The sequence below is a fragment of the Paraburkholderia sediminicola genome (assembly GCF_046026895.1).
GTDB classification, from domain to species: Bacteria; Pseudomonadota; Gammaproteobacteria; order Burkholderiales; family Burkholderiaceae; genus Paraburkholderia; species Paraburkholderia sediminicola_C.
Map to the genome: position 1 here is coordinate 1 of NZ_JAQQEU010000028.1, position 100,296 is coordinate 100,296.

Below are 100,296 nucleotides of genomic sequence, written 5' to 3' on the forward strand. Positions count from 1 at the left end.
CTACTCCTGTGTGAATCTCTGTGGATGTCTTTTGTTGATCTCTGTCACTAGTGATCGCCCGGTAATCCAGCGTGCGCGGTGCGTAGCCGGCGAGCATGCCGTGCCGACGCGCAACGGGAGCACAGAGTCGCGCTCAGTATTGGAGAACAGCCGAAGTGTCAATCAAACGTAATAACGCGTCTTTCGGGGTTTATACGGATTTGTACCATCTAGTTAGTTTCTTCTGATTTCGATTTGAAGGTGCCGACCACGGCGCACGGATCGCTCGCGTGCAGGATGCAGCAGAACAAACCGATGCGGAGCTTCGCTGGCGAAAGCCCGATTGCCCCGGGGATGGCTGCTGTCGGGCCTTTCAAGCCAGTCTGTCGCGGCAGGCGCAGCGGGCCGAGCATACGCATCCGCCGGAGCGGGAAGTGGACACTAACGACGGCCGACTGGCTCATGCGAGAGATCCGCCGGCGGTCGAATGCATCCAGTGAGCGATGGGCCTCTGTCTCATTTCCGACACACTCGGGCCCGTTTGCGTGGCAAAGCAGGTTGCCACGGCCGGTCCGCAAAGGTCGGCGACGGTCAGTTTTTCATGATCAGGCAGCCTTCTCGTGCTGCTTGCGTTCGAGTTCGCGCACAAGCGGCAACACGCGTTTGCCGAAATATTCCACCTCTTCGATGAAGTGGAGAAACCCGGCCAGCACGAGATCCACACCGACCGATTTCAATTCGACGATGCGTTGCGCGATTTGCTGCGGCGTGCCGATGAGGTTGGTGCGGAAACCGTCGTTGTATTGCACAAGGGCCGCAACTGATGGTCGATCACGAGCGCATGACGATCGCTGCCGCCGGTTGCGGCGAGCAGCACCGGGAGGTCGAGCAGTGCCTCGTGATGGACCAGATCGAACAGATGCTTGAAGAGCCCCGTATACGAAGTGCGATACACCGGACTCGCGACCACCAGCAGATCGGCCGATTCGATGGCCTCGAGTTCTGCCTCGACATCCGCCGGAGCCTGAGCGCGATGCACGGCGCTTGCGAGGCGTGGCACGATGTCGCTCAACTCGATCAGATGCGTATCGAGAGGGAGCGCTTCGCCGAGTTTGGCGAGCAGCCTTTCGACTACGACCAGCGTGCGCGAAGGCCGCTTCAATCCGCGGGAGACGGCGACTACTTTTAACAGCTTGCTCATTCTAATGGTCCTTCGATCGGGGAAGAGTTAATCTGCAGTGCGACGTAATTAGCGAATAGCATGACATCGGTTATACCGGCGGCACGCGCTGGCAGCGTCTATCCGAAGCGAAGAACACAATGGGTTTCATCGAAGATCCCGATCCCGGGTGGAATTGTTTCAGGCGATCCACTATAAGCAATCCCCGAGCGGTTGCTTCTAATCATTCGTGCATTGCAAATGACGCGGTTTGCGAACGCAGCCAGCGGCGGCGCGCGCGGATCGACGCAGTGCGAAAGACGACGCGCGCCGAACGAAACGAAAACTTCCGGTTGATCTCGCCGTAAGCGTGGACTACAAATCTATGCTGAGCGTCGTTGTGCCACACAAGGAGAGTTCCATCATGGGTATGCGCCCGGATCCCACGTTTCACGCGTCGCCGAAACTCGCGATGGATGCACCCGCGGAAGATTACGCGTACACGCTGCTGCTCAGCCCCGACTTCTCGCAGCCCGACGCGCTCGCCGTCGTCGACGTGAAGCCCGGCTCGCCGACCTACAGCAAAGTCGTTCATACGGTTGCGGTGCCGCACAAGGGCGACGAGTTCCATCACTTCGGATGGAATGCGTGCTCGTCGGCGTTATCGCCGCTAACCGGCCACGCGTTCCTCGAACGGCGCTACCTGATCATTCCCGGGATGCGCTCCTCGCGCATCTACATTGTCGATACCAAGCCTCATCCGACCCAGGCGCGCATTCACAAGATTATCGAACCCGAGGAAATCTTCCGCAAGACGGGTTACTCGCGTCCACATACGGTCCATTGCGGGCCCGAGGGCATTTACGTCAGCACGCTGGGCGGCGGTGGGAAAGACGGCACCGACGGGCCGCCCGGAATCTTCATCATGGACTGCGAGACGTTCGATGTGCTTGGTCGCTGGGAGATCGACCGGGGTCCCCAGGAGAAACACTACGATTTCTGGTGGAACCTGCCGCGCGACTACATGGTGTCGAGCGAATGGGCATTGCCGCCGCAATTCGAAAACGGGATTGTCGCCGCGGATCTTCTGTCCAACAAATACGGGCACCGCATCCACTTCTGGGACCTGCGGGCAAGGCGCAACGTGCAGACGATCGACCTCGGCGCGAATCACCAGATGGCGCTCGAAGTGCGGCCCGCGCACGATCCCACCCGCGAGCACGGGTTCATCGGCGTGGTGGTCGACACCACCAATCTGGAAGGGTCGATCTGGACCTGGTGGCGCGAGGGTGGACAGTTCCACATCGAGAAGACGGCGACCATTGCGCCCGAGCCCGCCGCGGGGGAACATCTCCCAGCGTTGCTTCAGGGCTTCGGCGCGGTGCCGCCGCTCGTCACGGATATCGATCTCTCGCTCGACGACAGATTCCTGTACGTCGCCTGCTGGGGAACCGGCGAGATGCGGCAATACGACGTGACGGAACCCCGCAAGCCCAAGTTGACGGGTTCGGTCCACCTCGGCGGGATCGTGCGGCGCGCGGGTCATCCGAACGGCGAAGCCTTCGCGGGGGGGCCGCAGATGGTCGAGATCAGCCGCGACGGCAAGCGCGTCTATTGGACCAACTCGCTGTATTCGACCTGGGACGACCAGTTCTATCCAGCGGGGGTGCCGGCGGCGCAGGTAATGGCGCGCGCCGAACCCGGTGGCGGCCTCACGCTGGCCGACGATTTCTGGGTGAGCTTTCCGCAAGGCTACCGGGCTCATCAGATCCGGCTCGAAGGTGGCGATTGCTCGACCGATTCGTTCTGTTATCCATCGGTGGGAATTTGATCGGGGAAGGCGGGCCGCGCATCGGCCTTTGGTTAGCGATCCTTGCGAGCGGTCTTTATCACGGGATCAACCCGGCAATGGGTTGGCCGCTCGCCGTTGCGAACGGTTTGATTCAGCGGCGCGCGCGGGCGCTGCTCGCCGCGCTGCTGTATCTCGCGGCGGGGCACGTGCTGGCGATGTTCGTCGTGATGTTGCCGTTCGCGATGCTGGCGATCCTGTTCGAATGGCAGCGCGGAACACAGATCGGGGCGAGCGTGCTCGTCATCGGTTTTGGTGCGTGTCTGCTGGTCTGGCGACGCCATCCGCGTGTGCTCGCGCGGATTCCGCCGTCGCGTCTCGCGCTATGGTCGTTCGCGATTGCCATTGCACACGGCGCGGGGCTGATGCTGGTGCCGATCTATCTCGGGCTGTGCCGCTCGTATGGAATGGAACACGGGCATCGGGCCGCGCAGGTCCTGATCGGTGACAACCTGCGCATGGCGTTGTTGGTCTCCGCCGTGCATGGCGCTGCGATGATCGCTGCGGGCGGCCTTCTCGCGTGGCTGGTCTATCGCTATCTGGGGCTCAAGTTCGTCTCGCGGAGCTGGTTCAATCTGGATAGGGTCTGGGCGAGCAGCCTCATCATGGTGGGCGCGGTCTCGTTGGCGAACGCCGGGCTCGGCTGATCGCTGCCCGTTCGCCGCCGATCCGGTTCAGCGCAATTCGAGCCACATCGGCTGATGATCGGACGAGCGGCTGTGAGGGTCTACATCGCACGACGTGAGGCGCGGTTTGAGATCCTCCGTGATGAAAAGAAAATCGCATGCGAAGGGTCCGTCGGCCCATTGCTCATGATCGTACAGGCCGACGGTCGCCGCGCGCGGCTCGCCAGGATGCGCGCAGGCCCACGCGTCGACAAACGCGGGGGCGCCGGCGATCGGTTCGAGCATCCGGCAATACGCTGCATCCTCGAACGCGCTGTTGAAGTCGCCGCAGAGAACCGCGCTCATCGGGCGACCCGTGTCGGCAAACGGGCTGTCCGGCTTTTCCGCGCGCGCCGGAAACCGCGCGTGATCGCACGCTTCCAGATGCAACTCCCGCAGTCGCTCCACTTGCGCTAGCCGCTGCTTTTCCGAATAGAACTCCAGATGCGTGCTGATCACGCGTAGCGGGCCGACGTCGGTGTCGAGCACCGCTTCGAGCGCGACGCGCAGCATCGATGGTTTGGCGGGATCGGCGGGCCATGGAAGCGAATGGCGCAGTACCTGCCGGACCGGCAAGCGGGTCACGATGGCGTTGCCGAACTGCCGGCGATGCCGGCCGTCGCGCAGGGATGGAAGATCGGGGCCGATCGCGTCGATCACGGTCATCTCGGGCAGCAAGCCGCCGAGCTCGGCGAACTGATCGGACGATGGCGAGCCCTTCAGCCCGCCTGCCGCTGGCGCTTCGTTGAAGCCGCGTGTCACTTCCTGCATGCACAGCACGTCGAAGTCGCACAAGTCGCGCGCTTCCCGCACGATCCGGGCGAGATCGACGCGGCCGTCTACGCCGCATCCCCATTGAACATTCCAGTCGACGAGTTTCATAAATGACATGAGCTACTGAATTTAAACGAATAACTTAGTCGTACCGCTGGCGATATGCGTATTGTTATACGATTCCGCGCGCGCTCGTACGGCTTTGAAAAGCTGCAGGGTTTGAACCGTCGAAAAAGTCTCGCGTGGAAAGTCATTCGTTGCGCGCAAGCAAAATGGCCAATGCTGCGGTCACCGTCCCTTTGCAAACGCAAGCACACGTTAAGCCCGGCAGCATTATCGGTGCCCGCCACCGGGAGGCTGATTACTCCAGTCGCGTCGTGGACGGATTGCCCGTTTTGCAGGCCGGCTCACATCGCGTTGCCCAGGTGTGACACGCAAGTCCGTTGGTTCGCAAACGGGGAGACGTCGTGTGACGAAGCGGAAATCGTCGGCGCGACACAAGCGCGTGTCGACCAGCAACGCGCGCGGTCTCCCATGTTCGATCATCAGCTCCCGTTGTTCCCTGGTCGACGTGGCTACCGCGACAAAACCTTTCAACCTCAGCAGTAGGGCGAGCGACTCTCCTACCGGAATGTCGGCATGAGCACCACGCTTTGCGAATCGACCATACCGGGGGAGAGCTTCTGGCGCCACAGCGCGAACCGTCCCTCGTCTTCATGTGGTGGACGCTGATTCATGGGCGGCGTCGGGATAAAGCCCACGCTGGTTCATCTGGGCGAAGCTTGGGTTCAGGGGACGACAGATGACTTCATATCGCCGCTGCGCATCTTCCCCGACCGCTGCTAACCAGGTCGGCTTTTTTACGTCGAACTCGGTCCGGTGTGGTTTTTTTGCGACCACCCGGCCAGTCGGCACGGCGGCGGAGCCGTCCTGCAAGGGTCTTTGAGGTAAGACGGCAAACATCATACAAGACGCCGAGTTTGCATCCACTGCGAGCCTGGATACCATGTGCAAACACGTCAGCATTCCCAACGCGCGGCGTGTGTGTGTTTGGCGCGCCGCAGCATCGCCTGCGGTTTTTTTTCGCCCGCACGCGACCGCACTGATCGACTTCCGTCGCAGGGTTATTTTCCGCCACTTCCCGTCGGTACTTTCCCCCACCCGCGCCTATGCGGCATGGCGGTTGCTCGCCCCTGAGTGCCGATGCAGGCAGTCGCGAGACGAGGAGGCGTAAATGTCCGTACAGACCTATGCGTCGTACCGTGGGTACAGCATCAATGTTCAGGTCACTCCCGCCAGGACGTTGTCTTTTCACGGCGTCGGGCGTCGATACAAAGTGTCGTGGATCATTATTGGGCTTGGAGATCCATCCAAGACGATAGCAAGTTTTCCAGAGCGCCTCGCATTCATTTCGGATCGCGAAGCGTTTAAGTATGCGGAGAACCGCGCGCACACGTTCATTGACTGCATGCTTTCCCGAAAACGCGGTATGCATTCTGCGGGCGAAGTCGTGCACAGTGCTGAGCGCGTGCCCGATCCGGGAGGGTAAAAGCGTATCGACCGGCGCACTGCCCACTGGAAAAAACTTGCAGCCATCCTCGTGGCGACCAGGGTTGCGACGACTTCCCGGGAGTGCGCCTTGCTCGCTATCGGCAGTGGCAGTGGCAGTGGCACAGGCGACGCGCCCAGTTCGCGGTTGAAGCGCTACTTAGGGCACGCCGGAATTTCGTCTGATTCGGGGAGGGACATGTCGCAAGTTCTGGTTGGACTTTTCAAATTGTATCGCGACGGCGACGAGGCGTTTCAGGCATTGCAGGCGCTAGGGTTAGCCCCGTGTCATGGGCATCTTTACCAGGCGGGGAAACACGACCCGGCGCCCTCGTTGCGCCCGGAAATGCTGGAGTGGGATTCTCACGGGGAAGAGCGTGCCGAGTATGTCGCCCATGGTGAGTATCTCAGCATCTGCGGCGCAGCGAATCGCTTCACCGGAGAAAGGAGTCACGCTGGGCCGGCTTCGGATGTCCACGGAGTAAGCGGAGACGCACCTGTGCGCACCCTTCTGATCATCGACGACATAGGCGGTCTGCGACCTGCAACCGCTTGCGAGGTCTTGTATGACTATGGTGCGGTGGCAGTAAAGGACCCGTCGGGACACTGGCGCTTCTCCCCTCGCCGAAACGTCTGCCGTGAACGAAGATAAGCCGGGGCGCCGGCCCGCGTGAGGGGCGACTGCGCAAGAACACGTCAGGGTATCCGTACGGGTTCACATGCGAAACGCCACGCGCGCCGTGTTGGGCGAGAGACGGCGGCATCCCTATTGCTGTTGTGCCTGGAGCGAAAGATGGCCAACGTGCTGCTCGTTGAGGACGAAGCTGATTTGCTGCATGCACTGGAAGCGCTGCTCATTCTTGAGGGGCATAACGTACGCACGGCAGAGAACGGCGCAGAGGCACTCCATGCTGTGTCGCAGGCTGTTCCCGACATTGTCGTGACCGACGCCGTGATGCCGGGCATGGATGGCATCAGGCTTGTGCGTGAATTGAGAGCCGCGCCCCTGCTTGCCCACATTCCCGTGATTTTGACGTCCGCTATTAACGTACCGCGAGACCTGCCGGTTTTCGCTTTCTTGCACAAGCCGTTCAGTGCAATCGAACTGGTCGGCCTGATTAACAGGCTTCTGCTGTAGCGGCGTCTGGCCAGGCCGCGCGTTCCTGAATTGGCTTATTCCGGCATGTCGTCGCCCACGGCAAGGACCATAACGCGCTCCTGTCGAGATCGACAGCGCTCTTGTGTCGTTAATATGACGACAGACAGCGCCGCAGTGACGTGGGTTGCCGATTGACAGGAAGGGGAGCGTACGCTGACGATCGTGTTCCAGTACCATCGTGAAGAAGGCGGTTTCTTCGGCATCGCGCATTTCCGATCCGTCCTCAATTGACCTTGATGACTTCGAGTTCGTACTCGGGCATCCATTCAGAGCCAGTGCCTCCGTCGCTGGTCACGACGCCGTTATCGAGCTGGTCGCGAATCTGTTCCTCAAATTCTTCGACAGAACTGCAGTCCATTTCGTCCAGTTCCGCATCCGAAACTTCGATCCTGATGATCACGTGAACCTCCTTTCGTATGTATCGGCTTTTCCAGTGTAGTGATTTACGTGATGCGCGCGTCGACACGGTAGCCGATCGCACTCGTCACACCGTTGACGCCGCACCCTATTAGCTGCACAAGTGTTACCACGCATAATGGGCCCTGGTCACTGTGCAGTTGCTGTTTGTTTACCGCCTCGCGGTGCGTGGGCAGAGGGGCGCTATCAGCAGCAAGCACTGTACCCGCCCGACCCATTCCCGAAAGGCGTTTGACGTACCTTACCGGCATAACGCGGCGGCTGTCGGTGGATGGCCTGTAATTCCGGGCCTCGCAGTCGAGTTTAATGCGGTGTGGCACCTCCCGATAAGGTTGAATCGCGGGTTGTCCACGGTCGGGCGGCGGGTCGCCTGTCACGACCACGACGCTGCCCGGCGGTGGGCAACCCGCGCGGCGATAAGCTTTGATCTTGCGCATGCAGGTTTTCGAACTCGAGCGGCGAACAGTAGCCGATGCTGCTGTGCAGGCGGCGTATGTTGTACCAGCTCTCAAGAGCGGAATTTCGCCATCGCCCCCTTGAAATTTTCACCGTAGGTTCTATCTTTAATTTCGCTCAGGCAGATGCGCCGGTCATATCTGGTGCACTGCGTGTTTCGATTTGTTTGCCAGCGGCCTGGCAGGCGAACTGGAGCGCGTAGGCCCGTTCGCCTCCTCGCTGCATCATAGGAGGATACGATGAGTGATCTCTTTTCCAGAGCCGACCTGTTCAGTGAGTTTGACCGTCTGCAGCGGCAGATGGACAGCCTGTTCGGCGGCTTCCCGTCCAGCATCCGTTCGGGCCGCTTCGGGGCCTTTCCACAACTCAACATCGGTACCACCGAGGACTCGATCGAAATCGTCGCGTTCGCGCCGGGCCTCACGCTGGCCGACCTCGACGTGTCGATCGACAAGGGCCTGCTGACCATCAGCGGTGAGCGCAAGCCTGCCCAGGCCGGCAACGATGACAAAACCCGCGACGACGCCCGCACCTATGCGCAGGAGCGCTTCACCGGCAGTTTCCGGCGCGTGATCGAGCTGCCGCAGAATGCTGACCCCCACAGGGTGCAGGCGCGCTACACCAACGGCTGTCTGTCGATCACCGTCGGCAAGCGCGAAGCGTCGAAGCCACGGGCCATTACTGTCCAGTAACGCCAGTTATTGAAGGAGCAAGCCATGAACGACAGGACACAGGTTGCTGAATGCGACCAGAAAGCAGTGGCGCGACGCGAGGGCGACCAGCCGGCACGACGGATGACGCTCACACCGGCTGTCGACGTGTTCGAGGACAGTCAGGGCATCACGCTGTGGGCGGACCTGCCAGGCGTCACAAAAGACAAACTCGACGTGAAGGTGCACGACGGCAACCTCTATATCGAGGCCGAAGCGGTCGTGCCCACACCCGCCGGTCTGCGGCTGCAGCACGCCGAGATCCGTGAACCGCATTTCGCGCGCGCGTTCTCGCTAAGCCCGGACTTCGACACATCGAAGATCGATGCAAACCTGCAGGACGGCGTGCTGAAGCTGACGATTCCGCGTCGCGACGAAGCACGGCCGCGACGGATCGAGGTGCAGACGAACTGAGCCCGGAAGAGCAGCAACGGCGACAGGAGAGCAACCGGTGGCGGCTGCGAGGTCGCCACCGCTCGGTTCGTGGACGCGCGGATGCAGATCGTCATGGTCCGGCTCTCCTGCCAGATCATTGAGGAGCAGCAGATGAACATCGACCCCAAAAAGTGGAACCCTTTCAAATTTCTCCGCGGCTCAGCGCGCAAGCCCGATGCGGACGGTCCGCAACGTCCGCCGGCCGACGAACCATGGCGTGCCGGATGGCCTGATATTCAGCGGCTTTTCTCACGCGATCCGTGGCGTGCGATGGAGGATTTCCTTCACGATCCCTTTGCAACGCGCGGCCCGCTCGATCGATGGTTTGGCGACTTCAGTTCATCGCGTTTCCAGCCGCGCATCGACGTGGTCGACGAAGGGAAGATACTGCGCGTGACTGTGGAGTTGCCAGGCATGGAAAGGGAGGATCTGACCGTCAGTGTCGAGGACGGGGCGCTGGTGTTGCGCGGCGAGAAAAAACAGGACGTGCACAGCGAGGAAGACGGCTGCTATCGGCTTGAGCGCGCATATGGGGCCTTCACACGCACGGTCCCGATGCCCGAAAACGCCGATCCCGACCACGCTCTCGCAAAGTTTGACAGGGGCGTGCTTACGTTGACCGTGCCAAAACAGGAGCCGCCGCGATCCGCGAGCCGCACGATTGATATCGGCTAGTGGCGGGCAAAGACGGTGCGCTTGCGAGGTGAATGAAGAGGGAGCAGCTCGGGTCGTTAGCTCAGCGGGTAGAGCAGCGGACTTTTAATCCGTTGGTCACTGGTTCGAATCCAGTACGACCCACACGATGCAGGCGGGCATTACGGCCCCACCATTTGCGGGCGCTCGCGTTATCCACACAGGTCGGTTCTGAAGCGGTTGGCTCCTGTCGACCGCTCTTTCCGCCCCTCGGGCAAGAATGCGTTGCACGAATGGACGAACGTCATGGCTTCGATCGCACCTCGACGGACCGCCCTATGGATTGCCCGACATGAAGGCCGGGCAGATCATTTCGGGGCGGCCTTGGTCTGCGGCGTCAACGCGGGCCGCATGCCGTCATTAGGCGCCAGGAAAAGCAGGGGTTTCCCTGCCTTGCCTCACGCAGCCGCCGCGAGGCACCGCGATGCATGCTGCTCGGGTTTCGCCTGCTCCCGGCAGGTAGGCGGAACATGTCACTGCGGAAGCCCGGCGGTTGCGCCGGATTGTTCAGGCGTGCGGGCTTCGCCCGCTGCCTGGGCGCAGGCATTCGCGTCAAAGCCGCCGCCGACGGGGCCGCCCTGAATCGCGTGGGGATGCCGCTCCTTCGGACACGTCGCGAATGGGGACCCTCTGCGCGAGCCGATGGCACGGTCGGACGGCGCGTCCACGAAAAACGATGCTTCGAGTGACCGCAGTGGACGTCAGGACAGTCGGGCAGCCTCCCGTGAGGCCCTGCCCCAGCGAGACAATCGAGGCGCCCCCGGCAACGTGCCGGCGCGAAACCCATAGCTTCGATAGCGCTCCGCGAATCGCCCCTGCACAGGAGGGCCGCTTGAACGTTATATAGGAGTCGCGGACGCGCCCCCTCATCCAGTATCGGGTCGCTGACGGTCCATCAGCTCGGCGCGCCCTGGTCGACTTTCTTTTGACGTAGTTCGGCATCATGCACCTGCCGACGCATTTCAAGCACGGCAGGCGGGACCACCCGGCGACGGGCCAGCGCCCACGGGAGAGCGCTCATCATGGCGAGCGCGTCGCGCGCAAACGCGCCTTCTCGCCACAGAAGCGCGAAGGCTAGCCCAGTAGTGAAGCAGGCGTCGCGCCAAGGCAAACGCAGCCACGAAATCCATGCTGCATTGCGCGCCAGCAGCCGGCGTCTCAAACGGCTGTCGCGCGCCGGCGACGGATGATGATGCACCACCGCCGAATCCAGATAAACAATTGCGCCGCCGGAAGCGAGCACGTCGAGCGCCACCAGTTCTTCTTCCCCTCCAATGAAAAGACGCGGCTCGTAACCGCCGACCGCCCGGAACACGTCGGTCCGGAAGACGCAGGCGCCCGCTATGTAGCCCGTCAACTGCGGGCCGGGTAGATCACGGCTCTCCAATGGACTGTTGCGCATACGGACACATGTCTCATCCAGTTCCAGCGACTCGCCGACCAGCACCCGGGCGCTCAGCACCGCGACGCGCGGCGAGGCGTCGAGCAGACGAACCGCTCGCGCCAGGGCGCCCGCGTCCCACCACATATCGTCGTCGCAGAAGGCGACGTAGTCGGTCGATACACAGGCGACGGCCTGATTGCGGCCCGCGGCGCCTAAATTTGACGGGCACTGCACGACGCGTACACCCGGCAACCCCGCCTCGATCAGCGCGACGGTACCGTCGCTGGATGCATTGTCGGCAACTATCACCCCGGGCTGCTCCGGCAACGCAAGGAGGCGCGACAGGCAGTGCATCACTTCCGTCGCGCGGTTATGCGTGAGGACGACCACCGAGATGCGATGCGCGAGTGACCGGTCCCGGTGATAAGCGTTCATCTTCATTGAAAAGCCTCGCGGTTTGTCTCGCCTGACAACAGTCCTGAGCCGGCAGATCTCCGTTGCAGGAGTCGATCCTGCCGCCACTATCCGATGGCGTCGGGCAAGGCCCCGGGCTGCCGGTCATCGCCTTTTCCGTGTCGCCGGTCGAGGCAACCCATGAGGGTCAGCGTCGGGTTCGCTGCCATTTCCAGCCCTTTCCGGGGCCGACTCAAAGCCATCGACCGTGCGGCGCCCGCGGCTAACGGGGAGCGAAACGGGGATACCGCGCTCAGCGTCGACCGCGCTTGCCTGGGGTTCGATGCGACACGACGAACGTCAGCGACGGCGCAGTCGTAGCAACGAGCGGTGATACGTCAACGCGGGGGGCGCCAACGGAAACACACGCTCCATCGCGGCAGTGTTTGGAAGGAGAATGCGATCCTCGGGCCGAAGGACTTGGTAAAAACAGCGCGCGTCGTCCTGGTATCAGCGCCCAGCGCCGGAGATCTGCCAGACTTCTGGTTGACCTTGTTGCAGCGTCCCCGACGCGTCGATCGAACGCTTGCAGTTCCCTCGCCGGTGCGGTTTATTCGCGAGGAGCCGGCGAACCACAGTCTGAACCCGACGGGCGGGGCAGGTGACAGAGACGGCAAGGCGCGTACCTTCATAGCGGGCGAGGTGAAAGTGTCGCGGCGAATTCCCCAACAGCAGCCGCGCTCAGTTCGGTGCTGGCCTGCATCCGCGCGCGAAAATAATGTGCAGTCTCGAGCAAGCCGTCGTCGAGCGAAGTTCGCGGCTGCCAGCCGAGCAACTCACGCGCCCGGGAGATATCCGGCTGGCGATGCCACGGATCGTCGGTCGGCAGCGGATGCAATTCCAACGGCGACGCCGAGCCTGTGATCGTGACTATGCGCCGCGCGATCTCGCGCATCGTGACCTCGTGAGGATTGCCGAGATTGACCGGGCCGCCCGGATCGTCGTCGACATTCATCAAACGGATAATCGCGTCGATCATGTCGTCCACATAGCAGAACGAGCGGGTTTGCGAACCGTCGCCATAGAGCGTCAGCGGCTCGCCGCGCAGCGCCTGCATCATGAAGTTCGACACGACCCGGCCATCGGAGGGATGCATGCGCGGCCCATACGTATTGAAGATCCGGGCGATCCGGATCGACAGCCCGTGCTGACGGCGGTAGTCCATGAACAGGGTCTCGGCGCAGCGCTTGCCTTCGTCATAGCACGAACGCGGGCCGATGGGATTCACATGACCCCAGTAGTCTTCAGTCTGTGGATGTACCAGCGCGTCGCCATACACTTCGCTCGTCGACGCCTGGAAGATTTTCGCCTTCACGCGCTTGGCGAGCCCGAGCATGTTGATCGCGCCGTGCACGCTGGTTTTGGTGGTCTGCACCGGATCGTGCTGATAGTGAATCGGCGAAGCGGGGCACGCGAGGTTGTAGATTTCGTCGACTTCCACGTATAACGGAAAGGTCACGTCGTGACGCATCAATTCGAAGTTCGCGCAGTCCAGCAGCGGCGCGATGTTGTCCTTGGTACCGGTGTAGAAGTTGTCGACGCACAGCACGTCGTGCCCTTGCATGACGAGGCGTTCGCACAGGTGCGAGCCGAGGAAGCCGGCGCCGCCCGTGACCAGAATCCGTTTGCGGCTAAGTTCTTTCATGGTGCTCTGTCCTTCGCGCATGGCGACTGAGGTTGGATTCAGGCGGTGACGTGCTGCAATACCTCGTGCCAGTCCTGCGTGAAGCGGTCGATATGAAAACGTTCCTGCGCAGTGCGCCGCGCGCCTTCGCCCAGACGTCGGGCTTCGGCGGGATTGCGCAGCAGATCGTTCATCGCCTCCACCAGCGCGTTCACGTCGGTGTCCACGAAACCGTTTTCGCCATTGCGGATCACGGTGGCTAGTTCGGTGGTCGCAAGGCCGACGATCGGCATGCCGATCGTCATCGCCTCGACGATTGCCAGACCCAGGCTGGTCCAGCGAATCGGGTTGAAGAGAAAGCGATAGCGCGCGCTGAACGCCGCGAGATCGAGATTGCCGATTTCACCGATGCCACCCAGCCGCTCCGCGTCCATGCCGACCAGATCGAGCGGCACGCGCGTGCGGGTTTCGGCGAACACGTCCGCGCCGAGGCGCCGGCCGCGTTGCGCCAGATGGTTGACCACCACGATGCCGCGCTCAAGTTCGCCGCTGTAGCGCACGCCCTCGGGCACCACCACGCCATGTTCGATAACCCGGGTCGGCGTGACGCCGCAATCCCACATCAGCTGGTTGAAGTGGGTAACGTGCACGAGCAGCGTGTCCGGGTCGTCGACCCAATGCCATTGCTGGAATGGATTATCCTGGGGCGGATCGTGCTCGATATAGACTCGCGGCAGACGCTGTTGCGCCGCGCTCAGCACGTGTTCGCGGTCATGTTCCCAGTGCGTCTTGTGCTGGTACAGGATCACGTCGAACGGTTGATCGGGCACGTCGTCAATACCGATCTCGTGCACGTTCTCGCCCCACGGCAGCACGCCGACCCTGCCGGCATATCCGGGCGGATGACCAGGTTTCGTGACCAGATAGAACTCGTGTGGCGCCTGGGTCAGGTAGTACAGATAGTTGCCGTGCACGTGCCAGGTCAGCACGCGCAGACGGCGGCAATTACGCAGCATGATGCCGCTCCTCGAAAGTCTCCGCGTTCGCACGCGCGTGCAACGCGTTCGGCGCGCCAGGATGCGCGCCGCTATCCTCGGCGAGTTGCGCGCGCGCGGTCTGGACCACCTGCTGCACGCTGACATTCAACGCGCACGGATGACCATAAGGGCAGTCGCGGAACAAGCAGGGCCGGCACGCGGGATAGTCGGCGAGCACGCGATGCCGTGCGTGGTCGAGCGGTGCCCAGCGTCGCGTGTCGCTGCCAGACGCGATCACCACCGACGCGGTGGCCGTGGCGGCGGCAATGTGAGAGATGCCCGTGTCGTTGCAGACCACCAGCCTCGCGTGCGCGACGAGCGCGGCAAGTGCGCCGAGCGAAGTGCCGCCGGCCAGATGCAGCGCGGGCGCGGTCATTGCGCCGAGCACCGCGCCGGTCAGCAGCGCTTCGGCGGCGGTGCCGGTGATGGCGATCTGCCAGCCGTCGGCGGCCAGGTTGTCGGCCACAGCGGCAAAGCGCTCGGCGGGCCAGCGGCGCGACGGCAATTGCGCGCCGGGGTGAATCAGCACCAGCCTCGGCGCTTCGATGCCATGCTCAGCCACCAGCGCGGCGTACTCCTCGCCGTCGCGCGTGCCCAGAGGGAACCACAACTGCCGCTCGGTCACAGGCGCGCCGAGCGCATTCATCAGCGCGACGTAGCGTTCGGACTCTGGCAACCCGTCGGGCCAGCCGATGAAAACGCCATGTCGCGCCGCCTCGTCGGGCTGCACGAAGCCCACATTGGCCTGCGCGCGGAGTTCGAACAGCAGATCGTTCGCGATGCCGCCGCTGCCGTGCAACTGGATCGCCAGATCGAAACGCCGTGCGCGCATCTGCGAAAAAAATGCGGGCAGCCCGGCGTTCGACTCACGCTGTTCGGGAAAGCCGACCGCGCCGGGAAACACGATCAGCTCATCGACGAGGTCCGCGTAGCGCTCGACGAACGCTTGCGCCCATGGCAAGCCGATCAACGCGATGTGCGCGCGTGGCGCCGCCTGTCGCAACGCTCGCAGCGCGGGCACGGCGCACAGCATGTCGCCGAGTTGCAGCGCGCGAAAGATGACGATGCGGCGCGGCGCGAGCGTTGCCAGAAACGTGGGAGCATTCATAGAAAGAACACCTTGAAACGGACGGCGCCGTAGAGTCGCCAGAAGATGGAAAGGAATGGAATCGGAATCGACGTCCACGCCATCTCGGCGATATGCCGCCAGCTTCGATCGCGGCCGCGCAAGCGGATCACACAGAAAGACGCCGTCAGCACGAACCACCCGAGCGCGCCGCCGGACGCGAGGGCTGCGTTGCCGGCAGGCCCGCCCATCAGCGCGGCCAACGCGGCGCACAGAATCGCGTAATAGAGCAGCGGCGGCCGCGCGCGAATCCGGTTTCTGAATAGTTTGGGATGTTTTCCATAAAGCAGCGCGTCGAACTGGCTCTTGCGCTGCTGCGCGATACTCACGCCCCAGCGCGCGGGCCGCACCGGATGCACGACTACCGCATCGATTGCGCGCACGATCTCGCCGCCTGCGCGCATGAGCGTGAATTGCAGATCGGAGTCCTCGCGCCACGCGGCGGTGAAGCGTTCGTCGAAGCCGTCCGTCGTACTGAGAAAGCTGCGGGCGACGAACGCATTCGCGGTCGCAAACTCGGCGCGTTCGAGGCCACTCGCATCTGCTTCGTAATCAGTCGGCAACGGCGGCAGCGGCACGACGATCGTTCCAGCGGCCGCCGCAGCGCCTTGCGCGAGTGCCGCGACGCCGGCGCTCAGCCATCGCGGATCGGGCAGCGTGTCGTCGTCGGTGAACGCGATCAGCGGCGAGCGCGCGAGCCGCCAGCCGGCGTTGCGCGCGCCGGCCGGGCCCTGCGTGCGCGTGACCGGTATGTAGCGCACCATTAATCCGCGCCCGGCTTGGGCCTGCGCAATGCGTTCGACGCATGCGCGCGTGGCTTCGTCCGGACCGTCGTCGCAGACGAGGATCTCGTAGCGGTCCGCCGGAAAGTCCTGCTGACACAGGGCGTCAAGGCACACAGCGAGCATCGCCGGCCGGCGATAGGTCGGCACGACCACGCTGATGTCCAGTTGTGAGTGCGGCGCATCGGCACAGCCGCGGACAATCGGCTCAGCGGCGCCGCGCGGACTGCCGAAGTCGCTGCGCAAATCGAGCGGACCGGACGCGGATGAACTCATGCGCGTACCTCTGCTTTCTCGACGAGGAATGGGCCGATCACGAGGGCGTCGAGCGGCGAGGTCCAGAACGATTCCACCGCGTCGCGCGGCGAATTCACCATCGGCTCTCCACGCGTGTTGAACGACGTGTTGACCAGAATCGGCACGCCGGTGCGTTGCATGAACGCGGCCAGCAGGTCGTAGTAGAGCGGATGCTGCGTGCGGTTGACGGTTTGCACGCGCGCTGTACCGTCCACGTGGCGCACGGCGGGAATCCGTTCGGCCTTCTCGGGACGCACGTCGAAAACGAACAGCATGAACGGCGCGGCTCGGCCACCAACGAACCAGTCGCTCGCATGTTCTTCCATCACGACCGGCGCAACCGGGCGGAAGTCCTCACGATCCTTGATCTCGTTGAGCTTCGCCTGCATGTGGGGATCGACCGGCGACGCAAGGATCGAGCGCGCGCCGAGCGCGCGCGGCCCGAACTCGGTGCGGCCCTGATACCAGCCGATCACCTTGCCGTGGGCGAGCAGATCGGCTGTTTCGCCGGCGATGTCGCCGAGCCTGCGGTAGGGCACTTTCGACCAGCGCAGGAACTGTTCGATTTCCGCCTCGCCATATTCCGGGCCGAGGTATGCATGATCCATCGTCCAGCGACGCTGACGGTCGCCGTGTGCGCTGCGTTCCCGGTAGTCGATCCATAGTGCCGCGCCGAGCGCGGTGCCCGCATCGCCGGCGGCGGGTTGAACCCAGACGTCGTCGAATGGGCCGGCGTCGCGCAACTTCGAATTCATCACGCAGTTCAGCGCGACGCCGCCGGCCATGGTGAGGGTGCGCAGCCCGGTCTGCCGATGCAGCCAACCGGCCAGTTGCAGCACGGTTTCTTCGAGCACGCGCTGCAGCGAATGCGCGATATCGAAGTGGCGCTGTTCGAGCGGACCGCCACGCTCGCGCGGCGGTCCGAAACGCGCGGTCAGACGCGGTGCCTCGACGGTGTAGCTGCCGTCATTGCGATAGCGAACGATCTCGCGAAATACATCGAGGTATTGCGGCTTGCCGTATGACGCGAGCGCCATTACCTTGTACTCGTCAGACGAATGCAGAAAGCCGAGCCACTCGGTGACGGCTTCATAGAGCAGCCCGAGGGAATGCGGCAGTTCGACCTGCTTGAGCCGCGCATACTCGCCGCCGACGAACTGTCCCATGCTAGTCGTCACGCCTTCGCCACGGCCGTCCATGGTCAGCACGGCGGTGTCGTCGAACGGCGCGGCGAGGAAGGCGCTTGCTTCGTGGGCAAGATGATGTTCGACGAAGTGCCATTCGAAGCCGTGGTCGCGGTCCACGCCCTGAAAACGCTTGCGCAAATGATGCGGCGCGCCGTCGAGCAATTGCCCCTTCGCGTTCGCGATGTAGCTCAGGAACAGTGGGTCCCACGGCGATGCGGACGGGTCCGTCAGGCGTGTATTGGCGGGATCGAACGGCAGCTCGATGGTGGCGCTCGCGCGGCCAGGCATGCCGCCGAACAGCGCGGGATCGTACGAATAGGCCACGTGGTCGATGTCGGCGAGGGTGATGCCGGCGGCCTTCAGGCAGTAGTCGATCGCATCGAAAGGCAACTGCCAGGTCGAAAACGGCACCGGGCGTTTCGCATGTTTGACGTGCGTGAAGCGTTCGTCTTCCGCGGCGGCGAGGACCACGCCGTCGCGCAGTAAGGCTGCGGCGCTGTCGTGATAGACGGCATTGATTCCGAGTGTGTACATGGGCGTTCGCAATGAAAGAGGGTTCAGGGAACCAGCGGTTCGTCGGCAAGCGGCGGCGCGTCGGTATGGCGGGCGTTGCCATTCGCGTCCGGGTTTGGGGCGGCCTCGTCCGTGGGCATGTCGGCGCGCAATTCGAGCGCGGCTTGCACGACCTCGCCAGGCGCGACGCCGAGCAGACACGCGTGATGCTGTTGCGGACACACGCTGCGGTAACACCACCGGCATTCGACATCGCGAAACAGCACGCGATGCGGCGTTTGCCACGGCGTGTGCTGCGGATTGGTCAGCGCGTACAGATCGACAACGGGAGCGCCCAACGCGGAAGCCAGATGCACTGGCCCGCTGTTGTTGGAAATGAGCACGCTCGCGCGTTCGATCAACGCGGCGAGTTCGCCGAGCGTCAGCATGCCGCTGAGATCGTGCAGTCGCGTGCGAGCGCCTGGCGCGGCGGCGCGGATCACCGCCTCGACCAGCGGCCGTTCGCTGGAACTGCCGGTGATCAGTAACGATGCGCCGGTCTCGCGCGCGAGCCGGGTGGCGACTTCGCCGAAACGCTCGGGCGGATAGCGGCGCGACGCTGCGGTCGCTCCGGGATGTAGCACGAGCCATTCGGTCGCGCGATCGACGCCGCGCGCCGACAATTGCGCGTCGAGCGTGCGCCGGTCGGCCTCATGCACACAGAAGCGCATGCGCGTATCGAGCGAGTGCGCGCCCACCTGGCGCACGAGATCGAGCTGGCGTTCCACTTCATGACGCGTGCGTTGCTGGGGTTCCGGTTCGCGCAACCAGTCGGTCAGCAACGCATAGGGGTTTTCACGGCAATGCGCGAGACGGCGCGGGATGCCGGCCAGATAGCAGAGCATCGCAGCCGGCAGCGGGCTTTGGCTGTATACCGTGAAGATCACGGCGGCGTCGAAACTGTTGCGCCGCAGACGCTCCTGCATCTGGTGATCCTCGGCCAGCGTGCGCATAGCGCTCGACGCATGCGCGACCCAGGGCGCGTCGTATTCGATCAGGTCGTCGACATCGTCGAGAAAAGGCGCCAGTGCCACACCGCTGCGCGACGCAAGCAGCGTGATATGACGATCCGCAGCGGACTCTCGCAATGCGTGCAGCGCGGGCGTGGTCATCAGCACGTCGCCGAGATTGTCGAGCCGCACGCACAGAATGCGCTTGACGTCGTCGCCCCAACGCGTGAGCGGCGTTGCTTCCAGCGGCGCCCACGCGTGAGCGAGCGTCGGCTGCGCAATTAGCAGTGGGGCGTTCATCGCGTGGCTTCCGCGTGGAACGTGGTGGGGGCGCCACTGTCATGGCGAACGACGATCCGCGCGGCTTCGTGCAAATCGGCGGCGCGCGCGAGCGGCACGCGCAGCGGGCCTTCGATCCACTCGGTCTCGTGGCCGTTGTCGAGCAGCACGGTGCGGCAGCCGGCACGGTTGCCGGCTTCGACGTCGTCGAGAATATCGCCGACAAACCAGCTGCGCGCGAGGTCGATGCCGTGTGCGCGCGCGGCGCGCAGCAACAGGCCCGACCCGGGCTTGCGGCAATCGCAGCCGACGTTGTACGGCGGCACCGTGCCATCCGGATGATGCGGGCACCAGTACGTGCCGCACAAGGTTGCTCCGCACCCGGTGAACAGGCGGTGTAATTGCGCTTCGACATCCTTCAGCGCCGAGCGCGCGAATAGGCCCAATGCTACGCCCGGCTGATTGCTGATGACGAACAGCGCGTACGGCGACGCGCCCAGCAGCGCAAGTGCGTCGCGCGCGCCAGGAGTCAGGCGCATCAACGCGGGATCGATGTTGTACGGCACGTCGTCGAGCAGTGTGCCGTCCTTGTCGAGAAATACAGCGGGTCGCAGCATGATGAGCGTCCAGGCGAAAAACGTAAGTGGATGCCGAGGTGGTGACGCTGCAGCGGCATCTCGCGGTGTCTGTCTTTGCGGGGGGACGCAGCGTTACCTGAACGACGCTCCGGCCGTGGCGCGCCTCGGCATTTCCCCCCGCTCGTCGACGGTTTCCGTCGGCGCCACGTATGGCGCCCGCGCCACCCGCGCATAGATCTGCGCGAGCAATTCGCCCACACCGCGCCACGTGAATTCCGCGTGCGCGCGAGCGAGACCCGCTTCGCCCATCCGGCGCGCCTGCTCGGGGGCGCGCCGCAACCGATCCAGGCGCGCGGCGAGCGCGGCCGGATCGCGCGGCGGCACCAGAAAGCCGGTCACGCCATCGACCACGGAATATCGAATGCCGCCCACGTCCGCGCCGATCACCGGCGTGCCGCATGCCATCGCCTCGACCGGCGTGATGCCGAAAGGCTCGTACCACGGCGTGGTCACGAACACATTGGCGGCGCTGTAGAAGTAGCGCAATTGCGCACGGCCGCGCCGCCCGACGAACGTCGTTTGTCCCGCCACGCCACACTCGCTGGCGATGCTGCGCAAGCGCGCGATTTCTGGTGTGGCGAGTTCGTTCGGCGCGTCGGAGTTGCCGCCCACTACATACAATCTCGCGGACGCGTGCAAAGCCTGCTTCAGAACGCCCACGCCGCGCACCACGTTGTCGATCCCTTTGCGTTGCACGAGCCGGCCAAGTTGCAGCACGATGAATTCGTCCCGCTGCCAGCCGAGCGCTTCGCGCGCGACGGCCCGATTGATCGGCCTGAACTCGTCGGCGTCGAAACCGCAAGGGACGATCTGGATACGCGCGGGGTCGGCGCGGTAGTGCTCGATCAGGTCGGCTTTGTCCTGCGGGCACTCGGCGACGATCACGTCCGACAGCGCGACCAGATTGTCTTCGATTACGAAGCGTTCGTCCGGAAAGCCGTCGTTCGCGCCCTGATGAATCCGGCGTACCCGGCCGAGCGCATGAAAGGTGGTGACGAGCGGAATGCCGAGTGCCGCCTTCACCTTCAATGCGGCGAGACCGGACATAAAGAAGTTCGCGTGCATCACGTCGTACCGCGCACATTCGCAGCGAAAGAATTCGATGAGGAATGCTGCGAACTCATCCATGAACGGCAGCAGCTGTTCCTTCGGCAGTTGCATCGGCGGACCGGCAGGCACATGGATCACGCGCACGCCGTCCATGTCGGAAACGAGCGGCAGCAGAGCGCGGTCGCGCCGCGTGAACACGTCGACCTGATGGCCGGCTTCGAGCAGCTGGCGCGCAACGTTTGCGACGTAGATGTTTTGTCCACCGCTATCGACTCCACCAGCAACTGCGAGCGGCGAAGCGTGTTCACTGATGAGAGCGATTTTCATGAGATACCTTCCCGGCATGCATTGATTGGCGGACGTGGATGGTGGTCGGCATCCCGGGCAGGTGGTGCGAATCTGCGCGGTCGCGGCTTACCGCGGGCCGCAGCATGCGGTGTGCCAAACCGCATGAGAAAGGCGTTGCGGACAGCGCGACGCATTGCCTAACTGATTGAAGCGGTGTAGCGCGCCCCGTTTCGTGCCGGGAAGCGCTGTGGCGTTCCCTGTTTCTACAATCGCGAATGTAACTTCGCGCAGACCGGCCCTTCAGTACCGCGATCAGTCCGGCGCGCCCGGTTGGCGGATAAACGCGAAACACGCAATATGTAGGGCTTCTTTTACCGAAGACGCGAGCCTGCAAACGCGCACCGTTCGAGCTCAAGACGGCCTCAAGCGCATCTCGCGCCTCCTCCTGATCGTCGACGTCTTCGGGAGGCGAGGCGTTGGAGTCGCTCGCGCGAGCAGATATGAGCCAATGGCCGCACGTGTTGTTGTGCGACATCGTGCTTGCCGATGAAGATGGCGACGACGTGTTGCGCCGACTGCGAGCGCTAGAGGCCGAGCGGGAAATACCTTTGCAGTCGCGTTTGCCGGCTGTAGCGTTGACCGGCTACACCGATGCGGAAGACCGCAAGACTGCGGAGGCGGCGGGGTTCCAGACGCTGTTGGGAAAACCCGTTTCTACCGGAGGTTGATTGCCGAAATCGTCGGCGTGGCGACAGCAGCTGCGCGGCGACATGCGAAGCGCCAGGTTGTACGCCGCGACTCGGACCTGCATGTGGCATGCGGCCTTGGCACGGTGCATGTAGCGTTTTTCAGGTACGCACGTCGACTTCGACGGACGCTGTTTTCCCGCCGGTGGTCGCCACCGTTGCGGTGACCTGCTGCTCAGCGGCGTGCACGCGCCGCCGCAGATTGAGTACCCGCGGCGGGACGACGCGGCGGCGCTGCAGCGTCCACACGAGCCCGCGTAGGAGCTCGACGCTGTCGCGAGCGAAGCTGCCTTCCCGCGCGAGCAGGTCCAGCGCGCGAAACGACGCGCGCCAGGCTTCATGCCACGGCAGACGCAGCCACGCGATCCAGGCGGCGTTGCGCGCGAGCGTGCGCCGTCGCAGACTGCTGTCGCGTACGGGCGACGGATGATGATGGACTGTCAACTGATCACAGTAGACGATCGCCTGCCCGGTGGCGAGCACGTCGAGCGCCACCAGTTCTTCTTCGCCACCGATGAACAACCGTGTCTCATAGCCCAACGCCACGGAACAACGACGTGCGAAACACGCACGCTCCCGCCATATAGCCGATCAACGCCGGATCCGGCAGCCCATCGCTGCCGAGCGGGCTGGCGCCCATGACTGCGCAGGTCGGGTCCGTCACCCTGTCTTCTCCTACCAGGACACGCGCGCTCAGCACGCCGACATTCGGCCATGCATCGAGTAGTTGCACCGCGCGTTCGAGTGAGCCGGCCTCCCACCAGGTGTCATCGTCGCAGAAGGCGACATAGTCCGTATCGACGAGGGCGGCAGCGTGATTTCGGCCGGCGGCTCCGAGATTGTGTTTGCATTGGATAATGCATACGATCGGAAACAGCGCTCTAACCAGTGCAACCGTACAGTCGTCAGACGCGTTATCGACCACAAAGATTGGCGGGTGTTCCGGCAGGGCAAGCAGGCGTTGGAGGGTTGCAATCAATTCGTCGGCGCGGTTGTATGTCAGCACGACAACGGAGATGCGTCGGGCGAGCGGCTGTGTTTCCATGCGGTTCAATGTCTTCTAACGATTCGGTGACGGTGTCCAGAAAGCGTTGTGGCTTTGGGGCCGTGTACGGGCGTTGCTCTGTGCGTCGGTTTCGCGAAGGCGCCAGTAGCGCTCGGATGAATAGAGTCCGGCTTGTCCGTCCGGGCCAAATGCGCGCAACTGGCTCTGATAGGCATTGATCGCCGCCCGTTTCAATTGACGATGGCGCGCGTTTGCCGCGACGCCGACCACGTCAAAGGGCTGCGCGGCGAAGCCGAGTTCTTCGATCGTTCGCAACCGGTTCGGTACGATGTCGGGCATCGTTCGATAGGGCACGTCTTCATAAGCATGCATTCGGACATGCCCGAACCGGTGCATTAGTTTCATGCATGCGTTCGCTACCATGGTGTGATCGGAATGAAAGAGGCCCATTGGCATCATGACGGACGAGGGTTTGACATCCCGGAGCGTTTGCTGGATCGCTGCAACGAGAGAATCTTCCATAGACGGGACCTTGTATTGCGCGTCACAAAACGGCAAGTGGATCGGAAAGGCACCCAATAAGTCTAAAGCGTGAACGTCCTCCGCCTTGCGCGCTTGCATGGCTTCGAATGCGTCTGCAAACCCGGACTGCCGATCCCAGTCGGTGGTCATATTTTTGTCGGGTGCGGCCGTGAATACCGTACACACGAAGGGCGCGGGGTGCGCTGCGAGCAACACGCCACAACTGAGCACCGCGTCGTCAAGATGCGGTGAAATCACGAGGAGGCGTCCGTGCCATTTCATTCTGATGACCTCGCGAGGAAACGGTTCCGCCATACGTAGATGAAAGCCGCCGTCTGTCCGGCGCTGGGCGCCTGGACCGCTTCGAATCGATGACGGTCAAGGGTGCATAGGCTTGCGGCTGCCAGTTCGTGTCGTCTCGCTCCTAGTCCGGCCGCGACCGATTCGCCGAACGCAACGCCCCAAGGACGAAGCCCACCGCTGCAGCAATCGCGAGCGCCGCAAACGGCCGCTCTGCCGTAGCTTGCTGGACGACATCCGTGAAATCAGCGTAGAGCTGCCGTGCTTGCCCACGCAGCTGCTGCGCCTGCTCACCGACTTGAGTAACGGCATTGCCGAGCAGGTCCTGTGCGGCCTGCTGCACATTGCCCGAAGCCTCTCGTACTGTTGCTTCTCCGTTGCTCGTTTCCATGGTCTGCTCTTCGAGTAAGTGCGATCGCACCCGTACCGCAAAGTGCGTCGGTGTGGAAAAAAGCACTAGCCATGTGCGCGCGGCGTTGACCGGCCCGTCCGCAAAGCCGTGTGCAAAAAGCCCTGCGCAAGAACCGGACCCATCTGGCGGTCCAGTTGCGTGCGTACGCCACCACGCCATGCTCAAAAATTGGCAGGGGTTGATCTTCATTGCAACCGGGACAGTGAAGATCTCCGCACTCACCAGACCGGCGCTCTTGATCGACGTTGTCGAGCGGACTGCGAAGGCCGCATTACCTTGATCAGGTTCTCGCGGATCTCGCCATCGTTACCGTGAAAAGCAACGGTGGACCTCGTTAGACCCGGCATTCAGCTGTGCGCATTCTGCGTGAATGAAGCCTGCGCTTAGACCCGGCATGCTGGTTGCTGCCGCCCAGTAGACGCAACGAACGTTCGCCCGTCATAACCTACTCAATCGCTCCTGGAGAGGTCACGCATGAAACGAATAACAGTCGCTGCAGCCGCATGTGCTTCTTTGTGGCTGCTTTCACCCGTGGTCAACGCGCAGACCCAAGCCGCATCCACCACGGCGGCGAACCCCTTGCCTCAGCTGGACAGGGATTTCGTCCAGGCGGCCAGCATGTCGTCGTCGACCGAAATCGACGCAGCGAAACTCGCGTCCAGCAATTCCAGCGACAAGGATGTCAAGTCGTTTGCTCATCACATGATGTTGGACCATACCAAGCTGACCGTGCAGTTGAAGATGGCGGCGCCGCATGGTGTCGAGGTGCCGAAAGACAATTCGGACACCAGCGTTCTTGACGCACTGAAGCCGTTGAAAGGGAAGGAATTCGATCAGGCTTACATAAAGAAGGTGGGCCTTGAAGGCCACCAGTCGGCCATCGCAGCGTTCGAGAAAGAGATATCGGACGGACAGAACGGGGACCTGAAGAAAGCGGCGCAAAAGGCGCTCCCGACGATCAAGGAGCATTACAAAATGGCGCAAGATCTCGCGGCCAAAAAGGGCGTCGCACAGTAGTCGGCTCGCGAACGCGGGGGAGCGTGACGGAGGTCATGCAGCAACGCGCAACGGTCCGGAACCTCCTGGCAATGACCGGCGCGAGGCACGCGTTCGCTTTTGCGAAGCCATGCACGGTTTCGCCACCTGGTATCCCGCTTGCTCGTTGGTGATTTTCCCGTGGCTGTGCTGCGGGCCTTCCTTTGCCGGGAGCTTCGTATGCCATCCGACAACACCCCTTCGACAGCGCGCCGCAGGTTGATGCAAGGAGCCGCAGCGGGACTCATGACAAGCGTGGCCGCTCATGCATTCGGACAAGCTAGCGGATCCGAAGCGACCGGAACGGCCGGCGCGGCTGGCCTGGCTGACCCGCGCGACCTGCATCCTCATCCGCCGTTTCCGCCTCAGCAACAGCCATGGCCTGGCCTCGCGGGACGCATGACACCGCGCCCGGACCACGGCGAAGCCGGCTATGTCGGCACCGGCCGCCTGACTGGCCGGCACGCGCTGATCACCGGCGGCGATTCCGGCATCGGCCGGGCGGCGGTCATCGCGTTCGCGCGCGAAGGCGCCGACGTCGCGATCGTCTATTTGCCGGCGGAAGAGCCGGACGCGAGGGAAGTCGTGCTGATCATTCGCGCGGCGGGCCGTAAAGCGGTGGCGTTGCCGGGCGATATCCGCAGCGAGAGATTTGCGAGGCATTGGTAGCGAACGCGGTGCAGCAGATGGGCGGCCTCGACATCCTGGTCAACAATGCCGGACGCCAGCACAGTCACGACTCGATCCTCGACATCAGTACGGAAGATTTCGACTGGACGTTGCGCACCAATCTATACGCGATGTTCTGGATCACCAAGGCAGCCATCCCGCACATGCCGCCGGGCGCAGCGATTATCAACACGGCCTCGGTCAATGCATACGATCCGTCGGCGAACCTGCTTGACTACGCGCTGACCAAGGCAGGCATCGCAAACTTCACGAAGGGCCTCGCCAAACAGATGGTCAAGCGAGGCATCCGGGTCAACGCGGTCGCGCCGGGGCCATTCTGGACCGCATTGCAGGTCAGTGGCGGGCAGACCATGGAGAACCTCACGCACTTCGGCGAGCAGGTACCGATGGGAAGGCCGGGGCAGCCGGCGGAGATCGCGCCGCTGTATGTGCAGCTAGCATCGACGCAGGCAAGTTACGTGACCGGCCAGGTATTCGGCGCGTCGGGCGGCGCGGGGCAGCAATAACCGCCACGCATGGCACGCATGGTCGTCGAATGCCGCCATCCAACGAACAGGCCGATGTCGATCACATGCGGGATCGTCTTGTGCAAGACAGCGTAGCAAGAGGCGCCCGCGGTCGGCACGAAGACGTGGTTCGGGTGGGGAACGGGTTACCTGACGCCAGGGTGCCGCCGCGCGTGCGACATCCGCTGGCGCCCGCGCGCCGGAGAGCCAGCAAAGCGCTCAGTACGCTGCAGGCGGCGGTTCGTCTTCACCGCGCACGCCTCGGGGCATGCTGAAATTCATCGGCTGGCGGGGGCAGGGGAACTGCTGGCAGCCGAATCTGCATTCGCTGCACCCCCTGCTTTGTCACCGGGCTTGCAACCGGCGGAAATGGCTATGGCAAACGCCACGATGGCGCCCGTCAGGATTCGCGTATAGAAGGTCGGGTTCATTGTCGTCTCTCGTTAAGTGTCATTTGCACCTATCTGCGCAGCAGTCCCCGCGCGTAGCGATGTGGCCGTCCCATCGCATCGTTTCGCCTTTTCCTAGCGAGGCTGATTGCCAACTGGTGCGGTAACCGGCGGGGCATGACAGATCCGCTGTGAGTTCCATTCTGGGACAGCACGGAGCTTGCCTGGAAATCGTCCGCACAGGGCGGGGCATCGCATCATCCGGTTGCCGGCTTCGGCCCTGGTAGTTCCTTCCCGGGCCACGACAAGCGGTCGCGGCATTTCTTCGCGCAGCCCGCCTTCCGTTGCAGCATAGCTGTGGTCCGCCGTACCTCCTGAACGCCCCGGTACACATGCGCGACAACAGCAGGTGCCTGTCCACGGCCGGGCACGGCACATGCGCGGACTTAGTTCGAGACAAACGGCTGGAGGACTCACCCATGCGCGTCGTTACCATAGCGATCGCGGGCGTCGTCATAAGTTCTGAAGTCAGGCCCGATTCGGAAGGTGGCTATCAATGGATCGTACAGGTCGCCGAGCAAACGGGGGATCACCGGCTGATTCTGGAGCAAAGGGGAACATGCGGCAGCGTTCCACGCGGCGACGCGTTGGACATGGCCGCCCTGATGGCTCGCAAAGTCGCAACCGGCCTCGCGGCGGCGAGCGCAAACCCGCGACGCTAAATTTCGCGGCGCACACCCGGTGGCGCGAACGACTGGCAACCGCTGCGGCCCTGCGGCCATGCCGGTCGAGCGACGCGATCGTTCTGAATGTCGCGATGTGACGAACAAAACATCTTGCATAAAGTCATGATGACGCCTCGCCGCTTCTAGATGGCGACATGCCACGAATGGGCGATGCCCCTTGCTGATTCGTGCGCCGTGTAGGCGGCGAAAGGAAACAGGTATGGCTTCCGTCCTGCTGGTCGACGCGAATGACGGTTGGCTGGGTTCGCTTGGATTGTTCATCGCGGCCGAAGGGCATCTTGTGCGCACCGCTCACAACGGTGTCGACGCGCTGCGTTTCATCCGTGAAAGCTCACCCGACGTTGTCGTGACGGACTGCAAGCTGCCCGTGATGGATGGCGTCGATCTGATCCGCGCGTTGCGCGCGGACCCATCGTTCGCGTCGATTCCGGTGATTCTCACGGCCGAAACACGTCGGCGGCCGCGCCTACCCCATGTTCGTTTCCTCAAAAAACCATTCCCAGCGACGGTTTTGCTGCGCGAGTTGCAGCGCCTCAGCCGCCGCGGCCGCGCGCGCGAATCGCTAAGGCTGATGACAGCGCGGCTCGCACATATCCGTCGTGGCGCGTATGGCTGACCTCGATCCCGCAGGCTTCGTCCTCCCCGATGTCGGCCGACACTCGAGTGTTTCGCGGCGGGTAGGAGGCTGATTGCTTGGCCGTTTGACCCGCCCGCGTCCGCAGCGGTCGTGCGTCATGCGCGGAGCGAAAGAAGCAGCGCTACTGTCCAGATCACCCACTCGCACGCTCGCATGCCGCGCTTCAGGTTTTTCATTCCGTGCTGTCCTCAAAGGGCTCACGGATTGCCCTACCCACATGGCCGACTCGCGTGGAAACCATCCTTGTAGCGCGCCGGTGAGTCGTTTCAGCGCAGGACGGCCCGGTCGGCAGAGGAGTCCTTGAGCGGTGCAAGACGGTCGCACCCTGACGGAATTACGACTCATACACGCGAAAATTGCAACGACTGGTTTGCAAGGCCGATGGAGGATGTGGCCTGGCTCGCACTCCGGCGATGAGGGAAAAGTTATTCGCCATTGCCTCGTGCGCTGGCGACGGCCCTCCTGGTCATGCTGGGACCCGAGCGCGTTTTTGAACACTACCCGCCCTATGGTCCGAAGAAGGTGTCACAAAAATGGCCCGCTGCGCTGCAGGAGGAAGCGGGGGTAAGTATGCCGCCCACGTCTTGCCGCCCCGACGTCGAGCAGGCAGTCGTAGCACACGCCGTCAGCGCGCATATACCGAGGCGCGCAACAACACGCAAAAGGTAAGGTAAGTATCGCTTGTCTACAGTCATCGCAGTTCAGAGAACAGAGTATGTGCGTGTGCGGTTGTGCGCCAAGCGGGCTGCGGCTGCGGCGATGCGCCGCCGACCGCCTGAGCAAAACCCGCCGCGCGCCCCGTCATGTCCTTCATCAGCGACGCCTTGCTGTCGTAATAGCCGACGCGGGCAGTCGAGCAGTGCTGCCGCGAAAGTGTTTCCCGAGGCGCCGCTCGATCCTCGTACGCAGTTTCCGGTCATGCTCAACGCCGGACGCTTGCGCCCTCAACAAGCGTACGGTTGCCTTCTCCATAGCATATGCGTCGCGTGGCGAGTCGACCAGGTCCTGTTCGGGCGTCCCCTGCTGACCGGTTCGTATGAGGAGTGGCCATACGCGCAGCGCCCTGTCGTATCGGTGAAGGAGTGCGTGCAAGCGCTATTCCAGCGCACAACGCCGCTCGTAGCCCATGGCGCGGCAGTGACAGCAACACGCGTCGCGTTGGCGGGAAAGCGGCTCTGTCTCGTCAACACTTACGGCAAGACCCGGCATACGTGACAGACCGATAGAGATCGGCGCTTCCGCCTGAAATCCCGCAATTGATGATGGGCTTCACCCAGGACGGCCAACTCGACGCAGTATGGTGGAAAGTCGTGACAGGGCACTCGGTATTTCAACCACGAAGGAGCGGCAAAATCGCGAAGCTCTGGTGAAATCAGCAGGGCGCGTTCAAGCGGGGGCTGACGGGTGACAGTCCGGTCAAGCTCCGCAACTTGTCTTGCAGAAGCTTCCGCTGAAAAGCCGGCGCGGGTATTAAGGGCTGAGCGGAAGTCTATGAACATGTGGCGCGCTTTCCGAGCTTCGACATCGCCAACCCAAGTGCGTAAAGGCTCCCATTCGCCAGCAGTGTCTCCACGCGTTCAGCGCGCCGCGCTCTGGCGCTTCCTGGCGGGCGCTGCATCGCCTTCTTGTGACTTCTGACAAAGTGAAGAGGCGACCTCCGCGCCGTAAAGAAAAACGATAGCGCAAAAATATAGCCACATCATCAGGACCGCGAGCGAGCCTGCCGCGCCGAACGCTCCCGCAGTTCCAGCGTGCGCCAGGTATAAGCCGAACAGGTTTCGTCCCACCGTAAACAGCAACGCTGCGACAGTCCCGCCGATCAGCGCGGGACGGAAGTCGACTCGCGTATCGGGTAGCCATTTGATCAGCGCGCCAAGTCCAAAAGCAAGTACGATCAGGCCAACGATAGACTGCACGATGTCAGCAATGACGGTCAGCGTCGAACTACCGAAAACGGCGCGCCCCGCGCTCTGTATGGCGGCGTCGAGGACGAGGGAAACCACCAGCAGAAAGCTCAGGCCCATGAGCAGGCCGAGCGAGACGAGTCGCGCGCGAACCAGCAGGGCCAGTCCAGCCAGTCCTTTTGGTGATTTCGCCGCGAAGACCACGTCGAGCGCCGTATTCAGAGACGAGAACGTTGCCGACGCGCCGACCAGAAGCAGTACGACCGAAACCGCCGCAGCGATGCCACTGCCACTGGAACGATGTGCGTGTTCGACGACAGCCTGCATCGCACTGGCGGCGTCATTGCCGAGTAGCTGCCTGATCTGAGCGAAGAACTGGCCCTGCGCGGCCTCCTTGCCGAAGAACCAGCCTGCTATCGCGAGGACCAGCAACAAGGTCGGAGCCAGTGAAAACGCGGAATAGAAACCGATGCTTGCGCCCATCATTGCGCACCGGTCGGAAGAAAATCGGTCGACGGCGTCTTTTACTACGGCCACAACCTTAGGTCGGTTCGACTGCAGACCCGTTTTACGGGGCAGATATTCCATGCTGTTTCTCCCACCGGCTCGCTGCAATTGCGCTTCCAGTCGACGAGCTGCGCGGCGCTGCCGCGTCGCGCAGCCTAGGCCGAGAGGTCCTTTTTTACTTGCGGCTGCTTGCCGGTTTGCGGTTCGAGGTCCGGATCGACATGGTCGTGCTCGGGAACGTAGGGGCCTTCGTCCGGGTGGTCCTTGCCCTTCGGGAGCATGGACGCGTCCATGCTCCCGTGCTCGCGTTGCTCCACGGTGCCATCCGGCCTGAGTTTCACGTCGCGGTCCTGCGTGGATTGCCGCCGCTGATCGGCGCGCTCGACTGGATCTGAAGGCTCTTGCATCATCTTGTTCTCCTTTAGACGCTGTGGCGTACGACGCTATTCTGCGAGCAAGGGAAATGCCTGTATGCCGAACCGGCGAAAACGGCGCAGTGCCCGGCGAACGCCGCTATGCGCGCTGTCCCTCTGACGTCGAAGCGACGATGAACGAGTCTTCATAAGCGCACATTGCTCGTCAGTCTTCGAACTTGGCACGCACGTGCTCCGCGAGCACTTCCGGCCGAAAGGGTTTGCGAATGACCTCCATGTCAGCCAGCGCATCGCCCGGCGCGTAGCCCGTCACCAGGATGACAGGAAGATCGGCATAGCGGGCCTTGATCGCCTCGGCGACTTCGCGGCCGTTCATGCCGCCAGGCAGCGCGACATCGCTGATCAGCAGATCGAAACGAGCACCTGCATGAAGGAGGCGCAAGGCGGCCGGGCCGCTGTCGGCTTCGAGCACGCGATATCCCTGTTCGCGTAACTGCTCGGCCGTCACTTCCCTCACAATCTCCTCGTCCTCGACCAGCATGATGGTTTTGCCGGTATCGCGGCCGTTCGCCGTATGATCGTCCCGTTCAGCGGGCGCCGGCATGCACAGGCGCACCGTCGTGCCTTTACCCGGCGCAGTGTCCACCTGCACGATGCCGCCAGACTGCCTGACAAAGCCGTAGATCTGACTCAGACCGAGACCGGCGCCTCGCCCTGCCGGCTTGGTCGTAAAAAACGGTTCGAAGGCCTTGTCGAGTACCTCCTGCGACATGCCAACGCCTGTATCGGACACAGCGATGCAACAGTAACGTCCGGGCTGCGCATCCTCGAAGGAGGAGAGTTCCGCTTCGGCCAGTATGACGTCGGTCGTGCTGATGGTGAGCCAGCCGCCATCCGGCATGGCGTCGCGCGCATTGACACACAGATTCAGCAGGGCACTTTCCATCTGATTCGGATCGCACATGGCCAGCCATTTGCCGTCCGCGAGCTTCAGTTCCACATTGATGGTTGCGCCGACGGCGCGGCGGATCATGTCCTCCATATCGCATGCGATCGTGTCCAGACTCACGAGCCGCGGCTCGAGCGTCTGCTGGCGCCCGAACGCCAGCAGCCTGTGCGTCAGCGCCGCCGCGCGCAGGGCGCCCCGCTCGGCGCGCTCCACGAGGCCGACGACCTCGGTCGGGCGTCCCTGCTGCATGCGCACGCGGATCATGCTCAGACAACCGATGATCGCCTGTAGCATGTTGTTGAAATCGTGAGCGATGCCACCAGTGAGCTGGCCGATCGCCTTCAGCTTTTCGCTATGACGCAGGCGTTCCTCCGCGCGCGAGCGCTCGCGGCTTTCGCGGTGTAGCGTGTCGAGCGCCGCCTGCAACTCCGCCGTGCGCGCCGACACGCGCGCCTCGAGTTCCTCGCCGCTGCGTTCCAGTGCTTCGCGAACGCGCGCCTGATCCTCCACATCGGTAGACGTGCCGAGCCAGCCGACGATTCGGCCGTCGGCCCGCACCGGCGTGGCGCGGCTCTGGAACCAGCGGTAGGCTTGGTCAGCAGCCCGGCGAATCCGGTGCTCGACGGCGAATTCGCCGGTGGCCTCGCACGCTGCCCAGGCCGCCATCGCTGCGTGCCGGTCATCCGGATGGACCGCGTCGAGCCACCCCAGCCCTAAACTGCTTTCTTCGGAAATGCCGCTATAGGCAACCCATTGCGGACTGCCCCAGGTGCGCTCTCCCGAACTGCTTGAAGTGAATACCAGTTGCGGAATCTGCGTGGCAAGCGTGCGGTAGCGTTCCTCGCTCTCGCGCAGCGAGGTGGCGTGCCGCCGCGTTTCTGCGGCGATGCGCAGCCGTTCGACAGCGGCGGCAAGCAGGTTGGCATATGAGCGCAGAAACTCGGTATCTGGACGCGAAAAATCTCGCGGCTCGAGACTGTCCACCTGAAGGATTCCATAGGGGCGCCGGCCTTTTCCACCGAGAATGACGACATTGACCAGCGCCTTCACGCCCGCATCGACGATGAACTGAGGGTAGCGAAAGCGCTTTTCCGTGGCGATGTCGCGGGATATGGCCGGCTCGCCAGATTCCAGCGCATAGCCTTCGGATGAGCCGGATTCCGCTTTGGCCGTCGCCCGTCCCACGACTCCGGGGGGCCATCCTACGCCGGCGCGCACTAGCAGGGTCGTCTCGTCGTCCTGCAATTCCATGACCTTCGCCATGTCGGTTCCCAACGCCTCGCCGACCAGCCGGCAGGCCTCGGACAATATTTCGTCAAGATTGTCTGAGCGAAGCGCCAGTTCACCGAACCTTGCCAGGACGGCCTGTTGATGAATAAGAACGGCTTCACGGTCAGCTGTGCTCACGTCGGATCTCCGCGGGCTTCCATGGATGACGACATGGGGCGAATCGTCAACCGGATCAACAGATATCGAGTCCCCGGGCGTGACGAGCGAGAATCGTTCCCGCAGCAGGGCTTGGCTCAGTGGAGGCAAGCCGTAGGCGCGAGGATGAGCCTGCTGATGCGAGCGGGACAACGCGCGGGCGTGGAACGCTCGATGCAGCGCGTCTGCTGGTCCAGCCGAAAATCGCCGTGAAGAGGTGGCAGCCACTCGTCGAAGTCGCCTCGGTTGACAGAAGCGGGCGCAAGACCGGGACGCGGCGCCACGTTCGCAACCTGGAGGCGGTGTCGTCGGGTGGTCAGGTCGTCGAGAGCGCGTGAGGCTCGCGCGGCCAATGAGCGCGCGAGCCAGCGCCCCGTCAGGCTGCTGCTGCCTGTGCGTTACCGGCTTTTTCCGCAAATTCGGAAAGCTTGAGATCGGTCGCCTTCTCCTCTTCAAGCGTCGCCTTGAGCAGTTTGACGCCCTCGGCGAATCCCAGTTGCTTGCCAATAGCGCACAGACTGCCATACGCCGCTATCTCATAGTGCTCGACCTTCTGGGCCGCGGCTACCAGGCCAGCGTCCAGCACGGGGCCTTTTTCGATTTCATCGATCAGTTCCTGACCTTCCTCGATCAGGCCTTCCATGGCAACGCACTTCATCCGTTTCAGGCGGATGCCGCAACTTTCAACCACTTGGTCGATCCGCTCAACCTGTCCCTGTGTCTCCTCCAGATGTGTCTTGAACGCGTCGCTCAATTGCGGATTGGACGCGGCACGTGAGAGCTTCGCCAGCGCCTTGGTGAGTTGCTTCTCGGCGCTGTAAATGTCCGACAGCATATGAACGAAGAGATCATCGACTGTTTTGCGCTGAACCATGATGGACTCCTTGAGAGGTTGTACGGGACGGAAGTCGAGCAACGCGTATGCCACGGCACTCAGGAACGGTTCGGCTTGGGGACGGCCGGTTAAATCCACGCAAGGCTGGGGAATCGGAATATTGTTGGGGAATGGATGCGAACGCTGCTGACGGCAAGGCAGCCGAGGGCGCGCGTCGAGATGAATCCCTGCAGCAGTCGGCCATTGACTCCTAACGCCGCGCATCGCGCAAAGAGAAAGGGTCCCTCGGCCCGCGTGCGGCCCCCAGTTTCGCGATCGGAGATCGGCGGCGAAGGAGATCTTGATGCGAGCAGAAACGATAGAACAGCGAAGCGGACAATTCGCAAGCCTAGGTGGCATCCGCTACAACCCATCTTCCGGGCACGACGCATGCGCAGTCCCAGGCGCAGGTATATCTCGTTGCGTTCCTGCGCGCACATCACGCCAGAGTATTCGCTCTGAGACATGGGTCGGCGACATTCCGCACATGCGCTCGTCCTCGCCCGCATAACCCGTTTTCCAATCAAGTGTCCTCTGTCCGACGTGCCTTCCGCTGCTCACGGCGGGACGAACGTCAACGGAACCCACAATCGTTTTCTGGAGAAATACGATGTTTGTGCACAACAAGCGACTTCAATACACGGTCCGCGTAGCCGCGTCCAATCCTGGTCTCGCCAATCTGCTCCTCGAACAGTTCGGCGGCCCGCAGGGTGAACTGGCCGCAGCGTGTCGTTACTTCACTCAGGCGGTAGGCGAGGAAGACCCGGGCCGGCGCGACATGCTGTTCGACATTGCGACAGAAGAACTCAGCCATCTGGAGATCATCGGTTCGATCGTTGCGATGCTCAACAAGGGCGGAAAGGGCCAGCTTGCAGAAGGCGTCGAGCAGGAAGCGGAGCTCTACCGTTCGCTCACGGGGGGCGGCAACGACTCGCACACCACGGCACTCCTTTATGGTGGCGGGCCGGCGCTGACCAACTCGGCGGGGGTGCCCTGGACGGCCGCCTATATCGACACGATAGGCGAGCCGACTGCGGACCTGCGATCGAACATCGCCGCGGAAGCGCGTGCGAAGATCGTCTACGAACGGTTGATCAATGTGACGGATGATCCAGGCATCAAGGAAGCTCTGGGATTTCTGATGACCCGCGAGATTGCCCACCAGAAGTCGTTCGAGAAGGCCTTGCACTCGATCCAGCCTAATTTTCCGCAAGGCAAATTGCCGGGCGTTCCAGAGTTCACCAACGTGTACTACAACATGTCCGATGGCGACGATGCACCGCGTGGTCCGTGGAATGACGGACCCGGGTGGGAGTTCGTCGAGCAGCCGGAACCGGCGGTCGATGGCGGCGATGGCCTCGCCAGCGTTCAGGTTTCTGAAAAAGAAGTCGAAGTGTTGAGTGCGATGGCATCGCGGACCGCTTCCGCAACTGAGACGGACCCCGTCACCGGTGCCGATCTGGGAGCCGGGCAGCCCACAGCAGTGTCGAAGTAAAAGCGCCAGCAGCAACGGACGCCGCCGGCACCCCTATGTCGGCGGCAGTCGTGCCCACCATGTCGTATTACGGCGCCACGCGCGCCTCTTCTGATCACAACGGAGTCCTTATGTACGTTGAGACCCTGAACCAGCTCTCCCCGCCCCATCTCGATGCGGTCATCGAGGCAGCATTCGACTGTACTGTGGAGATCTTTACCGGCATCCAGAGAGTCTTCGAATTGAATATCCAGACCGTGAGAACATCGTTGTCCGAGCAGCAGGCCTTCGCCGCCGCGGCACTCGCGTCCGGATCTCTTAGCGAGATAATCGATCTCCAGTCGCAGCGATACCCGGCCGCAATTAAAAAGACCTCCGCATACTGGCGGCATGTGGAAGATATTGCGGTTCAGACACGAGACGGGCTTTTCGGGGTCATGCACGAGCACTTCGGAAGCTTGTTTCAGACGTTCGCCGAGATGTTCGACATGGCGTCTACCGGCTTCGCGGCGTCGCACCGCGTCGGCATGTCAAGTCCGCTTGCCATGGCGCAACCGATGCTTGCCACCGAGGGGCAGGTATCGATCGTAGACAGTTCGGGAATGTCGTTTCGTTCAACGGTCTGCCGAACCGCAGGCCACGTTCACCCGCCCCCCCGCCGTAGACAATGGGAAGACGAGTTATTTTCGGCGTGCTGGCGTTTAGACGCTGCCTAGGCGCCAGCTCGACGGTTGCTAATTGAAGATTGCAATATGACACTTGACGAACGCCTGCGCAGCATGCGCAAAACAATGCGCGATATGTTCGGCATCGACGGACTGCGTCCCGGCCAGGAAGACATCATCCGCAGCGTGCTGGAGCGGCGCGACACGCTCGCCACGATGCCGACTGGCGCGGGCAAATCTCTCTGTTATCAATTGCCGGCACTGCATCTGGAGGGCACGACGTTGGTCGTGTCGCCGCTGATCGCGCTGATGAAGGACCAGGCCGATAAGCTGCTTGCAGCAGGGATAGACTGCACGCTCGTCAATAGCACCTTGCGCAGTCGCGCGGAACGGGAAGCACTGAACCGAATCTCCGACGGGCAGAGTGGGATCGTTTTTGTGACGCCCGAGCGCCTGGCGCAACCGGCGTTCATCGACATTCTCCGCGCGCGACCCGAGCAACGCGTGGGGCTGGTGGTCGTCGATGAAGCGCATTGCGTGTCCCATTGGGGCCACGATTTCCGCCCCGCGTTCCTCGAAATCGCCGGCACGGTGAAGGCGCTTGGTCAGCCTCCTGTGCTGGCGTTGACCGCGACGGCAACAGCGAAAGTGCTGGACGACATTATCCGCTCACTCGGCTTGCGCGATCCGCGCGTGGTTCGCACCGGCACCTTGCGCGAGAATCTCCGGTATCGCGTGGTTCAGGTCGGGGCCGCGGGTGGCAAGGATGGGGCCGCGCGCACCATGGCCGCCAAGCGCGAGCAACTGTCGACACTGCTTGCATCGCTATTGGGTTCGGGCATCGTCTACGCGGCTACCGTTCGCGATGTGGAGCGCATCCATGGCTGGCTGAACGAGGCGGGCGAATCGGTGTCACGCTATCACGGCCGTCTGTCAGCGGCGGCGCGCGAAAAGGCACAGGAGCAGTTCATGTCGGGCGCAACACGGCTGATGATCGCGACCAACGCATTCGGTATGGGCATCGACAAAGCCGATATCCGCTTCGTCATCCATTACCAGATGCCCGGCAGTCTCGACGCTTACTATCAGGAAACAGGCAGGGCAGGGCGTGACGGAGAGCCGGCCGATTGCATTCTGCTATTCGATCTGAATGACCGCCGGGTGCAGCAGTTTTTTCTCGCTGGCCGCTATCCGAGCGCCGAGCTCGCCCAACGCGTCTACGACGTGTTGACCGCACGCACTGCCGACACGAAAGCCGTCTCGCTCGCCGAACTGAAGGACGCATTGCCGGATGTCGGTGTAGGCAAGCTGGAAGTCGCCTTGAACATGCTGGTGGACGCACGCGTGGCGTGCCGCAACCGGCAGCGCCGATATCGCGTTCGCGTGCGTGAAGCCGCTCGGGAAACCGCACACGAAACCGTCGCGAAAGCTGCCGCGCGATTCGAACAGATGAGCGCGCACGACAGGGAAACGCTGCAACAGATGATCGACTATGCGCAGACTGGCCAGTGCCGATGGCGTGCGATTCTGGACTACTACGGGGACACGCCGGCCATGGAGCGCTGCGGCGTCTGCGATAACTGTGTGAATCCTCCACAAATCGACGTCACGCACGATGCGATCGTCGCGCAGGAAGCATTGCCGGAGCAGTCGTCTTTACTGAAAGGGGAAAAGGCACCGAAGCGGCGTATCTGGACGTCCGGCGACGCGGTTCGCGTGCCGCGCTTTGGCGCAGGCGAGGTCGCGCTCGCCAGCGGCGACCAGGTGGCAGTCCACTTTCCGGACGGTAGCACGCGCACGTTCCTCGCAAGTTATGTCAGAGCGGGGCGATGAGTGGAGATTCACGCGGGCCGGCCGTCGTCTTCAATTGCCGCTTTCGTCGCGCAATCTGCATTCATCTACAGTCGCAACGACGAGGCGTAGCCGATAAAAATGCATGCGCATATCGCCCTGCCAGGTAACGCAGCCCAGCGCATCGGTACGCGGCATCAAGACAGGTGCGATCCGATGCCCCGGCAATCGCCGCCCAGCCCCGTGCGACGACTGCCTTTCTCTCAACCACTGAAACTCCAACCGCACAAGCCACTAAAAAGCCACTCACGCGGCGGGCTTAAGAACTACCTTCGTCCAGCCGTCTTCGCGTTCGTCGAAGTGCTGGTAACCTTCCGGCGCCTTCTCGAGCGGCAACTCGTGAGAGATGATTTGCGACGGCCTCGCTTTGCCCGCCGCTATCAGGTCCCGCAATTTCCGGTTGTAGGCCTTCACGTTCGCCTGGCCCGTCGCAATATGCTGCCTTTCATCCATAGCTGCCCGAAGTCGAGTGCGAGCTGGCCCTGCTTCGCCAGTTGATCCTCGGCTTTGGGATCTTCGGCCACGAACACGCCGACCACGCCGATCCCGCCCGTCGGACGCACTGCCTTGATGAGGTTGTTCATCGTCAGGTTCTTCGCGCGCACTCTCTTCTCCATGCTTCGTTTCCATTGCATGTTCCTCAAGTAAGTCCGATGGCGCTCGCACCGCGAAACGCGTCGGGTGTAGAAGAGGCACCGCAGTTTTTCGAGCGGCATCGGACGGGCGTCCTGCCCGACCGTGCCACATAGTGAGCGAGCAAGAAGTGCGCAAGCGCCGGGCCTACCAGGCAATCCAGCGAGTGTGCAGCGGAGGTATGCAGCCAGCGGAACTGGGGGCGCTGCCGATCCGGCCTGCATTGTCCCTTGCGCCGGGCGGCCACACAGCCCGGTTTGCCGCCGGGTATCACTGTTGGCGAGGAAAACTCTTTCCTCTTTGGTCTGTCTGCCGACGAGGTGGAGCGTGTCAAGCGTGAGGGCTACCGCCCTGAGGATCATGTTCAAGGCAATGCGGAGTTGCGCGAAGCGCTGGAACTGATCGCAGAAGGATACTTCTCACGCGGCGACCGTGAGGTGTTCCGCCCGCTCGTAGAGAACCTGCGCAACTGCGATCCGTTTCTGGTGCTGGCCGACTACGCCGACTATGTCGCGTGCCAGGAGCGCGTGAGCGTCGCCTGGCAGGATCCGGGATACTGGACGCGCATGTCGATCCTCAATACTGCGCGCTCGGGGAAATTCTCGTCCGATCGCGCCATCGGCGAGTACTGTGAACGAATCGGGAACATTTCCCCGGTAAGGATAGCCCTTAACTGAAGGCCACAGGCTCGCAGCGCCGCAGAAGCTTCCCGCCATGCGGCGTTGCGAACCAACACCAAGGATGAAACAGTCTATTTAAGCTGGCGACCCAGGGTCTCCGGCACCATCGCCAGACCGATTAACGACAGCAGACCGCATCCGATCACGTAATACGCGGGCGCACTGGCGTCGTGCGTCAAATGAATCAGCACGGTCGAGGAAAACTGCGCAAAGCTGCCGAAGACCACCACCGCGACGTAGTAACTGACCGACAGGCCCGTGGCGCGCAGCCGCTGAGGCAGCACTTCGCTTACCAGCACGAGGGTGGAAGCCGAAGTCATCGCCATGGGCACGGCCAGACAGGCACTCACTGCCAGCAGGCAGGGCAATGTAGGGTAGCTATTCAGAAAGACGAAGGCCGGATAGATCATGACGAGCAGCGCCACGCGCGACCACCAGACGACAGTACGGCGACCGCGGCGATCACTGAGCCAGCCGGCTAGCGGCGAGAGAAAAGTGAGCACGAGCGAGCCGACAAAACCGGCCCAGATCGACTGGGACAGCGGAATGTGCAACTGGATCGTGGCGTAGTTGGGAAGATAGAACACGACGACGTGCACCGCGGACGCGAGACCGATCATCAGCAGCACGCTTGCGAGCAACACGCGCCAATGCTCTTTCATCAACTGCCGATGGGTGTGGGCATCGCTGTCTCCCCACTTCTTCGGCACCAGCGTTTCGTCGAGGCGGCTGCGGATCATCACGCTGATCGGGATCACGAGAACACCGATCACGAATGCCATCCGCCAGCCCCACGAGGCTAACGACGCGGGCGGCAGAACGTTGGTCAACGACAGCGCAACGAGTGCGGCAAATACCGCCGCGAGTCCCTGACTGAACGGTTGAAAGCTCGTATAGAAGCCGCGCGACTTCTCATCGGCGTACTCGAGCAGCATCGCGCTGGCGGGGCCCATTTCACCGCCGATCGCAAAGCCCTGAAGCAGGCGGGCGAGCGTCATCAGAATGGGCGCGAAGATGCCGATCTGAGCGTAGGTCGGCGTCAACACGAGAAGGGCTGCGCTGAGGGCCATGAGCCAAAGCGTAAGGATCACAGCGGGCTTGCGCCCAACCCGGTCCGCGTAAGCGCCGATAACCAGTCCGCCGATAGGCCGCATCACGTAACCGATGCCGAATGCGGCGAAGGATAGCAATAGCTGGCCGAACCGGTCGGTGACGGGGAAATACATTGGGCCGATCAGCGTGGCGAAAAAGTTGTACACCACGGAGTCGTACAGTTCCAGTCCGCTGCCGACCGTGATCGCGGCGATAGCCCCCGATTTGCTAAGTGGCCGCGATCCGGATCTGACCGAAGCGCTGGGATGCACTGGCGCATGAGAGGCGCTGCGTTGATTGGGCATGAATATCTCCTGAATTGTCTGGCTGCGCCAGTGTGTGCCCGCTCTTTGGCGGATCGGTTCGATAAAGCTGTACGGCAGTACCTGAGTGCGGCTCGCGTGGTGGCGCGAGACCGCTCATTTCCTTCGTCGTGCCGGGCCGTTCGAGCTGGCGAAGCGGCTTTGCCGGACCGGGACACGTTGCTATGTCACGGGGTCATCCGGGCGACGACGTCACGCGCCGGGTTGTGAGGGGCCGACGCCGCATCGCGCCATTGCTCCATGAGTTGATCCCAACGAACGCGCACCGCCGCGAGATTGCGCGCCTTGACGTGACCGTATCCGCGAATTCCCTCCGGAACACTGGCAATCTCGAGCGCCGCGGCAAGATTGTCCTGGGAGAGTTGTTTGAGAATTTCCTCGACGCACGCGCGGTATTCACCGATCAGTCGACGTTCCGTGCGGCGTTCCTCGGTACGGCCGAACGGATCGAACGGGGTGCCGCGCAGCATCTTCAATGCAGCAAGCCCACGGAAGGCCGGCCGCACCCAGGACCCGAACGGACGCTTGATGGCTTCACCGCGAGCGTTGCGTTTGGCGAAAAGCGGGGGGGCCAGGTGGTGCACGAGACGGACGTCGCCCTCGAACATCGATCCTACGCTTGCGGTAAACGCAGCGTCGGTATGCAGGCGCGCGACTTCATATTCATCCTTGTATGCCATCAGCTTGAACAGGTAGCGTGCGACCGTCTCGGTCAGGCGGCGGCTGCCGTACCGCGATTCCGAGTCGCGCACCTGGTCCACGAACGCTTCATAGCGAGCGGCGTATGACGGGTTCTGGTACTGCGCGAGAAATGCAGCCCGCTTGCTGATGAATTCGTCGAGCGACGGCGTTTTCGTGATCTGGATCACCTGCGAATTCGCCCCGCGTACCGGTACGCTGGCGAGGTCATGCGCGCAGTGGCGCCCCCATTCGAAGGCCACCTTGTTGTTGTCGATCTGCACACCGTTAAGCTCGATTGCGCGCATCAGCGATTCACGCGTCAGCGGCACGCGGCCTTTCTGCCACGCATAGCCGAGCAACATCAGGTTGGAGTAGATGGACTGTCCGAGCAATTGCGTCGCGGCCAGTTCGGCATCGAAAACACCCAGTTGTCCGTGCGCGACGCTACGGGCGATCGCCGCCATCGCCTCGTCGCCGGGAGCCTTCCAGTCGGGATTGCGCACGAACGCGGCGGTCGACGTGACGTGGCTGTTCAGTACGACGAAGGTCCGGCCAGGCTGCATCATCGCGAGCGTGGACTTTTGCGAAGCGACGACCGTATCGCAGGCAAGCACCAGGTCAGCCATCGCCACATCGACCCGCGCGGCATGCAAGGCGTCCTGCCGATCCGCAATCTGGATGTGGCTCCAGGTCGCGCCGCCCATCTGAGCCATGCCGGTCGCGTCCTGCGTGATCACGCTCTTGCCTTCGAGATGGGCCGCCATGCCAAGCACCTGGCCGATCGTGACAATGCCGGTCCCGCCCACGCCTGCCACCACGATACGGCGTGCGACGGTGGCATCGGGCAGGTCCGGTTCCGGCAGTGCCGGCATGTCCGCGAGCGTCACCTTGCGCGCGGCTTCAGGCTTGCGCAGCCGTCCGCCTTCGACGGTGACGAAGCTGGGACAGAAGCCCTTCACGCATGAGAAATCCTTGTTACACGTGTTCTGGTTGATCTGCCGCTTGCGGCCGAATTCGGTCTCGAGCGGCTGAATGGCGACACAGTTGCTCTCTACGCCGCAATCGCCGCAACCTTCGCACACCAGTTCGTTGATGATCACGTGCTTGTCGACTTCGGGCATCGTGCCGCGCTTGCGCTCGCGGCGCTTTTTCGTGGCGCACATCTGGTCGTAAATGATGACCGTGGCGCCTTGCACTTCCCGCAGCTCACGCTGGACCGCGTCGAGTTCATCGCGATGCCGTACCGTCACCCCGGTGGCGAAGCCGGTCGCCGCGGCATATTTGGCCGGATCGTCCGTCACCACGACGATGCGTTTGGCGCCTTCGGCCGTCAACTCGCAGGTCATGGCAGGCACGTCGAGCTGGCCGTCTACGGGCTGGCCGCCTGTCATCGCGACGGCGCTGTTAAACAGAACCTTGTACGTGATGTTCACGCCCGCATGGATCGACTGCCGGATGGCAAGCAGGCCGGAATGGTTGAAGGTGCCGTCGCCGATGTTGGCAAACATGTGGGTGCGGCGGCTGAACGGCGCTTGCCCCATCCACGCGACACCTTCGCCCCCCATCTGGGCCCACGAAGTGGTGGAGCGGTCCATCCAGGTCGCCATGCCGTGGCATCCGATACCCGCGGTGGCCTGCGATCCCTCCGGCACGCGGGTGCTGGTGTTGTGCGGACAGCCCGGGCAGAACCAGGGTTTCCGCTCGGAATCGCCCGTGAGCAGACTGACTGCGCACTCTCTGGCCTCGATTTCCGCGAGCCGTCGATCCATGCGCGCCGCGACGTCCGCCGGTACGCCGAGCCGCTTCAGACGCGCCGCGATCGCCTTCGCGATCAGTGCCGGAGAGAGGTCTGCTTTTGCGCGCAGCAGCCAGTCCTCGCCCGGCGCCCGGTGGCTCCATTCGCCGCCGGCATGGTCGGCGCCGGCTTCATGGTATTTGCCGACAACGACCGGACGTGAATCGGCGGGGTAATGATAGAGCTCGTCCTTCAACTGCTGCTCCACGATCGGTCGCTTTTCTTCGACCACGAGAATCTCGCGCAGACCGCGCGCGAATTCGCGCACGCTCAGGGGTTCGAGCGGCCAGACGACGCTGATCTTGTGCAACCGGATGCCCAGTGCGCGGCATTGCGCTTCGTCCAGACCGAGGTCGAGCAGGGCCTGGCGCGTATCGCCATACGCCTTGCCGCTGGCCACGATACCGAAACGGTCATTGGGCCCTTCGATCACGTTGTGGTTCAAACGGTTTGCGCGGATGTAGGCGAGCGCGGCAGGCCACTTGTACTCCATCATGCGCGCTTCCTGCACGAGCGGATCGTCCGGCCAGCGGATATGCAACCCACCTTGGGGGATCGCGAACTCGCCCGGGAGCACTGTCTGAACACGGTGGGCGTCCGTCAGTACGGAAGACGCTGCTTCGACGACTTCCTGAACCGTCTTCATGCCGGCCCAAAGACCGCTGTAGCGGCTCATCGCGAACGCGTGCACGCCGAGGTCCAGGATGTCCTGCACATTGGCAGGGAAAAACACCGGCAGGCCGCAGGCGATGAAGGTGTGGTCACTCTGATGCGCGAGCGTGCTGCTTTTCGACACGTGGTCGTCGCCCGCCAGCGCGATCACGCCGCCGAGTGGCGCGGTGCCGGCGAGGTTCGCATGCTTGAGCGCGTCGGCACTGCGGTCGACGCCCGGGCCTTTGCCATACCAGATGCCGAACACGCCGTCGTATTTTTTGCTGGGCGCGTCGAATTCCAGTTGCTGCGATCCCCACAACGCCGTGACACCGAGCTCTTCGTTGACGCCGGGCTTGAAAACGACATGCTGTTCCGCCAGATGTTTTTTCGCCTGCCAGAGTGCCTGGTCGTAGCTGCCGAGGGGCGAGCCGCGGTAGCCCGAGATGAACGCGGCGGTCTTGTGCCCGGCGTGCTCATCACGCGCGCGTTGCATGAGCGGCAGGCGCACGAGTGCCTGCACGCCATTCATGAAGGCACGCCCCGTTTCCAGCGTGTATTTGTCGTCGAGCGTGACGACTTCCATGGCCTTACGGGTCGTTGCTGTAAGAGGGGCGTTCATATGAATGTGTCTCGTCGGTATTTGTATTAAGGATGGCTAAATTGTCGGGCTGGATACCCACAATGCCGGAGTGCGTGGTCCCTATCCGGGAAAGCTCACGCGTAAGCGATCGCCGAGGGCGCGCAGTTCGTCCCTGATGGACGCGGGCAATACCACGCCTTCCTCGCGGGCCTGCCGCTCCAGCGCGTCGCCGCGTTCGCCCGGCAGTCGCGCGCCGTCGCCGCCTGCCGTACGGTACGTCTGCGTCCATTCGTCCATGTAATTTCCAAATGCTGGAGATTGGGCGTATTGATCGGGCCGTACCAGCCACAGGAACGCTGCTTGCATCGCATCGCGGCGCTGCGGCGGGGGCGCAGGGGCAGCCGCCGCCAATGCACCGGCGAGACATTCGACCATCATCGCAATGCCGATACCCTTGTGGCCGCCCATCGGCAGCAGAAAGCCACCGAGTGCGCGCTGCGCGTCGGTCGTCGGCTGGCCTTCGGCATCGAGTGCCCAGCCTTCCGGAATAGGATCGCCATCGCGCGCGGCAAGCAGTATGTGTCCACGTGCCGCGACGCTGCAGGCTACGTCGAAAACGATCGGCGCGTGCCCAGGGCGCGGGCAGCCGAATGCGATCGGGTTGTGTCCGATGGCCGCGCCGCGAAATCCGTCCATCGCGAGCGCGGGCGGCGTGTGCTGGCCCATCATGCTGAAGGCGCCGCCTTCAGCGGCGAGCAGCGTGTGGATGCCCAGCGCGCCCAGATGACCGCACGCCTGGATCACGATCAATACGGAGGCGCTCGTCTTCAGCGCGTCGAGCCCGAGCCGAACCGCGTAAGGACCGGCTAACTGGCCCATCGCGCCGTCCGCGTTGAGCACGATGCCGCCGGGAAATGACCGGTACGTCAAGTCGGGCTGGGGGTTAAACCTGTTCGACTGAAGCCGCTCGACGTAGGAAGCCAGACGCGTCATGCCGTGCGTCCCGTAGCCCCGAAGTTCACTGCGGACGAGCACCGATGCGGCTTCGGCGGCCTGTGCGGGGGCGACGCCACAGATTTCAAAAACCCTGGATGTCCAGTTTTCGAGGGCGTCGGGGAGCAGGCGAACACTCATTGTCCATTCTCTCGGGTAATGACGAGCCGGTCGGAAAACGGCCCTGAATAGATTGACTGGTAGTAGACCGGCCGGTTGCGCAGCGTGTAGCCCCGCAACTCCATGATGAATCCCGGCTCGTTCGGGTCGAGGCGCAGTTCCTTCGCTGCCGCGGCTGGCAGCGTGCCGAACTGAATCCACTGGTCCACCCGCAACGTCGGCAGCGAAAGCCGCTGGGCGACGAGTTCACGCAGGTTCTTTTCCAGCGCGGCGCGGTCCACTCCGCCAAGCTCGGCGAAATCCTCCTCACGCAGCCAGAACTCGCTGTAGAGATCGAACCGTCCGCCCACGCTGATGACACGCTCGATACGCACGAATCCGTCGCCGCCGAGGAACTCGGACCATGCCCCCTTCCGTTTGAGCCGCTTCACCGAACGTGCGTGAACGTAGGAGGGAAGGTCGTTGCCATCCGCGTCGCGAAAACGCAGGTAGCGCACGTCGGCGGGCGCGACGCGCGAGCCCGACACGAAGGTGCCGCGACCCTGCTCGCGGGTGATGAGTCCCGAATGCACAAGCTGGATGAGCGCTTTCTGAACCGTCCCGACGCTCACGCCGTGGCTCACTGCGAGGTCGCCCTCGGAGGGCAAACGGTCGCCTTCGCGCAGGGACCCGGATTCGATGTGCCGGATGATCGCTTCCGACACCATGGATAGTTTTGTCATGTTCTCTTAGAGACTGCGTTCAAACCGGCTGACGGCAGTTTCCCGTACATCGAGCACTTCGCTGGCGAGACGCGTGCCCGATGCCACGTCCGTTGCATAGCCGTACAGCCGGTCACCTAGATCCGAAATTTTCATTCCCTGTTCGAGAATGCCGCTGGCGTCGAAGTCGATGTTGTCCGCCATCGTCCGCAGAGTATGGATGTTGCCACACACCTTGACGGTGGGCGCGACCATGTTGCCAATGGGGTTCCCCACGCCAGTGCCGAAGAATGTGAGTTGGCAACCGCCGGCAGCGAGCGCCGTCAGGTTTTCGACGGCGGCAGCCGGTGCGTCCATGAAATGAAGTCCCTTGCGGTGTGGCGCCTCTCCGTACCGCAGCACACCGACAAGCGGAGTCGAGCCGGCCTTGGCCATCGCGCCGAGCGCCTTTTCCTCGACCGTGCTGAGGCCGCCGCGCTTGTTATCCGGCGATGGCTGCGACTCGCGCATATCCACTCCGCGCAGGATTGCGGAGTGTTCCATCTTGCGAACGGCGTCGACGAACGCGGCCCGGACGGATTCATCCGCTGCACGCGCGGCGAACAGATGTTCCGCGCCGATGAACTCCGACGTTTCGGAAATGATGACGGTCCCGCCTTCCGCAACCAGACGATCCGCCATGCGCCCAATGGTCGGATTGCAACTGAGGCCGGACGTCGTATCCGAGCCGCCGCACTCGACGCCCACGACGAGTTCCGACATCGGGCACGGTTCGCGCCGCAGGCCCGAGGCGGCGATCGCGAGGCGCAATGCCTTGCGTGTGCCTTCGGCAATGCAGTGAATCGTGCCGTGCGGCTGGAGATGAACGGTCTCCACGGGCTTGCCGGTAGTGCGTATGCGCGAGGCGACGTCCTCCGTCGACGATTCCTCGAGCCCGACCACGAGGACGGCTGCGATGTTGGGATTGCGTCCGAGACCGGCGAGCGATTCGTACGCGAAGTCGAGATCCGGGCCGAATTGGCCTCGCACGAACAGTGTGGTGACGGGGATCGTACCGTCGACTGCGTGAGCAATCGTCCGGGTCACGGGGTTGCAATTGTCCATGACGGACACGATTGCCACCCAGTTGCGCACGCCGACGGTGCCGTTTGCGCGCCGATAGCCGAGAAATGTTGTCATCTGCTTACCCCTTGTTCAGATCGCCGCGTGCGCGGGTCGAGTCGATGTTGTGTACATGCGCGTGTTCTCCGATTCTCAGCGACTGGCGCGCGGTGCCGATCACCTGACCGTATTTGAGGATCTCCGCGCCAGCAGGCGTCTGCGTAATGCAGACCTTGTGCCCGAATGGCACGTCCTGCCGCAGCGTGATCTCGCCTGAACGTTCGCCCTGGAGAACACAACGGTCGCCTTCCGTTCCAGGATCGAGCAGCGTGGCGACATTGTCTGACGGGTTGAGCACAATCGCACGAGACATTGTCCAACTCCTATATAGATGTTCAACTTAATGTAGGACCCGAAGGACGGTTAGTCAAGCCGTAGTTCCCGCGATCCTTGGGACAAAGAATAGAACGGACGATGAATGTCCTATATAGGTGTTTGCCTGTACTCCTATATAGAAGTTGTTGACTTGTGGATGGCCGCCGTCTATCTTTCAATCCACGTAATGCAATGCGCCGGACGTACAGGGAGGGAGATTTGCGATGAACGTGAATTCGCATCTGGAGAAGATCGCCAGACTGGAATCGCTGCGTGCGCGCTTCGATGCGCTGGAAGATTTTGAACTGTGGTTCTGGGCCGGGATGACGGGCGGCACCCATGCGGTGAATGCAGCGCTGCACCATGCGGGGATCACCGCCGCCGATGATGTCTACGCGGCGCAGCCAGGGGTTTACCTCGTGCCTCAGCCGGACGGCACGCTGCGGCACGCATTCAGGCCTTTAGGGGACGTGCTGCATGTGGGCAGGCCTGCTGTCAAGGCGCCCGTGCCCGAGGATATCGCCTCGATGATGCACTTGATGGAAAGCGTGGAGCAGTATCGCGACCCCTGCGTCCGTCACGGCGTCGTACCAACAGCCGCGATCGTGAAGGAGTGCGATACGGCTGTGCTGGAATGCTTTCGTCTGTTGAATCAGCGGCTGAGGAGCGCTTCATGAACATTGAGCAGCACGTGGCCGCCGCCGAGCGGATCGAGCATTCGCTTCGGAAATGCCGCGCGGAAGATGTCGAAATGCAGATCGAGGCAGCAATGCTGGCTGGCACGCATTGGCTGAACGCTGCGTTGCACCGCATCGACGTCACCCAACCGGCAAGCGATGCGTTCCACACCTATCTTCTAACTGTCAACGAGTATCGAAAGCTCTGCGTGGCAAAGGCGGACATGGTTCGCGCGCTGTCGGAGATCGAGGACCTGCGTCCGGCATTCGTGCGCGGCAATATGCCTGGCGCCCAGGCCGCCGCGGACCGTGCGCGGGAGTTGCTATCGGTCATTCGGCTCAAGGCCAGGGAAGAACCCTGACCAGCGCTAAAGACCGTCCATATTTAAAGGAGGAGACACCAGTGAAAGCAGTACGTGTAGTGCCGACGCCGCACGGCGGCAAAGTCGAAGTGCAGGACATCCCCGTACCGCAGGTTGGGGCTGGACAGGTGCTCGTCAAAGTCCATGCAGCCGGGTTGAATCGAGGCGAGATCAACCAGGCGCGCGAGCTCCGTGCGGGCAACGCGATTACTGCCGGCGTCGAGCTGGCCGGCGAGGTGGTTCAGGTTGGCGATGGCGTCACGGCCTGGCGTGAAGGTGATCGCGTCATGGGTCACGGCAAAGCCTGTCAGGCGGAATACGTCGTCATCGATCCGCTTGCGCTGATGCGCATACCAGACAACCTCTCATGGGTCGACGCAGCCGCTTTCCCCAACGTTTTTATCACCGCGCACGATGCTGTCGTGACGAACGGCGAGCTTCGCGAGGGAGAGTCGATTCTGGTCAATGGCGCATCGGGGGGCGTCGCGATGGCGGCGATCCAGATCGCCTCCGTGCTGGGCGCGAAGCCCGTAATCGCAACATCCCGCTCCGCGGCGAAGCTCGACAAGCTCAGCCAGTTCGGCGTCGACGTATGCATTGATTCATCGCGCGAGTCACAGCTCGATGTCGTCATGGCAGCGACCGACAAGCGTGGTGTTGACGTGATCATCGACACCGTCGGCGGCCCGGTATTCGAGGCGAACATGGACAGCCTCGCAGTCAAGGGGCGGCTCGTCAATATCGCGCGGCTTGGTTCGGCAACCGCTCAGATCGACCTGACCAAGCTTTGGCTCAAGCGCCTGAAGCTGATTGGCGTGACGTTCCGCACGCGCACGGAGCAGGAACGGCTCGAATGCATCCAGGCGTGCGCGCGCGACCTGCTGCAGTTTCTCGAAGCGGGCCTGATCCGGCTTCCGATCGACCGCACATTCGCGATCGACGAAATCGCCCAGGCGCACGCGTATATGCAGCTCGATCAGCATGTCGGAAAGATCGTGCTGACGGTTGCATGAATTTGCCCAGATCAAATATATCGATTAACAGGAGACTTTTATGAGCATCCAGATTACTCCCTTGACCGGTTCGGTCGGCGGCCTGGTCGAACGCGTCAACCTGAACGAGCCCATCACACGCGATGTGTTCGATGTGCTGCACCGCGCCTTTCTCGAGCATGGCGTGCTTGTGTTCCGCGGGCAGTTCCTGCAACCGGGGGCGCACGTCGAGTTCGCGAGGCTCTGGGGCAACCCTGCGCAAAGCAATCCGCTGGACCCGGCGGTGCCCGGATTCCCCGGCCTGATCCAGGTCACGAAGATCCCAAAGGAGACCGCGTCGACCGAAGCGTGGCATTCCGACTCGATCTATACGCCTGTGCCGCCGAAGATTTCGATTCTCTCGGCCGTCGTCGTACCGCACGGCGGCGATACGATGTGGTGCAATCAGTACGTCTCTTACGACCGCCTGTCGCCGGTCATGCAACGCATGATCGAGGGTTTGCGCGCACGGTTTACCGGGCTGCGGCTTGCCCGCATGAGAGGCATCGACAAGATTCCGTCCGCCGTGCATCCGATTGTTCGCACCCACCCGGAGACACGTCGCAAGGCGCTTTACGTTGGCCATCCCGATACCGCCCAGCAGATCGAGGGAATGACGGTTGCGGAAAGCCGGCCGTTGCTCGACTTCCTGTATGAACACTCCACCACGCCGGACAACGTTTACCGCCACATGTGGCAGGCGGGCGACGTCGTGATGTGGGACAACCGCTGCACGATGCACTACGCCGTGCACGACTATGGTGAAGCTGAACGCGTGTTGAACCGCATTACGCTGGAGGGAGAAGTTCCAGTCTGACGCATCGTCGGATCGCCCGATCGACAGGCCACCGGTTAAGAGCAGTGACGGGTGGCGTCGATTGGAATTTAATTCGCTCTCCGAATCGAAGCGCAATTGGAAAGAGCCGGTAGGAGAAGAGGAGATCAAATGAAAAAGACAACGCTAGCAACGGCAGTGGTGGCAGTGGCCACTGCCGTTGCGTCGGTCCCTGCGTTTGCGCAAAGCTCGGTAACGCTGTACGGGATCGTCGATACGGGCATCGAGTATTTCACCCATGCCACGCCCACGGGCGGTTCCATCGTGCGGATGCCGGTGATCGGCGGAGGAGACGTGCCGTCGCGCTGGGGGCTGAAAGGCGCGGAGGACCTTGGCGGCGGATTGAAAGCGATCTTCACGCTGGAAAGCGGTTTCTCGGCGTCAAACGGCGCGCTGCAACAGGGTGGCCGCCTGTTCGGCCGGCAGGCTTATGTCGGTTTGAGCGGCTCGTGGGGCCAACTCACGTTCGGCAGGCAGTACAGCATGACGAACTGGGGCATGGTGGAGTCGAACATCATCGGCGCGGGTGGATTCGGCGGGCTGGCGTCGTTCGATCCTTATCTGCTGGCCGCACGCTTCGACAACGACGTCGTCTACATGGGCACGTTTTCCGGGGTAACTGTCGGAGCGAGCTATTCGACCGGGCGCGATTCGAGTACAGCGGGAAATTGCCCGGGCCAGACGGGCAATGACTTCCTCGCCTGTCGGGCGATCTCGGCCATGCTCAAGTACGACGGCAGTACATGGGGCGTTTCGACTACCTACGACGAGCAGCGCGGCGGTGCAGGCGCCACGCCGGTCACCGTCGTCCCGGGTCTGCCAGGCATTGCCTTCACGAACTCCGGCGATACAGACCGACGCTACCAGGTGGCCGCGCACGTCGATATCAAGTCAGTGCGTGTGGGCGCGGGTTGGCTGCACAGGGTGGTGGAGGGCAACACACGGTCGGCCAGAATCGATATCGAATACCTCGGCGCATCGGTGCCCTACGGCGCGTGGGTCTTCGATGGTCAGGTCTCGCGTATCGATAACAGCGAATTCGACGCCGACGGCACGATGGGCACCTTGCGGGCGAACTACAACCTCAGCAAGCGGACTGCGCTTTACGGCGTATTCGCCTATATGAAGAACAACGGCAAGGGGGGCATCTACTCGGTGTCGGCCTCCAGTACGGTCCCCGCGGCTCCGCATCCCGGGTCGAATCAGCTCGGCGTCGAGCTTGGCATCCGGCATCTCTTCTGAGGGAAGGCATACCGCCATGCGGCCGCAAGCGGGAGCGACAACAGTCATACGTGACGAACACGCCCGGGATGCGCGGACACGCGATCCGCGGTTTGGATCGAGCAGGTTTAAAAACAGTATCGCGCAGACAGGCGCAATGTGAGGTTGCAAATGGAGATTGGAATTCCCGCTGAGTCGGCAGGCCGCAAAACATTGGTCGCGGCGACGCCGGAGACCGTGAAAAAGCTCGTCGCCCAGGGCCACGACGTGACTGTCGAGGCGGGTGCCGGCGAATGCGCACATTACACGGACGACGCGTACCGGAATGCGGGCGCGCAGATTGGCGATGCGGCTGCGGCTTATGGCGCACAGATCGTATTGAAGGTGGCTTCGCCGACGGCCGACGAATTGCCGTTGATGAAACCCGGGGCCGTGCTGGCTGGCATGCTCGATCCGTTCAACGCGGAAAACGCCGAGCGGCTTGCAGCAGCGGGGGTGACCGCGTTCGCACTGGAAGCGGCGCCGCGCACCACGCGCGCGCAAAGCCTGGACGTCCTTTCGTCACAGGCCAACATCGCGGGCTATAAGGCCGTGCTGATTGCCGCGCACCACTATCCGCGCTTCATGCCGATGCTGATGACGGCCGCGGGCACGGTGAAGGCGGCGCGCGTGCTGGTTCTCGGCGTAGGCGTCGCGGGCTTGCAGGCGATTGCGACCGCCAGGCGTCTCGGCGCGGTGGTCGAGGCCTCTGACGTGCGTCCCGCAGTGAAAGAGCAGATCGAATCGCTCGGCGCCAGGTTTCTTGACGTGCCTTACGAGACCGACGAGGAGCGCGAAGCAGCGCAAGGCGTGGGCGGCTATGCGCGACCGATGCCGCCGTCGTGGCTCGCACGCCAGTCGGCGCTCGTGCATGAACGGGCGAAAGAGGCGGACATCGTGATCTCGACGGCGCTTATACCGGGCCGTCCCGCGCCGACGTTGGTTTCTGTCGAAACCGTGCAGGCGATGAAACCGGGCTCGGTGCTGGTCGACCTCGCCGCGGGGCGCGGCCCGGTCATTGACGGGCACCGCGGCGGAAACTGCCCGCTCACCGAGCCAGACAAGGTTGTTGTGACGGACAACGGCGTGCAGATCGTCGGCTATACGAATCTGGCAGCCATGGTACCCGCCGACGCGTCGTCGCTCTACGCGCGCAACCTGCTCGACTTCCTCAAGCTGATCGTCACGAAGGAAGGCGCGTTGAACATCGATCTCGCGGACGACATCGTCGCGGCCACACTGCTCGCCCGTGACGGTCAAGTCACGCGCAAAACCTAGCAAGGATGTTGCATGGGACCGGAGTAAGTGCTTTGCATGGGACTGGAGTAAGCGCTTTGCATGGGACTGGAGTAAGCGCTTTGCATGGGACTGGAGTAAGCGCTTTGCATGGGACTGGAGTAAGCGCTAAAGCGCCAACTCCAGTCGACAGCTAAAGCGCCAACTCCAGTCGACAGCTAAAGCGCCAACTCCGGTCGACCGCAATAGATTGCATGGGACCGGAGTAGGCGCTAAAGCGCCAACTCCGGTCGACAAAGGAGAAAGGAATGGAAGTCATCAACCACACCATCATCAATCTGACCATCTTCGTGCTGGCGATCTACGTCGGCTACCACGTGGTCTGGAACGTCACGCCCGCCTTGCACACACCGCTGATGGCCGTGACCAACGCGATCTCGGCGATTGTCATTGTCGGCGCGATGCTGGCAGCGGGGCTGACCGTGGGCGACACCGGCAAGTTATTCGGCACGGTGGCCGTTGCACTGGCGGCCGTCAACGTATTTGGAGGTTTTCTCGTGACGAGGCGAATGCTCGAGATGTTCAGGAAAAAGGAGCCGAAAAAGATTATCGGTTTAGTGAAGGCCGCAAAGGAGGCAGCATAATGAGCATGAACGTTGTTACGCTCCTGTACCTCATTGCGTCGGTCTGCTTCATTCAGGCACTCAAGGGGCTCTCGAATCCGAAGACGGCGCGCACCGGCAATACCTTCGGCATGGGCGGGATGGCGATTGCGATCATCACGACCATCGCGCTGATCGCCAGGCAGGCTTCTACGCTCGGCTCGAACCTCGGGCTCGGGCTCGGCCTGCTGCTGGTCGCGCTGGTGATCGGCGGCGCGGTCGGCGCGTTCGTCGCCGCGCGCGTCGAGATGACCAAGATGCCCGAACTGGTCGCGGCGATGCACTCGCTGATCGGTCTCGCGGCAGTCTGCATCGCGTATGCGGTGGTGTCGGAGCCGGCCGCGTTCGGCCTCGTCGATCCCGAGTATCCGATTCCGGGGTTCCTGCCCTTCGGCAATCGCATCGAGCTGTTCATCGGCACGTTCGTCGGCGCGATCACGTTCTCCGGTTCGGTGATCGCGTTCGGCAAGCTGTCGGGCAAGTACAAGTTCCGGCTCTTCCAGGGCGCGCCGGTCGTGTACGGCGGCCAGCATCTGATCAACCTGATGCTGGCGATCGCGATGCTCGGTTTCGGCATCATCTTCTTCCTCACGCAATCGTGGCTGCCGTTCATCATCATGACGATCATCGCGTTCGTGCTCGGCGTGCTGATCATCATTCCGATCGGTGGCGCGGACATGCCGGTGGTCGTGTCGATGCTGAACTCGTATTCGGGCTGGGCGGCGGCGGGCATCGGCTTCTCGCTGAACAATCCGATGCTGATCATCGCGGGCTCGCTGGTGGGTTCGTCGGGTGCGATTCTGTCGTACATCATGTGCCGGGCGATGAACCGTTCGTTCTTCAACGTGATTCTCGGCGGCTTCGGCAACGAGCCGGGCGCGGCGGCCGCCGGCGGTTCAGCCGAGCAGCGGCCGGTGAAATCCGGGTCGGCGGATGACGCGTCGTTCATGCTCGGCAATGCGGAGACCGTGGTGATCGTGCCGGGTTATGGCCTCGCGGTGGCGCGTGCGCAGCATGCGTTGAAGGAACTGACCGACAAGCTGGTCGAGAAGGGCATCGAGGTGAAGTACGCGATTCACCCGGTGGCCGGCCGGATGCCGGGACACATGAACGTGTTGCTCGCCGAAGCGGAAGTGCCGTACGACATGGTGTTCGAAATGGACGACATCAACGGCGAGTTCGGCCAGGTCGACGTGGTGCTGGTGCTCGGCGCGAACGACGTGGTGAATCCGGCCGCGAAGAACGATCCGAAGTCGCCGATCGCGGGCATGCCGATCATCGAGGCGTATAAGGCGCGCACGGTGATCGTCAACAAGCGGTCGATGGCGGCGGGCTACGCCGGGCTCGACAACGATCTGTTCTACATGGACAAGACGATGATGGTGTTCGGCGATGCGAAGAAGGTGATCGAGGACATGCTGAAGGCGGCTGCATGAAGCGCCTCCCGCACCGACTTTTCACGAGTCAAGTCCACGGCGGATCGTCGTGGCGAGCGGGCTCCTGTCGCCGGACGTGCCACGTCTGCGTAGCCAGGGCCCGCCGGTTTGGGCACGCGTGTACGTTGCCTGGCCGGCTTCGACTGCGATCCACATCGAGATCGAATCAACGTCGGCAATTTTCAATGTCTGTACGCGAAGAGGGTTGAATGACAACTACTGATGCCACTGATATCGATCTGGGCGCGCTCGGGCTCTACCTCGAACGGTCGATCGAAGGCTTTAGCGGACTCGTGACCGCGCAAAAATTCCCGGGCGGTCAATCGAATCCCACTTTTTTGCTCAGGGCAGCAAGCGGCGAGTATGTGCTGCGTCGACAGCCGTCCGGGCCGTTACTCAAATCGGCCCACGCCGTGGACCGTGAGTTCCGGGTGATCGACGCATTGTCGAAGACTGATGTGCCCGTCGCTCGCGCGTATCACCTCTGCGAGGACCGGGACGTGATCGGGACGATGTTCTATGTGATGAGCTTCGAGCAGGGGCGCATTTTCTGGAACCCCGCACTGCCGGAAATCCCGCGCGATGAGCGGCGCGGCTACTACGACGCAATCGTCCGCGCGATGGCGACACTTCACGACGTCGACGTTAGCGCCGCAGGATTGTCGGACTACGGGCGATCGGGCAACTACTTCGAGCGGCAGATCAGCCTGTGGACGCGGCAGTATCGTGCCGCCGAAACTGAACACATCGACGCAATGGAGACTCTCATCAAGTGGTTGCCCATTCGGTGTCCCGCACCCGTGGATGAGCGTTCGCTCGTGCACGGCGATTTCCGCATCGACAACCTGATTTTCGATCCACACGAATCGCGGATCAAGGCTCTCCTCGATTGGGAATTGTCGACCTTGGGCCATCCCGTTGCCGACCTGGCGTACTTTTGCATGTGCCTGAGACTGCCTGCCGATGCGCCCATCACGGGTCTTCAAGGTCAGAACAGGCGTGCGTTGGGCGTGCCCGAGGAGCAGGAAATTGTAGATCGGTATTGCGATCTGCGTGGCATCCCGGCCATCCACGGGTGGCACTTTTATCTCGCAGTGAGCTTTTTCCGTCTGGCTGCAATTATCCAGGGCGTGAAAAAGCGCGCATTGGGAGGCAATGCGTCGCATGCGAATGCGCGGAAGGTGAGCGAGATGGTAGAGCCTCTGGCGCGCATGGCGGTGGCGGTCCTCGAAGAGCAAAGTTGCGCGGGCTTTCAACGATAGATGATTCGGCGCGCCGGTCGACCCGACCGTGAGCTGAATTCCGACGCGAAGGTCGTGCGTCTACAGACAGGTGGAGTTTCTGGAGTAACCCAAATATGAGTACCAACCTCTTCGATCTGACCGGAAAGGTCGCGCTCGTCAGTGGCGCAAGCCGCGGCATTGGCGAACAGATTGCCTTGTTGCTCGCACAGCAAGGCGCACATGTGATCGTGACAAGCCGGAAACGTGAGGAGTGTGAGGCCGTGTGCGCGCGCATCATCGAGAATGGCGGAAGCTCGGAAGCGCTTGCTTGCCACATCGGGCGCATGGAGGATATTGCCGTGGTCTTCGACCATATCCGCAAGGTCCACGGGCGGCTTGACATCCTCGTGAATAACGCCGCAGCGAATCCTTATTTTGGACATATTCTCGACACCGATCTCTCGGCATTCCAGAAGACCATCGATGTCAATATCCGCGGCTACTTCTTCATGTCGGTGGAAGCGGGGCGACTGATGCGTGAACAGGGTCGCGGCGCAATCGTCAATACCGCGTCGATCAACGCGTTGCAGCCGGGCGACATGCAGGGCATCTACTCGATCAGCAAGGCTGCCGTCGTCAACATGACCAAGGCGTTTGCAAAGGAATGCGGCCCCTATGGCATACGTGTCAACGCACTGCTGCCGGGCCTGACCAAAACGAAATTTGCCGGCGCGCTATTCGAAACAGCGAAGATTTACGAAGAATGGATGAGCCGCATTCCGTTGCGGCGTCACGCAGAGCCGCAGGAAATGGCGGGCACCGTCCTTTATCTCGTATCAGACGCCGCAAGTTATACGAATGGTGAATGCATCGTCGTGGACGGTGGATTGACTATCTGACAATCGAAATAACGGAGACAGCATGCAATTCGACTACACCCCGAAGGTCAAGGAAATGCAAGGGAGATTGCTGGCCTTTTTTGAGCAGCACATTTATCCGAACGAGCGGCGCTATCTGGATGAGATCCGATCGAACCGCGAAGCGGGCAATGCGTGGGTGGCGACGCGCGTCATAGAGGAGCTGAAACCGCTCGCGCGCGAAGCCGGCTTGTGGAACCTGTTTTTGCCGCGCTCGACGCGGGCGCCGGAAGGCCTGTCGAATCTCGAGTATGCGCCGCTGTGCGAGATCATGGGGCGGGTGCCCTGGTCGCCGGAAGTGTTCAATTGTTCGGCACCCGACACGGGCAATATGGAAACGCTCGAGCGCTACGCCAGCGAGGCATTGAAAGACCGTTGGCTGGAGCCGCTATTGCGCGGCGACATCCGGTCTGCATTCCTGATGACGGAACCGGCAGTGGCATCCTCCGATGCGACCAACATTGCCTGCAGCATCGAGCGCGATGGCGACCAGTACGTGATCAATGGAACGAAATGGTGGTCATCCGGCGCTGGCGATCCGCGCTGCAAGGTCTATATCGTAATGGGCAAAAGCAGTCCGGATGCGCCGCGTCACGCGCAACAGTCGATGATCGTTGTGCCGGCAGATACGCCAGGAATTTCCGTCAAGCGCCCACTGTCGGTGTACGGATATGACGACGCGCCGCATGGACACATGGAAATCGAGCTGCGCAATGTGCGCGTTCCGGTTTCCAACCTGCTGCTTGGGGAAGGGCGCGGCTTCGAAATCGCGCAGGGACGGCTCGGACCCGGCCGGATTCACCATTGCATGCGCAGTATCGGCGCAGCGGAGCGGGCACTCGAACTGATGTGCACGCGCAGTCTGGAGAGAACGGCTTTCGGCAAACCGATCGGCGAGCAGGGCGTGACGCAGGAGCGCATCGCGCAGGCCCGCTGCGAGATCGAAATGACGCGGCTGCTGACGCTCAAGGCTGCATACATGATGGACACGGTCGGGAACAAGGCCGCGAGGGCCGAGATCGCGATGATCAAGGTGGTGGCGCCGAACATGGCTTTGCAGGTACTCGACTGGGCGATTCAGGTCCACGGTGCGGCCGGTGTGTCGGACGATTTCCCGCTGGCGTATGCATGGGCGAACCAGCGCACGCTGCGGCTCGCCGACGGCCCCGATGAAGTTCACCGCAATGCAATTGCGCGGCTCGAGCTCAATCGCTACCGGCAGATGCAAGCGGTCTGACAGCATAGTCGGGTGCTGCGTTTGCAAAGTGATCGTCGCGATCAACAAGGATCCCGAAGCGCCGATCTTCAGCGTTGCCGATTTTGGTCTTGAGGCCGTCAGTTCGGCGCAATCCCCGAACTGACGGCCGCTCTTTGACCCTCGTTGCGCTGATGAACACATAGCCGGAGCGGCGAGCGGCTTTGAGAATGAAAGGGCTGGCGTAGGAGCGCAAATGGATATCAAAACGGTAGGCGTGGTAGGCGCGGGCACGATGGGGCAGGGAATCGCCCAGATCTTTGTCTGTGCCGGCTTTGGCGTCTTGTTGGTGGACCTGAGTGACGCGACGCTAAAGAACGCAGTTGAAAGCATTGGCATCGGTCTGGATCGCCTTGTCAAAAAGGACAAGCTGACTATTGCTGCAAAACAGGACGCGTTGTCGCGCATCGCGACATCCGCCGACTACGCGCGCTTGGGTACCGTCGACTTTGTAATCGAAGCGGCGACCGAGAATCTGGACGCGAAGTTGCGCATTTTGCGGCAGATCGCCGAGGCGGCGCGTGACGACGTTGTCATGGCATCGAACACGTCGTCGATATCGATCACGCGGCTGGCCGCTGCGGTTCCGAATCCAGCGCGGTTTGTCGGCATGCATTTCTTCAATCCCGTGCCCGTGCTGCCGCTGGTTGAGATCGTGCGCGGCTTGCAAACTGGTAAAGAGACGGTTGAAACCGTACGGGATTTGACGGACGCGCTGGGTAGAACGCCCATCGTCGTCAACAGTTCACCTGGCTTCGTGGTGAACCGCCTGCTTGTGCCAATGATCAACGAAGCCTTTTGTCTCCTCGCCGAAGGCGTGGCGTCGGCGGAAGAGATCGACGCAGGTATGAAGCTCGGCGCCAATCATCCGATCGGGCCTCTCGCGCTTGCGGACATGGTGGGGCTGGACGTGTGTCTGGCCGTGATGGACATCTTTCATGCGGATTTCGGCGATCCGAAGTACCGCGCCAGCCCGCTGTTGCGGGAAATGGTCAGCGCGGGCTACCAGGGTCGAAAGAGTAGCCGCGGGGTTTATGACTACAAATCCGGTCACGCCTGATCTGTCGGTTCGCCCACCAATGCGCGGCTGGAATGCGGCATGGTCACACGTTGGAAGCGACGGGTTCCACTGTTAATAGCGTTCACGAACCCGGATATCGCCTCAATCGGTTGCTCATTCGACAAACTACCGGCTGGAACCCTCCTCGCCGAAGGGTGGGCGAACGGCAATGCCCAGTTCGCATGGGTTGGATCTTGCACCGGGCGGTCACGAATGATTTTGCCCGTTCAGACCATGCGCCTCGGCCGGATAGATGCAGACGTTGGCGGGACGGGACGATCGGTGAAAGGCAAAATTGCATCCCTTTTTCAGAGTAACACTCCACCCGGCAGACACGGCCCGATGAGAGTCGGCTTCCGGACGCTCCCGCGCCCGCAGTAGCCTGGCCAGGAAGCATCATTGGCACGCACCGTTGCCCGGACGTTCAACTCCCGGATTCACGCAGGGGGGGCGGTGGCCGCAATCGCATGGCGGCCTGTCAACCACCAGAGTGCGGCAACGCAAGCACTTGCATTCAGCCAAGCCAACCACATGCATATCGAGCGACTACGGCTGCGCCCATGCCCACAGTCGCAAACCAACTGAGTGCGCGCAGCGCCCAGTGGGCGCTCAGATCGCCCACTGATGAGTGCCTCGTGCTGAGTAGGACGAGCAATACCATGACTGGGGTTGCGGTCGTGCCGTTAACCACCGCGCTCCAGTACAACAGACGAATCGGGTCCAGTCGTAATGCCGCCAGTACGACGCCAAGCGCGCCTCCCAACGCGACGATTGCGATCAGCGCGAATGCGATACGCCGATTGTGCTGCGGGTCAATCGGCCAGCCGATCGTGCTGGCGACCGCGTGTGCCGCCGAACCGGCGAGCGGTGGCAACGCAAGCAGAGCACTGCTGATGAGCGCCACACCCAGGAGGTGCTTATCGAACTGACCCGCGACCGGCGCGAGCACACTGGCAAGCGATGCCGCTGAATCGAGAGCCCGGCCGCTGGCGTGGAGCGTGGCCGCCGCAGCGATCAAGATCGACACAGCAACCGCGTTCGATAGCGCGGTTCGGATCAACGTATCGCGACGAATCCTTCGCAAGCGCCTTTGCGCGGCTTCGTTACGCTGCGTACGATCGGAGCATTCGCCTTGCGGGCGCTGCGCTTCAACCTGCTGTTCCGCCTGGGAGTACAGCAGATATGGACTGATGGTCGTACCCAGAACCGCGAGCAGCATCTCCAGGTAATCCCCGGACCACGAAATATGAGGGACGAAGAGTTTCGCCGTCAGCCTCGTCCACGGCAAGTGGAGCACGATGTCGACCCCGACATACGCAAACAGTGAAAGCGCGAGCCATCTGAGCACGCGCGCGTACTTTGCATAGGGAACGAACCACTGTAGCGCGATAGAGAGAATGAGAAAGAACGTGGCGGAGCCGGGGATGGAACCCAGCCACAGCAAATGCGCGCCGACACCCATCGCGACGACATCCGCGGCAATGTTGAATGTGTTGGCAATGAGAAAGCGGCCGACGGCGAGGAAAAACCATAAGCGCGAGTAGTGCTCGCGCATGTTTGTCGTCAATCCGTTGCCCGTCAGAACCGCGATCCGGGCCGACACGAGTTGCAGCGCGACAATCGACGGATAGCTCAGCACGCAGCTCCACAACATGTCGTATCCGAACTGCGCGCCCGCCAGCGAGTACGTGGCAATGCCGGCCGGATCGTTGTCGGCGGCCATCGTGACGACGCCGGGACCGATGTCGGCCGCCCAGGAATGCGCAGGGGTGCCCCCTTCGGCATTGCCACTCGGATAATGTGTGGCTCCCTTCTGGTCGTTTGGGGGCATGGTAGCGGTCTGGCAAGGAAGTCAGTGCATGCGAGATTTGCGCCGCCGCCAGGTCCTCTGGCCACGCTGCTGGAGAGCCCGGGAAGGCTTGGGGCGCTTGCGGCCAGGACGACAGCGGCGGGTCTGGCTTTGCCGTGCGGGGGCACTCATCACGCTGCGCATGAGTGACCCGCACGATTCGTTCCGCGTAGATCGATGCGCTGATCATCAGTTGTCTGGGTTCGCAGCGTGGCGTCGAAAAACCCGCGTGTTTCTATTCGATTGATGCAACTAACCGTCAATGATCCAAGCATGCCCCTTCCAACGATGCGCTGCGCGTACGCGCGCTGGTACGGCATCGAGTACTCACGTCATTGCGCTGGTTGGCCTACTCGACTGGGCTTGATTCGCTGCGTCGCCGCCGTTCTTAGCGCTATTGTCCGAAATGCAACCCCTGGTGATCAACGCACCGACTATAAGTACCCCAAGCCGCCCAACATCTTTCCCGCGTCGGTCTGCTGCTTTACCGCTGGTGCGCCACACTTGACGCACGTCGTCGCCTTGGCGCTAACCTCGTTCCCGCATTCCTGGCGGTTCCCAGCGGGGAAACGGCCGATCGTCTGCGGCGCGCACTACCCCTCCAGACAGCTTTCGGCACGCGCACACATGGCGTCGTGGCGTTGAAAGATGGCCGACGAGCCATGACGGGTCCTGGTGATGCGATCAGACAGAAGGCAACCGGCGGCATGGTGGAAATCCTGGCAACGGCAGCGGATCGCTAGCGCCGTGCACGCCCCGCGCAAGCGAAGTGAGGCGCCGACGCTTCGCGCGCAACACCAATGAACCCCGCAACTGCGAACGAGCAATGGTCATCGACATATCACTTCAGGCCGTGAACAGGGGCAATCGCTGAATCCAGTGCCGCCATCCTTGCCCTGCGACCATCGGACGAGTACACCGCCGCCCTCGAAGCCCTTGAGGCAGCGCGACGTGCGCTCAATGCCCGTCAGAAGCGATAGTCCGGTGCCGGCGCATCACGCTAGCTGTTATCCGATCGTCACGGCAAGGCAAACGCAAGCTATGCGAATGTTTGATCGGCATGCGCTTGCGCAGGGTAGCTAAGACTCCATATGGCCAAACGGTTGCCATCTGTCTGCGCCGCAAAGTTCGCGATGCTTATGAAAGTAGGTCGCGTCGTGCACCCGTTCGTATGCAGCCGCTCCTTTGCCGCTTCTCCAGGGTAAGGAAGTGTTCGCCTTCGACGCAATCACCTCAAAGGCGGGTCGCCCGACGTCCTTGCGATCTCGCCGGGCGTGTGGTGGTCTGCCATTCGTGCCTCCGTGAACAGTCGACTGTGCCGGCCGCAGGCAAGCGCGACGCGTCGAATCGCTGCGCGGTGCTAACTGTCACGAAGGTCCTGGCGTCGCCGCTCGCGGTGATCCGGTCCGCGCAGACGGTCACGCGTCAGAGAGCCCGTCGGTCTTTCGGCGGCCGCCGCGGATCAGAAAACAGCAGCGTCCCTATCTGGAGGTCGCCGCGGCGATGGGCGTCTGTTGCCGCCTTCGGCGCAGGGTCCCACCGGGGCCGGGCTGAGATCCGATGATGTCACCGCGAACGGCCGTGGCCGCCACCGGTCGCCCAATAATGGCTGCCACCGCCGCTGCCCCAGCCGGCGGGTGTGCCGGCCCCGTATGCGTGCGAGCTGCCCGCGTAGCCGGAGTAGCCGTGGCCCGCGCCGGCATAGCCCGGGTGGCCATGGCCGCCCCAATAACCGGGATGGCCCCAGTAGCCGTAGTGGTAATGGCCATAGTGGTTGACGCAGCATCCGCCCCAGAACGCGAAGCTGAACGATGCCGACGGCCACCACCAGCCGGGCCAGCCGTAACCGTAACCGTAATACGGATATGGGTAGGGCCACCCGTACGGATAGGCGACCGGATAATACGCAGGTGCGCCATAGGCCGGCGCGGGTGCCAGGGTGTAAGCAGGTGGCGCGTCGGTCGACGTGACGTCTGGCATCGTGAATGGCTCCTGCACCGTGGGCTGCGACGCATCGCCCGGGGCAACGGGGATTCCTTGCTCCGTGGCCGCTGTCGGGGCGCCTGAATAGACAGGATAATAGCCGTAGCCCGGGTAGTAGCCGTATGGCACGTAGTAACAGCCGGAAAGCAACCCGGATAGCCCCAGCATTGCAACGGCGCTGCCGACGCGCGACGTTGCATCAAGCGGTTTCATGACCGGCTCCTTGCTATCGCGCCGCCGTTCAGACGGCGCTTACGTATTCACTTCAGCTTACGTCAGGACTGCACGAGGCGCAAAACCAGGTGTTAGCGTGCTCCGGTGCGAGACCAACCGGGTCGTCGAATGTCGACGGTCGGCTCAGCACGATCGGGATTCAGATGCACGACATGAACGCGCTGCCAGTCCGGGTACCGCTCCAGTGTGCTCTTAAGCCGGGCGGGCCCTCGCAAGAACGCGTGTTTGCCAGTGCGCTACCGTATGCTTTGTCGACTGAACGATGCTCAGGCGCAAGCAAAGCGACCATTTGACCGTTTCCGCGTTCTGCTGAGTTGCCGTCATATGGCAAGTGCGCGATATTACTAGCAAGCGCTCAAGCGTAAGATGGACGCGGCGCGCATTGGGATTTCCGTGCCGCAGACGCAGCTTCACACGTCGCGACCGGGCGCAACTCGTGGTCACAGCCTGACGATGGCATCCGAGCGGAGCCAACAAGCGATCGATACAAACAGTGCGGCCCGGCGTAGGCCGGATACCAGGGTGCCGCCTTAACTCCGCGCGCTCAAGGAACCGCTCTCGACGGAGCCACCGGTGGGCCACACGGTTTCGACATCGCCGGCCAGGTCCGCAGGCAGCGATATCGTCTGTCACCGAGATGCGCGTGAGTAAGCCCTGGATCGACCCTTTCGGAGGATGCAACGTGGCCACCATCCCAACCTTTGGCACGAAAGAGAGCGCTGAACACGCGCGCAGCGGGCTGGATGTCGACGCGCTGCGGCATGGCGTGATGGACAACCTCATCTGCCTGCAGGGCCTCCATCCGGCGCTGGCCACCCCGCATGACTGGTACATGGCGCTCGCGTACACCGTGCGCGACCGCATGCTGGGGCGGTGGGCTGCAACCATCGAGGGCTACGCATCACGTGAACTAAGAGTCGCCTGTTACCTCTCCGCCGAGTTCCTGATCGGACCGCAACTCGGCAATAACCTCGTCAACCTGGGCATCGAAGCCGACACGCGTGCCGCGATTCAGTCACTCGGACAGGACCTCGATACGCTGCTAGCGATCGAGGAAGAGCCCGGGCTTGGCAATGGAGGGCTCGGGCGGCTGGCCGCGTGTTACCTGGATTCGCTTGCGACGCTCGAAATTCCGGCTATCGGATACGGCATCCGTTATGAGTTCGGCATCTTCAAGCAGGAGATTCGTGACGGATGGCAGGCGGAGGTGACCGACAAGTGGCTCCAGCGCGGCAATCCATGGGAGTTCGTGCGCCCGGACGTCAGCTTCTATGTTTCCTTCGGCGGCCATACGGAAAGCGGGACTGATGCGCAAGGCCGCTTTCGCGTGCGCTGGATACCCGCGCACCAGGTCAAGGGCGTGGCCTGCGACATGCCTATGCTCGGATACCGCGTCAACACGTGTAACGCGCTGCGGCTCTGGAAGAGCGAGGCTGTCGAGTCTTTCGACCTGCAGGACTTCAATGCCGGCGACTATTACCAGGCCGTGCAGGACAAGGTGATTTCCGAAACGCTGTCAAAAGTACTCTATCCCAACGACGAACCCGAAGCCGGCAAGCGCCTGCGCCTTGCACAGCAATACTTCTTCGTCTCGTGCTCGCTGCAGGACATGCTGCGTCTGCTCGACCGCAAGGGTGAGCCGGTCGTACGCTTCGCGCAGATGTTCACCGTGCAGCTGAACGATACCCATCCGTCGATCGCGGTCGCCGAACTGATGCGTCTGCTCGTGGACGAGCGGCTGCTGCCCTGGGATGAAGCGTGGGACATCACACGGCGCTCGTTCGCCTATACCAATCACACGCTGCTGCCGGAGGCACTGGAGACGTGGGGATTGCCGCTCTTTCGCAACCTGCTGCCGCGCCTGCTCGAAATCATTTTCGAGATCAATCGCCGGTTCCTCGATGAGGTCCGGCAACGTCATCCCGGCGACGAGGCGCGTATCGCGCGAATGTCGCTGATCGACGAGACGGGCGAAAAGAAGATCCGCATGGCGCATCTGGCGACGGTCGGCAGTCATGCCATTAACGGTGTGGCTGCGTTGCACTCCACGTTGCTCAGACAGACCGTGTTGCGCGATTTTGCCGAGCTGTGGCCCGAACGTTTTCACAACGTCACCAATGGTGTCACGCCGCGCCGGTTCATGCTGCTCGCCAATCCGGGCCTCGCGCAACTGCTCGACCAGACGGTGGGCGAGGGATGGGTCACCGACCTGGCGCGACTTCGAGGACTCGAGGCGCATGCCGACGATGCGGCTTTCCAGGACGGGTGGCGCCATGTCAGGCGATCGAACAAGGAGGTTCTCGCGCAGCGTATCCGGGACGTCACGGGCGTCGTTGTGGATCCGGGCTCACTGTTCGACATCCAGGTCAAACGCATCCACGAATATAAGCGCCAGCATCTGAATGCGCTCTACATCATCGCGCTCTACCAGCGTCTGCGCCGTCACCCGGAGCAGCGCGTCGCGCCGCGTTGTTTCATCTTCGGCGGAAAGGCGGCGCCGGGCTACGCGATGGCCAAGCTGATAATCCGGCTGATCACAGGTGTGGCGGAGATCGTCAACAACGATCCGGTGATCGACGATCGGCTCAAGGTCGTGTTCTTTCCGAACTTCAACGTGAAGTATGCACACTTCATCTATCCGGCTGCTGACCTGTCCGAGCAGATCTCGACTGCCGGCAAGGAGGCATCCGGCACCGGCAACATGAAGTTCATGATGAATGGCGCAATCACGATCGGAACGCTGGATGGTGCAAATGTGGAGATCCGCGAGCAGGTTGGCGAGGAAAACTTCTTCCTCTTTGGTCTGTCTGCCGACGAGGTGGAGCGTGTCAAGCGTGAGGGCTATCGCCCTGAGGATCATGTTCAAGGCAATGCGGAGTTGCGCGAAGCGCTGGAACTGATCGCAGAAGGATACTTCTCACGCGGCGACCGTGAGGTGTTCCGCCCGCTCGTAGAGAACTTGCGCAACTGCGATCCGTTTCTGGTGCTGGCCGACTACGCCGACTATGTCGCGTGCCAGGAGCGCGTGAGCGTCGCCTGGCAGGATCCGGGATACTGGACGCGCATGTCGATCCTCAATACGGCGCGTTCGGGGAAATTCTCGTCCGATCGTGCAATCGGCGAGTACTGTGAACGAATCTGGAATATTTCCCCGGTAAGGATAGCCCTTAGCTGAAGGCCAACAGGCGCGCAACGCCGCAGAAGCTTCCCGCCATGCGGCGTTGCGAACCAACACCAAGGATGAAACAGTCTATTTAAGCTGGCGACCCAGAGTCTCCGGCATGATGATGGCGCTGTTTGCGCTTGCGGCGTCTACCACAACGCGGCGTCACTGAAATCCGCAATCGAAAAGCGACGCAACAGCGCGGTGTACAGGTGGGATCCGATTGAAACTGTTAGCGGTTCGTTTTCAAAGTGCGGCGCTGTCAGGTCAGCAAGGCAAATGCTCCGGACCTGCCGCCTCACAAGCCAGACAGACAAACGCAAGGAGACAGTAATTATGAACCCTTCAACCAGCATGGTGGCAGACGCACCCAGACCGTCCCGCTCCAAAGTCGGCGCCGTTTTGCGCGTCACAAGCGGTAACTTCCTTGAACAATTTGACTTCTTTCTGTTTGGCTTTTACGCCACCTACATCTCGAAGGTGTTTTTTCCGTCAAGCAGCGAGTTTGCCTCGCTGATGTTGACGTTCGCCGTATTCGGCGCAGGATTCCTGATGCGGCCGTTAGGCGCCATCGTGCTTGGCGCCTACATCGACGAAGTCGGCCGTCGCAAGGGCCTGATCGTGACGCTCTCGCTGATGGCAAGCGGCACGATACTGATCGCCGTAGTCCCGGGCTATGCAACAATCGGCATGCTGGCGCCGTCACTGGTGTTGATCGGCCGGTTGCTGCAGGGCTTTTCGGCGGGCGCTGAACTGGGCGGCGTGTCGGTCTATCTGGCTGAAATGGCGACGCCAGGTCACAAGGGCTTTTATACGAGCTGGCAGTCGGCAAGTCAGCAGGTCGCAATTGTAGTTGCAGCGGGGCTCGGCTACGGACTCAACAGCTGGATGTCCGCGGCGAGTATCGGTGCGTGGGGCTGGCGCATCCCGTTTTTTATCGGCTGCGCGATCGTACCGTTCCTGTTCGTGTTGCGCCGTTCGCTCCAGGAAACCGAGGAGTTCAAGGCGAGGCAGCACCATCCGAGGGCAAAGGAAGTCCTGGCGACAATGATGGCGAACTGGCAAATCGTGTTCGCCGGCATGTTGCTGGTTGCGATGACGACCACCACGTTCTATCTGATTACCGTCTACACGCCGACGTTCGGCAGGGCCGTCCTGAAACTCAGCACCGCCGACAGTCTCGTCGTTACGCTGTGCGTTGGCGTTTCCAATTTCATCTGGCTGCCGATTGGCGGTGCGCTGTCGGATCGTATTGGACGCCGGCCGCTTCTGATTGGTATCACAGTGCTTGCCATTTTCACCACGTATCCCGCGCTTTCGTGGCTGGCGGCAGCGCCGAGCTTTTTCAGAATGCTGATCGTCCTGCAGTGGTTCTCGTTTTTCTTCGGCATCTACAACGGGGCAATGGTCGTCGCGCTGACTGAAGTGATGCCGGTGCAGGTCCGCGTCGCAGGGTTTTCGCTTGCGTACAGTCTGGCGACGGCGCTCTTCGGTGGATTTACACCTGCGGTATCGACTTTTCTGATTGAGTTCACGCATGATAAAGCCGCACCAGGCTACTGGATGAGCTTCGCCGCTTTCTGTGGACTGATTGCGACGCTCGTTCTATATCGTCGCGGTGGCGCGGTCGAACGTTCGGCGAATGCAGTGTGACAAGGGCCGGTAGCTTCGGCTAGACGGCATCCCCGGCGCCGAGGTCAACCGGGTGACGCTTTGCCAAGACGGCGCAGTTATTAGGCCGCCTCCTTGGGCGGCGTTCAAGCGTTCGGTCCCGGAGCGGCTGCGCACAAGCGCCGAGGAGTTCACCCCGTTTTGCCGGACGCTGCTGACCGAACTCCTTGTGCACCTGCGTGCAATCGAAGAACGCATCCACTTTATCGAAATCTCCATCCCCTCGTTTGTGAAGCAATCGGCGCTCTGCGGGAAGCTTGCCCAGATACCCGGTATCGGCCCGATTACCGCGACGGCCATCGCTGCAGCGGTCGGCGATGCCGGACAGTTCCGCAACGGCCGATATCGGGTCGCCCGGATGTCCTGCTGCTCGACGGATTTGACCGGCACGAAGCGCATGGCCGGCCGGCGGCGTTTTAAAGCCAACATTTCGTTCCCGAGAACGCGCCCGCATGCATTGAACTTTTTCACGGTCAAGCGTTCTGGAACTGTCCTGCGCCAACCGCTTGTGTCCTCCGGATGGAGCGGGCGGACAAGGCCTGGCTTATGGCGGCATGAATCGACCAGCAGTTGAGTCGTGGTCACAGCGTTTTGGCCCGCTTCGAGCTACCTCGGGCCGCGGGAAGGTCACCGCCAGTTTACGCGCCCCACCGAGTGTGCAAGTATCTTTCCGAAGGCGTATCCCGCACGTTTTTGCGAGGTTCACAATGGCCTGGAAACTCTGGAAAACCGAGAAGCGGTACGACGAAACGCGAAGCTGGCCGAGCGGTACGCATGAGTCGTTAAAGCAGCTTCTGGATATGTACTTGGGCAGCGACGCGACACCGTTTGCAAACTGGGCCGCGCCTGGGACGACATTCACGCCCGATGTCGAAGAGTTCGCCCGACATGCCGTACGGGGATATCAACTCGCTCTCTGGTTCTGGCTTTTTGCCGAGAAGCACGGAACTATCCCGGCAAAAATGTTGCGCGAATCCTTGTGCCTGCTCGCCAACGCAGTGCAGCCGTTGTCCGGCGACAAGATTGATGTGCTGCTCGACCTCGAAAACCGCCTGGCGCATTCTGTCGAGGCCATTTCCGGCCAACCGCGCACCTTCCGACTTGATGGGCTGTCCGTGGAACTGCCGATGGAGTTCTTCCTGGCTACAGGTTTCCTGCGGCTTGCGCCTGACTCCCCGTATGCTGGGAACGAGGACGCTAGCCTGCAAGGCAATGACTTCAAGCTGGCCGACTGTTTTCGCCATGCGACCGAGGAGGGGCTGGCGGTATTCCGGCCCATGATAGACGCGGTCGACTTTGATGCAAAATCGCTGCACAACTGGAGATGGAGCGCCTATCCCGGCGCTGCCGAACGACACCTGCAACGACGCCACAACAATCCGCTTTTTCTCCTTCATCGCCAGATGGTGACCTCTCAAGAAGTCTATGAGGCACGTCTTGCCGATGCTCAGGCCCTCCAGGACATCAGAAGCGAGCTTAGTGACGCTAGCCGCTCGTTCTCCGAGACGACCGAACTGCCGTTGAACTGGTTGTCCTTCCTCGAGGGATATCGGGACCGCATCGACAGACTTGATGAACGCCGCCTTGTCGCTGGCGGACAGAGCGCGTCCCTCGGTGATGCAATTGCGAGACTGCGCGCCGACATCCTGACAACTTGGCGCGCTTCAATTCACAAGAGCCAGCACAGCCTCGCCACCTTGGAGCAGGAAGAAGCAAAACGAGCTGAACAGCGCACCCTGCTGTATGGATGCGACTGGACGGCTCAGCTGTTGAGCCACGGCTCCGTCATACCGCCAGAAGAGGTCGTTCCTGCCCTGCTGAGCGAGTCCCCAACTGAGCTGGAAAAGGCGGTGACTGGGATGCAGGCCGAACCACGACTGCATGAGACGCTTGCGAAGTGCTGTGCTGCTGCTCATAGGCTCGTGAATGAGCTTCGCGCGACTGGCCACAATCTTCCCGATATCGCAGACAAGCTTCGCATTCTGGATGGTGCGCCCGAATGATTGCCGGCCTGACTATCTTCGTGGTGTTCCCTGTCTTGCTTGCGTGGCCTTACGCTGATGCAAGGCGCGCACTATTCGCTTACGCATGTGCGCTGCACGCAACCACGCACGACTCCACAAGCCATCTATGAATTGGTCCTCTCGCGACCCGCTTGATGTAGCCACACAGGCGCTATCGACTCTTTCCGAATACATGGAGCTCTCGCTAGACACCGTTCGGATAAATCGGCCCCCTTAAGTCTTGACCGCAGAAGCTAGAACGCAGCCCATGGGAAGCCGCAGTTCCCCAACCTCGCTCCGATACGCCTCTGTGTCGTGTGCGACGGCCCGTTCAATCGACGCGAGCGCGGCCGGCGTCTGGGCGTTCAGCAACGCGGCAAACCGCACGCCGCCACGTATGAGCGCATGAAAAGGTGTATCGGGAGCATGAAGCACGAGAGTAAGGTCCAGCTCCCGCACGGCCGGTTGGACGAATCCGGCATCGAGCAACACGCGCCTCGATTCCTGCCAGTCGCTGAACCGAAAGAACGGTGGTCCCGGCGGGACGGGAACATCGGTCGTACCGTGCTCCTCGATTGCCTTCAACACCATCCCGAAGCCCACCGCCTTGTTCGGCGTCGCCCATACCGTGAAGGCGATTCTGCCATTGGGTTGGAGTACACGAAACGCCTCCGCGAGTGCACGCTCGGGGCGCGGGAAATGCAACAATGCGAAACTGATGCCCACTGACGCGAAGCTTTCATCCGGAAAGGGCAAATCCTCCGCGTCGCCGACGCGGAACTCAAGTCCCGGAAAGACGCGTCTCGCCTTGTCGACCATCGCAACCGAGAAATCCACCCCAGCGACATTCGCGCCGCACCGCGCGGCGGCGGCAGCGAGGTAGCCAGGGCCGCATGCAACGTCGAGAAAACGCACACCCCGCTGAATGCAAAGAGTCTCAAGCATTGCGTGGTTCGACTGGGCGGCCAAATCACCGAAATACGTATGATAGGCCTGCGCGACCCGCTCCCAGCCTTCGTGCTCGAAGGCGCTGAAGTCGAGTTGTCCCATGCTTACCCCCATCGGTTCGACACGTTGGCAAGTTGTAGCGCAGGCCTATGTTCCTCGGAAAGGGTATGTCTGCCTATCGGGGAAACAATTCAGTGCGGCGACATAAAGAGCAAACGAGTGTGTGATGCGGCGCACCAACAAGCATCGCCCGAAGCCGTCGAATATGCGCTTATGGGGTGCTCAGGTGTTGCATTTACGCCGCGTGTACCTCGCGCGGTATAGCGAGCGACATCGCCAGCCGGCTGATGTCCCAGATGAACCCGCTGAGTTCGCGGGCGACCGCGACCACCGCGATGTTCTTCTGCTTGCCGCGCGTGACGAGCTTGCGATAACGCCGGCACAGGCGCACCTGCGCGTCCCAGGCACGATCGATGATGGGCTTGGGGATGCCTTCATGTCGCCGCTGGATCTCGGGGCTCACGCGTGCCGGGTGTCGGTAGCTCCAGGCGGCCTCGACTAACAACTTTCTTGCATAGCTGTTACCCGTCTTGGTGATGCTGCCCTGGTGCCGTTTGTTGCCGGAGGAATGTTCTGACGGGGTCACGCCGAGCCAGGCCATTAGTTGGCGCGGGTGCGCGAAGCGTGAGAGATCGCCCAGTTCGGCGAGCATGCCCACGGCAGTAGTGAACTGCACACCGCGCATGGCCTGTAAGCCCAGTACAGCCGGATAGAAGCGCCAGTTGACGACCGCCTCGCGCAGGGCGGCTTCGAGACGCTGGCATTGCGCGAGACGATCCTCGATCGTGCGCCGAAGTTCGTCGAGCGCCAGTTGCTGCCAAAGGTTGTCGAACGAAAACGTGCTCAGCCAGCGCCGGTGCGCGGGCCCCCAGTCGGCTCGGCCCGTATAGCGCACCCCGTGTGAGAGCAGGAAGGCCTTCAGCCGTTGCCGCGCACGCTTCATATTGTCTTTGGCGCTCACCCATGCACGTGCCAGATCGCGGAACGCTTCATCGCTTACGGTAGGCACGTACACTGCTGACAGGTCGCCGGTACGCAGCAACCGCACCAGCTTGACGGCGTCGCGTCGGTCGGTCTTGACGCGCTCGCCGGGCTTTCTGGGAATCAGTGATGGTGCGCACACCATGCAGTCGAAGCCCTTCTGTACGAGCTGACGGTAGAGCCCATAGCCGCACGGGCCCGCCTCGTAGACGACACGTATGCGGCGCGCTTTGGACTGCAGGCGTTTGCACAGGCGATCGATGTCGGTCTGCGTCGTACCGATCTTGCCGAGCAGTTCGACTTCGCCTGTGCCAATCGCGTAGGCGACCGTGATCGAGTCCTTGTGTACGTCCAGGCCGACGTACAGCGTGCTATCGTCTTCCATGCTGGCCTCCGTGCGGGAAATCGCCGGGTGTGGCAGCGTCCACACCGTGCGGCTCTGGCAGCGATGCTAACCCGCGTTTGATTCCTCATGGCGGGCCAGCCCTCTACCTCACGCGAAGTCATACTGCCTAGTCTACCGTTCTCCCAACTCTCTCTCGCCAAGAACGAGCGACAAACAGCTGGACATTCCACGCCTACACTGGACGCCTCCGTGCGAATTACCATGCACGGTGAATTCGTTCGAGTCCGAATCGTGGCGGCTTCCGGGATTGAGCTCCGCTCAGCGACGCTACTGGCCGGCAAGCAAAAGGCCTTCGTTGACGTCGCGAAGCGAGTCGTCACTTATCTTGGCAAGAGCTAAGCGCCAGTTGACATTTCCTGCTTTAGGCCCGGGCCGTTTCAAGCCCAGTCCGGGCCTCGCATCGCGGTGACGCGCCGCTATGCGGCCGTCTGAGCAAGCAGGGCCGCCACCGCGCAGCGCTTCCGGATGATGGACCATGCCTGGATGGCTCACGTCCGTGACCTCGACGTTGCGGTGGTTCGTTGACCCGGTGGAGACGCATCGTTTCCACGCAACAATTCCGTCCGTTTTCGAGTAGACCGAAGCGAACGGGACGGACGTAGTTGCATCGGAACGCGGCACCCACACGTGGTTCATTGGAGATATGTCCGCGACCGGCCGCCGCCGGCAAGTCCGGGGAAGAGGCCCGCGGCCTGCGACGGCGGGCGCCGGTCGCCCGTCACGAGTCCGTCGTTGGCAGAACTCGAAGGACTACTGTGGCGGCGATAACCGTCCTTGCTGGTGGTGGGCAGACTCCGGTGCAAGGCGCCCCGTCGGAGCGCATTTGGCGTTAAACGAACGAGCCGGACCCCGTGAGCGTGAAGCAAACGGGTTGCTTATCGCGGCTCGAGACACGGTATCGCGACGCCGCGCCGCGCCGGAAACCTGATTCCACGGACGTCGGCCACGAGTCGCTGGCGGAATCCGCTTCGAATGTACGGAGCGGATTCAGAACGTTACAACGTTCGGAACATCGATGTGGACTACTGCGACCACTGCGGCGAGGCCGTTCGCAGTCCGGGCGTGGCGTCTTTCAGAAAGCGCTGTGACGCCTATACTTTCGCTTGCCTGGCGAGCGTCACGAAAGCTCAATGTATTAATCCATTCCTGTCTTTCGCACCAGCTTGCCGATTTTCTTCCAATCTGGACAGGAGGCAAGTCATGCAATTCGACGAGCAGAAGGTGCAAGACTTCATGGGACGAATGGTGGGTGAATTCGGCGCGGTCGCCTCGGCGCCGTTGATCGCATTGGGCGACCGTCTCGGTCTTTACAAGGCGATGTCCGAACAAGGATGGATGACATCGACCGAGGTTGCCGGGCGCGCCGGCCTCGCGGAGCGTTACGTGCGTGAATGGCTGGCCGCGCAGGCAGCGTCCGGCTTCATTCGTTACGATGCGGTCGCGGGCAAATATCAGCTTGAAAACGAAATGGCGATGTGTTTTTCCGTAGAGACGAGTCCCGCGTTCATCCCGGGTTTCTGCGATTGCGCGGAAGCCATGTTCCGCGATCTTCCCAAGCTGGAAGCGGCGTTCCGTACGGGACTCGGTGTGGGCTGGCACCAGCATTATCCCTCGCTGTTCAAGGGCACAGAGCGCTTCTTCAGACCCGGCTATACCGCGCATCTCATAAGCGAATGGATTCCCGCCCTTGATGGCGTGGAAGCGAGACTGAAGGCTGGCGGTGCTCAGGTGGCCGACGTGGGGTGTGGCCACGGTGCCTCTACCATATTAATGGCCCAGGCTTACCCAGACGCCAGTTTCGTTGGCTTTGACTACCATGAGCCGTCCGTCCAGCAAGCGCGCGAAGCCGCAGATCTGGCGGGCGTTTCGGGCCGAGTGCGGTTCGAAGTCGCAGCCGCGAAGGATTTTCCTGGCACCGGCTATGACTTCGTCGCGTTCTTCGACTGTCTTCATGACATGGGTGATCCGATTGGCGCGGCGGCGCACGTAATCCAATCTCTGAAACCGGACGGTACATGGATGATCGTTGAGCCGTTCGCCAACGACAAACTCGAAGACAACCTTAACCCTATCGGGCGGATCTATTACTCGGCGTCGACGATGATCTGCACAGGCGCATCGCTTGCTCAGGAAGGAAAGATGGGGCTGGGCGCTCAGGCAGGTGAAGCCCGGCTGAGGGAGGTGGTCACGACGGGTGGCTTTACACGTTTCCGTCGGGCGCACGGAACGCCTTTCAATCTCGTCCTTGAAGCACGACCGTGACATCTGTGTGAGTTGTCCGCGGGGCGACGTGCCGAATAAGCGGCCTTTCGTCGGCATCGAGACAGGCCGCAGGTCGCCGCCGTCCGCCGTTGAAAAGTTTGCTAGCAAAAGCGGCGCCTCGCAGCAGGGTTTCGTCCGTGTCGGCTCGGTATCGCCCAGCGCACCGGGCTCGGTCCGGCCCACCTACGGTCGTCCGCCCATGCATTAACAAGGACACTCGATGGCTGGATCCGGAAGCCGCCATCGTGCCCGCCCGCTTCCAAAGGCACTCGGCGGTGCCGCGCCAGTGCCCGACCCTACCTGATCGGGCTGGAAGGACCCTTAAACGCGGGTAGGGGCGATCGCGGTACGCGGTCGCAGCGTCGCCATGATCAGGTACATGCCGCCGCCGATCACTACGCCGAAGAACCACCCATATGTATTCCACCAGGCCGGCAGCAGGTTGGTGAAGTTGGGCAGGAAGGTCGAAAACACGCTGCCGACCGCCGCCGCCGCCAACGCGTTGACGTTCCAGCCGCCTTCGTAGCGATACTCGCCGTGCTCCTGGTAGAGCGCCGCGACGTTGATGTTGCCCTTGGCCACCAGATAGTAGTCCACCAGGATGATCCCCAGCAGCGGGCCCATTGTGGCGCCGATCGCGTTGACGAAGTGAGCGGCGTTGCCTTCCCACGGCGCAAAGGGGTAGAGCACCAGCGCGATGGCCGCAGCGATGAAACCGCCCTTCCTGAAGCTGATCTGCCTGGGGAACGTGTTGGAGATGTCGAACGCCGCCGAGACGAAATTGGCAACTACGTTGATGCCTAGCGTGGCGACTGCGAAGGTCACCGCCGCGATGAGTGCCAGTATCCAGCTGTCGAACTTGGCTGAGATCTGCTCGGGGTGCAGCAGCACTTCGCCGTACACCTTGAAGGCGGCGATGGTAGTGACGCCGGCGACCAGAGAGAAAGCAACCAGGTTGACCGGCAGGCCCCACAGATTCCCTTTCTTGACTGCGTCGCGGTTCTTCGCGTAGCGCGAGAAGTCGCAAAAGTTCAGGTACAGCGCCGCGAAGTAGGTGATCCAGGTCGCGCCTACGGCCATCAACGCCCAGAAGGAGCCGGGCTCGCCGCTGACACCGGCGTCCTTGGTCTTCTCGAGCAGCGTGGCCATTGGGATGCCATGCTCGAACGAGAAGCCGCCGGCCTTGACGCACAGGCCGATCGCCAGGATCAGCATCGCGATCCACACCGCCGGACCGGCCAGGTCCTGGAACTTGCGCACCGTTTCCATGCCCTTCTGAATGATCAGCAGCTGCAGCGCCCAGACGATGAAGTAGCAGATCACCTCCAGCCCCGAGTGGCCAAGGAAGTGAGTGCCCTTGTGGAACTCCATCAGGCTGGTGCTGCGGATCAACAGCGCGACTATTGCGCTCGAAGCCGCTGCGGTCTGCGCGCCGTACCAGAAGCAGGCCACTACCGCGCGCACCAGCGCCGCGAGGTTGGCGCCCCACACGCCGAAAGAGGCACGCGCCAGCACCGGGTATGGCACGCCGGTCTTCTCGCCGGCGTAGCCGATCAGATTCATCAGCGCGAAGATCACGAGCGAGCCGAGCCCGATCGCCAGCACAAAGTTGGTAAAGCTGCCGCACAGCAGGAACAGGCTGGCGGCGAGGTAGTAGCCCCAGAGGCTGTGCACGTCCGAGGTCCAGACGTTGAAAATGCTATAGGCACCCCAGTTGCGCACCCTGGCGGGTGCGAGATCTTCGTTGTAGAGGCCGGGGGACGGGTTGCGGATTTCCATCTGTCATCTCCTTTGAATTCGTAGAACTGAGGAAACACCGCCAGACGACCCTGGGCGGCGATGCCCCCGCGTCTGAAGCAAGCTCGTATGCAAGAACTGTATGTATTTCGCGGCGCAGTTCTGAATGGGTTAACCCTAATCGGGATGCTTGCCGGCGCAAGCCAGCCGTCCGATCCCACACACAATGCGCGCAATCGAAGTTCGTCGTTGTTGGGTTTTGTCGCGATACGGATGCCGGGGTAACATCGGAGCCGACATTCGATGGACGAGACCTACCTCAAGGCGCCCAGCTACGTAGAATTATTCGCTGGGATACCAATGACAGATTTCTACCGTGATCTTCGTAAGCCGAAGTGCCGCGGCGGATGGAAGGAAAATAGCGGCTAGAAGTTTCCACGGATCGTAGGCATCGTCGGATGAACCTGGTCGCGGTGGCAGATCAGTCAGATCTTTGACCCTGGCGGCGTAATCCGCGGCGGAGTCTCGGACCTTCCACGATAGGTTCTTTAATGTAGAGGCGTAGGCAGACAGCTCCGCCATTGCTGCCACAAGCACAGCCGTGTCATCAGCCTTATTGATTTCCGTCATCTTGCTCTCTACCCTCGCAGAGAGTGCCTTTGTATCTAGACATCTTTGTCCATCGGCATCGACCGCGCACAAATCGCGTTGCGACATTGCCACTTGATATTGAAACCACTCAAACTGGTTGCGTGACAGACTTACCGCATCTCGGTGCTCGCGGTCCCACATTTTTTGGTCGAGACTTACGGTTGCACCCGCCAGCACCAGCCCAATAGCTCCAGTGGCGACGTATTGATAGTCGATGATTTTCGGAAGCTGCGGAGACCATTGGTTGCGGCGCACATAACACAGTACGTGGAAGAAAACCAGGCCAACGCCTAGTATCCATATGCCAACGTGGTACAAGGAAAAATCGTGGCCGTGACGTAGGCGTAGAGAGAACGCGAATACTACGAGGGGAACCGCCACGCTCCATATTCCCATGACGGCGAAATCGATGAGATAACGCTGGACTAGCGGTCGCGGGCTAGGTGTGGACATGGTATTGCGATCTTGACGAAGGAGATACGGACGTCAAGGGAAAACGAAAAATATCGATCGCATGGTCCAGTTCTCTTTGCTGTCCTTGTTACGGAAAAGCATAGGCCAAACGAAGAATTTTTTAAACAGACGGCATAACCGAGCCCTCCTGGGTCCCCGAAAGAACCTAGGAGGGATCACCAGCCACAGTGACACTTCTTGCGCTGCTTGGCAGGGCGGTGACTCTAGTGAAACGGGCCACGCGCGAATCTTTCACCCATGGCCGCCAGACGCTTAGACGGTATGGAAGTTGACACCGACCTTCGCAGCCGCGACAGCGCTGATGCCGCTCACGTCCATCACACCCAGAACCGGCGATTCGACTTGCCGCTCCAGTTCTGCTCGCTCAGGGGCTTGCGGCGAATCGTTGTGGCGTTTCATGGATGCCCGAACCTCACGACCGAGTAGCTTATTTTTCCAGTTGTATAAGTCGGCCTGCTCACGCCTATCCTTTGAGCAACCACTTGCGCACTTTCCTCTTGAGTGCACAACTCGATGACTGCGGCCCGGTTCAACTCTGGAGGCTGAGATACGCCCCCAGCTTTGCCGACAACGCGTTCCCTGGTCTCAGAGTGCAGCTCATCAAGCCAGGCCGCGAGCGTCCGCGTCCCGGATGGCTCAGGTAATGCTCGACGGCGGCCCTTCTGTTCGGCCGAGTACTTCGGCCTCGAGTGCACATAGCCAGCCGGCAGAATCAGGACATTGCTCGAATTCTCGATGCCAGCTGTTGAGAGCATTTTTGTCGGGTAACCCAACTGCCGAATGGGAGCTGCGATGCGTTTTCCGAGTTTAATGAAGAGCTTAACCGCTCGAATGCGGTCTTCGTACGAGTACATGGACTACCTCCAAGTAGTCCAAGATTTATGCCGCACCCCCTTCTGGGGAAATTACGGTGGGCATTGACAGAGCCGTTTCCTGAACGGTTGACGGAACACGCACATTTCGACGGCAATGCGCCTGCTTGAGATGCCCGGTCGGCTTCCGCGTGCAAACGACCGCGTGGTTGAATTCCAGCGCACCCATCCGATCCGTTGACATTGCTGACAAACCTCGTAATTGCGTGGAACACGCCGCGGATGCAGATCACCCTGGATAAGGTCCGTCCGATGCCCGGGAAGCGGTCGCGGTTTTGCGTTGGTTTGTCGTACCCCCGTCAACGTGACAAAGCCGTAGGTCGATATGAGCCTTTGCCGGGCCGGTGAACTCGCCAACGCGGCAGCGGGTCGAGTGTGTCATCCACACGGCGTGAGACGTCTGGCCCAGCGGTGGCGACGGCAAGCCGGCCGCCGCCGTGGAGCATGTGCCGTGGGGATCAATCAAGGTGTCAACTGCAAAAGGGCTCGCGCTTCAGCTACCGTTGCGACCGTACGTCCATATTCACCGCAAAGATCGGCAACCTGTTTCACCAGTGCAGCATTGGAAGGGGCCAAGGTATTTTTGTCGAGGCGCACGTTGTCTTCCAGCCCAGTGCGGCAATGTCCGCCCATTTCAAGCGACCAGCGTACAAGTGTGAGCTGGTCGCGCCCGATTCCCGCGCCGGTCCAAGTAGCGTCGGGCGCAAGTCGATGAAGCGTGCGAACGTAGAAATCGAATACCTCTCGGTCAACGGGCATCGCGTTCTTGATGCCCATCACAAACTGCAGATGCAGCGGTCCTGGAATCTTGCCCGTTTTTTGCATGGCGACTGCCTGAAAGATCATCGACAGATCAAAAGCTTCGATCTCGGGTTTGATCTTGTAGGTCTTCATTTGCTCTGCAAGCCACTCGACCAGATCCGGAGGGTTGTCATAGACCCGTGTCGGGAAGTTGACGGATCCCGTCGCGAGTGAAGCCATATCCGGACGTAACGACAACATCGCGCCTCTTTCGCGGCCAGCCCCGGACCGGCCACCGGTTGATATCTGTGTGATCATGCCGGGGGCGTACTTACGAATGCCGTCGAGGACCAACGAAAATCGTTCGGGATCCGAGCTCGGTGTTTCGTCGTCGTTGCGAACGTGCAAGTGTACGAGCGTCGCACCAGCTTCGAATGCTGCCTGCGTGGATTCCACCTGTTCACTCACAGTAACCGGAACCGCTGGGTTGTCCTTCTTGCGGGGCAACGACCCGGTGATTGCGACAGAGATGATGCACGGCGTTGTCATGATGAATATCTCCTTGTGCAAAGATCAGGGCCCGAAGTTCGTGGTGGCTACTATCGATGGACGGTTCGTGACTGGATTCCGATGATTCTGGTCGCCTGCTGGCACCTGCGTCAATGGGTAATTACCGACTGCATCGCCCATAGCGGCATCGCAGCGCTTTCCGTATCGTGCGGGTTCGCCGGGCAGCGGTTATTGTGTTCTTTTAGAGCGCAATCAAAAAGACTGTTCTGGACGCTGAAGAGTTGGCCAGCAGATGAGGCAACAGGCGAGCTTGAGGAGCCCTTCATGGATGTCTGTGCGGCGCTCCAATCGCGCACGCAGACGGCGAAAGCCGTGCAGCCACGCATGAGTGCGCGCGACGATCCAGCGGCACCTTACCGAGGCCGAACCCTTGGGAACGTCGAGCCTACGTACAATGAGGTATCGTCTTGCATGCTAGCCTCCGTCCCGGAAACAGACCGTTGAGTGGCGGTTCCGTCCCCACTCAATGCGGCTCTGGCAGCAACGCTAACCCGCTTACACCCGAACGGCGGCTAGCCTCGCCTCACGGGAGTGATACTGACTTGCTGATACCCAGCAGTTGAACCGAGGTCGACCCGTTTCAACGGACACTCCGATCGACGGACTGGGGGCGGCCGAAACTGGCGACATGGTCGTCAGGACATCGGGGGCGTCAGTCTTCGGATCAGGTTCGTGACGAGGGAGCATAGAAGGGCTCGCGCTTGGGCGTCTGGGCAAAATATTCGTTGTAGAACGCCTTCACGTAGGGAAACACCGCTGAACCCAATTCACGCTTTGCCTGATCCTGCGAGGCGCGCGGTTTCGCCAGCATCTGCTCGATCTCACGCAGGATCGCATCACGATCCACGCGCGTGAAGCGACCTTCGTTATACACAACCTCGCCAGCGATCCTCACCGTATCGACGGCGTTCGTTTTGGCACGCTGCATGAGTGCATCCAGCATCGGAATGTTGTCGTCCTGATAGGGATACGTGGCCGTCTTCCAGTTCATCCGCACGAGATCGGCCAGGCGTCCGGCTTTGAGGCGTCCGATTTGCTTGCCGAACGGCGTGGTGCGAGCGCCGTCTTCGGTGGCCATTTTCAGTATCTGCGGACAAGTCGGCACGTCGTCGTCCATTCCCGGCGTGCGGTGTACGCGCAGTGCGAGGCGCATCTCCTGCAACATGTCACGGTCGTCGTTAATACCGGCTTCGTCGAGACCCATACCCACTATGACGCCATGCCTGGCAAACGCATTCAGCGGCGCGACGCCGCTTCGCAAGCGTAGATTCGAACTGCAGTTGTGGCAGATGCAAGTTCCTGTGTGCGCGATCATTTCGATGTCCTCTTCCGTCAGCCACACCCCATGGCCGAGGGTCAGTGACGGACCGAGCAGACCGAGATCGTCAAGATGTGCGACGGCCGTTACCCCGAATTCACGCTCGACCACGCGCGGGTTGCAGATGCTCCGTATTCGATCGCGTTGACGCCGCTCGGCGTACGCGACGAATGGGCGGCTACGCCCTTTACGCAGCACCGGTAGGCGTTGTTGCCCTTATGGGCGACGACGGGGCGCATGCTGGTCGGCTCGCCGACGATGCAGCCAGCAGGCCTGATGCCCCGTTCCGCAAGTTCAGCCAGAAGCAGGGGCGCACCAAGGCAGCCGACCTCCTCGTCGAAAGAGAAGGCGAAATGAAGAGGCTCGCGTAGCCGGCGCTTCTGGATATCGGTCAACAGGCCGAGCGTCACTGCGATAAAGCCTTTCATGTCGCACGAGCCGCGGCCGTAGAGTCGATCGCCGCGGATGACCGGGTCGAACGGATCGCTTGACCAGTTCTGGCCGGTTACGGGAACGACATCGGTGTGCCCGGACAGCACGACGCCGCCGTTCGTTTACCCGGTAAAGGCCGGCAATGTCGCGAACACATTTGCTTTTTGTTTCGTCCTGTCATAGACCAGCAGCGTTTCTATGTGATGGGCTCGAAAGCGATCTCGGATCGCTTCGATCAGGCCGAGATTCGAACGGCTGCTCGTCGTATCGTAGCGAATCAGTTCGTCGGCCAACGCGAGATAGGCGGGGCCTTTGTTCGTGTCCAGTGTTGGCTTGTCAAACATCACGTGTGCCGTCGGGCCCTCAGAATGACATTGAATGATTGCAGGTGGACGAAATCCGCAATGTGTACGTCAACGTATGCGGCCCGGCAAAGCTACGCGTTGCGAGCCCAGTACCAGCGGACATCTGGATTGCCTGGGGTGCGGGAGTCAATTGTCGTCACCCGGCCAGTTTCGCCGGATGAGGTTGCCAGTTGGCCTGCAGTGCTTGGGCGCGCGCGTAGACCTTCTCCATCTCCGCGCGCAGCGGCGCGACGGATTCATCCGCGAGGTCGAACTCCGCGCCCAGTGCCTCATAAGCGGCATTGATCTCTCGCAGCAGCGCGCCTTCATCGACGCGCGTGAGTCGTCCGTTCCGCATGACCGCCTCGCCCGCAACGAACACGCTGTCGATAGCGGCGCCGCGCTCGGCATACACCAGTTGCCGCACCGGATCGGTTAGCGGCGTGAAGCTGATCGCGTCAGTCCGGTAAGCGACCAGGTCGGCGCGATAACCCGGCTCGATTGCACCGAGCTGGCTGCCGAGTCCGAGCGCCGTCGCGCCGCCAATGGTCCCCGCATGCAGCGCTTCCGCTGCGGACAACCAGCGCGAATAATCGTCGCCGCGTATCTTCGATACCGCTGCGGCGCTGCCAAGCACGTTGAGCATATTGACGGTGACCGTCGACGCACAGCCGTCGGAGCCGAGACTCACGTTGACGCCCGCATCGAGCAGCGCGCGCACTGGTTGAACGCCCGAGCCGAGCATCAGATTGCTCCATGGATTGTGCTGCACGCTCGCACCCGATCGAGCCAGACATGCGATCTCCGCATCCGACAACCAGACCGCGTGGATCAGCGACGTGCCCGGCCGCAGAAATCCAAGTTCGGCAAGGCGCATCACCATCGACTTGCCGTAGAAGGCTTGCGCCGTTACCACCTGCAAACGGGTTTCCTGAACGTGGATGATGACCGGCAGATCATGCGTGTCGGCGAATTCGCGGCATCGCGCGAGAAATTCCGGCGTGCAGCGCTGCGGTGCGGACGGGGCGATCAGCATGCCCACACGGTCGTGCTGGGGATGGTGACGCGCCAGCTCGCTTTCCAGCAGCGCGAAGAACGCATCGGGAGAGGGTCGCGGCTGCGCACGCAGTTGCGCAAGCAACGGGGACGGGAAAATGCTGTCCACCTCCGGGAAGTTATCGACGATCGCCCGATCCATCATCGAGAACCCCACGAGCGCGCGAATCCCCGCGTCCTCGTAGGCCTGGAAGATCGCGTCGACGGCGGCGGGGTCAATGGCCTGACCGAGGCTCACGTCGTCGACGAGCGTGGTTGTGCCGCTGCGCAGCGATTCGAGCGCGCCAATCAACGTTCGCAGATAGACCTGGCGCGGCGTCGGCTTCACGGGGCGCGGCGCGCGCACGTAGTGCATCCATAACTCGAGCGGCAGGTTTTCGAGCCGTCCCTTATGAAAATGCTCGTGCGAATGTTGATGGCCGTTGATGAGCCCCGGCATCAGCACGCAGTCGTCGAGCGGTATGCATTCGCCGTCGGTCGCGCTGCCGCCCGGCACGATGGCGGCGATGCGCTCGCCTTCGATCACGACGTCGACGCGTCGCGGCTCATAACGCTGTTCGGTGCCGTGTAATGCCCTGACGTTGGAAAGTATCTTGCGCACGGTTCTGCCTGATCGAAGGAAGGGGTTGACTGCGGCGGCTAGCGAAACTGCCGCGACAAGCCGGCGAGCCGCTCCATCAGCAGCATGGAAATCAAGGTGGCGATAATCAGTACGCCCGAGGCCGCGGCCGCCCGCACGTCGAGGCTGTCTTCGATGATGTGCCAAAGATGGATGGGCAACACTTCAGATCTCGCGTCCGACAGGAACAGCGACAGCGCGACGTTGTCGAACGAATTCATGAACGCAATGAACGCCCCCGACGCAACGCCCGGCACCAGCGCCGGCAGTACGACACGGCGAAACGTGAACCAGCTACTCGCGCCGAGGCACGTCGAACTGTCGAGCAGCGCGGGATCCAGTTGCGCATAACTGGCCGACGTCGTGTACAGCACATACGGTGCGCACAGCGCGATATGTCCGGCAAGCAGACTGTAGAACGAGAGCCCCGCGCTTTCGAGGTTGAACAGGATCAGGATACCCAGACCCAGCGCCAGCGACGGAATGGTCAGCGGCGCCATGAAAAACGAATCGAGCAGTCGCGCGCCGAACGTGCGACGGCGCGCGAGCGTCACCGCGGCAGCGACCGCCAGCACGGTCGCGCAGGCGGTTGCAGCGGCAGCCAGCTTCAGGCTCAACAGCAGATCGTCCATGATCTCCGGCGAATCGAAGAGCAGCGCCTGATACCAGCGCAATGACAGCCCCGGCGGCGGAAACTTCAACGAGTAACCCGACGTGAGCGATGTCACCAGTACGATCAGCGTGGGCCCGATCAGCATCAACAGCCCGATGCCGCCCATCAGGCCCATCACTGCATTGAAAGACAGGCGACCCGGCTGGGTGCGGCCCGCCGGCATGACGCCCGGCGCGGCAAGCGTGGATTTAGCCATGGACAAACCCTCTGGTCTTGCGGCCGAAATAGTTGAGCAGAGTCACCACGAGAAGCACGCTCACCAGCAGAATCATGGCAAGCGTCGCCGCAAACGGATAGTTCTGCGTCTGGATGGCCTGTTCGTAGATGTAGAACGGCATGTACATCAGCTGGCCGCCGCCCACCAGGGTTTGAACCACGAACGCGCTGACCGCGCCGGTAAACACCAGCAGGGTTCCGCTGAGCAAACCCGGCATGGCGAGCGGCACTATGATCTTCCACCAGGTGCGCCAGCTGCTGGCGCCCAGCGCATGCGACGCCTCGGACAAGCGCGTATCCAGCGAAGTGAGCGTGGTGACGAGCGGCAACACCATCAACGGCAATTCGATCTGCGCAAGCGAGAGGATCACCGCCAGCGGCGTGTACAGGAGCCTGACCGGTTGGCCCGTGTGCCCGAGCGCCATCAGCAGCGCATTGACCAGCCCTTCATTGCCGAGAATGACGACCCACGCAAAGGTGCGCACCACGGAACTCGTCAAAAGCGGCAGCAGGATCAGCACAATCAGCACGCGCCGCCAGCGCGGCGGGCTCACCACGTACAGGTGCGCCACCGGATAGCCGAGCACGATCGTCACCAGCGTGGTCGCCGCACCGAGCCAGAGCGTTTGCCAGAGGATGCCCCGGTTGTAGCTGTCGCCAAAGAAGACCATGTATTGGCGAATGCCGAAATGCGTCATGGCTGTGTCGTTGTGCAGGCTGATCAGCGCGACGAGCAGGAGCGGCACGCCCACGAACGCGATGAAGAACAGGCCCAGTGGCAGCACGAGCAGCCAGTCGCGCGGCATCCGGTGATTCGCGTTCATGATGCGTCAGACCTTGACCAGGCGGTTGAAACGGTCGATATATTCAGCGCGGCGCGGATTGATTCGTGCCCAGTCGACCTGCACGAAGGACGTCATGTCATTGGCGTTATGAGCGACAGCGGCGAGCGCTGCGCCAAACGGCACCTTCGTGTTGGTTGGCGCGACGTAGTAGGGCGCGCTCGTCATCTGCTGCTGCACTTCGACGCTCAACGCGGTGTTGATATACGCGGCGGCAAGATCCGCCGCCTGGGTGTTCTTCACGATGTTCATCGTGCTGCGCACAATGCCCCAATTGCTTTCGGGGCGCGCGAGCGCCACCGGCACGCCCTTGGCTTTCAGCGATTCCACGTTGTTGATGTAGTGGCAGGCAATATCCACCTGACCTTGCTGGAACAGCGTGCCGAGTGCGCCCGGATTGGCGGCAACCGCGCCAACGTTCGGCATCAGCCGCTTGATGTAATCGAACGCCGGGTCCATGTGATCTTCATCCCCGCCCAGCATCTTGGCGAGCGCCACCATCCATACCGTGCCCAATGTGGAGTCGAGACTCACGAGGCCGACGCGGCCCTTGAATTCCGGCTTGAGCAGATCATTCCAGGATTTCGGCGCGGTCTTCACGCGCTCCGTGTTGTACGCTATGCCATAGACCTGCGCGGACACATAGACGCCCAGACCCTTCGGGTCGATGAAGTGCGCGGGCAGATCCGCCAGGTTCGGCACCCGGGCTGCCGGAATGGGTTGGAACATGCCTTGCGCGATGCCCTGGAGGTAAGGCCCTTCGTCCATCATGACCACGTCGAACGGCGGGTTGTTGCGCGCGGCCACCAGCTTGGTCAGCGTGTCGACCGCTTGCGATGCGGTGAGCACGGCGCTCACGCCCGCAGCCTTGCGAAACGCGGGCAACAGGATCTTGCGTTGTGACTCTTCCCACGCACCGGGAAACGTGGTGGCGGCGAGGGATGCGGACGCAGCCATGGCAAGCGGGCTGCCGAGCGAGAGGCCGACGGCCCCCGCTGCTCCCATCAGTTGCAGGAGCTTGCGACGTTGGTGATCGATCAGCGACATAGGACCTCTAGATGGATAGTTGAACAGGATGAACCGGCGATAACGAAGCGGGCGGCGCGCTGGACCAGGACGTTCGTCACCATGCGCTAAACACCTGCGGTACTGGGCTGCGCCGCATTGAACGTGCGCACTTGCGCACCCGGCTTGAAATCGAGCGCGACACGCATGCCCGGGCGCAAGTCGGCACCCTCTGCGCGGGGCACGGAAATCTTCACGGTATGTCCGGCATCGATCTGCAGATCGACCACCAGCGTGGGACCGATCGGCATCGCCAGTTGCACTGTAGCCAGCAGCTGACGCGCGCTGGCGCCGGGCTGCGGCAACTGCCACGCCCATTGCTCGGGGCGAACCGCCAGCAGCGCCGCGCCGGCATCGCGCCACGGGCCGGGCTGAGCAACGGTCAGCATGGCGCCATCGTCGAAGATTGCCAGACACTGGTTGCCGTGCACGCGCAAGGTGACCGGCAGCAGATTCGCCGTGCCGACGAAGGTGGCGACGAAGGGGGTTGCGGGCTGATCGTAGATCGCGACCGCCGGGTCGTATTGTTCGAGCCGCCCGCGATTGAGCACCGCGACGCGGTCGGCCATGCTCATGGCCTCTTCCTGATCATGCGTCACCATCACGGTCGTGATGTTCAGTTCGCGCTGCAGACGCCGGATTTCGATCTGCATATCGAGCCGCAGGTTTTTGTCCAGCGCCGCAAAAGGCTCGTCGAGCAGCAGGATGCGCGGCTCGACGGCAAGCGTACGGGCCAATGCCACACGTTGCTGCTGACCGCCCGACAACTCGCGCGGATGGCGTTTCGCAAATGCTTCCATGCGCACCATCTCGAGCATCTGCATGGCCTTCTGGGCGGCATCCCGACGCGCGACGCCATTGGCTTCGAGACCGTAGGCGACGTTGGCGGCGACCGACATGTGCGGAAACAGCGCGTAGTTCTGGAAGACAATGCCCACGCCGCGCTGGCGTGGCGCGAGGCCGTCCACGCGTTGCCCACCGATATGCACTTCGCCCTCGGACTGCACCTGCAGACCGGCAAGGATGCGCAACAGGGTGCTCTTGCCACAGCCCGATGGGCCGAGCAACGCAACCAGTTCGCCTGCGGCAATTTCAAGCGTGACGTCTTCAATTACCGGCACGGCGCCGAAACGATGCCCGATGCCGCGCATCTGCACGGCGGCGCCGGTTTGCGAGGTGCGTGCTTGCGAAGCCGCCAGGTCGGCGTCCGCTGCGCCGTGCTTCGACTGCGAAACGACACTGTGCGGGGTGCTCATGCGCTTGCCCTTTTCCAGAGTTGCGTGGCGGCGTGCTTTCCAGCGGCGATCACGGCGTCGGCCTCGCAACGGGTGGGGGCGCCGCCGTCCACCACAATCTCCCCGTCCACGATGACCATTTCGACATCGCGCCCAAGTCCCGTGTGTACCAGCGTGCCCAACGGATTGGGGTGCGGTGTCAGATGCGCGCGCTGGAAATTGAACACGGCGAGGTCTGCCAGCCAGCCCGTCTTGAGGCAACCGAGTTCGTCGCCGAGGCCCATGGCCTGCGCGCCGTTGCACGTCGCCATGGCGAGCGCATTGGCGGGCTGCCAGTCCGCCGAGACTTCGCCCAACTGGATGCGCGCAATGGCCAGCGCCCAGCGCATGACCTCGGTCATATCGGCGTGCATGTTATCGGTGCCTAATGCAATGCGCGCGCCGGCGTCGCGCAGACGCGGCGTGGGCGCCATCGTGCCGCCCGTCGCGTTGCCCTTGGGGATGTGCGCCACCGTGATGCCGGCCCGTCCGACGCGTGCAATGTCGTCATCGTCCAGATACAGACAGTGCGCCGCCACGAGCCTTTCGTTGAGCAGTCCGACCTCGTCGAGCAGCTGCGCGGGGCTTTTGCCAGAACGCTGCTTCACCACGCTGACTTCGGTACGGCTTTGCGCGAGATGAGTCGTCACGCCCAGATCATGCGTGCGTGCTGCGTCGGCAATCAGACGCAGAAAGTCGTCGGAGCAGGTGTCGGGCGCGTGAACGGCGAGTTGGACGCCGGTGCGCCCGTTGTGCTTGCGATGCCAGCGGCCGGCGAGCGCCAGCGCGTCGTTGAGCGTGCGCTCGCCGGTCGCGGCATGGTATTCCCAACGCCCGTCCGCGACCCCGGAAAAATCGACGTCGTGCAGGCGGCCGCATGAATACACACGCAGGCCGAGTTCGGCCATGGCTTCCATGGTCAGGTCTGCGTGGACGTAGCTGTCGTTGATCAGCGTCGAGCCGAACAGCATCGCTTCTAGTGCGCCGAGACGCGCCAGCGCGACGGCTTCGTCCGGGCGCACGTCATGGCCGTGCGGAATACCGGGCGTGTAGGCGGGCGCGAAGCCCAGGTCTTCGGCCACGCCGCGCACCATCGTCAGAATGGCGTGGGTATGCACGTTCACGTAGCCCGGCACGATCACGCGTCCGTCAAGCCGGCGCGTGGTCCGCGCGCGTGTCTGCGCCGGCAGATCCTGCGCGCGGCCGACAAAGGCGAGGCGGTTACCGCGTATGCCGATGGCCGCGTCGTTCAGCAGCGGTTGAGCCGGGTCCATCGTCACGACGGTGGCGCCGTGCAGCAAAAGGTCAAGGTCAAGCTCGATAGGTGGGACAGTCATCAGTCAGGTGGTCCGGTTCGGTTCAGGTGTGCAGATGCTTCAGGAAACGCCGGGTGCGCTCTTCGCGCGGACGGCCGAAGACGTCGCCGGGCGTACCTTGTTCGACGATCGCGCCGGCATCCATGAAGACAACCCGATGCGCGACGTTGCGCGCGAAGCTCATTTCATGTGTCACGACCATCATCGTCATTCGGGCTGTGGCAAGATCGCGCATCACGTCGAGCACTTCGTTGACGAGTTCCGGGTCGAGCGCTGAGGTCGGCTCGTCGAACAGGATCATCTGCGGCTCCATCGCAAGCGCGCGGGCAATCGCCACGCGTTGCTGCTGGCCACCCGAGAGTTGCGCGGGCCGTTTGTTGACGTGCTGCGCGAGGTGGACTTTTTCCAACGCATCTTGTGCGCGAGCGCGAGCCGCATCGCGCGAGAGTCCCAGCACACGCTGCGGGCCGGCGGCGACGTTATCCAGCGCACTCAGATGCGCGAACAGGTTGAAGCGCTGAAACACGAAACCGAAGCGGCTGCGTTGCCGCGCCAGTTCGGCTTCGGGCAGCGCGCGGCCGTGCTCCGACAGCCCGATACGCTGGCCGCCAAGGCGGATCGTGCCGCCGTCCGGTCTCTCCAGGAAGTTGAGACAGCGCAGGAGCGTGGTCTTGCCCGAACCCGAAGGTCCGATCAGAACCACGGTCTCGCCGTGCTCGACCTCCAGCGAGACGGAGGGCAAGATGACCTTGTCGCCGAAGCGCTTGTGCAGCCCCACTATGGACAGCAGCGGTGCAACTGCGCCTTCATGCGCGCGCGCGGCGGCGTCCATGGCGGACGCTGCGGGCAGGTCAGAGGCGGTAACGGTGGGAGACATGCGGGAACCCGAGCTCATGAAGTCAGTATTGCGGCAGTCGCCGCTCGAGGTAGCGCGACAGCCACGCCAGCGCCGAGATCAACGCGTAGTAGTAGAGGGCGATCAGCAGGAAAATCTCGAACGGCGAAAAATACGTTGCGATGATTTCCTGACCGGCGTGCGTGAGCTCATACACGGAGATCGCAGACAGCAGCGCCGAACCCTTGATTAGCGAGATCAGTTCGTTGGTGAGCGGCGGCAGGATGCGCCGCCACGCTTGCGGAAAGAGCACGTGCAGAACGATCTGGCCGTGACGCATGCCGATGGATTGCGCGGCTTCAGTCTGGCCGCGATCGACCGACTGCATGCTGGCGCGCACGATCTCGCAGATGAAGCCGCCCGCGTTCAGACTGAGCGCGATGACGCCGGCCCAGTACTCGTTGAAGTTGATGCCGATGACGGGCAGCGCAAAATAGACGAGAAAGATCTGCACGAGCAGCGGTGTGCCGCGCACGAAATCGACATACGCCAGCACGGCGATGCGAACCGCCCTGAAGCGGCTGAGCGCACCGAAACCCAGCACGAAGCCGAGCACGATGCCGATCGCGATTGCCGCGAGGCAAACCTTGAGCGTGGCGAGCAGGCCGACCGCGAGGATCGGCAACGCCATGACGATAATGCTCCAGTCCATGGACGCCGCGCTCTCAGGACAGCACCGGAATGGCATCCGGCAAGTTCATGTCGAAACCGAACCACTTCTGCTGCAGCGTATGCAACGTGCCGTCTTTCCTGAACGTGCGCAGCTGCTGGTCAATGAAGCCGATCAGCGCGGTGTCATCCGTACGTGCCGCGATGCCCGCCCAGTTATCCGCGCCGATGCCCTTGACGATAGCGTATTTGCCCGGCGCATTCTTCAGGACGAGCGCAAGCGTCGGCAATGTGTTGAGCACGCCGTCCACTTTGCCTTCTGCCAGCGCGATATAGGCGGCCGGATGGTCGTCGAAGGTTTTCACTTGCTTGAAACCCACGCCGCCCGCTGCTTTCAATTGGGCATCGAGTTTCGGTTCGAGTATCTGGCCCGGCGAGCCGAGCTTGAGTCCGAGCACCTTGCCGTTCATGCCGGTGAGGCTGGTGACGCTCTTCTGATCCGTCGCGCGAATCAGTAATGCTTGCGAGGCCTCGACGTAAGGCACGGAGAAGTCCACGTGCTTTTCGCGTTCGGCCGTGTAGCTCAGACTGCTCATCACCAGATCGAACTTCTTTGTGTAGAGCGATGGAATCACGCCCGACCAGACCGTGTCGACGAACTGCGCCTTGACGCCGAGATTGCGGCAAAACGCGTTGGCCAGATCCACGTCGTAGCCGATCATCGCGCCGCTCGTGTCGCGATACGTCAGCGGCGGATAGGTCGCTTCGCAGCCGATGCGCAGCACGCCGGCCTTCCTGATGTCGTCAAGCGTGAGCCCGGCGGCCATCGCAAAGCGGGGCAGGCTGATCGACACCAGGGCTGCACCCGCGCCAGCACGTTGGAGGAATTGGCGACGCGAAAATCGTTCGGACATCAGGCTCTCCAGAGAAAATCACTATACGTTCGTTATAAATGCAGCGTGTAAAGCGGCGCCGAAGGTGAAAAGCACCGCGCGTTCCGCGCGAGCCCGCAAAGGCACTCCTACTCGCGATAGACGGCGGGAAAGGCAAAGCGCGGTAGCACCCGGTGAGCGTCAATGCGAGGGTTCAGCGGCCGATGCGGTTGCGCCAGTTGCGGGCGCAAGGCCGGCAGGAACTCGCCGCGGCCGTGCGTGCCGCTGGGCCGCACGCCGTCCCACACTACGTCACCGCGCGACAGCGTCAGCGCTGGCCACGCTTTCATCTGCCAACCCTCGTACGGCGTGTAGTCGACGTTGTGGTGCAACGCATCGTTGGTGAGCGTGAAGGCGCGATCTGTATCCCAGATCACCAGATCGGCGTCGCCGCCGATTGCGATCGAACCCTTGCGGGGATAAAGGCCATAGAGCTTCGCGGCATTGGTTGCGGTCAATGCGACGAAGGCGTGAATGTCGATGCGTCCGTTCATCACGCCTTCGGACATCAGCAAGGCCATGCGCGTCTCGAGACCCGGTATGCCGTTGGGCACCTGATCGAAGCGTGGGTTTTCGCCGGCCACCTGCTTGCCGTGCGGACCGTCGAAGCGGAACGGCGCATGGTCGGAGGAGAGCACCTGGAACGTACCGTTTACAAGACCATCCCAGACGGCCTGGCGATTGCCTTCGTCGCGCGGCGGCGGACTGCAGATACATTGATAGCCGCGAGGGCCATCTTCGAGCATGTCTTCGGTCAGCAGCAAATAGTGCGGACATGTCTCCGCGTAAACGGCGAGGCCATGTCCTTGCGCCCAGCGAATCTGCTCGATCGCTTCGCGGCCGGAGACGTGCACGATCAGTACGGGCGTGTCGACCAGCTGCGCGAGACTGATGGCGCGATGCGTCGCTTCGCGCTCGACCAGCATCGGACGGGACAGCGCATGCCCGATCGGTGCGGTGATGCCTTGCTCCAGCAGCGCTTCGGTGAGCCACGCAATGCAATCGGCGTTTTCGGCATGAATCATCACCATGGCGCCGTGGACGCGGGCCAAGGCGAGCAGTTCGATTATCTGACGGTCGTTCAGCTTGAGCGCGTCATACGTCATGTAGATCTTGAACGACGTATAACCCTCTTTGATCAATTGCGGCAACTCCTGTTCGAGGACATGCGGCGTGGGATCGGTGACGATCAGATGGACGGCATAGTCGATCACTGCGCGGGCGTCGGCGCGTCGGTGGTACGTATCGATCGCCGCACGCAGCGTCTTTCCCTTCTGCTGGCACGCAAACGGAATTACCGTGGTGGTGCCGCCGCAGGCAGCGGAAACCGTACCGCTCAGGAAGTCGTCGGCCATCACGCTGTCGTCGCCGGTGTCCTGATCCAGGTGGCAGTGACTATCCACGCCGCCTGGAGTGACGAGGCGGCCGCCTGCATCGATCTCGCCGGCGCCCCGCGCCAGTTCGCTGCCCAGCGCGACGATGAGCCCGTCGCGTACGCCGATGTCGGCGGTGAAGCGATCGGCCGCAGTGGCGATATCCGCGTTGCGGATCACGAGGTCGAAGGCCGCCGCGCCGCTCATGCAACCTCCCTGAACAGGCTGCCCCAACCGGTGACGCGCCGCGTATCGATGCCGCTCATCCGCAGCGCTTTCCATACCACCGTCGAGATGGTGTCGTACACCGGAATGCCGAGTTCGGCTTCGAGCTCTTCAGCGAGCGGCGCGCCGCGCAAATTGGTGCAGAAAATCGTAATCGCGTCGGGTTTGCTCTTCGCGACTTCACGCGCCATCTCACGCAACGTGTCCGCACTGACTTGCGAAAACGAAAAATTGTCCTGCTTGTTCAGATGACGTTCACCGACACATTCGAAGCCCGCGCTGCCGTACGTTGAGATGACCTTTGCCTGCACGTCGTCGCGATAGGGCGTGACCAGACCGAAGCGATGCACGCCCGTCATGGAGAAGATCTCGTTGAGCGCGAGCACCGAGGTGCAGGCGGCAATGCCGGTGCGTTCGGTGATGCTGCGGCACAGACGCTCGTCTGCCTCAAACCCGAGCCAGCCCGACGATGTCCCGTTCCAGCCGATTACGTCCAGCTTCGCGTCGGCGAGCAACCCTGCCGCGCCGAGAATTTCCTCGTCGTCGAACTGGGCCAGCGCCTGCTCGGACAACGCGATCTGGGTCACCCGGAAGCGGCCGAAATGCGCACTGATGTCGGGTAGGCCCGCGAGCATCGCCGAAGTGACCGGTTCGAGAACCGTGTTGGAAGACGGGGTCAACATGCCAATCAGAGTGCGTTGCGTCATGATTTCCATTTCAAGGGTAGCTTCCGCGGGCCGCGCCGGAAAGAGATGCTTGCCGGATTCATCTAATGCAAAGTTTGTGCCAACATAAATCGACATATTTGTACGCAATAAAAACTAGATTGTATGCAATGTAGGATGCGCTTTCGAGAGTGGAAACGGCCGCTCCCTGAGTATCCTCTTTGGAGCGGACGTCAATAGGTCATGGCGGAAAATACGATAAGCGTGCTCGCATGAAGATGGTGCGCAGCCGCACCAAAATCGAATCATCGGCACCAGATAAGGGATGCTGCGCGGGCAAAAAAAGTTGCCCGCTACAGAGGTCTTCAGACTGTCAGGCTCGATAAGCGCGGATGAGCATTTGTATGCAAAAAATACAGTTTGCTTCGCTAGAATGATTTTCGATGCGAGAGCTTCATTGAATTTTTGTGTACAAAAATGCCCGTGATTGCTCTATCATCAATCCATTCCCAGTTGCCAGAAGCCCTTTGAGCCGAGCCTCCTCCATGCCTGCCAGTAAAGCTGCCGCGCCCAAGGCGCCGTTTACGAACGAGGAAATCTATGGCCGCATCCAGAAGGCGGTGCTTGAGCATCGCCTTGCACCCGGCACAAAATTGATTGAAGAACGGCTCGCGGAAGTCTCGGGCGTGAGCCGGACCAAGATTCGCGAAGTGCTCAACAAGCTGGCGCATGAGGGGCTGGTCGAACTTGTGCCGAATCGCGGAGCCTTTATCGCCAGCCCGAGCGTCCAGCAGGCGCGAGACGTATTTGTCACGCGGAGCATGATCGAGCCGGAAATGGCCAGGCTGTTGAGCCGCACCGCGACGGCGGCGCAAGTGCGTGCGTTACGCAAGCACGTGCGACAGGAAAGTGACGCGCGCAAGCAGAATGACCGGCCCGCTATCATCCGGCTGTCAGGCGAGTTTCATGTGCTGATTGCGGAGATGATCGGCAACGAAATCCTCTTGCGGATGATGCGAGAACTCGCGCCGTTGACGTGTCTCGTTATCACGCTTTACGACAAGCCCAACGCCCCGGCGTGCCCGCATCACGAGCACAGTGATCTGATCGATGCAATTGAAGCGCATGACGAGGCAAAGGCTGCGGCGAGCATGCTGGAACACCTGCAGCATATCGAAGCGACACTGAACTTCGACGAGGTGGAGGACGCGTCGCCGGATATCGAAGCGATCTTTTCCTGAACTAAGCCAGATTCACTCCGTCGCAGCGCGCCTGGCGCGGTGCGACGGCTCTGGTGCAAATAGTCGATATGGACGACTGGCCGGTGGGCCTGCAAAAGCGGTCCACCGTTTGACGAATTCCGGCGCAAAGCGACGCACCCAGCGCAGGATCGTCGGGTGCGCCAGCAACAAACCCCGTTCCGCCGTCATTTCGACCAGATCGCGCAGGTAAGCTTGCAGCGCAGGTCCCGCGAACACACGGAATGATCACATCGCGGTCAAAATGACGGCCCGCGAACAGTTCCTCCAGACTTTCACCCATGCTGCGCGACGCGGTGCGGGCCAACATCAACGAGACGGCCGTCGACGCGATTCTCGATTCGACATCGGCAGCGTCGCGTCAGGGTACCGGGAACGGCAGCAGGTACCGGGAACGGCAGCACGATCATGTTCGTTTTTCCCGCGCGCGAAGTGGTGAAATCGAAGTCGTTCGATGCTCGTGTAGCCAAGGTCGCGCGCATCGAATCGTCCGACACGACGATGGAAAAAGCCGTCGACTCCGATGATGTGGAGGCCACGGACCGTCTCCGCTATCGCTGTTCGTTTCCGCTGTTTATGCATCGCCGTCCATGGCGTTCGGCCTGCCTTCGATCCCGGGCATCAGCGGCGGCAGCCCAGGGTCCACTGCGAGCGTCAACGTTGATGCGCTGACGACGCAGCAAGCCGAATTGCTCGTCGCGATGACGACATCGCTGCGCAACCTGGCCCAAGCGCAGACGCTGATGTTGCATTTCGACGTTCGATAACACGACGAGCCAGATCGTGTCGTATGCGACGTCGCCTCCAATGGCTCCTTGATGTGCGCCTCCTGTAAAGCCTCACCCCTTGGAGGTCCGTGTCGATCGCAAACATGCAACTAACCGTCTGGGACGTCTGCATCCCCGTCAACCTCAAACCTGTCTCCAGCAGGGGCAGGCAGAATCTACACCGCGAGTTGTCCGGGCGGCTATCTCTGCTGCACGGGCCTGTTTCCCTCTGTTCAGTAAAATTGAAGACAGGAAGTCAAAGGTTCGCAGCTGAATTCAGGAGGGGGAAAACATGGACGTTATTGATCTGATGCCCGATGTCGCGGCGGACCGGCATGAAATTTCGTTTCGCCTAGCCGGGCATCGCAGCGAGGTCGCCTGTGCGGTTGCGCCCATGAATTTGCGACATTGATGCTCGTCAGGCACTCGGCCGACCATATTGCCGAACGGCAGGACCTAGCACGCTGCTCGAACGCCAGCTCGTTGCCATGGAGCAGCTTGCCGGCGGTACCGTGCGACCTCGAATTACGCAGGACGGAGATTCCCTTCTTCGGGCCGTCGCACGCCGTCACTGATATGCCGCACCTATGAGCCCGCAAGCCTAAGGATGCAAGCCTGACCGTTGCTGCGGAGACTTGCCGCGGCCAAGCTTCGAGGGTCGCGCCATCCGCACTGTGACGGCGCGAGCGTGACGCCGTTTTATGCCGGACGTTGGCGACCGGGCTGACGACCTCGGCGGCCCGAGCCCACATTCGAGCGGGCGATACTCTCGACGCTCACCTGGCGCTCGCCGCCTTCTCTGAATCGTTACCAGTCTGGGCTGCCCCGACCGGCGGCACCGTGTTGTTCATCGACGGCAGCGCCTCCTTCGGCGCTGCCGCGGCGGCAACGGCGCCCGGCTGGGCGGAGTCGGCCTTCAGGTAGTGGTCGACCAGCGCAAAGAAGCGCTGATAGAAAATGCCGGCAGGAATCGTCTCGCTCGCGACCTTCACCATCGAGTCATCGCTCGAGCCGATCGGCAGCGAGAGCGATCCGAACACGCTCAGTCCGACGCTCGCCGACGTGTTGCTCTTCTTCAGCGCATAGCGATCCTGCACCGCATTCACGTACGCGGTACTGCTGTTGCTTTTGGGGTCGTCAGTTGTACAGACCACATGGATTTCGATCACCGCGTGCGTATCGCCCGTGGGCTGGAAATTTTTCGAGCCATCGACCGAATCGGACCGCGTTGAACTGGCGACATACCCCTGGCTGAGCAACGCACGGCGGGCGGCTTCGCACGCGGGCTCTGCCTTCGCGGCGAACTTGTGCATATAGGGGCTATCGCCTGCGTCGAACTGTTCTTGCTGGTAAAGCGGCTTCGGTGTCGAGCATGCCGAAAGTGCGCTCGCAAGCGCAAGCACGAAAGCCGCGGAGGAAAAGCGGAAGTGAGTATGCATGGCTGAATAAGGTGGATCGGTTCGAGCGGAGAAGGGGTCCGATGCCAGAAAGTCAGGACACCCAATGCTCTTGCGGAGCATGAGAGGGACACATCACGCTGCCGATCCGAAAGTGAACGGGCCGCGCCATTATAGTTTTCTTTCCCTACAACTCCCTTCGACGTGGCCGCGCCCGCTGGTCCGTCACGGAACTGTCGCGGGGGCGTGATCCGCTCTGGAAATCCTGGACAGAAATGAATGTTAGTGTTTCGACGCAAGTTTACGCCTTGTCTAAGACACTGCGTGGATAAAAAGCGGTTGCATCTTTGGCGACCGTCTCAGATCGATCCAAAACCCGACGGGCGAACCGGTGGATGCAATAGTTTGCTGGAATCGTTTGCTGGAATCGTTCGACTGGCGTTTCGTAGTCCAACGTCTTTCCCGGACGCTCGTTCAATCGTCTCGCCACGGCATTGAGCTTGGCCTGTGAATACACCGACAGATCGGTACCTTTCGGGAAGTTGGGGGTGACCCGCTTCGGTGGACAGTTACGTGGTTAAGTTTTGAGCGTGTCCACGAAAGCGGGTCAACACCAGAAGGCGCTCGCGATGCTCAAGAAGACCTCTTCAGTGGCCTGGCAGCATATCCACTTCCTCGAGCACTAACTGCTGTCACTAAAGTCGGGGGAATATCTCCGGGCACATAAAAAATCTCCCGCTCTGTAGTTCCTTGACTGACTTGAATCGCATTGGCGAGCGTCGCCTGCGTAATTTTACCTTCTTCCACCAATCTCATACCATCATTCACGAGAATGTCAGTCACAGTTCGAAATGCGCTAGGTGACTGCGTTGTGTCAATCTCATAGACTGGATATTTTTCATTGGCAAAACGTAAAGCCACGCTTTTATTGGCCGATAACGACAATACTTGTCCAGCAGATCCTGAGGAACGGGACGTATGTTGGACAATCGCTGCTAAATAATCATCAGGGCCACCGCGTGCCGTCTGTAGTCCATGTTGCTCCACCAGCTCCGGGCTTGACGCGGGATCTCGGTGACCTCGATATACTTTTGGTGGAATAGGATCATCATGCTTCAACATATAATCAACAGAGAAAGGCTTAATTTTTTGTATCTTAGCCGTTTTGTCAAGTAGATCCTGCAGGGATTTGAATGATGCCGTGTCAGAGCTGCCGTTGTTGTGACTTGTGCGGTTACCCCCGCCTTTGAGCCCTGAACCGTTCTCTATTCTTGTTCTCAGTTCCACAGATTGTTCCTGGGTCCGGACAGCGGGCATGGCCGGATACGGTGGCGAGTATTTTTCTTTTACCAGTTGCTGAAGCTCCTGTTGCCTGAGTAAGGCTTCTTCGGGCTTCAGTTCAGTACCTCCCGCCGCGATACCCTGATTCAGGTGGGCGCTACCAGATTGTGAAGTCCCAGATGGGCTGGAACTCATTCCCGTACCTTGGAGCCGGGGGGACTGCGGCTTCACACGCTCAGGTTGGGTAAATGCGAATTCAGACGTTTTCGGATCATATTTCCATCCCGAATCGTAGGATTTGGAGAAACGCAATACTGAAGGCGATTTGCCCAGCGTCAATTCCGCCGCGCCTGGTACCACATCGTGCACCAGTTGCAGGCCCGATATTGCTGCGGCCACATTGCCGCCAATGCGGTGTTTCGCCGTCATGCCATGGCGGCTGTCGTGGATTCCGAAGACAACATTGCCAGCGTTGCCGACAACCGGTATGTAGCCAAATGTCTTACCCCAACTTTCCTTTGCCGATTTCCAGTTTTGCTGCGCAGAGCCGAATACCTCGGTCCGGTCTGCCCATGCGGCGTTTTTTGCGTTGACAGCCTGGTACCTGGATGCAATACCGGCACCCTCCTTAGCGTCAGTACCTGCTGTTAAATTGCCGTATTTCAACTGATAATCGCTGCCCCACGATCTTGTGTAATTGAATGTCTCTCTAACTGGAATCGACATGTCACTGACAGGACTGTTGTATCCGCGATAGTTGACACGTTCTCCCCCTATCAAATTGTCGAGAGCTTCGCCCGCCTTTGGCCAATGCGCATCTAGGCCTCCCTGCCTGTCTCTGTCATTGAAACTCTGAAGCAGGTTGCCACGGTTGTTTTTAGCCCATCTGGCAAAGTCGTCGTCCCCATGGATTTCGCTGGCGCTGCCTCGATCCAGGTCAATCATCAA

The 100,296-nt window shown here is 61.8% G+C and carries 77 protein-coding genes, 1 tRNA gene and 13 pseudogenes; 36 read left to right on the top strand and 55 right to left on the bottom strand.

From position 1 onward, the window contains the following. Positions 1-209: 209 nt before the first annotated feature. From PQR02_RS20150 to PQR02_RS20160, 3 genes and pseudogenes are all read right to left on the bottom strand, one after another. Positions 210-443, bottom strand: a complete 234-nt coding sequence (locus PQR02_RS20150; RefSeq protein ID WP_408234715.1) for a hypothetical protein — start codon at positions 441-443, stop codon at positions 210-212. Positions 444-584: 141 nt separating this feature from the next. Next, positions 585-791 (bottom strand): annotated as a pseudogene (locus tag PQR02_RS20155) (dimethylsulfone monooxygenase SfnG); the annotation flags it as partial. Next, positions 713-1,180 carry an NAD(P)H-dependent oxidoreductase gene (locus PQR02_RS20160; RefSeq protein ID WP_408234718.1) on the bottom strand — a complete coding sequence of 156 codons (468 nt, stop codon included), beginning with the start codon at positions 1,178-1,180 and terminating at the stop codon, positions 713-715. The gene PQR02_RS20160 and the pseudogene PQR02_RS20155, both read right to left, overlap by 79 nt. Before the next feature lie 382 nt (positions 1,181-1,562). On the opposite strand from PQR02_RS20160, the gene PQR02_RS20165 reads away from it, so the two are divergent. Beyond that, on the top strand, positions 1,563-2,969 hold the full coding sequence (locus PQR02_RS20165) for a selenium-binding protein SBP56-related protein (protein WP_408234721.1): 1,407 nt from the start codon (positions 1,563-1,565) through the stop codon (positions 2,967-2,969). A gap of 77 nt (positions 2,970-3,046) precedes the next feature. Next, the gene (locus PQR02_RS20170; RefSeq protein WP_408234724.1) at positions 3,047-3,634 is read left to right on the top strand and encodes a hypothetical protein; all 588 of its coding nucleotides are present in this window, start codon (positions 3,047-3,049) and stop codon (positions 3,632-3,634) included. Between the two features lie 27 nt (positions 3,635-3,661). On the opposite strand, the gene PQR02_RS20175 is transcribed toward PQR02_RS20170, so the two are convergent. Further along, entirely contained in the window at positions 3,662-4,534 is an 873-nt protein-coding gene (locus PQR02_RS20175; protein WP_408234936.1) for an endonuclease/exonuclease/phosphatase family protein, read from the bottom strand. Between the two features lie 606 nt (positions 4,535-5,140). Next, positions 5,141-5,392 (bottom strand): hypothetical protein, encoded by a 252-nt coding sequence (locus tag PQR02_RS20180; protein WP_408234727.1) that lies wholly within the window; start codon positions 5,390-5,392, stop codon positions 5,141-5,143. A 268-nt stretch (positions 5,393-5,660) separates the two neighbouring features. Here PQR02_RS20180 and PQR02_RS20185 point away from each other — a divergent pair, with 268 nt between their 5' ends. Together PQR02_RS20185 and PQR02_RS20190 are read left to right on the top strand one after the other, a co-directional pair. Beyond that, entirely contained in the window at positions 5,661-5,975 is a 315-nt protein-coding gene (locus PQR02_RS20185; RefSeq protein ID WP_408234730.1) for a hypothetical protein, read from the top strand. A gap of 792 nt (positions 5,976-6,767) precedes the next feature. After that, complete coding sequence (locus tag PQR02_RS20190) at positions 6,768-7,112, top strand: response regulator (protein WP_408234733.1); 345 nt, start codon at positions 6,768-6,770, stop codon at positions 7,110-7,112. A 244-nt stretch (positions 7,113-7,356) separates the two neighbouring features. On the opposite strand, the gene PQR02_RS20195 is transcribed toward PQR02_RS20190, so the two are convergent. Further along, positions 7,357-7,533: a hypothetical protein gene (locus PQR02_RS20195; protein WP_408234736.1), complete on the bottom strand. Its 177-nt coding sequence runs from the start codon at positions 7,531-7,533 to the stop codon at positions 7,357-7,359. 712 nt (positions 7,534-8,245) lie between these two features. Between PQR02_RS20195 and PQR02_RS20200 the strand changes: the two genes are divergently transcribed. The 4 genes from PQR02_RS20200 to PQR02_RS20215 all read left to right on the top strand — a co-directional run bounded on the left by PQR02_RS20200 (position 8,246) and on the right by PQR02_RS20215 (position 9,949). Further along, positions 8,246-8,698, top strand: coding sequence for an Hsp20/alpha crystallin family protein (locus PQR02_RS20200; RefSeq protein ID WP_408234739.1), 453 nt, complete (start codon positions 8,246-8,248; stop codon positions 8,696-8,698). Between the two features lie 24 nt (positions 8,699-8,722). Beyond that, a complete protein-coding gene (locus PQR02_RS20205) occupies positions 8,723-9,130 on the top strand; it encodes an Hsp20/alpha crystallin family protein (protein WP_408234742.1) in 408 nt (135 codons plus the stop codon). A 132-nt stretch (positions 9,131-9,262) separates the two neighbouring features. Then, positions 9,263-9,826 (top strand): Hsp20/alpha crystallin family protein, encoded by a 564-nt coding sequence (locus PQR02_RS20210; protein ID WP_408234939.1) that lies wholly within the window; start codon positions 9,263-9,265, stop codon positions 9,824-9,826. 50 nt (positions 9,827-9,876) lie between these two features. Then, a tRNA-Lys gene (locus tag PQR02_RS20215) sits at positions 9,877-9,949 on the top strand. Positions 9,950-10,739: 790 nt separating this feature from the next. Here the strand turns inward: PQR02_RS20215 and PQR02_RS20220 are convergent. The 9 genes from PQR02_RS20220 to PQR02_RS20260 all read right to left on the bottom strand — a co-directional run bounded on the left by PQR02_RS20220 (position 10,740) and on the right by PQR02_RS20260 (position 21,530). After that, the gene (locus PQR02_RS20220) at positions 10,740-11,669 is read right to left on the bottom strand and encodes a glycosyltransferase family 2 protein (protein ID WP_408234745.1); all 930 of its coding nucleotides are present in this window, start codon (positions 11,667-11,669) and stop codon (positions 10,740-10,742) included. A 640-nt stretch (positions 11,670-12,309) separates the two neighbouring features. Then, complete coding sequence (locus PQR02_RS20225) at positions 12,310-13,326, bottom strand: UDP-glucuronic acid decarboxylase family protein (RefSeq protein WP_408234748.1); 1,017 nt, start codon at positions 13,324-13,326, stop codon at positions 12,310-12,312. 38 nt (positions 13,327-13,364) lie between these two features. Continuing rightward, entirely contained in the window at positions 13,365-14,321 is a 957-nt protein-coding gene (locus PQR02_RS20230) for a glycosyltransferase family 4 protein (RefSeq protein ID WP_408234751.1), read from the bottom strand. Next, positions 14,311-15,450: a glycosyltransferase family 9 protein gene (locus PQR02_RS20235; RefSeq protein WP_408234754.1), complete on the bottom strand. Its 1,140-nt coding sequence runs from the start codon at positions 15,448-15,450 to the stop codon at positions 14,311-14,313. Before PQR02_RS20235 ends, PQR02_RS20230 begins: the two co-directional genes overlap by 11 nt. Then, a complete protein-coding gene (locus tag PQR02_RS20240; RefSeq protein WP_408234757.1) occupies positions 15,447-16,526 on the bottom strand; it encodes a glycosyltransferase family 2 protein in 1,080 nt (359 codons plus the stop codon). Before PQR02_RS20240 ends, PQR02_RS20235 begins: the two co-directional genes overlap by 4 nt. After that, positions 16,523-18,268: a carbamoyltransferase family protein gene (locus PQR02_RS20245; RefSeq protein ID WP_408234760.1), complete on the bottom strand. Its 1,746-nt coding sequence runs from the start codon at positions 18,266-18,268 to the stop codon at positions 16,523-16,525. Before PQR02_RS20245 ends, PQR02_RS20240 begins: the two co-directional genes overlap by 4 nt. A 23-nt stretch (positions 18,269-18,291) precedes the next feature. Next, positions 18,292-19,536: a lipopolysaccharide heptosyltransferase II gene (gene waaF / locus PQR02_RS20250; protein WP_408234763.1), complete on the bottom strand. Its 1,245-nt coding sequence runs from the start codon at positions 19,534-19,536 to the stop codon at positions 18,292-18,294. Continuing rightward, positions 19,533-20,132, bottom strand: coding sequence for a D-glycero-alpha-D-manno-heptose-1,7-bisphosphate 7-phosphatase (locus PQR02_RS20255; RefSeq protein ID WP_408234766.1), 600 nt, complete (start codon positions 20,130-20,132; stop codon positions 19,533-19,535). The genes waaF and PQR02_RS20255 overlap by 4 nt, the downstream gene beginning before the upstream one ends. 93 nt (positions 20,133-20,225) lie before the next feature. Then, positions 20,226-21,530, bottom strand: coding sequence for a glycosyltransferase family 4 protein (locus PQR02_RS20260; RefSeq protein ID WP_408234769.1), 1,305 nt, complete (start codon positions 21,528-21,530; stop codon positions 20,226-20,228). Positions 21,531-21,967: 437 nt separating this feature from the next. Between PQR02_RS20260 and PQR02_RS20265 the strand changes: the two genes are divergently transcribed. Beyond that, positions 21,968-22,219 carry a response regulator gene (locus PQR02_RS20265; RefSeq protein ID WP_408234772.1) on the top strand — a complete coding sequence of 84 codons (252 nt, stop codon included), beginning with the start codon at positions 21,968-21,970 and terminating at the stop codon, positions 22,217-22,219. 120 nt (positions 22,220-22,339) lie between these two features. Here the strand turns inward: PQR02_RS20265 and PQR02_RS20270 are convergent. The 3 genes and pseudogenes from PQR02_RS20270 to PQR02_RS20280 all read right to left on the bottom strand — a co-directional run bounded on the left by PQR02_RS20270 (position 22,340) and on the right by PQR02_RS20280 (position 24,456). Continuing rightward, a pseudogene (locus PQR02_RS20270) lies at positions 22,340-23,282 on the bottom strand (glycosyltransferase family 2 protein). A gap of 15 nt (positions 23,283-23,297) precedes the next feature. After that, positions 23,298-24,047: a PIG-L deacetylase family protein gene (locus PQR02_RS20275; protein WP_408234776.1), complete on the bottom strand. Its 750-nt coding sequence runs from the start codon at positions 24,045-24,047 to the stop codon at positions 23,298-23,300. A 142-nt stretch (positions 24,048-24,189) separates the two neighbouring features. Continuing rightward, positions 24,190-24,456 carry a CsbD family protein gene (locus PQR02_RS20280; RefSeq protein ID WP_408234779.1) on the bottom strand — a complete coding sequence of 89 codons (267 nt, stop codon included), beginning with the start codon at positions 24,454-24,456 and terminating at the stop codon, positions 24,190-24,192. Between the two features lie 495 nt (positions 24,457-24,951). On the opposite strand from PQR02_RS20280, the gene PQR02_RS20285 reads away from it, so the two are divergent. From PQR02_RS20285 to PQR02_RS20295, 3 genes and pseudogenes are all read left to right on the top strand, one after another. Continuing rightward, entirely contained in the window at positions 24,952-25,494 is a 543-nt protein-coding gene (locus PQR02_RS20285; RefSeq protein WP_408234782.1) for a DUF4142 domain-containing protein, read from the top strand. Positions 25,495-25,692: 198 nt separating this feature from the next. Beyond that, positions 25,693-26,708 (top strand): annotated as a pseudogene (locus PQR02_RS20290) (SDR family oxidoreductase). 1,334 nt (positions 26,709-28,042) lie between these two features. After that, the gene (locus PQR02_RS20295; RefSeq protein WP_408234785.1) at positions 28,043-28,459 is read left to right on the top strand and encodes a response regulator; all 417 of its coding nucleotides are present in this window, start codon (positions 28,043-28,045) and stop codon (positions 28,457-28,459) included. Positions 28,460-30,057: 1,598 nt separating this feature from the next. On the opposite strand, the gene PQR02_RS20300 is transcribed toward PQR02_RS20295, so the two are convergent. The 4 genes from PQR02_RS20300 to PQR02_RS20315 form a co-directional block, all read right to left on the bottom strand. Further along, complete coding sequence (locus tag PQR02_RS20300; protein WP_408234788.1) at positions 30,058-30,972, bottom strand: YihY/virulence factor BrkB family protein; 915 nt, start codon at positions 30,970-30,972, stop codon at positions 30,058-30,060. Between the two features lie 74 nt (positions 30,973-31,046). Beyond that, positions 31,047-31,298 (bottom strand): hypothetical protein, encoded by a 252-nt coding sequence (locus tag PQR02_RS20305; protein ID WP_408234791.1) that lies wholly within the window; start codon positions 31,296-31,298, stop codon positions 31,047-31,049. A gap of 172 nt (positions 31,299-31,470) precedes the next feature. Continuing rightward, on the bottom strand, positions 31,471-33,792 hold the full coding sequence (locus PQR02_RS20310) for a response regulator (RefSeq protein ID WP_408234794.1): 2,322 nt from the start codon (positions 33,790-33,792) through the stop codon (positions 31,471-31,473). A 223-nt stretch (positions 33,793-34,015) separates the two neighbouring features. Beyond that, positions 34,016-34,513: a YciE/YciF ferroxidase family protein gene (locus PQR02_RS20315; protein WP_408234797.1), complete on the bottom strand. Its 498-nt coding sequence runs from the start codon at positions 34,511-34,513 to the stop codon at positions 34,016-34,018. A 610-nt stretch (positions 34,514-35,123) separates the two neighbouring features. Here PQR02_RS20315 and PQR02_RS20320 point away from each other — a divergent pair. From PQR02_RS20320 to PQR02_RS20330, 3 genes are all read left to right on the top strand, one after another. Continuing rightward, on the top strand, positions 35,124-36,008 hold the full coding sequence (locus tag PQR02_RS20320) for a manganese catalase family protein (protein WP_408234800.1): 885 nt from the start codon (positions 35,124-35,126) through the stop codon (positions 36,006-36,008). A 110-nt stretch (positions 36,009-36,118) separates the two neighbouring features. Next, complete coding sequence (locus PQR02_RS20325) at positions 36,119-36,703, top strand: phasin family protein (RefSeq protein WP_408234803.1); 585 nt, start codon at positions 36,119-36,121, stop codon at positions 36,701-36,703. Between the two features lie 36 nt (positions 36,704-36,739). Continuing rightward, a complete protein-coding gene (locus PQR02_RS20330; protein WP_408234806.1) occupies positions 36,740-38,485 on the top strand; it encodes a RecQ family ATP-dependent DNA helicase in 1,746 nt (581 codons plus the stop codon). A gap of 264 nt (positions 38,486-38,749) precedes the next feature. Here the strand turns inward: PQR02_RS20330 and PQR02_RS20335 are convergent. After that, a pseudogene (locus PQR02_RS20335) lies at positions 38,750-39,090 on the bottom strand (aldehyde dehydrogenase); the annotation flags it as partial. A 321-nt stretch (positions 39,091-39,411) separates the two neighbouring features. Between PQR02_RS20335 and PQR02_RS20340 the strand changes: the two are divergent. Continuing rightward, positions 39,412-39,813: pseudogene (locus tag PQR02_RS20340) on the top strand (glycogen/starch/alpha-glucan phosphorylase); the annotation flags it as partial. Between the two features lie 74 nt (positions 39,814-39,887). Here the strand turns inward: PQR02_RS20340 and PQR02_RS20345 are convergent. The 6 genes from PQR02_RS20345 to PQR02_RS20370 all read right to left on the bottom strand — a co-directional run bounded on the left by PQR02_RS20345 (position 39,888) and on the right by PQR02_RS20370 (position 48,229). Then, a complete protein-coding gene (locus tag PQR02_RS20345) occupies positions 39,888-41,213 on the bottom strand; it encodes an MFS transporter (protein WP_408234809.1) in 1,326 nt (441 codons plus the stop codon). Positions 41,214-41,398: 185 nt separating this feature from the next. Continuing rightward, on the bottom strand, positions 41,399-44,980 hold the full coding sequence (locus PQR02_RS20350) for an indolepyruvate ferredoxin oxidoreductase family protein (RefSeq protein ID WP_408234812.1): 3,582 nt from the start codon (positions 44,978-44,980) through the stop codon (positions 41,399-41,401). Positions 44,981-45,061: 81 nt separating this feature from the next. Next, complete coding sequence (locus tag PQR02_RS20355; RefSeq protein ID WP_408234815.1) at positions 45,062-46,075, bottom strand: Ldh family oxidoreductase; 1,014 nt, start codon at positions 46,073-46,075, stop codon at positions 45,062-45,064. After that, positions 46,072-46,776, bottom strand: coding sequence for a GntR family transcriptional regulator (locus PQR02_RS20360; RefSeq protein ID WP_408234818.1), 705 nt, complete (start codon positions 46,774-46,776; stop codon positions 46,072-46,074). The genes PQR02_RS20355 and PQR02_RS20360 overlap by 4 nt, the downstream gene beginning before the upstream one ends. 6 nt (positions 46,777-46,782) lie before the next feature. Then, positions 46,783-47,934: a UxaA family hydrolase gene (locus PQR02_RS20365; protein ID WP_408234821.1), complete on the bottom strand. Its 1,152-nt coding sequence runs from the start codon at positions 47,932-47,934 to the stop codon at positions 46,783-46,785. A 4-nt stretch (positions 47,935-47,938) separates the two neighbouring features. After that, positions 47,939-48,229 (bottom strand): UxaA family hydrolase, encoded by a 291-nt coding sequence (locus tag PQR02_RS20370; RefSeq protein WP_408234823.1) that lies wholly within the window; start codon positions 48,227-48,229, stop codon positions 47,939-47,941. 226 nt (positions 48,230-48,455) lie between these two features. On the opposite strand from PQR02_RS20370, the gene PQR02_RS20375 reads away from it, so the two are divergent. The 13 genes and pseudogenes from PQR02_RS20375 to PQR02_RS20435 all read left to right on the top strand — a co-directional run bounded on the left by PQR02_RS20375 (position 48,456) and on the right by PQR02_RS20435 (position 60,185). Next, on the top strand, positions 48,456-48,908 hold the full coding sequence (locus PQR02_RS20375; protein ID WP_408234826.1) for a hypothetical protein: 453 nt from the start codon (positions 48,456-48,458) through the stop codon (positions 48,906-48,908). A gap of 14 nt (positions 48,909-48,922) precedes the next feature. Continuing rightward, positions 48,923-49,270, top strand: coding sequence for a hypothetical protein (locus tag PQR02_RS20380; protein WP_408234829.1), 348 nt, complete (start codon positions 48,923-48,925; stop codon positions 49,268-49,270). 41 nt (positions 49,271-49,311) lie between these two features. Further along, positions 49,312-50,283 (top strand): zinc-binding dehydrogenase, encoded by a 972-nt coding sequence (locus tag PQR02_RS20385; RefSeq protein ID WP_408234832.1) that lies wholly within the window; start codon positions 49,312-49,314, stop codon positions 50,281-50,283. Positions 50,284-50,323: 40 nt separating this feature from the next. Beyond that, positions 50,324-51,118 carry a TauD/TfdA dioxygenase family protein gene (locus PQR02_RS20390; protein WP_408234835.1) on the top strand — a complete coding sequence of 265 codons (795 nt, stop codon included), beginning with the start codon at positions 50,324-50,326 and terminating at the stop codon, positions 51,116-51,118. 129 nt (positions 51,119-51,247) lie between these two features. After that, the gene (locus PQR02_RS20395; RefSeq protein ID WP_408234838.1) at positions 51,248-52,378 is read left to right on the top strand and encodes a porin; all 1,131 of its coding nucleotides are present in this window, start codon (positions 51,248-51,250) and stop codon (positions 52,376-52,378) included. Positions 52,379-52,528: 150 nt separating this feature from the next. Further along, entirely contained in the window at positions 52,529-53,674 is a 1,146-nt protein-coding gene (locus tag PQR02_RS20400) for a Re/Si-specific NAD(P)(+) transhydrogenase subunit alpha (protein ID WP_408234841.1), read from the top strand. 266 nt (positions 53,675-53,940) lie between these two features. Then, the gene (locus PQR02_RS20405) at positions 53,941-54,276 is read left to right on the top strand and encodes an NAD(P) transhydrogenase subunit alpha part 2 (RefSeq protein WP_408234844.1); all 336 of its coding nucleotides are present in this window, start codon (positions 53,941-53,943) and stop codon (positions 54,274-54,276) included. Beyond that, positions 54,276-55,730, top strand: coding sequence for an NAD(P)(+) transhydrogenase (Re/Si-specific) subunit beta (locus PQR02_RS20410; protein WP_408234847.1), 1,455 nt, complete (start codon positions 54,276-54,278; stop codon positions 55,728-55,730). The genes PQR02_RS20405 and PQR02_RS20410 overlap by 1 nt, the downstream gene beginning before the upstream one ends. A gap of 209 nt (positions 55,731-55,939) precedes the next feature. After that, positions 55,940-56,992, top strand: a complete 1,053-nt coding sequence (locus PQR02_RS20415; RefSeq protein WP_408234850.1) for a phosphotransferase family protein — start codon at positions 55,940-55,942, stop codon at positions 56,990-56,992. A 95-nt stretch (positions 56,993-57,087) separates the two neighbouring features. Beyond that, entirely contained in the window at positions 57,088-57,852 is a 765-nt protein-coding gene (locus PQR02_RS20420; RefSeq protein WP_408234853.1) for an SDR family oxidoreductase, read from the top strand. Positions 57,853-57,874: 22 nt separating this feature from the next. Next, the gene (locus tag PQR02_RS20425) at positions 57,875-59,107 is read left to right on the top strand and encodes an acyl-CoA dehydrogenase family protein (protein WP_408234856.1); all 1,233 of its coding nucleotides are present in this window, start codon (positions 57,875-57,877) and stop codon (positions 59,105-59,107) included. Positions 59,108-59,126: 19 nt separating this feature from the next. Further along, a pseudogene (locus PQR02_RS20430) lies at positions 59,127-59,245 on the top strand (electron transfer flavoprotein subunit alpha/FixB family protein); the annotation flags it as partial. 76 nt (positions 59,246-59,321) lie between these two features. Continuing rightward, positions 59,322-60,185, top strand: a complete 864-nt coding sequence (locus PQR02_RS20435) for a 3-hydroxybutyryl-CoA dehydrogenase (protein WP_408234859.1) — start codon at positions 59,322-59,324, stop codon at positions 60,183-60,185. A gap of 514 nt (positions 60,186-60,699) precedes the next feature. Here PQR02_RS20435 and PQR02_RS20440 read toward each other — a convergent pair. Together PQR02_RS20440 and PQR02_RS20445 are read right to left on the bottom strand one after the other, a co-directional pair. After that, the gene (locus PQR02_RS20440) at positions 60,700-62,016 is read right to left on the bottom strand and encodes an Nramp family divalent metal transporter (RefSeq protein WP_408234862.1); all 1,317 of its coding nucleotides are present in this window, start codon (positions 62,014-62,016) and stop codon (positions 60,700-60,702) included. Between the two features lie 1,584 nt (positions 62,017-63,600). Next, positions 63,601-64,230 carry a hypothetical protein gene (locus PQR02_RS20445; RefSeq protein WP_408234865.1) on the bottom strand — a complete coding sequence of 210 codons (630 nt, stop codon included), beginning with the start codon at positions 64,228-64,230 and terminating at the stop codon, positions 63,601-63,603. A 703-nt stretch (positions 64,231-64,933) separates the two neighbouring features. Here PQR02_RS20445 and PQR02_RS20450 point away from each other — a divergent pair. From PQR02_RS20450 to PQR02_RS20465, 4 genes and pseudogenes are all read left to right on the top strand, one after another. After that, entirely contained in the window at positions 64,934-67,426 is a 2,493-nt protein-coding gene (locus tag PQR02_RS20450) for a glycogen/starch/alpha-glucan phosphorylase (protein WP_408234868.1), read from the top strand. Between the two features lie 324 nt (positions 67,427-67,750). After that, positions 67,751-69,067, top strand: a complete 1,317-nt coding sequence (locus PQR02_RS20455) for an MFS transporter (protein ID WP_408234942.1) — start codon at positions 67,751-67,753, stop codon at positions 69,065-69,067. A 274-nt stretch (positions 69,068-69,341) separates the two neighbouring features. Continuing rightward, a pseudogene (locus PQR02_RS20460) lies at positions 69,342-69,431 on the top strand (transposase); the annotation flags it as partial. 361 nt (positions 69,432-69,792) lie between these two features. Continuing rightward, a complete protein-coding gene (locus PQR02_RS20465; RefSeq protein ID WP_408234871.1) occupies positions 69,793-71,088 on the top strand; it encodes a tryptophan leader peptide in 1,296 nt (431 codons plus the stop codon). Positions 71,089-71,322: 234 nt separating this feature from the next. Here the strand turns inward: PQR02_RS20465 and PQR02_RS20470 are convergent, their stop codons facing one another. Then, positions 71,323-72,138 carry a class I SAM-dependent methyltransferase gene (locus PQR02_RS20470; protein WP_408234874.1) on the bottom strand — a complete coding sequence of 272 codons (816 nt, stop codon included), beginning with the start codon at positions 72,136-72,138 and terminating at the stop codon, positions 71,323-71,325. Positions 72,139-72,331: 193 nt separating this feature from the next. After that, positions 72,332-73,462 carry an IS110 family RNA-guided transposase gene (locus PQR02_RS20475; RefSeq protein ID WP_408234877.1) on the bottom strand — a complete coding sequence of 377 codons (1,131 nt, stop codon included), beginning with the start codon at positions 73,460-73,462 and terminating at the stop codon, positions 72,332-72,334. A gap of 1,221 nt (positions 73,463-74,683) precedes the next feature. Between PQR02_RS20475 and PQR02_RS20480 the strand changes: the two genes are divergently transcribed. Next, complete coding sequence (locus PQR02_RS20480; protein ID WP_408234880.1) at positions 74,684-75,745, top strand: class I SAM-dependent methyltransferase; 1,062 nt, start codon at positions 74,684-74,686, stop codon at positions 75,743-75,745. A 321-nt stretch (positions 75,746-76,066) separates the two neighbouring features. Here PQR02_RS20480 and PQR02_RS20485 read toward each other — a convergent pair whose 3' ends face one another. The 18 genes and pseudogenes from PQR02_RS20485 to PQR02_RS20570 form a co-directional block, all read right to left on the bottom strand. Then, on the bottom strand, positions 76,067-77,524 hold the full coding sequence (locus PQR02_RS20485) for an NCS1 family nucleobase:cation symporter-1 (protein WP_408234882.1): 1,458 nt from the start codon (positions 77,522-77,524) through the stop codon (positions 76,067-76,069). Between the two features lie 300 nt (positions 77,525-77,824). Then, the gene (locus PQR02_RS20490; RefSeq protein WP_408234885.1) at positions 77,825-78,451 is read right to left on the bottom strand and encodes a hypothetical protein; all 627 of its coding nucleotides are present in this window, start codon (positions 78,449-78,451) and stop codon (positions 77,825-77,827) included. A 489-nt stretch (positions 78,452-78,940) separates the two neighbouring features. Then, positions 78,941-79,461 (bottom strand): annotated as a pseudogene (locus PQR02_RS20495) (transposase); the annotation flags it as partial. Positions 79,462-79,941: 480 nt separating this feature from the next. After that, complete coding sequence (locus PQR02_RS20500; RefSeq protein ID WP_408234888.1) at positions 79,942-80,769, bottom strand: 3-oxoadipate:acetyl-CoA acetyltransferase; 828 nt, start codon at positions 80,767-80,769, stop codon at positions 79,942-79,944. A 213-nt stretch (positions 80,770-80,982) separates the two neighbouring features. Continuing rightward, a pseudogene (locus tag PQR02_RS20505) lies at positions 80,983-81,138 on the bottom strand (IS5/IS1182 family transposase); the annotation flags it as partial. Between the two features lie 316 nt (positions 81,139-81,454). Beyond that, positions 81,455-82,306, bottom strand: a complete 852-nt coding sequence (locus PQR02_RS20510; RefSeq protein WP_408234891.1) for an amidohydrolase family protein — start codon at positions 82,304-82,306, stop codon at positions 81,455-81,457. After that, positions 82,234-82,884: pseudogene (locus PQR02_RS20515) on the bottom strand (M20/M25/M40 family metallo-hydrolase); the annotation flags it as partial. The gene PQR02_RS20510 and the pseudogene PQR02_RS20515, both read right to left, overlap by 73 nt. A gap of 157 nt (positions 82,885-83,041) precedes the next feature. Then, positions 83,042-84,541: an amidohydrolase family protein gene (locus PQR02_RS20520; RefSeq protein WP_408234894.1), complete on the bottom strand. Its 1,500-nt coding sequence runs from the start codon at positions 84,539-84,541 to the stop codon at positions 83,042-83,044. A 38-nt stretch (positions 84,542-84,579) separates the two neighbouring features. Continuing rightward, positions 84,580-85,428: an ABC transporter permease gene (locus tag PQR02_RS20525; protein WP_408234897.1), complete on the bottom strand. Its 849-nt coding sequence runs from the start codon at positions 85,426-85,428 to the stop codon at positions 84,580-84,582. Continuing rightward, positions 85,421-86,272 (bottom strand): ABC transporter permease, encoded by an 852-nt coding sequence (locus PQR02_RS20530; protein ID WP_408234901.1) that lies wholly within the window; start codon positions 86,270-86,272, stop codon positions 85,421-85,423. The genes PQR02_RS20525 and PQR02_RS20530 overlap by 8 nt, the downstream gene beginning before the upstream one ends. A 6-nt stretch (positions 86,273-86,278) precedes the next feature. Further along, positions 86,279-87,337, bottom strand: a complete 1,059-nt coding sequence (locus tag PQR02_RS20535; protein WP_408234904.1) for an ABC transporter substrate-binding protein — start codon at positions 87,335-87,337, stop codon at positions 86,279-86,281. Positions 87,338-87,423: 86 nt separating this feature from the next. Then, complete coding sequence (locus tag PQR02_RS20540; protein ID WP_408234907.1) at positions 87,424-88,611, bottom strand: ABC transporter ATP-binding protein; 1,188 nt, start codon at positions 88,609-88,611, stop codon at positions 87,424-87,426. Continuing rightward, a complete protein-coding gene (locus tag PQR02_RS20545; RefSeq protein ID WP_408234910.1) occupies positions 88,608-89,966 on the bottom strand; it encodes an amidohydrolase family protein in 1,359 nt (452 codons plus the stop codon). The genes PQR02_RS20540 and PQR02_RS20545 overlap by 4 nt, the downstream gene beginning before the upstream one ends. Before the next feature lie 22 nt (positions 89,967-89,988). Beyond that, positions 89,989-90,822: an amino acid ABC transporter ATP-binding protein gene (locus tag PQR02_RS20550; RefSeq protein ID WP_408234913.1), complete on the bottom strand. Its 834-nt coding sequence runs from the start codon at positions 90,820-90,822 to the stop codon at positions 89,989-89,991. Positions 90,823-90,844: 22 nt separating this feature from the next. Then, a complete protein-coding gene (locus PQR02_RS20555; protein ID WP_179737643.1) occupies positions 90,845-91,492 on the bottom strand; it encodes an amino acid ABC transporter permease in 648 nt (215 codons plus the stop codon). Between the two features lie 13 nt (positions 91,493-91,505). Next, the gene (locus PQR02_RS20560) at positions 91,506-92,363 is read right to left on the bottom strand and encodes a transporter substrate-binding domain-containing protein (RefSeq protein ID WP_408234917.1); all 858 of its coding nucleotides are present in this window, start codon (positions 92,361-92,363) and stop codon (positions 91,506-91,508) included. 107 nt (positions 92,364-92,470) lie between these two features. After that, positions 92,471-93,961 (bottom strand): dihydropyrimidinase, encoded by a 1,491-nt coding sequence (hydA, locus tag PQR02_RS20565; protein ID WP_408234920.1) that lies wholly within the window; start codon positions 93,959-93,961, stop codon positions 92,471-92,473. Then, the gene (locus tag PQR02_RS20570; RefSeq protein WP_408234923.1) at positions 93,958-94,686 is read right to left on the bottom strand and encodes a maleate cis-trans isomerase family protein; all 729 of its coding nucleotides are present in this window, start codon (positions 94,684-94,686) and stop codon (positions 93,958-93,960) included. Before PQR02_RS20570 ends, hydA begins: the two co-directional genes overlap by 4 nt. A gap of 425 nt (positions 94,687-95,111) precedes the next feature. Here PQR02_RS20570 and PQR02_RS20575 point away from each other — a divergent pair, with 425 nt between their 5' ends. Next, positions 95,112-95,885, top strand: a complete 774-nt coding sequence (locus tag PQR02_RS20575) for a GntR family transcriptional regulator (protein ID WP_408234926.1) — start codon at positions 95,112-95,114, stop codon at positions 95,883-95,885. A gap of 60 nt (positions 95,886-95,945) precedes the next feature. Here PQR02_RS20575 and PQR02_RS41040 read toward each other — a convergent pair. Continuing rightward, a pseudogene (locus PQR02_RS41040) lies at positions 95,946-96,186 on the bottom strand (IS6 family transposase); the annotation flags it as partial. A gap of 307 nt (positions 96,187-96,493) precedes the next feature. Here PQR02_RS41040 and PQR02_RS20580 point away from each other — a divergent pair. Beyond that, positions 96,494-96,670, top strand: coding sequence for a hypothetical protein (locus tag PQR02_RS20580; RefSeq protein ID WP_408234929.1), 177 nt, complete (start codon positions 96,494-96,496; stop codon positions 96,668-96,670). A gap of 833 nt (positions 96,671-97,503) precedes the next feature. On the opposite strand, the pseudogene PQR02_RS20585 reads toward PQR02_RS20580, so the two are convergent. The 3 genes and pseudogenes from PQR02_RS20585 to PQR02_RS20595 all read right to left on the bottom strand — a co-directional run. Continuing rightward, a pseudogene (locus PQR02_RS20585) lies at positions 97,504-98,109 on the bottom strand (DUF2242 domain-containing protein); the annotation flags it as partial. Positions 98,110-98,479: 370 nt separating this feature from the next. Then, positions 98,480-98,608 (bottom strand): annotated as a pseudogene (locus PQR02_RS20590) (IS30 family transposase); the annotation flags it as partial. A 92-nt stretch (positions 98,609-98,700) separates the two neighbouring features. Then, positions 98,701-100,296, bottom strand: a 1,596-nt coding sequence (locus PQR02_RS20595) for a hypothetical protein (RefSeq protein ID WP_408234932.1), incomplete at its 5' end; no start/stop codon positions are given.

Bases quoted from the DNA above. Each gene is read 5' to 3' on its own strand.
- PQR02_RS20185 (WP_408234730.1), top strand. From the start codon at position 5,661: ATGTCCGTACAGACCTATGCGTCGTACCGTGGGTACAGCATCAATGTT.
- PQR02_RS20295 (WP_408234785.1), top strand. From the start codon at position 28,043: ATGGCTTCCGTCCTGCTGGTCGACGCGAATGACGGTTGGCTGGGTTCG.
- PQR02_RS20525 (WP_408234897.1), bottom strand. From the start codon at position 85,428: ATGGCTAAATCCACGCTTGCCGCGCCGGGCGTCATGCCGGCGGGCCGC.
- PQR02_RS20530 (WP_408234901.1), bottom strand. From the start codon at position 86,272: ATGAACGCGAATCACCGGATGCCGCGCGACTGGCTGCTCGTGCTGCCA.
- PQR02_RS20470 (WP_408234874.1), bottom strand. From the start codon at position 72,138: ATGGGACAACTCGACTTCAGCGCCTTCGAGCACGAAGGCTGGGAGCGG.
- PQR02_RS20175 (WP_408234936.1), bottom strand. From the start codon at position 4,534: ATGAAACTCGTCGACTGGAATGTTCAATGGGGATGCGGCGTAGACGGC.
- PQR02_RS20210 (WP_408234939.1), top strand. From the start codon at position 9,263: ATGAACATCGACCCCAAAAAGTGGAACCCTTTCAAATTTCTCCGCGGC.
- PQR02_RS20285 (WP_408234782.1), top strand. From the start codon at position 24,952: ATGAAACGAATAACAGTCGCTGCAGCCGCATGTGCTTCTTTGTGGCTG.
- waaF (WP_408234763.1), bottom strand. From the start codon at position 19,536: ATGAACGCCCCACTGCTAATTGCGCAGCCGACGCTCGCTCACGCGTGG.
- PQR02_RS20425 (WP_408234856.1), top strand. From the start codon at position 57,875: ATGCAATTCGACTACACCCCGAAGGTCAAGGAAATGCAAGGGAGATTG.
- PQR02_RS20150 (WP_408234715.1), bottom strand. From the start codon at position 443: ATGAGCCAGTCGGCCGTCGTTAGTGTCCACTTCCCGCTCCGGCGGATG.
- PQR02_RS20560 (WP_408234917.1), bottom strand. From the start codon at position 92,363: ATGTCCGAACGATTTTCGCGTCGCCAATTCCTCCAACGTGCTGGCGCG.
- PQR02_RS20390 (WP_408234835.1), top strand. From the start codon at position 50,324: ATGAGCATCCAGATTACTCCCTTGACCGGTTCGGTCGGCGGCCTGGTC.
- PQR02_RS20350 (WP_408234812.1), bottom strand. From the start codon at position 44,980: ATGAACGCCCCTCTTACAGCAACGACCCGTAAGGCCATGGAAGTCGTC.
- PQR02_RS20160 (WP_408234718.1), bottom strand. From the start codon at position 1,180: ATGAGCAAGCTGTTAAAAGTAGTCGCCGTCTCCCGCGGATTGAAGCGG.
- PQR02_RS20465 (WP_408234871.1), top strand. From the start codon at position 69,793: ATGGCCTGGAAACTCTGGAAAACCGAGAAGCGGTACGACGAAACGCGA.
- PQR02_RS20445 (WP_408234865.1), bottom strand. From the start codon at position 64,230: ATGAAACCGCTTGATGCAACGTCGCGCGTCGGCAGCGCCGTTGCAATG.
- PQR02_RS20420 (WP_408234853.1), top strand. From the start codon at position 57,088: ATGAGTACCAACCTCTTCGATCTGACCGGAAAGGTCGCGCTCGTCAGT.
- PQR02_RS20305 (WP_408234791.1), bottom strand. From the start codon at position 31,298: ATGCAAGAGCCTTCAGATCCAGTCGAGCGCGCCGATCAGCGGCGGCAA.
- PQR02_RS20180 (WP_408234727.1), bottom strand. From the start codon at position 5,392: ATGATGTTTGCCGTCTTACCTCAAAGACCCTTGCAGGACGGCTCCGCC.
- PQR02_RS20395 (WP_408234838.1), top strand. From the start codon at position 51,248: ATGAAAAAGACAACGCTAGCAACGGCAGTGGTGGCAGTGGCCACTGCC.
- PQR02_RS20555 (WP_179737643.1), bottom strand. From the start codon at position 91,492: ATGGACTGGAGCATTATCGTCATGGCGTTGCCGATCCTCGCGGTCGGC.
- PQR02_RS20500 (WP_408234888.1), bottom strand. From the start codon at position 80,769: ATGACAACGCCGTGCATCATCTCTGTCGCAATCACCGGGTCGTTGCCC.
- PQR02_RS20230 (WP_408234751.1), bottom strand. From the start codon at position 14,321: ATGCTGCGTAATTGCCGCCGTCTGCGCGTGCTGACCTGGCACGTGCAC.
- PQR02_RS20550 (WP_408234913.1), bottom strand. From the start codon at position 90,822: ATGTCTCCCACCGTTACCGCCTCTGACCTGCCCGCAGCGTCCGCCATG.
- PQR02_RS20365 (WP_408234821.1), bottom strand. From the start codon at position 47,934: ATGACAACATTTCTCGGCTATCGGCGCGCAAACGGCACCGTCGGCGTG.
- PQR02_RS20330 (WP_408234806.1), top strand. From the start codon at position 36,740: ATGACACTTGACGAACGCCTGCGCAGCATGCGCAAAACAATGCGCGAT.
- PQR02_RS20405 (WP_408234844.1), top strand. From the start codon at position 53,941: ATGGAAGTCATCAACCACACCATCATCAATCTGACCATCTTCGTGCTG.
- PQR02_RS20440 (WP_408234862.1), bottom strand. From the start codon at position 62,016: ATGCCCCCAAACGACCAGAAGGGAGCCACACATTATCCGAGTGGCAAT.
- PQR02_RS20570 (WP_408234923.1), bottom strand. From the start codon at position 94,686: ATGACGCAACGCACTCTGATTGGCATGTTGACCCCGTCTTCCAACACG.
- PQR02_RS20325 (WP_408234803.1), top strand. From the start codon at position 36,119: ATGTACGTTGAGACCCTGAACCAGCTCTCCCCGCCCCATCTCGATGCG.
- PQR02_RS20545 (WP_408234910.1), bottom strand. From the start codon at position 89,966: ATGACTGTCCCACCTATCGAGCTTGACCTTGACCTTTTGCTGCACGGC.
- PQR02_RS20320 (WP_408234800.1), top strand. From the start codon at position 35,124: ATGTTTGTGCACAACAAGCGACTTCAATACACGGTCCGCGTAGCCGCG.
- PQR02_RS20455 (WP_408234942.1), top strand. From the start codon at position 67,751: ATGAACCCTTCAACCAGCATGGTGGCAGACGCACCCAGACCGTCCCGC.
- PQR02_RS20485 (WP_408234882.1), bottom strand. From the start codon at position 77,524: ATGGAAATCCGCAACCCGTCCCCCGGCCTCTACAACGAAGATCTCGCA.
- PQR02_RS20275 (WP_408234776.1), bottom strand. From the start codon at position 24,047: ATGAAATGGCACGGACGCCTCCTCGTGATTTCACCGCATCTTGACGAC.
- PQR02_RS20355 (WP_408234815.1), bottom strand. From the start codon at position 46,075: ATGAGTGTTCGCCTGCTCCCCGACGCCCTCGAAAACTGGACATCCAGG.
- PQR02_RS20260 (WP_408234769.1), bottom strand. From the start codon at position 21,530: ATGAAAATCGCTCTCATCAGTGAACACGCTTCGCCGCTCGCAGTTGCT.
- PQR02_RS20190 (WP_408234733.1), top strand. From the start codon at position 6,768: ATGGCCAACGTGCTGCTCGTTGAGGACGAAGCTGATTTGCTGCATGCA.
- PQR02_RS20255 (WP_408234766.1), bottom strand. From the start codon at position 20,132: ATGCTGCGACCCGCTGTATTTCTCGACAAGGACGGCACACTGCTCGAC.
- PQR02_RS20300 (WP_408234788.1), bottom strand. From the start codon at position 30,972: ATGGAATATCTGCCCCGTAAAACGGGTCTGCAGTCGAACCGACCTAAG.
- PQR02_RS20170 (WP_408234724.1), top strand. From the start codon at position 3,047: ATGGGTTGGCCGCTCGCCGTTGCGAACGGTTTGATTCAGCGGCGCGCG.
- PQR02_RS20235 (WP_408234754.1), bottom strand. From the start codon at position 15,450: ATGAATGCTCCCACGTTTCTGGCAACGCTCGCGCCGCGCCGCATCGTC.
- PQR02_RS20475 (WP_408234877.1), bottom strand. From the start codon at position 73,462: ATGGAAGACGATAGCACGCTGTACGTCGGCCTGGACGTACACAAGGAC.
- PQR02_RS20240 (WP_408234757.1), bottom strand. From the start codon at position 16,526: ATGAGTTCATCCGCGTCCGGTCCGCTCGATTTGCGCAGCGACTTCGGC.
- PQR02_RS20205 (WP_408234742.1), top strand. From the start codon at position 8,723: ATGAACGACAGGACACAGGTTGCTGAATGCGACCAGAAAGCAGTGGCG.
- PQR02_RS20435 (WP_408234859.1), top strand. From the start codon at position 59,322: ATGGATATCAAAACGGTAGGCGTGGTAGGCGCGGGCACGATGGGGCAG.
- PQR02_RS20400 (WP_408234841.1), top strand. From the start codon at position 52,529: ATGGAGATTGGAATTCCCGCTGAGTCGGCAGGCCGCAAAACATTGGTC.
- PQR02_RS20245 (WP_408234760.1), bottom strand. From the start codon at position 18,268: ATGTACACACTCGGAATCAATGCCGTCTATCACGACAGCGCCGCAGCC.
- PQR02_RS20220 (WP_408234745.1), bottom strand. From the start codon at position 11,669: ATGAAGATGAACGCTTATCACCGGGACCGGTCACTCGCGCATCGCATC.
- PQR02_RS20360 (WP_408234818.1), bottom strand. From the start codon at position 46,776: ATGACAAAACTATCCATGGTGTCGGAAGCGATCATCCGGCACATCGAA.
- PQR02_RS20535 (WP_408234904.1), bottom strand. From the start codon at position 87,337: ATGTCGCTGATCGATCACCAACGTCGCAAGCTCCTGCAACTGATGGGA.
- PQR02_RS20165 (WP_408234721.1), top strand. From the start codon at position 1,563: ATGGGTATGCGCCCGGATCCCACGTTTCACGCGTCGCCGAAACTCGCG.
- PQR02_RS20225 (WP_408234748.1), bottom strand. From the start codon at position 13,326: ATGAAAGAACTTAGCCGCAAACGGATTCTGGTCACGGGCGGCGCCGGC.
- PQR02_RS20540 (WP_408234907.1), bottom strand. From the start codon at position 88,611: ATGAGCACCCCGCACAGTGTCGTTTCGCAGTCGAAGCACGGCGCAGCG.
- PQR02_RS20345 (WP_408234809.1), bottom strand. From the start codon at position 41,213: ATGCCCAATCAACGCAGCGCCTCTCATGCGCCAGTGCATCCCAGCGCT.
- PQR02_RS20375 (WP_408234826.1), top strand. From the start codon at position 48,456: ATGAACGTGAATTCGCATCTGGAGAAGATCGCCAGACTGGAATCGCTG.
- PQR02_RS20410 (WP_408234847.1), top strand. From the start codon at position 54,276: ATGAGCATGAACGTTGTTACGCTCCTGTACCTCATTGCGTCGGTCTGC.
- PQR02_RS20580 (WP_408234929.1), top strand. From the start codon at position 96,494: ATGGCGTTCGGCCTGCCTTCGATCCCGGGCATCAGCGGCGGCAGCCCA.
- PQR02_RS20280 (WP_408234779.1), bottom strand. From the start codon at position 24,456: ATGGAAACGAGCAACGGAGAAGCAACAGTACGAGAGGCTTCGGGCAAT.
- PQR02_RS20415 (WP_408234850.1), top strand. From the start codon at position 55,940: ATGACAACTACTGATGCCACTGATATCGATCTGGGCGCGCTCGGGCTC.
- PQR02_RS20315 (WP_408234797.1), bottom strand. From the start codon at position 34,513: ATGGTTCAGCGCAAAACAGTCGATGATCTCTTCGTTCATATGCTGTCG.
- hydA (WP_408234920.1), bottom strand. From the start codon at position 93,961: ATGAGCGGCGCGGCGGCCTTCGACCTCGTGATCCGCAACGCGGATATC.
- PQR02_RS20370 (WP_408234823.1), bottom strand. From the start codon at position 48,229: ATGTCTCGTGCGATTGTGCTCAACCCGTCAGACAATGTCGCCACGCTG.
- PQR02_RS20200 (WP_408234739.1), top strand. From the start codon at position 8,246: ATGAGTGATCTCTTTTCCAGAGCCGACCTGTTCAGTGAGTTTGACCGT.
- PQR02_RS20480 (WP_408234880.1), top strand. From the start codon at position 74,684: ATGCAATTCGACGAGCAGAAGGTGCAAGACTTCATGGGACGAATGGTG.